This is a genomic window from Paraburkholderia tropica (assembly GCF_900109265.1).
In the GTDB taxonomy this organism is placed as follows: domain Bacteria; phylum Pseudomonadota; class Gammaproteobacteria; order Burkholderiales; family Burkholderiaceae; genus Paraburkholderia; species Paraburkholderia tropica.
The window spans coordinates 112720-227577 of sequence record NZ_FNZM01000015.1; the positions used below are offsets into that span (position 1 = coordinate 112720).

The window sequence follows — 114858 nt, forward strand, 5'->3', positions numbered from 1 at the left end:
GATGCCAAAACGCCCACGCTGCTGCTCGAAGGCGCGAGCGAACACAATCTGCGCGATGTGACGGTGGCGTTCCCGCTGCAACGTCTCGTCTGCGTGACGGGCGTGTCGGGTTCGGGCAAATCGACGCTCGTGCAGGACGTGCTGTATCCGGCGCTCGCGCGGCATCTGGGCAAGGCCACCGAATCGCCGGGCGTGTTCCGCAACCTGAGCGGCGCCGAGCAGATCAGCGACGCCGTGTTCGTCGATCAGTCGCCCATCGGCAAGACCGCGCGTTCGAATCCGGCCAGCTATGTGGGCGCGTTCGACGAGATCCGCAAGCTGTTCGCCAAGGCGCCGCTCGCGAAGCAGCGCGGCTATACGGCGGGGATGTTCAGTTTCAACTCGGGCGAAGGCCGTTGCCCGACATGCGGCGGCTCGGGTTTCGAGCACATCGAAATGCAGTTCCTGAGCGACGTCTATCTGCGTTGCCCGGATTGCGACGGCAGCCGTTATCGTCCCGAAGTGCTCGAAGTGAAGATCGAGCGCGGCGGCCGCGCGTTGTCGGTGGCCGACGTGCTCGACCTGACCGTCAGCGAAGCGGCGCAATGTTTCAGTCAGGATGCCGAAGTATTGCGCGTGATCCAGCCGATCGTCGACGTGGGCCTCGAATACGTGAAGCTCGGCCAACCCGTGCCGACGCTCTCGGGCGGCGAAGCGCAGCGTCTGAAACTCGCGGGCTTTCTCGCGGAAACGGCGCAGTCGCGCGGCAAGGAAAAGACCGCGGGCGGCCGGTTGTTCATGTTCGACGAACCGACCACGGGTCTGCATTTCGACGACATCGCCAAGCTGATGCGCGCGTTCGGCAAGCTGCTCGCGGGCGGTCATTCGCTGCTCGTGATCGAACATAATCTCGACGTGATTCGCGCGGCCGACTGGCTCATCGATCTTGGTCCGGAAGGCGGCGATGCGGGCGGCGAAGTCGTTTGCGTCGGCACGCCCGAAGAGGTGGTCGCGTGCCCGCGCTCGCACACGGGTGCGGCGCTCGAACGCTACGAAGCCGCGCTCGGCGCCGCGAACGGTGTGCTCGTCGCCGAAGAAGAGGGCGTCGCGTTGCAGACGGCCCTGCGTGCCGCGCAGGCGCGCCGCGAGATTCAGGGCGAGGACGTGGTGCGCATCGTGAATGCGCGCGAGCACAATCTCAAGGCGCTCGACGTCGATATTCCTCACGGCCGTTTCAACGTCATTACCGGCGTGTCCGGTTCGGGCAAGTCCACGCTCGCGTTCGACATTCTTTTCCACGAAGGTCAGCGCCGTTACCTCGAATCGCTGAACGCCTACGCGCGTTCGATCGTGCAGCCCGCGGGCCGTCCCGAAGTGGATGCGGTCTACGGCATTCCGCCGACCGTTGCGATCGAGCAGCGTCTGTCGCGCGGCGGCCGCAAGAGTACGGTCGCGACCACCTCGGAAGTCTGGCACTTCCTGCGTCTGCTCTATGTGAAACTCGGCGTGCAGCATTGCGTGCACGACGGCACGCCGGTCACCTCGCAGAGCGTCGATGCCATCGTCGCGCAACTACTGCGCGAGCATCGCGGCCAGCATGTCGGTCTGCTCGCGCCGCTCGTCGTGAATCGCAAGGGCGTCTATACGGATCTCGCGAAGTGGGCGAAGGGACGCGGCAACACGCATCTGCGCGTGGACGGCGAATTCGTGCCGGTTGCGCCGTGGCCGAAGCTCGACCGTTTCCGCGAGCACACGATCGAATTGCCGGTCGGCGATCTCCTGATCGAACCTGAAAACGAGGCGCAATTGCGCACGCTGCTCGACGCGACGCTCGAAGCGGGCAAGGGTGTCGTGCATCTGCTCGCGCCGCTCGACGGTCTCGACGGCGCGCTCGAAAACGGCGGTTCGACGCTCGGCATCGGCGAAGTAAAGGTGCTGTCGACGCGGCGTGCGTGTCCGGTTTGCGGCACCAGTTATCCCGAACTCGATCCGCGCATGTTCTCGTACAACAGCAAGCATGGCTGGTGCACGACCTGCGTGGGCACGGGCCTCGCGCTCACGCGCGAACAGCGCGCTGTCTACGACGACACGGTGATGTCCGCCGACGATCGCGGCCGCGAACAGACCTTGCCGTCGGAAGAGCAGGAGCCGGACGGCATGGTCGACGAACCGTGTCCGGACTGCCACGGCACGCGCCTGAATCCGGTCGCGCGCGCGGTGACGTTCGATGAACAGCCGATCGTCGATGTCGCGCAATGGACGGTGGGAGAAACGCGTCGCTGGATCGAATCGCTCGAACTCAACGGCCGCGACGCGCAGATCGCGCGCGACGTGATCAGCGAAATTCGCAGCCGTCTGCAATTCCTCGAAGAAGTCGGGCTCGGTTATTTGAGTCTCGATCGCGCCGCGCCGAGTCTGTCGGGCGGCGAGGCGCAGCGTATCCGTCTCGCGGCGCAGCTCGGCAGCAATCTGCAAGGCGTGTGCTACGTGCTCGACGAACCGACCATCGGCCTGCATCCGCGCGACAACCAGATCCTGCTCGACGCGCTGCGCAGTCTCAACGACAAGGGCAATACGCTCGTGGTCGTGGAGCACGACGAGGACACGATTCGCCGCGCCGATCACATCATCGATATCGGGCCGAGCGCGGGCAAGCGCGGCGGGCGCGTGGTCGCGCAAGGCAAGGTCGCCGATCTCGCCGCGCAGCCGGACTCGCTCACGGGCCGCTATCTCGCGCATCCGATCGTGCATCCGCTGCAACCGCGCCGCGAAGTGAAGGCCGCGCGTGCGGGCCGCGAGGCGGTGCCCGAGCAATGGCTCACGGTGCATGGCGGCAAGCTGCACAATCTGCGCAACGTGACCGCGCATATTCCGCTCGGTCGTCTGGTGGCGATCACGGGCGTTAGCGGCTCGGGCAAGTCGACGCTCGCGCGCGACGTGCTGCTGTCGAATCTGCTCGACGCGGTGGGCCGTTCGGTGCTGTCGTCGCCGGCGGTGCGGCGCGCGCGCAAGGCGGCGAAGGACACCGCGCCGAGCGCGGCGGAGCGCCGTTCGAGCGTGCTCGCGCGCACGAGCGCGAAGCCGAAGCTTGAGGTCGCGCATACGTGGCAAGGCTGCGAATCGATCACCGGATGGGAAAGCATCGACCGCGTGCTCGAAGTCGATCAGACGCCGATCGGCAAGACACCGCGTTCGTGTCCCGCGACCTATATCGGCGTATGGGACGCGATTCGCCGCCTGTTCGCCGACACGCTCGAAGCGCGCGCACGCGGCTATAGCGCCTCGCGTTTCTCGTTCAATACCGGCGACGGACGTTGCCCGGCCTGCGAAGGTCAGGGCGTGCGCACGATCGGCATGAGCTTCCTGCCGGACGTGAAGGTGCCGTGCGATGTCTGTCACGGACAGCGCTTCAATCCGGAAACGCTCGCGGTGACGTGGCGCGGCCGCAATATCGGCGAAGTGCTGACGATGGAGATCGACGAGGCGGTGGAATTTTTCGCCTCGATCACGAGCATTTCCCATCCGCTGCAACTGATGAAGGACGTCGGGCTCGGCTATCTCACGCTCGGTCAGCCGTCGCCCACATTGTCGGGCGGCGAGGCGCAGCGCATCAAGCTGGTGACGGAGCTGTCCAAGGTGCGCGACGACATCACGCGTCGCGGACAGAAGGCGCCGCACACGCTCTACGTGCTCGACGAACCGACCGTCGGCCTGCATATGGCGGACGTGGCGCGGCTGATTCGCGTGTTGCATCGTCTCGCGGACGGCGGCCATAGCGTCGTGGTGATCGAGCACGATCTCGACGTGATCGCGGAAGCCGACTGGATCATCGACCTCGGGCCGGAAGGCGGCGTGGGCGGCGGCATGATCGTCGGCTCGGCGGACCCGGAAGGGCTCGTCAAGGTGGCCGCGAGCCACACGGGCGCGGCGCTCAAACCGGTGCTCGCACGCGTGGCGAGCGCGGAGCGCGTTGGGGACGAAAGCGCGGTGGCGCCCGTTGCCGAGGCGGCCGCCGATGCCGATGGCGTGAGCGAGTCGGCGGGCGATGCCAGGGCCCGAAAAGGGGCGGGGAAGCGTCGCGCATCGGCGTCGTGATGGACGGCCAGCGCGGCCCCGCAACGGGCCGCGCTGGCCGGAAAGCGCTTGATCAGTGCGGCGCGTGCAAGGTATGATCAGTTCCGCTTGCAGCAAACAGCCGCGCACCCATAGCGGCGGATTCTGGCGAGCGGAGTAGCGGACCGCAATCCCCTCCGAACCGGTCACGGGTTCCACAGCCCAGGCCACCTCATCAGTGCAGCAAGGCTTCGCGGTACGAGCGAAGCCTTTGTCTTTTCAGGGCAGACGATTCGATAGCGATCGGCGCCTTGCCCTTGGCGATGCGAGAGGAATTAACCGATGTTCGACCTCGACGGTGAGGCGCGCGAACGGCTCATCCTGTGGATTCAACACCGCATGGAAGAGTACGGCATTACGCTCGAAGATCTTGAGTCATCAATTGCCGAAAGCGAACGGCAACCGAAGTACCGGGATGCCTTTGGCAATACCTGGAACGGGGAAGGCGAAATGCCGAGCTGGCTTTTGCGTTATAAGCACGCAGGCCAGGATATCGAGCATTTCCGCTGCTGATTGGCCTGTACGGCACGGCGCACGGGCGTTTGCCCGGGGTGGCGTTCGTAATCGCGTTTTGTCGATTTTGCCGGATGGCAATTCGGCTTATTGGCCATTTCCGGTATATTTTTCAGCGATGTTTTAATAATACTATTCGGTTCATTATGGCCGGTTAATGGGCATGGTGGATTCGCCGGTTCGCGTCCCGCTGTATTCCTGTTCGCTGTTCGCGTGATTAACGCGGATGCGCTGCGCCGATCTCTCGCATTGGCGTGGCGTACCGGTTGCGCGACACTGCACGCCGTCTTGTGATAAACAGCAATGCGCGCTTGAACGCGCAGACAGGAGACGGCAATGGCGTTACTGGTGTTGGGTCTTGCGATCTTCATCGGCGTGCACTCGATCCGCGTGCTGGCCGGGCCGTGGCGCGCGGCGCAAATCGAACGCTTCGGCATCCGTGCATGGCGCGGCGTGTTCGCGTTGCTGTCGATACTCGGCGTCGTGCTCACCGTCGCCGGCTACGGGCTCGCGCGGCGTTATCCCGTCCACGTCTGGTTGCCTCCGCCGGGCATGGCGCATCTCGTCGCGCTGCTCACCGCCATCGCCTTCGTGATGATCGTGGCGGCCTATGTGCCCAACAATCACATCAAACGCGTGCTCGGCCAGCCCTTCGTCAGCGGCGTGGCGCTCTGGGCGTTCGCGCATCTGCTCGCCAACGGCACGCTGCACGCCATCGTGCTGTTCGGCGTGTTCTTCATCTGGGCGCTCGTGGAAGTGCGGGCCGGCCGCCGTCGCGATCGCGAGGCCGGCGTGGTCTATCCGCCCGGCAGCGCAAGCGGCGACGCGCTGGCCGTCGTGATCGGTCTCGTCGCGTGGGCCGTGTTCGCGTTCTGGCTGCATGGCGTGCTGATCGGCGTGCGTCCGCTCGGCTGATTCGCAATTCGAGCGTGCGCGTTCACGTCGTCGACAATGCGCGAAAGCAAAAAAAGAAGCCTGCTCGTGGCAGGCTTCATCAAGGTACAGCTCGGAGTTCCGCGATCAGATCGCAGTGCGGGCGATCTTAGGGTACGTTCATGAAAGGCGCGTGAAAGTCATGCGTCTTTGATGGCGAGCGGCGCGCTCCGGCTGTGTGGCATGCAGCGATCAGAGATCGAAGAACACGGTTTCGCGTTCGCCCTGCATGACGATGTCGAAGTGATAGACGATCTTGCCCGCCTGTTCGCTGCGTCGCGCGATCAGCGTGTCGCGACGCGCCGCCGGCACCGACGACAGCACCGGATCGGCCGCGTTGGCCGCCGTTTCGTCGTCGAAATACACGCGCGTGAAGGTATGCGTGAGCATGCCGCGCATCATCACGATCACGTTCAGATGCGGCGCCTCGCCGGCGTTCTCGACGCCCGGCTTCACGGTGCGCACGATGAAGCGCTGTTCCGGATCCGTGCCGGTGCCCACGCGCGCGAAGCCGCGGAAACCCGTTTCGGCGATCTGCTCGCGCGACGCCGGATAACGGCCGCTGGCGTCGACTTGCGAGAACTCCAGCATCGCGTCGAAGACCGGCTTGCCGTCGCCGTCGATCACGCGGCCGATCAGCGAAATGTGCTCGCCGGGCGTCTGCGTGCCGACGATGTCGGCGGTGAACAGGCTCTTGAAATCGAAGTTGTATTGCTGCGGGCAGAGGCCGTAGGCGAAGTACGGGCCAACGGTCTGCGAGGGCGTTTCCTTGAGTGCCATGATCAACGCTCCATCGGGGTTTCGTTGGGGCCGCGCAGCACGATGTCGAATTCGTAGCCGAGTGCGTAGCTGTCTTCGGTGGTGTCGAGCGAGAAGCGCGAAATCATGCGCTCGCGCGCCTGCTCGGGCGTGCCTTGATAGATCGGGTCGAACGCGAGCAGCGGGTCGCCGGGGAAGTACATCTGCGTCACGAGGCGCGAGCCGAAGTAGTCGCCGAACAGCGAGAAGTGAATGTGCTGCGGGCGCCAGGCGTTCGGATGATTGCCCCAGGGATACGCGCCCGGCTTGATCGTCAGGAAGCGATAGCGGCCTTCGTTGTCGGTCACGCAGCGGCCCGCGCCGAGGAAGTTCGGGTCGAGCGGCGCATCGTGCTGATCCTGCTTGTGGACGTAGCGGCCGGCGGCGTTCGCCTGCCAGATTTCGACCAGCGTGTTGCGCACGGGCTTGCCGCCGTCGTCGAGCACGCGGCCCGTGACGATGATGCGTTCGCCGAGCGGTTCGCCATTGCGTGCCGCGTTGCGCGTGAGGTCGCTGTCGAGCGCGCCGAGATCTTCCGCGCCGTAGACGGGTGCGTGCAGATTGCGCAGTTTTTCCTTCAGCGGAATCAGGGGCAGCGTGGGACCGCGTTTCACCGACGAGCGATACGGCGGATAAACGAAAGCCGGGTGCGAGTCGAAGTCGCGCGGCGACAGGATGGACTCGTCCATGGGGTTGTCTCCTGGCAGATTTTGGGGAAGTGGATTTATGCCGCGCGGCGGACGGTCGCGTTGCGCGGATGACATCCACTTTATCCAATGCGAAAAGTTATGCAAAATGATGTTTTATCGCATCTCGTATAACGGATCGTTATGGAAAACCGGCTTGCGGATTCGCGCGTCAAATTCCGGCATTTGCAGTGTTTTCTGGCGGTGGCGCAGTTCGGCAGCGTGCAGCAGGCGGCGGAAAGTCTGTCCGTGACGCAGCCTGCCGTGTCGAAGACCATCGCCGAGCTGGAGTCGGCGCTGGGCGTGAAGCTGTTCGAGCGCGGCCGCCACGGTGCAGTGACCACGCGCGAGGGCCAGCTGTTCATGCCGCATGCGAGCGCGTGCGTGAGCGCGCTGCGCCAGGGCGTGGCCTTGCTCGCGCGCGACGAGGGCGCGGTGGCGGCGACGCTCGACATCGGCGTGTTGCCGACGGTGGCGACGGCCTTGCTGCCTGACGCGATGCGCCGCTTCGCCGGCGAGTGGCCGCGCGTGAGCGTGCGGCTGCTGACGGCGGCCAATACGGAACTGCTCGAACGCCTCAAGGCGGGCGCGATCAGCTTCGCGGTGGGCCGTCTCGCCGATCCCGAGCGCATGGTCGGCCTGAGCTTCGAGCAGCTCTACAACGAGCCGATGACCGTTGTCGTGCGCGCGGGGCATCCGCTGTTGCAGGGCGCGGGCGCGGCGCGGCCGCTCGCGCAGTTCCCCACGCAGTTTCCGCTCGTGCTGCCGCCGTTCGGCACGCTGATCCGCCAGGCCGCGGACAGCCTGCTGGCGGCGTGGGGCGCGCCGCCGCTGACGTCATCGGTCGAATTGCTCTCGGTTTCGGTCGGACGCGCGATGGCGCTGGAAAACGACGCGGTGTGGTTCGTGCCGTCGGGCGCGGTCGAGTACGACTTGCGGCACGGGTCGCTCGTGCGTCTGCCGTTGCCGGTGGCGGGCGGCGAGGAGCCCGTCGGCCTGATCCAGCGTACCGACACGCAGCCCTCGCCGGCTGGGCGCGCGTTGATCGACGCGGTGCGGATCGCGGCGCGCGAACGCGATGCGGTGGCGCACGCCAGCGCGCCGGGACGCCGGTCGCGCAAGCGTCAGCCGGAAGCGTCGGCGGCGGACAAGCAGGCGGTGGAAAGGCCGGCGGCGGATCAGCAGACGGCCAGGTCGACCCGAGCGCGCCGCCCGGGTCGCGCAAACTGCTAAAACGGCGGGCGTTTCCTCAAGCCGACGAAAGTTTCCTTTTGGAACGCGTCGGCTTCGCGGCGGGCGCGGCTTGCGCCTCCGGTTCGGGCGAGCCCGGCACGGCGGCGCCGGTGGACATCCAGATCACCATGGCGTCTTCTTCGCTGGTCGACACCGCGTAATGCCCGGTGCGGCTGTCGAAATAGAGACTGTCGCCGGCCTCGAGTTGCGTGGGCGTGTAGAGCTCGGTGTAGAGGCACACGCTGCCGCTGATCACGTAGATGAATTCCTCGCCCTCGTGGCGGCCCCAGTCGTCGAAGGCCTCGGTCGAATGCGCGGTGATGCGCACGAGAAAGGGCAGCATGGCCTTGTGCGCGAGTTCGGTGGCGAGCAGTTCCATTTCGTAGCCGCGATACGCGTGCGGCTTGCCGGCGCCGCGCCGCGTGAGCGCGCGACGGCCGCCGAAATCGAGCTTCGGTGCCGAGCCGAACAGATCGACGAGGTCGATATTCAAACCCGCGACGATTTTTTGCAGCACGTCGAACGTGGGCGACATCAGACCGTTTTCGATCTTCGAGAGCGTCGAGCGCGACACGCCGCAGACGCGGCTGGCGTAGTCGATCGTCAGATCCTGGGCGAGACGCGCGGCGCGGACGCGGCGTCCGAGGTCGGCGGTCGAGGAGCTCGACGGTTGCGCGAGCGAGTTGTCCATAAGCGAAGGCAAAGAGGAATTCTGTTCTGGCACGTTTCCGATAATAACAAAGCGTAGCGCTTAGGAAACTCGGCCAGATGGCCAATGTCGTCGATCGGATGGGCGCGGGGCCGCTGCTGCGATCTGTCGCTTTTGGCGCGTGAAATTGCTTAGGGATTCGAATTGACAATCCTTAAAGATCGCGGCGGATCTTATGCGGTTAGGAGTTGTCTTTCAATACAGTAAGGTTTTGAGTAGAGCCTCGATATGCGGCGCGGCGCCACGTGAAGTGCGCCATGACCGACCTTATATTTAGATCAGGTGAGAAAGATCAAATGGAGTAAAGATAATGCATGACGAACGCCTCGAATTACTGTTAGCCATCTCGCGTAGAACGCTCGGCATCGAGCGCTTCGAGTTGACCGGCAAGCAAACCGCCGACTTTCACCTCGTGAGCGCGGAAGACGTCGGTCGCGCGCTCGAAACCGCCTACGACGCCGGTTTGATCATCGGTCATCGCATGGGGCGCCCGGAATGCACGCAAGAATCGTGAGCACGAAGCGCGGCCGCGCGCCTCGCCGCGTCCGCCTTCCTGCTGATAACCGATAAAGCGCACTTTTTCGTTTCACCTGATCGTTTCCTTCCCGCCGCTTTTTTTCCGCGTTTTCCGTTGCTTCCGCGATTGGCGACGCCATGGGCGTTTCGATTGTCAGGCCGCGTTTTGCATTGCTCGCGCCGCGCAAAGCCCGTTGTTACGATTCGAGCCCCGCATTCAACCGATCGGAGCAATCCATGAAGCCAATCCTCCTCGCACTGGCCGCGCTGGGCATTCTCGCCGCTGGCGTTTCGTCGGCGCAGGCCGGCGTGCACCACGAGTGCCACAAGGTCCGCGTGCATAAGCACTGGGAAAAGCACTGCCGCTAAGGTGTCCGTGCGATCCGACGAGCCCCGCGATGTTTGCGGGGCTTTTTGTTGATGGCGAATTTTTCGCATAGCGATTCGAGGAAAAGCGATGTTGAAACTGTGGCTGGCGGCAGGAGCCGCTGCGGCGTTGGCGGGCTGTGTGGTCGGTCCCGGTTACGGACCGGGATATGGGACGGCCTACGGTTATGACGATCAGGGCGGCGGTCAGGTTGTTCAGGCGGCGCCCGCATATGGCTATGGTTATGCGCCGGCATATGGCGCGGTGGGGACCGTTGATATCGCGGTCGGCGGTCGTCGCGATGACGGGGATCGCCGGGGCGGCGTTTATCGTCGTGGTCTGACGCCGCCCGACGACCATCGCGGACGCTGGCCCGGTCAGGCGCAGCCGGGTTACGGGCAGCGCGGTCCGGGTGCGCCCGCCGCTAGTTCCGGCCATGCCGGTCGCGACGGCAGCGGCCATGCGCCGTTTGGAAACGGCACTGGACAGGATCGTCAGAGCGGTCAGGGCAGTTCTGCTCGCTGGCGCGGCGCGCAAGACTCGCAGGCCGGTGGCGGCAACGGTTACGCGCGCTGAGGTTGCACTTCCATTGCTTCGCAGCGTCGGCAGCGTCGGCAGCGACGACGCGCCGCGCCCGATTTTTCTCGGTTTCCGATAGGAAACTCAGTCATCCAGGTGAAAAGTTTCTGATCGGAAACTCCTGCTGAGCGTCCGTTTTTTCTGCCGGAACCCCGTGCAAGCTGCCGTTAGCGCTTGTCGAACGGGCATCTGACAGTGCCGCTGCATCCGTTTTTGTCCGTCTTGATGCGCTATCGGGCGCCGTGTATAGTCGGCGCACGAGAGTTTGTTTCTTATCGGAAATATAAGGATCGGTCATGGACGCAGCGCGCATTCTCGCCGACCTCGGCATTTCAGAAGAAGCCAGGTCGGGTGACATCGTAGTGAAATCGCCGATATCCGGCGAAACCATCGGACATTTGGCGAGCCAGTCGCCCGCCGACGTGGACGCCGCGCTCGCGCGCGCGCAGGCCGCGTTTCTGCACTGGCGCAACGTCCCCGCGCCGCGACGCGGCGAACTGGTGCGCTTGCTGGGCGAGCGCCTGCGCGCCCGCAAGGAGGCGCTCGGCAGTCTCGTTTCGCTGGAGGCCGGCAAGATCCTGCAAGAGGGACTCGGCGAAGTGCAGGAGATGATCGACATCTGCGATTTCGCGGTCGGTCTTTCGCGTCAGCTTTATGGTCTGACCATCGCCTCCGAGCGTCCCGGTCATCGCATGGCGGAAAGCTGGCACCCGATGGGCGTCTGCGCCGTGATTTCCGCGTTCAATTTTCCCGTCGCGGTCTGGTCCTGGAATGCGGCGCTCGCGCTCGTCTGCGGCAATCCCGTGATCTGGAAGCCTTCGGAGAAAACGCCGCTCACCGCGCTCGCCGTGCAGAAGATCATGGACGACACGCTACACGCGTTCGGCGATGCACCGGAAGGCCTCGTCTCGCTGGTCATCGGCGGACGCGAGGTGGGCGAGAAACTCGTCGCCGATCCGCGCGCGGCCATCGTCAGCGCGACCGGCAGCACGGAAATGGGCCGCGCGGTGGGCGTGGCCGTGGCGCAGCGTTTCGGGCGCTCGATCCTCGAACTGGGCGGCAATAACGCGGGCATCGTCACGCCGAGCGCCGACCGCGAACTCGTGTTGCGCGGCATCCTGTTTTCCGCGGTCGGCACGGCGGGTCAGCGCTGCACGACGCTGCGCCGGCTGTTCGTGCACGAGAGCGTCTACGAGGCCACTGTCGAACGTTTGAAGCAGTTGTATGCGAAGGTGCCGATCGGCAATCCGCTTACGGCGGGCACCTTGATGGGACCGCTGATCGACGCGCGTGCGTTCGAGCAGATGCAGGCGGCGCTGCAGCAAGCGCGTGCGGAAGGCGGCAAGGTGACGGGCGGCGAGCGGGTCGATGTCGAAGGCTTGCCGAACGGTTACTACGTGCGGCCCGCGCTGGTGGAAATGCCGATGCAAAGCGCGATCGTGCTGAAAGAAACCTTCGCGCCGATTCTCTACGTCGTGAAGTATCGCGAGTTCGACGAGGCCGTTGCGGCGAACAATGCGGCGGCGCATGGGTTGTCGTCGTGCGTGTTCACGACCGATCTGCGCGAGGCGGAGCGATTCCTGTCGGCGTCGGGCAGCGATTGCGGCATTGCGAACGTGAACATCGGACCGAGCGGCGCGGAGATTGGCGGCGCATTCGGCGGCGAAAAGGAAACCGGCGGCGGCCGCGAATCGGGCTCGGATGCCTGGAAGGGCTACATGCGGCGCGCGACGAACACGGTGAATTATTCGTCGGCGCTGCCGCTGGCGCAGGGCATCGACTTCAAGCTGGATTGAAGCACGGAGACGGGCGACCACGGTCGCCCGTTTTATGCGCGCATCGCATCACTGATTTATTTCGGAATCCAGATGAATAAAGCGAATTAATCAGACGAGTCGGCGCAGCGGTTCCAGCGACCAGCCGTGCGGCACGCCATGCACGGCGAAGAACCACGCGGCCACCCACGACGCCGCGACCACGATCAGATCGCAATGGCCGCTGCGCCACCAGTTCAGCGAATGCCGGCGCATGATCCAGGGCACGCCGAGCGGGTTCGGCCAGTCCGCGAGCAGATGAATCAGGCCGCCGCACGCGAAGCCGAAGGCCGGCGCGGCCCACAGCTGATGGCCCAGTTCGCGATACGAGCCCACCAGCAGCACGATCCAGCCAATGCCCCAATGCGTGATCGTACGATGCGTACACCACAGTCGGCGCTTTTGGCTCCACCACGCGACTTCGAGCCAGTCCGGCGCGGTGCCGCCCGCGACGCCCGCGACGAAGGCGAGCGCGGCGAAGAGATGCCAGGGACCGTCGGCGCCCATGCGCGTGACGAGGGCGGCGGCGATGACGCCGGCTGCCCATCCGGTAGCGTGATGTGCGGTCCCTGATGCCATGAAGCGGTGTCGTGCAAAGTCGAAAGGGCGCACATCATCGCAGATGTGACCGCTTCGTGACAGGGGGTTGGCGCAGTAAATAATTCATGCGCCGACCGTGACGTTCAACGCATCAGGTCGTGCAGCGCGCGACGTCGAAACGCAGCTTTTCTTCAGGCGGATTGTCGGAGGTCGAGGCGCCGTGCGTGACGCGAATCACCGAGCCATAGTTGTTCGGCGTAAGCGTGACGAAATACGAAGCGTTCGAACGCGAGCCCACCGCGAGTTCGGTGATGTTGCCCGAGCGCGATTCGTGCACGTCCGAGAGACGGTCTTCGAGACAGTTGGCGATCGATGACGGCGAGCGCGCCGACGAAGCGTAGATCATCGTTTCGCCGTTGGAGGCGGTGCTCGAAGGCGACGAGCCGCAGGCTGCGAGCAGGGCGAAAGGCAGGACGGCGGCGAGGCGTTGCGTGAGCGTATTCATGGCGGCGGTACGAATGCAGGTCGGGGTGCAGATCGGAGCGGAGTACAGAGAAGCGCAGTGCGAGACTGCGGAAGCTGCACAAGAGTATACGCACGCGGGATGCGGCGCAGGTCCGCATATCGTAAAAAGATGCAACAGCGAGATGTCACAGCGCCGCGCTCGCGAATCCGTCGCCGAATAAAAAACGCACAAGCGGTTGTGCCGTTTGTGCGTTGGGAGAGAGGCGGGCGACGGGCGGATTGCGCCGGTCGTCCGCGGGTTCGCGCAGGCGCGCGAGCCGACGTGCCTAGAAGCGGTGACGCAGGCCGATCGTCGCGGCGATCTGGTTGTTCGTCGACGACGGCGACAGCGTATTGATCGCCGCCACGTTCTGCAGAGCCTGGCCCGAACCGTTCACGCCGAGCGAACCCGAAGCGTGCTGGTACACGCCCGCGAGGTAGACGTCGGTGCGCTTGCTGAGCGAGTAGTCGGTGCCGACCATGACGGTGTGCCACTTCGGACTCTGGTCGCCGCCGCCGGTGCCCGTGACGGTGCCGTCGGTGAACGTGTACGAACCGACGAGCGCGAGCGCCGGCGTGAGGTGATACGCGCCGTTGAGTTCGTAGTTGTCCATGTGCAGGTTCAGGCCGCTCAGGCCGGCGAGCGTCGTGCCGCCGCTGCCGAGGCTTTGCAGACCGTCGATCTGCGAGTGCGACCACACGAAGCCGACTTGCGCCGGACCGTAGGTATAGTTCGCGCCGACGCCAAAGCTGCGTTGCTGGCGGGCCGAGATGTTCGTGTCGGCCGAGGCGGCGCCGCTCGTGTTGCCGCCCACCGTTCCGGAGTTGTTCAGTTGCAGATAACCGGCCGCGACGTTCAGCGGACCGTTGCTGTACGACGCGCCCGCGCTCCATGCGCGGCTGTTCGCGAAGCCGTCGGCTTCATTCGAGAAGCCGTACATGCCGCCGAACTGGAAGCCCGCGTAGTTCGCGCTCGAGTACTTGACCGCGTTCTTGATCGAGAACGTCTGGGCGAAGTTGTCGTTGTCGAACGGGTGGCCCGCGAGGTTGTTGCCGAAGCCCGCGCCCGCTTCGGAGAGCGGTGCGAGGTACTGGTTCATCGAGTCGTACTGGCGGCCGAGTGTCAGGGCGCCGTACTGGTCGCTCTGCAGACCGACATAGGCCTGACGGTTGAAGATCGTATTCGATTCGCTGAACGAGCCGTTACCGATGTTGAAGCCGCTCTCCAACGTGAAGATGGCCTTCAGACCGCCGCCGAGGTCTTCAGAGCCCTTCAGGCCGAAGTAGTTGTGGGACAGCGCGCCGCTGCCCTGGGCCCACAGGCTGTGGCCGCCGGCGTTGTTCGCGTAGACGATGCCGGCATCGAGAGAACCGTAAAGCGTGACGCTGCTTTGCGCATGCGCGCTCATGGCAAAGGCACCGAGAACGCCAGCGAGGATGAGGGTTTTTTTCATGCTTTTTAACTCCGGACAGTACTTGGGAATCTCACGAATACCGCGTTGCTGCGCTGGCCTTCGTGGTCTGACGATTCGAGGCCCAGTGTATTCTCGTAAATCAGAACATTCTTATCGTTCGAGGCAATAATACATTCTGAAAATTGTAGAATTCGCACTAATTCACGTAAGTCACTGGGTTATAAGCATTTTTTCAATCCGGAAATAGATGCGACAAAATGTGACGACATTAAAATCTGTTGCATTATGGCGACGGGTCGGCAATGTCCGTCCGGCGGGCGTTACAGAAGATGACGAAATATTTGCTGTCGTATTCTGCCGCTTTGTGGAAGGTATTGTTCCAGATTATGTGATCCACGGAGCCACTGTGCGGCGGTACAATTCATTTGCCCCTTGACCAAGGGTGGTCTTTTTTCATCTGTTTTACGCGGCCCTCGGGCCGCGTTTTTTTTGCCCGCTTTCGGGGCATTTTACTTTCTTCTAAATTCTGGAAGAGTCTGTTGCAGAAATAGAAAACGGGAACTTTCCCGGTTATTAATGATTTGATTTTGTCGCGAGTCATTAATCGAGTCTGTTTCGCGCGTCGATTTTATTGTGTCCCCTTCACGAAATGCGTCGGCTGGATTCGGCGCTTCGCGGCCGCATTGGCACTTGCGGGTAAAATCCTGCCCCCAGCCCGATAAAACGGGCCGCCCGCAGAACCGATGGAACCCGCCATGACCGACGCATCAACCGAACTCCCCGACGACGCCTTTGACGACACGACCGCCGACGCGGTTGACGAGATCAAGGAAGCGCGCCTGTGGCACAAGGACGGCTGGATGGCGCGCGTCATCAAGAACGAGGACGACGACGGCTGGGCCGTCGAGATGATCAAGGACGGCGAGCCGGAGCCCGCGCTGGTCGGCCCGTGGACGATGGGGCGCGACAAGAAGAATCCGAAGCCGCTCGACACCTCGGCATTCAATACGCTCGTAAAGACGGCCTCGGAGGTGCTCCGGCGCCACGAGCAGCAGCTGCGCGCGCAGATGCACAAGCGCATCGGCATACGCACCGACGATGGCGATGTCGACGTCACGCTCGACATCGTGCCGGACGAGTACGAGCCCTATGCGACGCTCACGGCCTTCGATGCGTTCGGCGAGCAGATCGCGCAGCTGCGCGTCGCGCCGAACTTCAAGCTCACCAAGGCGCGCGCCGAGTCGTGGGCCGAGGGCGGATTCGGCCGTATCGAGTAAGGCGCGGCGTGTCAGAGGCGGGGGCGGTCATTTGCCGCCGCTTTCCCCCTCGTTCGCAACTAACAGCCAAAACCCCGAGCCTGCCGCATTCAAGCGTCGGGAGGGGCGGCCGCTTAATCCTGCTGGCAGAAAATCGCCGTCAGGAGCGGGCCGGCATGATGGACGATCGCGTGATTGCCGGCCGCGTCGAGCGCTGCCTGCACCTTGGCCTGCGTGGCGACCACGACCGCGCCATAGGCCGAACGGCCGATGGGCTTGCCGTCGCCGGTCTTGAACAGCGGGTCGTCCTGCTGGAAGCCCACGATTGCGAACACGCTGAAGCCATAGGCGGTCAGGTGCTGGCCGTGAGCGGGCCAGAACGCGTTGATCGAGTTGCTTTCCACGCGCATCGGCTTTGCATCGATCAGTTTCTGGTCGATCAGGCCCGAGACGAAATCGTGCGCGGATTCCTGGCATGTGAGCGCGTCGTCGAGGGCCGCGGCGCGGGCCGCCATGGGTGCGAAAGCAAGCGCACTAACGAGAAAGGCGGCAGCGGAGGCCGCAAAAGTCAGACGTTTCATTGGAATTCTGGCAATTAAGCTGCGCCTGCGCGGGCAGGCGCCACCCGATATCCGGTACCGGGCCGGTGCGAGGTCTGAACTCTACGCGGGATCGTTTAATTTTGCTCGCGAGGTCGCCCGGGCTGTGTGCGATGTGCCGCTAAAGGCGCCTCAAGCGGGCGCATTCAGCCAGCTGGCGGGCGCGCTTCCCGCGCCCTTCGACTGTCGGAAAACCTGCAAGTTTTCTGGAAGCCGTATATATTTCCCGGTTATGACTGGAAAAGACCAACCTGCAAAAACGGCACCCCGCGCGGTGCCGTTGCCGCGTACCTGGGACGCGCGCGTCGCGCGCTGGCTCGTCACGCCGCTCGTCCCCACCCGCGTTACCCCGAATCACCTGACCACGCTGCGCCTGCTGATCGGCGTCGCCGGCGCCTTTTATCTGGCGCGCGGTGACTTCCTGCACGTCAATATTGGCGCATTTCTGATCGTTTTGTCGAATTTTGTTGATCACACTGACGGTGAACTCGCGCGCATCAGTGGTAAAACCAGCCGGATCGGCCATTTCTACGATCTCGCTGCCGACGCGCTCACGACCATTCTGCTGTTCTTCGGCATGGGTTACGGCCTCGGCGTGCAGGCGGCAACCGGTGCGAACTGGCATGTGCCGCCGGCCATCCTTGGCGGCGTCGCCGGTATCGCGGTCGCAGTGATCTTTTTCCTGCGCATGCGTATCGAGGAAATGGCCGGCAAGGCCGGCACCCAACAGGCGTTCGTCGGCGGGTTCGAAACGGAAGACGTACTCTATCTGTTGCCGCTCGTCACGCTCACCGGTATCGTGGCGCCGTTCGTCGTGGCCGCGTCCATCGGGGCGCCGTTGTTCGCCATTTACGTGGTGCTCGACTATGTGCGCGTAACGCGTCGCACGCGGCCAGGCAAGGAAACCCGTCAGGTTTGGATCAGCAGATGAGTGTGCAAGCAGAAGAGCAGGTGGTCGCGCCGGGTGTGCGCGACAGTAGCGTGGCGTCGGGCGCGCCGGTGCAGGCAGGCGACGCGGACGCCGCGGTCGGCCGCGCATTGGGCGATCTGAATACGAATCAGTTGCGTAACGAGTACGTCGATCAAGGCTCGTTCCTTTATCTCTCCGACTTCCTGCCCGCGGACGCCACGCAGCGGCTCATCGACGCCGCCAATGCGCTGATGCCCGAGGTCAACCGCAATTTCATCCCCGGCCACAAGGCGGGTGGCAGCGTGAGCCGCCACACCATCGACCGCCTGCAGCCGTGGATCGCCGAGCTGTATCGCTCGCCCAAGCTCATCGCGTGGCTCGAGAAGATCACGGGCGACAAGCTCCAGCTGTCGCCGCAGGACGATCCGCACGCGTACGCGCTGTATTACTACACGCGCGCGGGCGATCACATCGGCTGGCATTACGACACGTCTTATTACGACGGCCGCCGCTATACGGTGCTGCTGGGCGTGATCGACGACTCGTCGTGCATTCTCGACTACGAGCTGCACACGCGCGACGAAAACAAGCCCGACGAGCCCGGCGCGGTGCAGTATCCGCCGGGTGCGCTCATTCTGTTCGACGGCGACAAGCTGCGGCATCGCGTCACGCCCAGCCGCGAAGGCGAGGTGCGTGTTTCGCTCACGCTCGAATACGTGACGAACCCGAACATGCGCCCGTGGCGCCGTTTCATCTCGAACATGAAGGACGCGATCGCGTACTTCGGTTTCCGTCAGGTGTTCCGCAAGGCGCTGCAATCGGCGACCGGCGGCGCGCGCAAGACCGGGGGATCGGTGTGAGCCGGGCTGCCATCCTGCTGCTGTCGATCGGCACGGCGCTCTTTATCGCGCTGCTCGCATGGCAGGGCCTTGGCTCGGTCACGGGCGCGCTCGCGGCTGCCGGCTGGGGCCTCGCACTCGTCGCAGCGTTTCACGTGGTGCCGCTCGCGCTCGACGCGGGCGCCATCGCCGTGCTGTTCAAGAAGGACGAGCGCGTCGACCAGCGTCACGCGCTGCTCGCACGCTGGAGCGGCGAGGCCGTGAACAGCCTGCTGCCGGCCGGCCAGATCGGCGGTCCGGTTGCGATGACGCGCCAGCTCGCGCAGCGCGGCATGCAGATGCGCGACGCGGCGGCGGCCATCACCGTCAGCACCACGCTGCAAGCGGTCGCGCAGATCGTCTTCGCGGTGTTCGGCATCGTGCTCTTTTCCGCTTACGCCACGAACGGCGCGCCGCGCGATCTCGGGATCGCCGCGCTGATCGCCACCTTCGTGCTCGGCGGTCTCATCGCCCTGTTTTATGTCGCGCAGCGGCGCGGTCTGTTCGGCCGTTTGCTGCGCATCGCCTCGAAGCTGTTTGGCAAGCGCGACTGGTCGTCGCTGGCCACGCGCGCCGACGCGATCGACGCCGCCGTGAAGGCGCTCTACGCCGAACGCGGCCGCGCCGCGGCCAGCTTCGCGCTGAGCCTCGCGGGCTGGCTCGTCGGCACCGCGGAAGTGTGGCTCGCGCTGCATTTCCTCGGCCATCCGGTGAGCTGGGTCGACGCGCTGCTGCTCGAAAGCATCGGCCAGGCCATTCGTGGCGCGGCCTTCGCCATCCCGGGCTCGCTCGGTGTGCAGGAGGGCGGCTATCTGCTGCTCGCGCCGCTCGTCGGCCTGCCGCCGGAAGCGGCTCTCGCGCTCTCGCTCGCCAAGCGCGCGCGCGAAATTCTGCTCGGTCTTCCGGGCCTGCTGTATCTGCATTTCAGCGAACGAAGCTGGCAACGCCGGCGCGCCCTGCGCGTGCCCGCTGTCGAAATCGCCGATTGATTTTTTTCTCCCAAGGAACGCATGCGCGCCATCATTCTTGCGGCAGGCCTCGGCCTGCGCCTTCAGCAACGCGCTGGAGAACAGTTTCCGAAATGTCTGCTGCAGTTCGAGGGCGTGTCGCTGCTCGAACGCCATCTGCAGATGCTCGAAGCGGCGGGTGTCACCGAAGTCGTGCTCGCGCTCGGCTTCCAGCCTGAACTGGTCGAAGCGGAACTCAAGCGCATCAACTGGCCGCACAAGGTCGAAGTGGTGATGAACCCGCGCTTCGATCTGGGCAGCGTGCTCACCGTGCATCGCACGGCCGAAGCCATCACGCGCGGCGGCGACGTGCTGCTCATGGACGCCGACGTGCTCTACGACGAACGCGTGTTCGCGCCGCTCGTCGCGGGCGAGGCGCCCACCAACCGTCTGCTGATCGACCGCGACTTCGAAGCCGGCGACGAGCCCGTGAAGCTGTGCCTGCGCGACGGCGTGCCGGTCGAACTGCGCAAACAGCTCGCCGTGGGCCTGCAATACGACACGATCGGCGAATCGGTGGGCTTCTTCCGCCTGAACGAGCCGACCGCGCGCCGCTTTGCGCAGATCGTCGAAGGCTACGTCGATACGGGCCGCGCGAACCTGCCGCACGAAGAAGCGCTGCGCGATCTGCTGCTCGAGCGCGGCGCCGAATTCGACACGGCGGACGTGACCGGCGCGCCGTGGATCGAGATCGACTTCCCGAACGACGTGACGCGCGCAGCGGAAGAAGTGCTGCCGCAACTCGCGCCGATCGTGAGCCGCATGAAGCAGACGGCCGAGTGATCGCGCGCGCGGGCCGCATGCATGCGGCTCGCTCCGTCTCGGCGTCTGAATGGCCGTAAAAAGGCCCTCAAAAAGGCCGTGAAGTTCGCTTCACGGCCTTTTGTGTTTTTCGTGCGGCTTCATCTGTTGCCGACCCACCGCGTTTCGCAACACAGTGCCATAATGGTGCCTTTACGCCATCAGCCGCGCTGATCGTCGTTCCTGCCCATGCCCCTTGCCCTCGGCACTTTCATCGTTCCGCTTATCGTCGCGTGCTCGATGTTCATGGAGAACGTGGACGCGACAGTCATCGTCACCTCGCTGCCCGCGCTGGCCCGCGATCTCGGGCAAGATCCCATCACGCTGAAACTGGCCGTCACGAGCTATGTGATCGGCCTCGGCGTATTCATTCCGATTTGCGGATGGGTGGCCGACCGCTTCGGTTCGCGCAATGTGTTTCGCACGGCCATCGGCATTTTCATGACCGGTTCGCTGCTGTGCGCGGCGTCGCGCTCGCTCGAAATGTTCGTGGCCGCGCGCTTCGTGCAGGGCATCGGCGGCGCGATGATGGTGCCGGTCGGGCGCATCATCATCTTCCGTTCGCTGCCGAAGTCGGACTTCATTCGCGCGGTCAACTATCTCACCGTGCCCGCGTTGCTCGGGCCGGTCGTCGGGCCGCCGCTCGGCGGGTTCATCACCACCTATCTGCACTGGCGGCTGATTTTCTTCGTCAACATTCCGATTGGCGTGTTCGGCATCTGGCTCGCGAACCGGCATATCGCGAACATGCACGAGGAGCATCCGGGGCCGCTTGACTGGCTCGGTTTTCTGCTTTCGGCGGGCGGCGCGTCGCTGTTCATGCTGGGCCTGTCGCTCGTCGGCGGCGAACTTGTTTCGAATACCAAAGCGGTCACGATGTGCGTGGTCGGCGCAATCCTGCTCGCGCTTTACTGGTTCTATGCGCAACGCGCCGAACGTCCCGTGCTCGATCTGAAGTTCCTGCGCATTCCGAGTTTCAACGCGAGCGTGGCGGGCGGTTCGCTGTTTCGCATCGGTCTCGGCGCCGTGCCGTTCCTGTTGCCGCTCACGCTGCAGGAAGGGCTCGGCATGACCGCGTTCGCGTCGGGGGCGATTACCTGCGCGTCGGCGTTCGGCTCGATCTTCATGAAGTCGATCGTCTCGCGCGTGCTCGGGCGCTTCGGTTTCCGTCGCACGCTGATCGTCAACGCGGCGATCGCGGGCGCGGCCATCGCGGTCTGCGGCCTGTTCTCGCCGACGACGCCCGTGTGGTTCATCTGGCTCGTCGTGCTGGCGGGCGGCCTGTTTCCGTCGCTGCAATTCACCGGCCTCAATTCGCTCGCGTACGCGGACATCGAGACCAAAGACATCGGCCGCGCGACCAGCGTGGCGAGCGTGATCCAGCAGGTGTCGCTGGGTCTTGGCGTGACGATCGCCGGCATCGTGTTGCAGATTTCGCATCGCGTGCAAGGCCATCCGACCATCGTCTGGTCTGATTTCTGGCCGGCGTTTTTCGTGGTCGGCCTGTTCTCGGTGGCTTCGATTCCCGTGACGATGCGCCTGCCCGCCAATGCCGGCGACGAGATCGCGCGCGGCAGTCGCGGCAAGGCCTGACGCGGCGTCTTCCATGAATCGGCGCATCAGGGTTATCGGCGGATCGCCGGATCGCAAACGATTTCTGCGCATGCTATAAGCGCTGTAACCGGGTCAAAAGCCCGGTGAAAGGTGGTTGACGTTACGCGATGAACCGAATCATGGAGGTCACTCAATGAAGCTGGTCGATAGAACGAAAATTTCCGCAGCCGCTCTCGCACTCATTTCGCTTTCCGCTTTATCGGCGGGCTTTCTCGAAGCCACGCCCGCATTTGCGAAAGACACGCAGCAACATCCCGCGGTCCTGAACGCGTCGGCGGTGGCCGTCGCCGACAAATACGCGGCCGACGCCGCCGAGCAGATCTTCAAGGCGGGCGGCAACGCGGTCGATGCCGCGGTCGCGATCGCCTTCACGCTCGCCGTCACGTATCCCGAAGCCGGCAATATCGGCGGCGGCGGTTTCATGACGCTGTACGTGAACGGCAAGCCGTATTTCCTCGATTATCGCGAGCGCGCGCCGCTGGCCGCCACGCGGACGATGTATCAGGACGACAAGGGCAACGTGATTCCGGGCAAGAGCCTCTATGGCTACGACGCCGTGGGCGTGCCGGGCACGGTCGAGGGCATGTGGGAAGCGCAGAAGCGCTTCGGCAAGCTGCCCTGGAAGCAGGTGCTGCAACCGGCGATTCAGTACGCGCGCGATGGTTTCGTCGTCGACGAACTGCTGGCGAAGCGTCGCGAGGAGGCGTCGAAGGAATTCGGCGGCAAGACCAATTTCGATCAGTACTTCGGCGACATGAAGGAGGGCGCGACGTTCAAGCAGCCCGATCTCGCCAACGTGCTCACGCGCATCGCCAATCAAGGCGCGAAGGACTTCTACGACGGCAAGACGGCTGACCTGATCGCCGCCTCGATGAAGGGCCACGGTCTCATCACGAAGCGCGATCTGCAGGACTACAAGGCCGTGTGGCGTCAGCCCGTGGAGGCGAAGTGGAACGGCTATGAAGTGATCACCGCGCCGCCGCCGAGTTCGGGAGGCGTGGGCCTCGTCCAGCTGCTCAAGATGAAGGCGATGCTCGCGCCGCAATTCAAGGACGTGACGCTCAACTCGCCGCAATACATTCATCTGATCGCGGAGATCGAGAAGCGGGTGTTCGCGGATCGCGCGCAATATCTCGGCGACCCCGACTTCTACAAGGTGCCGGTCGCGCAACTGACCGACGACGCCTATCTCGCGAAACGCGTGGCCGAAGTGGATCCCGTCAAGCCTTCCGACACGAAGAGCGTGCAGCCGGGGCTCGGCACCTCGATGCCGGAAAAGGCGGAGACGACGCACTTCTCGGTGGTCGACAAGTGGGGCAACGCGGTCTCGAACACCTACACGATCAACGGCTATTTCGGCTCGGGCGTGGTGGTGCCGGGCGCGGGCATCGTGCTCAACGACGAGATGGACGACTTCTCCGCGAAGCCCGGTGTGCCGAACATGTTCGGCGTGGTGGGCAGCGACGCGAACGCGATCGCACCGAAGAAGCGTCCGCTTTCCTCAATGACGCCGACCATCCTCACGAAGGACGGCAAGGTCGCGCTGGTGATCGGCACGCCGGGCGGCTCGCGCATCTTTACGTCGATCTTCCAGGTCATCAACAATCTCTACGACTTCAAGATGCCGTTGAAGGACGCCGTGGGCGCGATGCGTTTCCACCATCAACTGCTGCCGCCGAATACGATTTTCTGGGAGCCGTACCAGCCGATCGACGGCGATCTCGCCAAGCAGGTCGAAGCGAAGGGGTATACGCTGAAGGGCCAGGATTTCAACGGCGATATTCAGGCGATCCGCATCGACGGCGAAACGCCCGAAGCCGCCGCCGATCCGCGCGGCCGTGGCGTGACGCGCGTGATTCCCTGATTTTCCGATTCCTTCATTGTCATCGAATCAATTGGGGATAATTTACCGGATCTATGCGCAGTGAATGGCTGATGAGCAATATTTGCGTGGCATTTTTTCGCATGCGACATCGGCGTCACGGCGCGATTCGGGAAAGCTCGCATGCGATGCACATTTGTCCTCTTTAATGAGGATTCACACCCAATGAGCATCGCGTAGGATGCAATTTCCGGCGGCCTGATGGCTGTCGGCGTGTGTTTTCTTGGGGCGGCTTTGCCGCCCATTTTCTTTTCCGCTCCGGAAGTTTTCTTGAATTCACCGAACACGCTCGATAAGCTGGAGCGCGTACGTGGGCGCCGATCGTTGCGCATGCAACGGCGGCGGCCCGCGGGGCAATCATGAACGTGCACTTTGATCCAACGCTGTCTTCATCCTGTTGCGCATGCATCTGACTCGCCGCGAACTGGTGCTGCTCGCCGACCTCTTCAGGGTGCTGGCGGCGCCTGCGCTCACTGAAGAGGCCCTGCGTGTGGACGTCGCGCCACGCATGCTCGATCTGCTGGATGCGGACGATTTCGCTGAAGCCGCGTGGGAAGGCGAGGCGAGCGACGGCAACATGTGGATCGTGCGTGGCGGAGCGCGCGAGAGCGCGTCCGGGCGCGACCGCGCGATGTTCGATCTGATCCGGCCTGCGTTCGTGGCCGCGCTGGCGCGGGTCGGCAGCGACACGCAAATCGACGCGACGCCTGCCGGCGACGACCCGTTGCAGGCCGACGGCGATCCGATCGCGCGCCTCACGCGCCGCGAACGCGAAGTCGTCGAGCTGGCGGCGGATGGTTTGCTCGACAAGGAAATCGCGCAGCGGCTCGGCATTTCCTATACGACCGTGCGCACGCATCTCGACCGTTCTTTTCACAAACTCGGTATCAGCAACCGCTCGAAGCTCGCGCGGCTGCTGCAAACGTCGCGTCGGTGAGTGGCTTTAAAGCGGGTTTAAAGCGCGATTAATGGCGTAATTCACGGTGCGATTCAAGGCGCGATTCACAGCGCGGCCGACCCGTCGATGTCTTCGCGTGCGGCGTCGATCAGCATGAGCGCGGCGTTCGCGTCGCCGATGCGCTCGACGGCAAGCAGCGCGAAGCGCGCGAGAAACAGCGGCGTCGCGGCCTCGCCCAACGCTGTCATCGTTTTGCACAGACGCGTATAGACCGCGTCGAGTTCGCTATCCGTCATGGCCGTCATGGCGCACTCCAGTTGTTGTTCCATCATCGTGTCTCCGGATTTCGGCATCAGCCGTGCAGTGCGCGATCGATTGCCGCGAGCGCATGTTGCGCGAGTTTGGCGGTTTCGTCGCGGCGCTCGTCGCGCACGCCTTGCCAGCGTCCGAGCACATGGCCGTCGGGGCGCACGAGATAGAGCGCGGTTCGCTCGACGCCGTACATCGGAAAGAGCCGTCCCGTGTGATCCCATGCGCCGCGTCGTGCGGAATCGGCGGGCGCCTCGCGCGTGATCGGGATCAGCGTGAAGGGGATGTCGCGTGCGGCGAACCCGGCTTCGAGTGCGGCGATGTCGGCGGGGATCGCGCTTTCGCTTTCGTTGCTGAACCAGAGCGCCGTGAAGCGCGGCCCGACAAGATCGGTGAGATGCGCGGTGAAATGCGCGCCGTCGCGATCGACAATCGTTAGCGGACATTCGGGCAGCACCGCGCCGGGCGCGGGGCCGCACGCGAACGCATCGGACGCGGCATTGAGCGGCGAATCGGTATAGGCGATCGCCGACGTCTGGCGCGGATTGATCAGCGAGCGCACGCCCGGATGCTTGAGCGCGAGACTCAGCACGGCCTTGCGCATCAGCTCGAACGCGAACGAGGGCGGCGCCATGAATTCCGTGCTTTTGGTGCCATAGCTCAGATTTTCGTGCGCGGCGAACACGCGTTCGTCGGAGTAGCTGTCGAGCAGGCTCGCGTGCGCGCGGCCCTGCGTGACGTAGGCGAGTTTCCACGCGAGATTGTCGGCGTCGTCGATACCCGAATTCGCGCCGCGCACGCCGAAGATCGGCACCAGATGCGCGGCGTCGCCCGCGAACAGCACGCGGCCGTGCCGGTAGCGTTCGAGCGTCAGCGCGTTGGCCTTGTAGATCGTGATCCAAACCGGCGACCACGGCGCGGTTTCGCCCATCATGTCGAGCAGGCTTTGCACGCGCGGCATCACGTTGCCGGGTTTGACGGCTTCGTCGGCGTCCTCGTCGTCGCGCAACTGATAGTCGATGCGCCAGACGTTGTCGGGCTGCTTGTGCACCAGCACCGTCGAGCCCGGATTCGACGCCGGATCGAAGTAGGCGAGCCGCTCGGTCGGGCGCGCGCTGTCGAGCAGAATGTCGACGATCACGTAACGGCCTTCGTAGCTCGTGCCCTGGAGCTTCAGGCCCAGCGCATCGCGCACCGTGCTGCGTCCGCCGTCGGCGGCCACGAGCCAGTCGGTCTGCGCTGCGTAGTCGCCTGCGGGCGTGGAGAGCGCGAGCGTCGCGCCGTGTTCGTCGTGGCGGATCGCCGTGACCCGGGTGCGCCAGCGGATGTCGATCAGGTCGGCGTGCCGCTCGGCCGCGTCGAGCAGAAATTGCTCGATGTGATACTGCGCGAGATTGACCATCGGCGGCAGCTTCTGGTTGTCGTCCTGCGGCATCGTGAAGTGCAGCACTTCGTCGTGGCGATAGAAGCTGCGGCCGCCGGTCCAAGGCAGTCCTTTCGCGAGGAAGCCGTCGAGCGCGCCGAGGCGTTCGATGATTTCGAGGCTGCGGCGCGAAATGCAGATCGCGCGGCTGCCGTAGCAGACTGAGTCGTCGGCTTCGATCAGCACCGAGCGCACGCCGTGTTGCGCGAGGCCCAGCGCGATGGCGAGGCCGACCGGGCCGCCGCCGACGATCGTGACCGCATGGCGTTGCGTTTCGCGGCCGTCGACGCAGTCGGGCAGACGCGCGTCGTAGCGTTTCGCTTCGAACGGATAGGGCTGGAAGGCGGCGTTCATCGCGCGCGCTCCTGCGCGGAAGTGCCGAAAGCGGCGCACGAAAAACAGGCGTGGTGGGGCATGGTGAACTGTCTCCAATCTGGTTTTATTCGCGGATCGCGCCGTTCTGGCAAACGCCGGGGCGAAAGGCCGATCTCGCGTCGATGAAGCCAGTATGGAGCGCGCGCGCCGCGGCGCTGTCCTCATTTTGGGTACAGCACGCAGACATTGCCCGCACGGCGCGAGGCGCGTGTCAGCCGTTGCCGTTGGCGAGACAGAGCGCGAAAAGCTGGCGCTGGCTGGAGATGCCGAGCCGCCGATACGCGCGCTTCTGGTACGTCACGACGCTGCTCGGCTTGACGCCCATGTGGTCGGCGATTTCGGCGGCGCTGTGGCCTTCGAGCACGCCGCGCAGCGCGTCGAGTTCGCGCTTCGAGAGGTCCGGGCAGAGACCGCGCAAGCGCGCGAGCATCAGCGGCGCAATGCCGGGCTGACGCTGGCCGCGCAGTGCGTAGTGATGCTTCGTGGCCTCGCCGATCAGCGGCGCGAGCGACTCCACGAGTTGCACCTCGCCGGGCTGGAAATTGCCGGCGTCGCGCTCGCGATAGAGATTCACGGAGAGCCAGATGTCGGCGGCGGGCTGCAGCAGCAGCGAGAGCCGGTCCGACACGTTGGGCGTGGCGTAGCAGGCCGTGCGATAGCCGTCGTGCTCGATATCGGCGCTGGTCTGCCAGTGCAGCACGAGCGCGTTGCCAGGCGCGCCCGCGTCGTGGTCCGCGACGATGCGCTGGTTGCCGTCGAGCGCGTAGAAGAGGCGCGCGTAGGTGTCGGCGACGTCGCGCAGAAAGCGCCCGCCGCGATGGTCGGCGACCGAGACCGTGCGCGGGCGATTGCCGAATTCGTACGCGAATACCGTGCATTGCGACACCGCAGTGGCCGGTCCGAGCAGATTGAGCACTTCGGCGGCGAGCGCGTTGTCGTCGGCGCCGCCGATCGCGGACACGAGACGGGTGACGCGGGACAGGTCGAACTGACCCGTCTGGCTGGGACGGTCGAGACGCCAGTAGCGCATGTTTCGTAAAGGAAATCGGGAAAAATATCGACGCGGAATCCGGCGGCGCGCGTGTGCCGGGTTTTCGAGCGTAGCACCGAATCGTTCGCCGGCGCATCGGGTGACGCCCTGTACAGGCGAGTCGCCGACTGCTTCCGATCGTCGCCGATCGCCTCAGATCGCTTCGTTGACGCAAAGGGCCGGATCTGCCGTCGCTCAAGCGCCACATTCAGACATCCTGCGCGCGCCTGACCGCGAGCAAGAAAACGCAAGGATGCGGTAATCTCCCACCTTGTGCTGCAAATGCACATGTTTCCTTTCTTCCCCAACGTTCCCGCGCAGGACACCTCGACATGTGGACCCTCCCCACCGCCATCCCGCCCGATTTCGGCACCGGGGCGGTTTTTCTCAGCGTGCTCGTGACGCAGCTCGGCGTGCCGGTTCCGGCCGCGCCCGTGCTCATTCTCGCGGGCACGATGGCGGCGGGCGGTGAGGCGTCGTATCCGAATCTGCTGGTGGCGGCCGTGTTCGCGACCTTGCTGGCCGACTCGCTGTGGTTCATGGCGGGCCGTCTGCGCGGTCGCAAGCTGCTCAACGCGCTGGTGCGTTTTTCGCTGTCGCTCGACACGACGATCCGCGTCGCGCGCAATGTCTTCGAGCGTCACGGCGCGCCCATTCTCACGGTCGCGAAGTTCGTGCCGGGTCTCGGTCTGATGTCCGCGCCGCTGCTCGGCACCACGTCGATGGAGATGCGCATCTTCCTGCTCTGGGACGCGCTGGGCGCGACCTTGTGGGCGGGCGTCTATCTGCTGGGCGGCGCGGCGCTGCACGCCGAAATCGCGCGCTTCGCGGTGTTCGTGCGCGCGAATGGCGGGACGATTTTCGACGTGCTCGCCGTCGCGGGTCTGCTGTTTCTCGCGTGGCGCTGGGTGCGCCGTCTGCAATTCCGGCGCTGGCTCGCCACGCACCGCATTTCGCCCGATCAGCTCGACGAGATGATGAAGTCCGCCGCGCCGCCGATCGTGTTCGACGCGCGGCCGCACAGCGTGCGCGAGAAGGAGGCGTACCGTATTCCGGGCGCGCGTCCGCTCGACCTGGATTCGCACGACGAGATCGCGCCCGAGCTGGTCGCGCGGCCCATCGTGGTCTATTGCGTGTGCCCGAACGAGGCGACTGCGAAGCGCATCGTCAACCAGTTGCGCAGCAAGCACATTCATCACGCGCATGCGCTCAGGGGCGGACTCGATGCATGGGAGCGCCGCGGCTATCCCGTGGAGCCGCTCTCGGCGGAATTCCACCCCGCGTACATGCGCGACGACGACTTCGAACCGGACGGCGAGCAGGAATTCACGGTGCGCGCGAGTCTGTCGAAATGATCGGGACGCGACGGCGGTCGTCGCGGTTTGGAATCATCAACGCCTCGCCGTTGACGCGCGCCTGAAGCCGCACGACTTCACGCGCGCTGCCGACGCGAGCCGCCGCCCATGTTGCGGCCCGCGTCGCGCGCCATCTGTGCATATCCCCACACCGACATCAGCGTGAGCACGCCCGCGCCCAGAAACGCGAGGCGGAAGTCGTCGAGCGAGAACGCGTGGCCGCTCGCCTCGCCGTGGTAGCTCGCCGCCACGCGCAGCGCGAGCGCGCCGAACGCAATGCCCAGTCCGTTGGTCATCTGCGCCGCCGCGCTCCAGAGCGTGCTGGCGGCGCTCATCTGCGGTTGCGCGACGTCGGCATAGGCGAGGGTGGCGAGCGTCGAGAACTGCATCGAGCGCGTCACGCCGTACACGAACACGACGATCAGCACGATGGCGAGCGGCACGCCGGGCGTGAGCAGCCCGCACGCGATCATCGACAGGCCCGCGATCGTCACGTCGACGATCGACACGAGACGGAAGCCCCAGCGTTCGAGAATGCGCGTTGTGAGCGCCTTCATGCCGAGGTTGCCGAGCGCGCTGGCGAGCAGCAGCAAGCCCGACTTGAACGCCGACAAACCGAAGCCGATCTGGAACAGCAGCGGCATCAGATACGGCGCCGCGCCGATGCCGATGCGCGTGACCGAACCGGTCACGACCGTCACCGAAAAGGTCGGGATTTTCAGCGTCGATACGTCGATTAGCGGATGCGCATGGCGCTTCGCGTGAAAGAACGCAATCGCGCCGATCAGCACGCCGGCCACCACCAGCGCCGCCGCGCGCCACGGATTTTCGCCGGGCTGGCTCGCGAGTTCGGCGCCGTAAAGAATGGCCGTGAGCGACGCGCCGCTCAGCACGAGGCCGACGACGTCGAGCGGTTTGCGCTGCTCGCCGCGCAGGTTCGGCACCATCGCCGTGATCGCGACGAGCACCGCGATGCCGAACGGCACATTGAGCAGAAAAATCCAGCGCCACGAGGCATACGTGGTGATGAAGCCGCCGACCGGCGGTCCGATCACGGGCGCGGCGATCGCGGGCCACGTGATGGTGGAGATCGCCTGCATCAGTCGGCTCTTGTCGGTGCTGCGCACGACGATCATGCGTCCGACCGGCACCATCATCGCGCCGCCGATGCCTTGCAGTACGCGCGCCGCGACGAACTCCGGCAGGTTCTGCGCGATCCCGCACAGCACCGAGGCGATCGTGAACGTGAGCACGGCGCCGAAGAACACCGTGCGCGAGCCGCAGCGGTCCGCCACCCAGCCGCTCGCCGGAATGAAGATGGCGAGCGCCAGCATGTACGCGGTCACGCCGAGACTCAGACTGTTCGGGCCGATGCCGAACGAGCGCGCCATCTGCGGCAGCGCCGTGGCGATCACGGTGGTGTCGAGATACTCCATGAAAAACGTGGCGGCGACGATATAGGGCAGCCAGCCGATGAGCGACGAGCGCGTCCGGGGCGTGGGCGTCGTGTTCGTCATCGGCGGATCCCGGCGGGGAAAGTGTGGAAAGCGCTGCGCATGAACGGAAAGGCGAGAGAGTTGCCGATCGGAAACGCACGTTCTCGCTCGATTCGCGCGCGGTTTCCGAAAGGAAAGAAAGCGCAACTGTACAGCGCCGCGGCCGATTCCGCTGGCGCGGCAAATAAGCGATGACGCGCGTACACTCGTTGACCGGTTGTTTCGTCAGTCACTCACTCGTGGAGGATCGGAAATGGAAACCCGTTTTCTGGGCGCATCAGGATTCAAGGTGCCGGTGCTGAGTTTCGGCACGGGCACGTTCGGCGGCAAAGGCGAATTCTTCGAAGCGTGGGGCGCGACCGACGTGGCCGAAGCGCGCCGCCTCATCGACATCTGTCTCGAAGCGGGCGTGAACATGTTCGACAGCGCCGACATCTACTCGAACGGCGCGTCGGAGTCGGTGCTCGGCGAGGCGCTCAAGGGTCGGCGCGACAAGGTCATCATCTCGACCAAGGCGACCTTCCGTTTCGACGATGGCGCCAATAGCGTCGGCTCCTCGCGCATTCATTTGCGGCGCGCCGTCGACGCCGCGCTCAAGCGTCTGCAAACCGATTACATCGACCTGTTCCAGCTGCACGGCTTCGACGCGAAAACGCCCGCCGAAGAGGTGCTCTCGACGCTCGACGAGCTGGTGCGCGCGGGCAAGATTCTCTACACGGGCGTGTCGAACTTCTCGGGCTGGCACCTGATGAAGTCGCTCGCGGTGGCCGACCGCTACGGCTATCCGCGCTATGTCGCCAATCAGACCTATTACTCGCTGATCGGCCGCGACTACGAATGGGAGCTGATGCCGCTCGGGCTCGATCAGGGCGTGGGCGCGGTCGTGTGGAGTCCGCTCGGCTGGGGACGTCTGACCGGCAAGATTCGCCGCGGCCAGCCGCTGCCGCAGACGAGCCGTCTGCACAAGACCGCCGATCAGGGGCCGCCGGTGCCCGACGAGACCCTGTTTCGCGTGCTCGACGCCATCGACGAGATCGCCCAGGAAACCGGCAAGACCGTGCCGCAGATCGCGCTGAACTGGCTATTGCAGCGTCCGACCGTGGCGACCGTGCTGATCGGCGCGCGCGACGAGGCGCAGTTGCGTCAGAACCTCGGTGCGGTCGGCTGGAACCTCACGGCCGAACAGGTCGCGAAGCTCGACGCCGCGAGCAAGGTGCGGCCGGTTTATCCCTACTGGCATCAGGAAGGGTTCGCGGAGCGCAACCCGGCGCCGGTCGAGTGGTGAGCCGCTAGCGCCGATGTCGCCGATGTCGCCGATTTCGCCGATGTCGGGGCGAGCGATGCGCGGCGCTGGCCGCGCAGACTCAGTTCGCGACGGAGGCGCGCAGGATTTCGGCCGCGCCGAGATGGATCGCCAGCGCGAAGAAGTCGCGCTCGGCGATGTTCGCCGAGCGGGCGATGGCGAGCGCGCGGTCGTGGTCCTGCGGATGCAGCAGCAGTTTGACTTCGATCTTCGCGGGCGGCTTGAGGCTGGACTCCATGGCATTGCTCCTTCGGTAACCGGGCGCTTCGCCCGTGTGGGTGCTTGAGCCCATTACCGGCCGCCAGTGCGCGAACGCGCGCGGGCCGTCGTCCGGGGCGAAAGCCTCGGCGGTCGAACGGCGCTTGACGTGGAGTGGGCCTGGAACGCCGCGCGCATCGGATGGACGCGGCGGCGCGATGCGCGTGCCGGTGCTAGCGTGGCGCGCGCAGTCGCCGGGGTACGGCGACGAAATCGACAACGGGGGAGACGCTGAAACGGACTGCGGAACGGCTATCGACACTGCCAACGCAGCTGCGGATGGAACCGGTGTCAGACAAAGACGAGTACGGCAAGGAAGCGAACTGCATAGCTGGCAACCTCCGGAATTATTTTTTTCGTGCGACAGGGCGCCGCATCTGGTACGGGGCAGAGTATAGCCATCTCTTTACCTGGGGTAAACCCCTAGGTGTTACACCCTAGTCAAAAAATTGTTTCAGGATTTGAGGTAATCAAACATTGTGGTGTCCAGACGCCAACGCCGGACGGCGCACTGAGGCGCGGTCCGGCGTTGGCGGGAACAGCGGGGAGACGGGCGGCGCCGGCTCCGAGAGCCGGGCCGCGTCAGACAGGCGGATTTAGCCCGTGGTGTCTTTGCGCAGACGCGAACGCGCCTCGCCGAGCGACTCGAAGCGGCCGTGGGTGTCGTCGAACACCGAAATCGTGCCGTGACCGATGTCGTAGACCCAGCCTTGCAGTTCGAGCTGGCCTTGCGCCACGCGGGCCGCGACGGCCGGGTGCGTGCGCAGATGGGTGAGTTGCAGTCGCACGTTTTCCTCGACCAGCGCCTGCACGACCTGGTTTTCGTCGAGACCGCGCGTCTGCACGACGCTGCGCGCCGCTTCGGCGTTGCGCAGCCAGGCCTGGACGGTCGGCATGCCGGCGGTGGCTTCGGCGCCCTGGGCGAGGCCCTTCATCGCGCCGCAGTCGGTATGGCCGCACAGCACGATCTGGCGCACGTTCAGCGCGAGCACGGCGAATTCCACCACGGCGGACACGCCACCGAGCATTTCGCCGTAGGCCGGAACGATGTTGCCGATGTTGCGGCAGACGAACAGCTCGCCGGGACGCACCTGCGTGATCATTTCCGGCGACACGCGCGAGTCGGCGCAGGTGATGAAGAGCGTGTGCGGCGCCTGGCTGTGCGCGAGGCTGCGGAACAGCTCCTTGTTGCCGGGGAACACGTTATGACTGAACTCGTCCACGCCGTCGAGCAGGTGCAGCAGATCGCAGCCGCACGATTCGGAGTGGTCGTCGTGCGAGTGAGTGTTGTCTGGCATGGGAGTTTCTCTCTTTATCATGAATCGACACAATCGAATGGCAACAGCGGGAGTTTACGCCGAGGCTACGCGTTTCGGATCGGAAACCTGCCGTCCGACCGTGCGTTTTCCCCCGTTTTCTCCATTTCCTGCGTTTCGTTTTCCGTTTCCGATCGGCAACCGGCTGAGCCGGCTACCGCCTGGCGCGGCCTTGTGGGGGCGAACGCGCTTCGGACTGACGCTGGAGATTCGACGCGCATTTTCTCACGCCCCGCGCGCCTGCGTGGCGCTGCGAGCGATCGGTCTTGCGGGTCGGCCCGGCGGCCCGTGTTGCCACTCGACCGGTCAGCGGGTCGGTGAACGCCGGCGCGGTGGCTGTTCGACTAGCCGTCCGACGCTGGCGGGGCAGCATTGTACGCGACCCGGCTGCTTACGAGGATGTAGGTTTGCGAAAGGAGAGTGAAGGGCGGCGGTGCGGGCGCGAGGTGGCGGGGAACTGGGCGTGCCGCAAGTGCGTATCTCGCTCGGCGTGGCCAGGCGGATTTGCCAGCCGTTGAGTCGAGCGGTTCGCGGTGATCGCGCTCGCCCGTTCGCCCGTTCGCCCGTTCGCCCGTTCGCTCGCGCAAGCGAAGGCCGGCATCGTCCGCCGATCCGAACGGCGCGAACCTCAACCTCCGCTCAGGATTCCAGCGCGGCGCGCGTGGCGCGGGGGCGGCGGCTCGGCATGAAGTACCAGACGGCAGCCAGAGCCTGAATGGCGATGAGCGCGCTCCAGACGGCCTGATGAGCGGCGACCGGATAGTGGCCGTCCACGGCGGTCCAGTGTCCGAGCGCGGCGCCGATCGCGATCTGCGTCACGAAGATGCCGACGAAAATCACAAGCGTGAACGTGGTGTTGACGCGCCCGATCATCCGCGAAGGGAAGTATTCGGCGAGCACCGCGTAGGTGAGGATGCCGGTGCCGCCGAGCGCGCCGTAGGCCGCCCAGAGCACGGGCGCGGGCAGCGGCACGCGCGCCGCGAGCAGCGCCTGCACGACAACGAAGAGCAGCATCGTCACGCCAGAAAAGTGCGCGACGCTCACGCCACGCCGTTCGAAGCTGCGCGCCAGCGCGCCGAAACCGATATTGCCGACGATGAACGCCGCGCCCAGCACCGAGATGAGCGACGCGGCGCGGCTCGCCACGTCGGCGGTCCCGGCCGGCACGACATCGCGCAGAAACGCGCCGACCCAGAGCGACTGCATCGCGTAGAACACCGTCTGCGTGAGCGCCGAAAACGACGCTGTCTTCCAGAACGCGTGGCTGCGCAGGATGTGCGCAGTGCCCTTGAACTGTTCGAGCACGCTCGCCTGATGGTGAGTGTCGCGGGTGCGCGGGCCGCCGATCCAGATGATGGCGGCGATGACGGCCGTGAACACGGCGAGCCCGACACTCACCGCGCGCCACGGCGCGAACGCGAGCAGCCAGGAGAGCGGCGCGCCCACCGCGACGCCGCCCAGTCCGCCCACCGCCATCACGAGGCCGTTGACGAGCGTCAGTTGCGCCACGGGGAAATGTTGCGCGGTCGCCTTGAACGCGCCGCCGAGGCAGACCGAAACGCCCACGCCCACGAGCAGCCGCCCGAACATCATCGCGCCCATGCTGTGCGAAAGGCCGAAGACGAGCGCGCCCGTCGCCGCGATCAGCATGACGCAAGCGGTCACGCGGCGCGGGCCGAAGTGGTCGAGCAGCACGCCCGCGGGAATCTGAGCGCCCGCGAAGCCGAGAAAGTACAGGCTCGTGAGCGTGCCGAGATCGGTCGCGGTGAAGCCCATTTCGTGCGTCAGGAACGGTGCGAAGCCCAGGTTGACGCCGCGAAACAGATAGGAAACGAAGTAGCCGAGCGCGAAAACGGCGAAAACGCGCAATCTGAGAGCGGTCATGAGACGGACGGGCGCGTAGACGGGGCGAACGCGGATTGAATGGCTGGGTCACGATTATTGGCGAAAAGCCGGGCGCGAGGCCAGCGAGAGATTTCAGACGCGATTGTGAGTAGAATTTGACGTCATGTCCCGATCGCTCCCTCCCTTGCAGGCCCTGCGCGCGCTAGAAGCGGCGGCGCGGCGGCGCAGTTTCAGCCGCGCCGCGGAAGAGTTGCATTTGACGCACAGCGCCGTGAGTCACCATCTGCGCGGGCTCGAAGCCGAACTCGGCGTCGAGCTGTTCCGGCGCGCCGGCGGCCAGATGATCCCGACCGCCGCAGGCGCGCAACTGGCCGACCGCGTGCGCCGCAGTCTCGACGACCTGCGCGACGCGCTCGATGCCACACGTCCCGGCGTGAGCGGCGTCACGCGCCTCGAACTGAGCGTGATGGCCGATTTCGCATCGGTCTGGCTGATTCCGCGTCTGGGCGACTTCTACGACCGCCATCCCGACGTCGATCTGTCGATGCGCATGCACGCCGACGTCACGCCGCCCGATCCCTATCCGTTCGATATCGGCATCTGGCATCGCCGCGTCGACGAGCCGGGTTTCCAGATCCGCAAGCTGCTCGACGACCAGGTCGTGGCCGTGTGCAGTCCTTCGCTGCTCGCGCGCTACCCCGATTTCCGCATCGAGGATCTGCCGGGCATGCCGCTGCTGCGCTTCGCGCGCCGGTCGTGGCGCGACTTCTTCGAGGCGGCCGGCGTGACGGGCTCGGAACCCGAGCGCGGCCCCGTCTTCGACGACGCGGGTTTGCTGCTGCAAGCCACAGTGGCCGGGCAGGGCGCGGCCACCGCCCGGTTGCAACTCGCGCGCGATTTCATCGAGCGCGGCGAACTGGTGCAACTCGGGCAGGTGCGCATTCCCGCTTCGCTCGACTATTACTTCACCTGGCGCGAAGGCCACCCACGCGACGCCGCGATCCAGCAGTTCTATCGCTGGATCAAGTCGCAGCTCGCGCGCTGAATACGCGGGTTTTCGTCTGCGAATCAATGCGGGTAAAACCTGTGTCGATCGCGTCAACGCCAGGCGAATCCCATACGTTGTTTGCGATTATGGCCGTCAATAGCGTGGCAATAGCGTGGCAATCGGCTGGCACTCGTGTGGAAATGACGAAGCAATGCACGCACCAAAAGCGCACCATGGCGCGCGCCAATGCAGCATCGAATAGTGAGCAATAGCGGGCAATAAAGGTCGAAAAGAAACATGCGTGTGCACGATTCAATGCGCATGCACATTTCAGGCGCATTGTGCGCAATGCTGGTCATGCATGTTTCGCGGGCCGTATTGCCGCGGCATTGAAAACGCGTGAATACGATTGAATGGCATTCCTTTGAATGCGCATTGTCCTGGCGTTGTCCTGACATTCGGGACCGCCTGCCAGAGCGGATTGCAAGGGCATGTCGATTCGTCTGTGGAAATGAAGTCACAGATTAGCCACAGACGGGCAGCGCGCCGACGGTTTCGCATCAAAGTTGAAATAAATGGAGTATCGTTACTTCCCGATGCGATTGCCGCAGTCACACCTGCCGCAATGACTGCGTCTGATTCGAAGTGAAAGCGTAGTGCACGGCCCTCGCGGGCTATCAAAAAACTGTGACAACAGGAGAAAATTGCATGAAGGCTATTCAGGCGTTCAAACTGGCGGCAGGCACGATGCTCGTCGCCGCTTCGCTCCACGTGTACGCGCAGGACGCCGCCAGCGCGCCCGCCGCTGCACCGACCGACGCAGCCAAGGCTCAGCTGAAGGATTCGAAGGCGCAGTACAAGACGGCCAAGGCTGCGAACCGTGCGCTGTCGCGCAAGGTGCGCTCGGCACTCGCGAAGGCCAAGGACATCAGCGTGGCCAACATCACCGTGCGCGCTCGCGACGGCGCCGTGATCCTGCAAGGCACCGTGCCGGAGCAACCGCAGATCGACCGCGCCACGGAAGTGGCCAAGGGCGTGGCCGGCGTGACGTCGGTGAAGAACGCGCTGACGATCCGTCCGGTCGGGACCTGATCCGCTGCACGCGAACGGAATGCATCGCGCGCGTGGGGCGCGGGATGCAGTCCGCTTCAGCTTCGAAACCGCACATGCTATTCGTGAACCGAATTGCATGTGCGGTTTTTCTATGGGCGCGCGCCTCGTGATTTCAGGCTTCGACGTAATGCATGTCGGGCGATTGCCCCATCAGCAAAGGCTGATTCGCATCGGCGGCGGCGCGCAGATAATCCCAGAGCGACGTGATGCGCCGCAGCTTGCGCAACTCCTCGCGGCTGCATAGCCAGAAACGCCGCGTCACCACGATTTCGTCGGGCAGGATCGAGACCAGACGCGGATCGGGCTCCGCCATGAAGCACGGCAGGATCGCCAGCGCGCTGCCTTGCACGGCGGCGTGATATTGCGCGATCACGCTGGTGCTGCACAGATTCGCCTTGACGTTCGGCGCCGTGCGTTCGAGATAGAGCAACTCGTGGCTGAAGGCGAGATCGGCGACATAGCTGATGAACGCATGATGGCGCAGGTCGGCGGCACTGCGAATCGGTGCATGCCGCGCGAGATAGTCAGGTGTCCCATATAAACGCAGGCAGTAGTCGCTGAGCTTCGTGTACACGTACTGGCCGCGTTCCGGGCGCTCGAGCATGATGGCGAGATCGGCCTCGCGTTTCGACAGACTCACGAAATGTGGCACCGGCAGCAAATCGATCGACATGTCGGGATGCTGACCCGTGAAGCGCGCGAGTTGCGGCGCGAGAAAAAAGCAGCCGAAGCCTTCGGTCGATCCCACCCGAACGTGCCCTGAAAGCGATTGCGCGCCTAGCGCGAATTGCTCGCTCGCCGATTGCACCGTGGTTTCCACCGCGTCCGCGTAGGCGAGCAGGCGCTGGCCCTCGGCGGTCAGCACGAAACCGCCCGCGCGCGACTTGTCGAACAACACCGTGCCGAGCGCGGCTTCCAGCTCGCGCACGCGCCGCGCCACGGTAGTGTGATCGACGCCCAGGCGCTTCGCCGCGCCGCTCGCGCGCTGCGTGCGCGCCACTTCGAGGAAGTAGCGCAAATCGTCCCAGTTCAATGTCTCCATCTGTCCCGTTGTGTTTTTTTGCATATCGGATGGGCTTTTTCATCTCTATGCCGTGGATATTCGAATAACTATACTCGTTTGCAGGTCGCTGAAAAGACGGCCGCACACAATATGGATGGAGACAAAACGATGCACATGCAGTCCACCCCGGATGGGGCGGCAGTGGCCGTTCCCGTTCCAGAACAAAAACGCAGGGCGCGCGATTATCTGATCGCCGGCTGGGCCAGCATGGCCGGCACCACCATCGAGTGGTACGACTTCTTCCTCTACGGCACCGCCGCCGCACTCGTCTTCAACAAGGTTTTCTTTCCCACGCTCGACCCGATCCTCGGCACGCTCGCGGCCTTCGCGACGTATGGCGTGGGCTTCATCGGCCGGCCGATGGGCGGCATCGTGTTCGGCCATTTCGGCGACCGTATCGGCCGCAAGTCGATGCTGCTCGCCACGCTGCTGCTGATGGGCATTCCCAGCATGGCGATCGGCCTGATTCCCTCGTATCAGAGCATCGGTTACTGGGCCGCCGTGCTGCTCGTCGCCATGCGATTCCTCCAGGGTATGGCGGTGGGCGGCGAATGGGGCGGCGCGGTCCTGATGGCCGTCGAACACGCGCCGCCGGGACGCAAGGGCTTCTTCGGTTCGCTGCCGCAAACGGGCGTCGGATTCGGCCTGATTCTTTCGTCGATTGCGATGGCGGCCGTCACCGCGCTGCCCGAAGCCGATCTGCTCTCGTGGGGCTGGCGCATTCCGTTTCTGGCGAGCATTGCGCTGGTGCTGATCGGCTGGGTGATCCGCGTGCGCGTGCCCGAATCGCCCGATTTCGAACGCGTGAAAAAAGAGCGCGCGCCCGTGAATGCACCTGTGCTCGAAGTGATGCGACGCCAGCCGCGCGAACTGCTCCTGATCATCGGCGCGCGCACGGCGGAGAACACGTGGTTCTATCTGGTGGTGGCGTTTGCGCTTGCCTATGCCGCGAATCAGCTCAAGATTCCCAAGGCGCAGATCCTGCACGCGATCACGGCGGGTGCCGTGCTCTCGCTGGCGACGATGCCGTTCTGCGGCTGGCTCAGCGATCGTATCGGCCAGAAGCGTCTCTTTCTTGCGGGCCTCGTCGTGATGGCGGCGTTCGCCGCGCCGTTCTTCGCGATGCTCGAAACGCTGCATCCGCTGACCGTGTGGTGGGCGATGGTGCTCGGCGTCGGCGTGGTGTTTCCGATTCTCTATGCGCCCGAATCGCAATTGTTTGCCGCGCAGTTTCCGGCGGAAATCCGCTATAGCGGCATCTCGGTGTCGGTGCAGGTGGCCGGGGTGCTCGGCGGCGGCGTCGCGCCGATGATCGCGACCGCGCTGCTCGCCTGGGGCGGCGGCAATCCGCACTACGTGGTGGCGTATATGGTGGCGCTGGGCGTGATTGCGTTTGTGTGCACGCTGGCCATGCGCTCGCATCACGATTGATCGATATTTCGTATTCCTGTTCATCTGGTTAATCAGGTAGTCACGACCGGATCCGTTTATTCTTTTCGCAGAGAGTGCATCATGAACGCAGTCACCCAGGATTCCAACGCGCAGGTCTCGACCGTCAAGCTGCTGATCGACGGCGAGTTCGTCGAATCGACCAGCCAGGAATGGCGCGACATCGTCAATCCGGCCACGCAGGAGGTGCTGGCGCGCGTGCCGTTCGCGACCGTCGCGGAAGTCGATGCCGCAGTCAGGAGCGCGCAGGCTGCATTCGCCGAATGGAAGAACACGTCGATCGGCGCGCGTCTGCGCATCATGCTCAAATTGCAGGCGCTGATTCGCGAGAACATGTCGCGCATTGCGAAGACGCTCACGGCCGAGCAGGGCAAGACGCTGCCCGATGCCGAAGGCGATATCTTCCGCGGCCTCGAAGTGGTCGAGCACGCCTGTTCGATCGGCACGCTGCAGCAAGGCGGTTTTGCCGAGAACGTGGCGAGCGGCGTGGACACCTACACGCTGCAGCAGCCGATTGGCGTGTGCGCGGGCATCACGCCGTTCAATTTCCCCGCCATGATTCCGCTGTGGATGTTCCCGATGGCGATCGTGTGCGGCAACACCTTCGTGCTCAAGCCGTCCGAGCAGGACCCGCTCTCGACCATGCAGCTCGTCGAACTCGCGCTCGAAGCGGGCATTCCGAAGGGCGTGCTCAACGTCGTGCACGGCGGCAAGGAAGTGGTCGACGCGATCTGCTCGCATCCGCTCGTGAAGGCGATTTCGTTCGTCGGCTCCACGGCGGTGGGCACGCATGTATATCGCCTCGGCAGCGAGCACGGCAAGCGCGTGCAGTCGATGATGGGCGCGAAGAATCACGCCGTCGTGCTGCCCGATGCGAATCGCGAACAGACGCTCAACGCGCTGGCGGGCGCGGCGTTCGGCGCGGCGGGCCAACGCTGCATGGCGACGTCCGTCGTGGTGCTGGTGGGCGCGGCGCAGCAGTGGGTGCCCGAGCTCGTCGAGAAGGCCAAAACGCTCAAGGTGAACGCGGGCCACGAGCCGAAGACCGACGTCGGCCCGGTGGTCTCGCGTGCCGCGAAACAGCGCATTCTCGGTCTGATCGAAGCGGGCGTGAAGCAGGGCGCGACGCTCGCGCTCGACGGCCGCGACGTGAAGGTGTCCGGCTACGAAAACGGCAACTTCGTCGGCCCGACGATCTTCACGGACGTAAAGACCGACATGGACATCTACACCCAGGAAATTTTCGGGCCGGTGCTGGTCGTGCTCACGGCGAATACGCTCGACGAGGCGATCGCGCTCGTCAACGCGAATCCGTTCGGCAACGGCGTGGGCCTGTTCACGCAGAGCGGCGCGGCGGCGCGTAAATTCCAGAGCGAAATCGACATCGGCCAGGTCGGCATCAACATTCCGATTCCGGTGCCGGTGCCGTATTTCAGCTTCACCGGTTCGCGCGGTTCGAAGCTCGGCGATCTCGGTCCGTACGGCAAGCAGGTCGTGCAGTTCTATACGCAGACGAAAACCGTCACCGCGCGCTGGTTCGACGACGCGACCGTCAACGACGGCGTGAACACCACGATCAGCCTGCGCTAAACGCGAACGACCAAGGGGGAGATGCTCATGAAAATCGGTTTCATCGGGCTGGGCCATATGGGCGCGCCGATGGCGCTCAATCTGATCAAGGCGGGCCACGCGCTGAGCGTGTTCGACCTCAGCGCCGACGCCATGCGCACGCTCGCCGACGCGGGCGCGACGCTGGCGGGCTCGCCCAAAGCGGCCGCCACGGGCGCGGAGTGGGTCATCACCATGCTGCCGGCCGCCGCGCACGTGCGAGCGGTGCTGAGCGGCGAGGACGGCGTGCTGGCGGGCGTTTCGAAGGGCGTGACGATCATCGATTCGAGCACGATCGATCCGGCCAGCGCGAAGGCCTTCGCGGCGCTCGCGCAAGCGAACGGCAACCGCTTCGCCGATGCGCCGGTGTCGGGCGGCACGGGCGGCGCGGTGGCGGGCACGCTGACCTTCATGGTGGGCGGCACGGCCGAGCTGTATGAAAGCGTGAAGCCGGTGCTCTCCGGCATGGGCAAGAACATCGTCCATTGCGGCGAGACCGGCACGGGGCAGGTCGCGAAGCTCTGCAACAACCTCGTGCTCGGCGTGACGATGGCGGGCGTGGCGGAAGCGATGGCGCTCGGCGAGGCGCTCGGCATCGACGCGAAAGTGCTGGGCGGCATCATGAACACGTCGACGGGACGCTGCTGGAGTTCCGACACGTACAACCCGTTCCCGGGCGTGATCGAGACCGCGCCCTCGTCACGCGGTTATACGGGCGGCTTCGGCACCGATCTGATGCTCAAGGATCTGGGTCTCGCCACCGATGCCGCGAAGCAGGCGCGTCAGCCCGCGTACATGGGCGCGCTCGCGCAGCAGCTTTATCAGGCGATGAGCAGTCATGGCGACGGCAAGCTCGACTTCTCGGCGATCATCAAGCTGTATCGTCACGAAGGCGGCGAGAAGGGCTGATCGCTTCAGCCCGGACTGAAAACGGCGCGTGCCTCGATGGGCTCGCGCCGTTTTTGCGTCGGCAGCGTATTAATGCGCTTCGATCGCCTTCATGCGCGACTCGATGCGCTTGAGCAGGCGCTTGAACCACGCATCTAGCAGCGCATTCGACGGCGCGGCGAGCGTCGAGCACGCCAGAATGCGATAGACGTCGTTGCGCGTGAGCTTGGACGGACGCGCAGGATCGAGCCAGTCCTCGTTATCGACGAGACGTTCGAGCGTTTCGAGGCCGATCAGGATCGGCCACAGGCACGCGAGGCGCAGACGCAGCGACAGGCGCGGCAGCGCGAACGTGTAGTCGATGGCCGCGCGGAAATGATCGAGCGCGATGCGCACGAGGCCGAACATCAGCGGACGCGCGCGGGCCGAGGTGCCCGGCTGCATCAGGTCGGCGGGCGAGAGCGCCGCTTGCGCGAGCATCGTGGCGGGCAGATAGCAGCGGCCGATACGCAGATCCTTGCCGCAATCGCGCAGCACGTTCACCATCTGCAGCGCCTTGCCGAAGCGCACGCCGCGCCGGTACATGGTGTCGCGCAGTGCCGGATCGAGCGCGCCGGGCAGGTGCATATAGGTCATCTTCGTCCAGAACTCGCCCACGCAGCCCGCCACCAGATACGTATAGCGGTCGAGTTCGTCCCACGTGCCGAGCGCGGCGACCTGGCCCGAGCGCTCGTCGGGGAAGGTGCGCAGATCGAATTCCATGCCTTCCGTGAGCGTCGTGACGATCTCGCGCACGGCCGCGCGGTCCGCCTCGTCGAGCTGGCCGAGCACGTCGAGCGCGCCGTCGAGCGATTCGAGCAGCAGCTTTTCGTCCGATTGCGTCTGCTGACCGGCGACTTCGCCGGCGATGCGCTTGAGCGCGTCGTCGGACTGATCGCCGGCCACGCCGCCGGCGTTGCCGTTGACGCGCTCGCGGAAGGCCAGCAGCAGCGCGAGGCGCTGGGCCGGCGGGATCAGCGAGGTGTCGGCGATGGTGTCGGCGGCGCGCGCGAGCAGGTACGCTTCGCCCACCGGATCGCGCATGCCCACGGGCAACACGCGCAGCGTGAGGTAGAACGAGCGGGAAACGCCTTTGAGCAACGGCCCGAGCAGGTAGGCCCGGTTAGAATTCTGCATGTCGGTTGGGGCTGGTGAGACTGGACGAGGCTGAATAACGGCAGCCGCATTGTAGCGTGGACGGGGACTGACCGACCCGGCGCCGCCCGTCCGCGTAATCCGGCTCGCCGCGACGAGCGCTTGCGCGCGCGCTCCGGGGTCAATTCATCGCGCGATACGGCCGCATCCGCAAACACGCGGCAGCGGCGCTGCTCGACACCTACCCCTTCCCGTTGCGCGTTTTGTATGCGCCGAATCGCGTGCCTCGTTGATCTCCTGTTCAGCTTCTTGTCGGCTTATCGACAGTCGCGGTAATCGTTTTGGTTACGGCGTATTTTCCGCTTCTCTCGCCCCATTTCGCGCGACGTAATTTGAAAGGACTACGTTTTGCGCCGTCAAATACGGGCTCGGCGTGCAATGCGGCCCGCATGGTCGAGACGTAAATCGCCCATCTCTTACGCGGCAATATTGATGAAAGTAATACGCGTAACGCTAAGGGTAATGGCATCGCGGCGCCATCTCTCTACACTCCGCCGATGGTTTTCGTCACGGAGGCGCCGTCTATGTCCACGTCCACGTCACTTGCCATCGACTCGCTGCGCGGTTTCGAACTGACCGCGGATGGCCAGTATCTGATGGTGAACAGTAATCAGCCGGACAGCGTTGCCGTGCACTGTTCGGTCATGCATGAATTGCTGGCCGCGCTTTCCAACGCGATCGGCCGTTCTGAGCGCATTCGCCACAAGAGTGCGAGCGTCAAATTCACCATGCCCTGCGAGGCATGGGAGATCGGCCGCGAGTCGGGCGCCGTGCAGCATCTGGTGGTGAGTTTCCGCCTGCCCGGCGGCGCGGAGCTGTCGTTTCGCCTGCATCCGTCGCAAGCCGCGCACATGACTGAAGTGCTGTCGCTCGCGACCGGTCTCGCCAAGCCGCTGCGGCCCGCTTCGATGCGCGTGCAATAGCGCATGGCGGCCGTGCGCCGGCCGCTTCGTCACGTGGCCGCGGCTCCCGCCGCAGCCGTCCTTCTTGCCGCGCGCGCAACGCGGCGTTCCCGTTGGCCTTACTCTCGACCTCCCGCATGACGGTTTCATCTACCACGCGCTACACCCGCGCGCTGACCTTCGCTGGCCTCGGCCTGAGCATGGCGGCCACCGCACACGCCGCGGATCCTTTCGTGGTCCAGGACATTCGCATCGACGGCCTGCAGCGTATCGAACCGGGCACCGTGTTCGCCTATCTGCCGATCAAGCAGGGCGACACTTTCTCCGACGACAAGGCCTCCGACGCGATCCGCGCACTCTACGCAACGGGCTTTTTCAGCGATGTGCGCATTTCCACCGAAGGGCGCACGGTCGTCGTGCAGGTGCAGGAACGCGCGGCGATCGGCACGATCGACTTCGCGGGCATTCACGAATTCGACAAGGACAATCTGACCAAGGCGCTCAGCGCAGTGGGACTCTCGCCGGGCCGCAGCTACGACAAGGCGCTCGTCGATCGCGCGGAGCAGGAGCTCAAGCGCCAGTACCTCACGCGCGGCTATTACGCCGCCGAGGTGACGACGACCGTGACGCCGATCGACCGCAATCGCGTCGCGCTGCTGTTCTCGGTGATCGAAGGCCCGAGCGCGAAGATCCGCCAGGTGAACTTCATCGGCAACAATGCGTTCAGCGAAAGCACCTTGCGCGACGAGATGCAGTTGTCCACGCCGAACTGGTTTTCCTGGTACACGAAGAACGATCTGTACTCGAAGGACAAGCTCACGGGCGACCTGGAAAACGTGCGCTCGTACTATCTGGACCGCGGCTATCTGGAGTTCAATATCGACTCCACGCAGGTCTCGCTGTCGCCCGACAAGAAGGACATGTATCTGACGATCTCGATACATGAGGGCGAGCCGTACACGATTTCGAGCGTGAAGCTCGCGGGTAATCTGCTCAATCGCGAAGCCGAACTCACCAAGCTCATCGGCGTGAAGAAGGGCCAGCGTTTTTCGGCGCAGAAGCTCAAGGACACGACCAAGGCGCTCGTCGATCATCTCGGCGAATACGGTTACGCGTTCGCGACCGTCAATGCCGAACCGCAGATCGATCAGCAGCATCACACCGTCGCGCTGACGCTGCAGGTCGATCCGAGCCGCCGCGTGTATGTGCGTCACGTGAACATCACGGGCAATACGCGTACGCGCGACGAAGTGATTCGCCGCGAAATGCGCCAGCTCGAAAGCGCGTGGTTCGATTCGAATCGCCTCGCGCTTTCGAAGGACCGCGTGAATCGTCTGGGTTACTTCACCAACGTCGACGTGACGACCGTCCCCGTGGAAGGCACGCAGGATCAGGTCGACGTGGACGTGAACGTGACCGAGAAGCCTACCGGCACGCTTTCGCTGGGCGTGGGTTACGGCTCGGGCGAAGGCCCGATCATTTCGGCGGGCGTTTCGCAGGACAACGTGTTCGGTTCGGGCAATACGCTTTCGCTGAACGTGAATACGGCGAGCACGTACCGCACGCTGTCGGTCACGCAGATCGATCCGTATTTCACGGTCGACGGCATCAAGCGTATTACCGACGTCTATTACCGCACGACCGAACCGCTTTATTATTCGAGCACCAACGACACGAGCTTCCGTATCGTTTCGTATGGCGCGGACATGAAATTCGGCATTCCGTTTTCCGAAACCGACATGGTGTATTTCGGTCTCGGCATCGAACAGGATCGTCTGGATATCGACTCGGAAACGCCGCAGACGTATAAGGATTACGTCGCCGATTTCGGCCGCGTGTCGAACATCATTCCATTGACGGTGGGCTGGTCGCGCGACAATCGTGACAGCGCGCTGGTGCCGAGCCGCGGCTACTTCGCGCAGGCCAATGCCGAATACGGCACGCCTGCCGGCCTGCAGTACTACAAGGCCGACGCGCAGATGCAGTATTACTACTCGTTCGCACGCGGCTTCGTGCTGGGCCTGAACTTCCAGGGCGGCTACGGCAACGGCATTGGCGGCGCGTACCCGATCTTCAAGAACTACTACGCGGGCGGTATCGGTTCGGTGCGTGGCTACGAGTCGGGCTCGCTCGGCCCGCGCGACTCCAGCACGGGCGATCCGATCGGCGGCTCGAAGATGGTGGTCGGCAATATCGAACTCACGTTCCCGCTGCCGGGCACGGGCTACGACCGCACGCTGCGCGTCTTCACGTTCCTCGACGGCGGTAACGTCTGGGGTTCGGAGGGCAACAGCACCGGCGCGAACGGCCTGCGTTACAGCTACGGTGCGGGTCTGGAATGGATCTCGCCGATCGGGCCGCTCAAGCTCGACATCGGCTTCCCGATCGTCAAGCACGCGGGCGATCAGTATCAGAAGTTCCAGTTCCAGATCGGTACGTCGTTCTAAGCGGCGCTCAGATCAGCAACTCGATCGAGTGATACAGGCGGCGCCGCTCCGGGTCCTGCGAGGCTTCCCCGGAGCGGATCGCCGTCTTGAGGCAATCGAGAAAGCATTCCGCGGCGGCCGAGAGCGGCACGCCGCGACGCGCGACCACGCTCACCACGGTGCGGTCCACTTCTTCCTGTAGCGACAGCGCGCGCAGATTCTCGCGCGCGACGCGCGTCTCCACCAGCGGCCACGGAAAAATGCTGGCCATGTCGGTGTGCATGATCAGCCCCATCGCGACGATGAACGAATGCGCGAGGTGCACCGTGCGCGGCAGCGGCAGACCGTGGCGGCGAAACACGTCGTCGGCGATCATTTCCTTGCTGGCCGGGTCCCAGTTGAGCAACCATTCGCAATCCTGAAGATCGCGCAATGAATGCGTTTCTTCCAGCGGATGACCCTTGCGCACGACCACGGCCGATTCGGTGGCGAAGATCGGCGTCTGCGTGAATTCCGTATGCAGCGAAGCCGGCCCGGGCTTGCCGAGCGAGAAGTCGAGTGAGCCGTCGCGCAGACGCGGCATCACGATATTGAGCAGCCCCTCGTAGAACTCCAGGTGCATGTCGGGCATGCGCGCGCGAAACAGCGTGACGGCGTCGGGCAGAAACGAGAGCGCAAGCCACGGCGTCACGCCAATCGCGAGCTTGCCGCCGCCGCGGCCGCGCCGCGCGTCGAGTTCGTCCTGCGCGCGCGACATCTGGTGCACGATCGCGCGGGCGTGCACGAGCAGCGCCTGGCCCGCCTCGGTGAAGGCGATGCCGTTCGCGTTGCGCGTCACCAGCGCGATCTGCTGCTCGGCTTCGAGTTCGCGCACGGCCTTGGTGGCCGCGGCGGGCGAAATGCCGAGCGCACGCGCGGCCGCGCGGATGCTGCCGGTATCGGCCATGGCGACGAGCGCCCGGAACTGATGGAACTTCATGAGGGAAAACCCGAGTGCATACCTCTGGTTGGCGGGCCAACCATTGTAGGGCTGTCGGCGAAAAAGCGGCGTCATTATCCTGAGTCTCGAACCGTACCGAACCGTATCGATGCAGGAGACTCCGGATGAACACGATGGCGATCCCGCCCGAAATTGCCGCGATCGAAGCTGAAATGATCGCGCTGCGCCACGCCATTCACGCGCACCCCGAACTCGGCTACGAGGAGTTCGTGACGGGCGACCTTGTCGCGCAGCGGCTCGCCGAGTGGGGCTATGAGGTCCATCGCGGGCTGGGCGGCACGGGCGTGGTGGGCACGCTCAAGGCGGGCGACGGCACGCGCCGTCTGGGCCTGCGCGCCGACATGGACGCGCTGCCGATACACGAAGCCACGGGGCTCGATTACGCGAGCCGCATTCCGGGCAAGATGCACGCGTGCGGTCACGACGGCCACACCGCGATGCTGCTTGCGGCGGCCAGACATCTCGCGCAGTCGCGCAGTTTCAACGGCACGCTTCATCTGATCTTTCAACCGGCCGAGGAAGGCCTCGGTGGCGCGAAGCGCATGCTCGACGAAGGACTCTTCGAGCGCTTTCCGTGCGACGCCGTGTTCGCGATGCACAACATGCCGGGCTTTCCGACTGGCAAGCTGGGCTTTCGCGCGGGGCCGTTCATGGCGTCTTCGGATACCGTCGTGATCGACATCGACGGGCGCGGCGGCCACGGCGCGGTGCCGCATAAGGCCATCGATCCGGTGGTGGTGTGCGCGAACGTCGTGCTTGCGCTGCAGACCATCGTGTCGCGCAACGTGCCGCCGCTCGAGATGGCGATCGTCACGGTCGGCGCGATACATGCGGGCGACGCGCCCAACGTGATTCCGCAGACCGCGCAGATGAAACTCTCGGTGCGCGCGCTGCGTCCCGACGTGCGCGATCTGCTGGAGGAGCGCATTACCGCGCTCGTGCATGCGCAGGCGAGCGTGTATGGCGCGACGGCGCGCATCGATTATCAGCGTCGCTATCCGGTGCTCGTGAACGAGCCGGCCATGACTGCATTCGCGCAGGACGTGGCGCGCGACTGGCTCGGCGAAGGCGGTCTGATTCACGACATGGACCCGCTCACGGGTAGCGAGGATTTTGCGTTTCTGCTCGAACACTGCGCTGGCAGCTACCTGATCATTGGTAACGGCGACGGGGAGGGCGGCTGCATGGTTCACAACCCCGGCTACGATTTCAACGACGACTGCCTCGCGACGGGTGCGGCGTATTGGGTGAAATTGACCGAACGTTTCTTGCAGCCGTGATTACGAATAATTGATTCGGATAGCGAGCGATTCAGCATTCGAGTGTGCTACGCGCTCGGGTCGAGACAGAAGGAGACACACGATGAACGCCACTTTGCTGCACAGCGACTCCGGTGCGCCGCCGCATGCGCATTCTCGCGCCACGCGTGCGAAGGCTATTGCCGCGATCACGCTTGGCAACGGCCTCGAGTTTTTCGACTTCACGGTGTACAGCTTTTTCGCCTCGACCATCGGCGCTCTGTATTTTCCGGTGCACGGCGCGTTGAATCAATTGATGCTGGCCGTCGGCAGTTTCGGCGTGGGTTTCATCGTGCGTCCGCTGGGTGGCGTCTTCATCGGTGCGTTTGCCGATCGCGCGGGCCGTAAAGCAGCGATGACGCTTACGCTCTGGCTGATGGCGCTTGGCTCGGCGCTCATCGCCTTCGCGCCCACGTATGCGCAGATCGGGCTGCTCGCGCCCGCGCTTATCTTGCTCGCGCGTCTGATTCAGGGCTTTGCGGTGGGCGGCGAAGTGGGCGCGTCCACCTCGCTCCTGCTCGAATACGCCGACGACCGCACACGTGGCTTCTACGGCAGCTGGCAGTTCGTGAGTCAGGGGCTCAACGCCGTATGCGGCGCGCTGATCGGCGTCGCGCTTTCGACAGCACTCACGCCTTCGGCACTTGAAAGCTGGGGCTGGCGCGTGCCGTTCGTGCTTGGCATGCTGGTCGCGCCGGTGGGCGTGTATATTCGCCGCCATCTCGACGAAACCCTCGTTCACGCGCAACCCGCAGAAAGCACCGCCGCTGAGGACGTCGCGCGTCCGTTGCGCGAGATTTTCACGCGCCATCGCGTGGCGCTCGTCGCGGGCGTGGTCACGACGATAGGCGGTACGGCGGCCAACTACATCGTGTTGTTCTACATGTCGACGTACGCGATCCGGATTCTCGGCCTGCCGGTTTCAGTCGGCATGAGCGCCGCGCTCGTGGCCGCGCTCGTGACGGCGGTCTGCTCGCCGTTCGCGGGCTGGCTCTCCGACCGGGTGGGGCGCAAGTGGGTCTTCGGCGTCTCGCGCGTGCTGCTGATCGCCGCGATCTATCCCGCGTTCATGCTGATCCACGCGATGCCGACCGTCGGCATGGTGCTGGCCGTTGTGGCCGTGCTGGGCGCACTCGTCGCGTTCACGGCGGTGCCGAATATCGTCATGCTGCCCGAGTTGTTTCCGCAATCGATTCGCGTGACGGGCATGTCGATCGTGTACTGCGTGGGTGTGTCGATATTTGGTGGCTTTGCGCAATTCTTCGCAACGTGGCTCATCAAGCTGCTCGGCAATCCGCTTGCGCCCGCGTGGTATCTGATTGGCTGCGGGGCGGTTTCGTTGCTGGCATTGCCGTTGATTCGCGAACCGGCGGGCCGTCCGCTCGATTGACATGTGCCCGTATTGCCGTGCGCTATACGCTTTTGGCGCACGTTGCCCCTTTTTTAACGCGATTTTTGCGCGCGTCTTTCTAGAATCGAGCCATGTTCAACAACACGCGCGCCGCGCAATCCGGCGGCGCGCGACCGCACGACATGGCATCGCTCCTTCCGCATCGTCTCGCTTTAACTTCGTCACATAAACCGAAGGCGCGCGGCGCGCGCTTTGATGCCTCGTACGCGACGCAGCGCGCCGCGCGCGTGCAGATGATCGTACGCGTCGCACCACCCGATGCGCAACTCGCGCGCCGGCTGCTGCACGGCATGCTCGGCGATGCACTGGGCGTGCATACCATCGACATCGACCGGCGCAGCGAACTCGCCTGTCTGCATGTCGCGCTCGAACGCAGCCGCGTGCCGGATGCCATGGCTCTGCTGATCCGTACGTTGCCAGGCGCGGAATTCGGCGCAATCAGGCAATTGGAGCGCGATCGTTGAAACGCATTGCAACGCCTTGAAGCGTTTGCTGAGTCGTTACTTGAATCGCACATGTTTGCAATCCCCCGATTTCATTTCCGCCGATGTAATGCAGTTGGCGATTATTTCGCCATGCGTAGCAAACTCACGAGAATGGCAAACATCAACGTGCCCCTACGGGAAACGCAGTAATATCTGCTCCGAGCTTCAAGGCGGCGCAGCACGTCCGGCATAACCGGACTCGCCTCGGGTTCGTCGGTCCAGCGTAGATCGTCGACAACGGAGAGAACAGCATGTTATGCGGAATCCGGCTTGCCCGTTTGTGCCTGTCGTTGGGATTGCTGCTTGGAGTTGCTGCGTGCCATGAGAAGACGCCCGTTGCGTCGGCGCCGCCGCCTGCCAATGTCGATGTAATCGACGTCGCGTTGCGCGATGTGCCCGTGGTATTCGATTACGTCGCGCAGACGGAAAGCTCGCAGCAGGTCGAAATTCGCGCGCGCGTGAATGGCTTTCTGGAAAAGCGCGTGTATCAGGAAGGTGCGCTGGTTCATCAGGGCGACGTGATGTTCGTGATGGACCGCAAGCCGTTCGAGGCTGCGCTCGACGCGGCGCGCGCTGAATATGCGCAGCAGAAGGCGCGGCTCGATACGGCGCAGGCCAACCTGAATCGCGTGCGTCCGCTCGTTGCCAAGAACGCCTTGAGCCAGAAAGACCTCGACGACTCAGTCGGTCAGCAGCAAGCCGCGGCCGCTGCGCTCGAACAGGCGCGTGCCAATGTCACGAGCGCGAGCCTCAATCTCGGCTATACGACCATCACCGCGCCGGTGACCGGCTTGTCGAGTTTCGCCAAGAAGCAGGACGGCTCGTATATCGACGCCACCAATAGCCTGCTCACTTATGTCGCCAAACTCGATCCCATGTGGATCAACTTCTCGTTGTCCGAGAACGAGATGCTGGATCTGCGCACGCAGATCAAGAGCGGCGCGCTCAAGTTTCCGCAGCTTGGCAAACTCGAAGCGGTCATCGTGCTTGCGGACGGCAGTGTGTATCCGTATCGCGGCCGCATTGCCTTTACCGATGCGTCGCTGAGCACGGAAACCGGCACGTATCTGATTCGTGCCGAAGTGCCGAATCCGACTGGCGCGTTGCGTCCGGGCCAATTCGTGCGAATCAAGTTGCTCGGCGCGGATCGCGCGAGCGCGGTGGCGGTGCCGCAGGACGCGGTAATGCAGGGGCCGCGCGGCGCCTATGTCTGGACTGTCGACAAGGATGGCAAGGCGCAGCAGCGCTCGGTGGAAACGGGCGAGTGGAATGGCAACGACTGGGTCATTCGTTCGGGGCTGCACGCGGGGGACCGCGTCGTGGTCGACAATACTTTGCGGCTGATGCCGGGCGCTGTCGTAAAAGCAAACGTGGTGGCAACGCCGCCGGCCAGCGTGAAAATCCCCGGCGCCGATACCGCCAATGCGCAAGTCGCGAATCCTGATGAATCAGCGAAGCAGGCTGCTCCGCAAAACGGCGCGAGCGCTTCCAGTGCGAAAAGCGCAGCCCCGGCGACGTCGACCGAAGCGAATGCCGCTGCACTGACCCGGCTTTATTTCGAAGTCGGGAGCGCCAGCCTCGACGCTCAATCGGCCAGTGCGCTGGCCGCTGTCGCGCAGCGTCTCGTGAGTGCGCCGGACACGCACGTGGTGATCTCCGGCTACACCGATTCAAGCGGCTCGTATGCCGCGAACGAACGTCTGGCCGCCTCGCGTGCGGCGACCGTGCGGGCGGCGCTGATCGTGGCGGGCGTGCAGAATGCGCGCATCGACATGCGCAAACCCGCGCGTATCGTCGCCACCGATCCTCCCGACAAGTCGCGCCGCGTGGATGTCACGCTCTCGCCCACCGCAGGGGGGTGAGCGATGAAGTTATCCCACTTCTTTATCGACCGGCCCATTTTCGCGTCGGTGCTCTCGATTATTCTCGTGGTGGCGGGCCTGGTGTCGATGTTCAATCTGCCGATTGCGCAGTTTCCCGACATCGCGCCGCCCACGATCACCGTGAGCGCCACGTATCCGGGCGCGAGCGCCGACATCGTCGCGCAGAATGTGGCCGCGCCCATCGAGCAGCAGGTGAATGGCGCCGACAACATGATGTATATGAGTTCGTCGAGTTCGTCGACGGGCAATATGACGCTCACGGTGTATTTCAATATCGGCACCGATCCGTCGCTCGCGCAGGTGGACGTGCAGAACCGCGTGAATCTCGCGCTGCCCACGCTGCCCGATGCGGTGACGGCGCAAGGCGTCTCGGTGCAAAAGCGCTCGTCGGCGTTCATGATGGTGATCGCGATCTATTCACCCGACAACGCTTATGACCAGGCGTATGTGGCGAATTACGCGAACGTGTATGTGCTCGACGCGCTCAAGCGTATTCCGGGCGCGAATCAGGCGTCGATTTTCGGTTCCGCCGACTACGCGATGCGCATCTGGCTCAAACCTGATCGCATGGCGAAACTGGGCATCACAGTCGCCGACGTGCAGAACGCCGTCAGCGCGCAGAATCAGCAGTTTTCCGCGGGACGATTAGGCCAGTCGCCCACCGACGCGCCCGTGCAGCAGACGTTTCCGGTGGCGACCAAAGGGCGTCTGACCGAGCCGGTCGATTTCGACAACATCATTTTGCGCGCAGGGTCGGGCGACGCCGCCATCGTGCGCATCAAGGATATCGGTCACGCGGAACTCGGCGCGAAGGATTATTCATTGCGCGGCCGTTATAACGGCAAAACGGCGACGCTGATCGCGGTCTATCAGCAGCCGGGCGCGAACGCGCTGCAAGTGGCCAAGCAGGTGCGTGCGACGCTGGAGCAATTAAAGAAGAATTTCCCGCCCGGCCTGAAATACGAAGTGGCGCTCGACACCACCGAATTCGTGCGCGAGTCGATCGGCGAAGTGGTGCATACCTTGCGCGACGCCGTGATACTCGTGATTCTGGTGGTCTACATCTTCCTGCAGAGTTTTCGCGCGACACTCGTGCCAATTCTCGCGGTGCCGGTGTCGATTATCGGGGCGTTCATCGGCATGGAGGCATTCGGCTTTTCGATCAATATGCTCACCTTGTTCGGCATGGTGCTGGCCATCGGCATTGTGGTGGACGACGCGATCGTCGTGATTGAAAACGTCGAGCGCAATATGAGCGAATTCAAATTGCCGCCGAAAGAAGCGGCCAAACGCGCGATGGACGAAGTGAGCGGGCCGGTGGTGGCCATCGTGCTCGTGCTGCTTGCGGTGTTTATTCCTGTGGCGTTTCTTTCCGGTATCACGGGCCAGCTTTATAAACAGTTCGCGGTGACGATTGCGGTGTCGGTGGTGTTGTCGGGCGTGGTCGCGCTGACGCTGTCGCCCGCACTGGCCGCCATTCTGCTCAAGCCGGGCGAGCAGAAGAAGAACCGCTTTTTCCGCTGGTTCAACGACAGATTCGACAAGATCACCAATGGCTATGGCAGTTGGGTGCAGACTGCGATTCGCCGCGTGCTGCTGTCGATCGGATTGATCGTCGTGATGCTGATCGCCACGGGTGGTCTCTTCAAAACCATTCCGTCGTCGTTTTTGCCGGTGGAGGACCAAGGCTATCTGCTCGGCGCCGTCGTGTTGCCCGACGCCGCCAGTCTCGACCGCACCGGAGAATTGTCGAAGAAGGCGGAAGACTGGTTCGCAAAGCAACCCGCCGTGAGTTCGGTGGCGGCGCCTATCGGCTATAGCTTGATCGACTCGCAATATAAATCGAATGCGGGCACGCTGTTCATTACGCTCAAGGGCTTCAAGGAGCGCGGCGAAAACGGCACGGCGCAGGATCTGATTCGCGCGGCGACGAAAGTGTTTTCGGGCTTCAAGGACGGTGCGGTGGTGCCGCTCAATCCACCTTCGATTCCGGGCCTCGGCACCACGGGCGGATTCGAATTCTGGCTGCAGAGCACAGGCGACGGCAGTTATCAGCAACTCGAGGAAAAGGTGCGCCAGTTCATTGCCAAGGCGCGCCAGAATCCCGCATTACGCAGCGTGAATTCGACCATCAATACCAATTCGCGGCAATTGCTGGTGGAAGTCGACCGCGAGCGCGCGGAAACGCTCGGCGTGCCGATTCAGGATGTGTATTCCGCGTTGCAGACGATGTTCGGGTCGTCGTATGTGAGCCAGTTTCCAAAGGGTAGCCGTCTGTTTCAGGTGATCGTGCAGGCGGAGCCGCAATACCGCACGCGTCCGGAAGATATTCAGCAGCTTTACGTGCGCAATACGAGCGGGCAGATGGTGCCGATCAAGGCGCTGGCCACGGTCCGTTTCGTGCCGGGAGCGGATATCGTGAATCGCTTCAATAATTTCCCGGCGGCCAAGCTGACCGGCGATGCCGCGCCCGGTCACAGTTCCGGCGAAGCGATTGCGGCAATGGAAGAGATCGCGCGCGAAACGCTCGGCGACGGCTACAACTACGAATGGAGCGGCCAGGCCTACGAAGAAAAGCAGGCGGGCTCGACGGCGGCGCTCGTGTTTGCCTTCGCGTTGCTGATGGTGTTCCTGATTCTCGCGGCGCAATACGAAAAATGGTCGCTGCCGATCGGCGTGCTGCTCGCCGTGCCCTTTGCGTTGTTTGGCGCGCTGGTGGGCATTTTCATACGCGGTATGGAAAACGACGTGTATTTCCAGATTGGTTTGACGGTGCTGATTGCGCTGGCCGCGAAGAACGCCATTCTTATTTTCGAATTCGCGGTGGAAATGCGCGAGAAAGAAGGGCTGTCGCCTTACGACGCGGCGTTGCGCGCCGCGAAATTGCGGCTGCGGCCGATCATTATGACGTCGCTCGCGTTCATTCTCGGTTGCGTGCCGCTTGCGATCGCCAGCGGCGCGTCGGCGGCGAGCCGGCGCTCGCTGGGCACCGGCGTGATTTTCGGCATGCTCGGCGCGACGGTGATCGCACTGTTCTTCATCCCGATGTTCTTCTGGGGCCTCGAAACGCTGTCGTCGCGCAAGACGCCGAAGCCCGAGCCGAACCTGCCGCCGCCGTCGGCGCCGCCCGCGCAGGAGGGTTGAAGCCATGACGCCGATACTCCAGCGCGCCATGTTACGCACCGCACCGTTCGCGCTTGCGGCCTGTTTTGCGGCCTGTCTCGCGGCCTGCGCCGTGGGGCCCGACTATCATCGGCCGACGGTGGAATCGCCGTCGTCCTATCGTTTTGCCGCGCCCGGCGCGGAAGTGGTCGATCCGTCGCTCGACTGGTGGACGCAATTCAACGATCCGGTACTCGACGATCTGATTGCGAAAGCGCTCGCGCAAAACAAGGATTTGCGCATCGCCGCCGCGCGTATCGAAGAATATTACGGTCGCTACGTGGTGACGCGCGCGGGCCTGTTTCCGCAAATCGGCGCGAATTTCGGCGCGTCGCGCAGCCGTGGCGTGCCCGCGCCCGGCTATCCACCCGTAGTGGGCAATCAGGTGCAGCTCGAAGGCGTGGCGTCGTGGGAACTCGATCTGTTCGGGCGTCTGCGGCGTTTAACCGAAGCCGCGCGCGCCGATTATCTCGGCACGCAATCGGCGCAACAGGCCACGCGGATTGCGCTGATTGCCAATGTGACGTCGAGTTATCTGCAATTGCGCGATTACGACAATCAACTGACGATTGCGCAAGAGACGCTCAAGAGCCGCCAGGGCGCGCTCGATCTGTTTAACGAGCGTTTTGCGGGCGGCGTGGTGTCGAAATTGCAATTGAGTCAGGCGCGTTCGGAATATGAATCCGCGCAGGCGTCGGTGTATTCAATCGAGCAGCAGATCGCGCAACAGGAAACGGCAATTTCGCTGTTACTCGGTCAGAATCCGGGGCCGATTCCGCGCGGCAAATCGATTACCGAATTGACCGCGCCGGCCATTCCCGCGGGTCTGCCTTCGTCGTTGATCGAGCGCCGCCCCGATATTCTCCAGGCCGAGCAGGCGCTCGTTTCCGCCAACGCATCGATCGGCGCGGCGCGCGCGCAATATTTTCCGCAGATTTCGCTCACGGGTTTATTCGGTGCGGCCAGCACGGCGCTCTCGGGCTTATGGACGGGGCCGGCGCGCATCTGGTCGTTCGCGGGTTCGGTGACGCAGCCGATTTTCGAGGGCGGCGCGATTGCGGGCTCGGTGCATCAGGCAGAAGCGGTGCAACAGGAAGCGTTGCTGAGTTACGAGCAGACGATCCAGCAGGCATTCGCCGACGTGGAGAATGCGCTCGTCGGCGTGGCGCGCACGCGCGATCAGCTCGACGCCACGACGCGTCAGGTGGAAGCGCTCACGCAATATGCGGCGCTGTCGCGCGATCTTTACGAAGGCGGTTATACGAGTTATCTGGAAGTGCTCGATGCGGAACGCAGTTTATTCAGCGCGCAATTACAGCAATCGTCTCTACAGGATCAGCAGCTCGCGCAGATCGTGAGCCTCTATAAAGCGCTTGGTTATGGCTGGACGCCGCCGGCGGGCGAGAAAGGTGTGGACGGTACGACGAAAGCCGCTCCGCAGTCGTGAATGGCGGAGCGGTCGCTGAAAAAATGAGTGTGAATGCGCGCTGCATTCAAGGCGATTCCGCTAGCAGATAGCGCAGCGACTGAGGTTCGGCGCGCGTCGCTTTCGCCACGTGCAGCGATTTGCGGTCGGTCTTCGGCGCGATTTTCTGCACCTGTTTGCCGCTATTCATGCCGGTCATTGGCGCGTTGCGCTGCGCAAATGCCGCGGTGCTCGCCGCCGACGCGCACGCGCACAGAACCACGGCCACGACGGTGCCGGCAACTGGAGAAGGGATCATCGGAACGCTCCCGCAGCGGCGCGAGGCCGCGAATGCGCGGACGGGGCCCGCGCTGCGTTCCTGAGTATGGTCGGGCGTCGCGCGCGCCGCCTCCATCGTCTGATGGAGAAAGATGCGGGGCGCGTGATGAAGCGAAGCGGCTAGTCAGCGGCGCGGCGGTCGGAGAGCGCGAGCTCGCAGTCCTTGAGCACCTGCAAAACCAGCTTCGCCTGGTAATTGAGGTCGTCGGTGTCGAGTATTTCCTCGACGGCGTCGCGCGCCCAGGTCGCGTCGACGAACCATGCGTGCTGCTTGGCGATTTCCTGTGCGATGGCGGTGAGCCGCGCGATGGCGAGCCAGTCGGCTTCGCGCGCGTGGCGATCGAGCCACTTGTGGGCCGCCTGCACGTGAAAAGCCGCGTTCGGCCAGGATTCGTTGAGGTAGTAGGCCCCGAGGCTCCCGCACGTGAGCCAGCAGAGCAATTCCACGCGGTCGCGCGGGCTTAGATGGTGGCGTACATCACTCATGGCGACGCTCGCGAAGGTGACGAAGTTCGATTGACGGGCACATGCACGTTACGACTCCAGTGCCAAAACAATATCACGTAAACGCGCTGGAGCAACACACGTGCCGCTTTACGCGGGCTACAGGCGTAGCGTCGCCTGGAGGACCTCGTATGCAAACCAGGAGTGACACCAGGGCTGTGTGCGCCAGCGCGCCAATCGGCATGGGGTGCAGCGGTCCCGAGCATGCGTGGCGCATTCGTGCCGGACGGTCGGATCGCGCCAGGCGTGAGGCGCGTCGAGCGGGTGCGATCGAGCAAAGCCGTTGCGATTCGAGCCCTTAAATCGCGGCGTAAAACGGCGGCGGGTTAAACCGTTCTGCCGCTTGCGCGTGCGAGCCAGGCGGCGGCGTCGGATGCGCCCATGCCGTTCGCGACGTCAAATGCGGTATTGCCCGCGCCGTCCTGCGCGGACGGATTGGCGCCGCGCGCGATCAGCATTTCGACGATGTCCACGCGGTTGAACATGGCCGCGATCATCAGCGCGGTGCGGCCGTCGGGCGACGCGCCTTCCACGTCGGCGCCATTGTCGAGCAGCGCGGCGATCACTTCGGTGTAGCCCTTGAATGCGGCGCCCGCGAGCGGCGTCTGGCCGTTGTCGTTGCGCAGGTCGGGATCGGCGCCGCGTTGCACCAGCGCGCGCACGGCGTTGGCGTGGCCGTGGTAGCTCGCGAGCATCACGAGGCTGTCGCCTTTATCGTTGCGCAGATTGGGCGGCAGGCCCTGATCGATGAGCGAGGCGAGCGTGGCGGCTTCGCCACGGCGCGCGGTGTCGAAGACTTCACGCGCGAAATCGAGCAGACGTGGATCGAGATCGTCGGCGGAGGGGTTGGCGGTCACGGCGGGCTCCTTCGGTTCGGTCGGTGGCGAAGCCCGCGCGCTGCCGGGCGAGCCTCATTGTCGCCGATTCGCGCGCGGGGTGCGCAAACTACGAAAGTGCACAATGCCGCACGAAAAAACGGCGCCGCGCCGGGCCGCGCGAGAAACACACGCGGCAGGCGCGGCGCCGTTGCGCCGCCGAAGCGGGGAATGCTGTGTCGCCGGTGAAAGCGCGACGATCGACAATCAGGCGATTACGGCACCCATCACGGCACCAGCCAGAGCGCGACCGCGTAGATCACGAGCGAGACCGCGAACGTCACGGCGGTGTAGCCCATCACGCGCTGGATGCGGATGCCCGCGATGGCCACGATCGGCACGGCCCAGAACGGCTGGAGCATGTTCGAGACGTTTTCGGCCATCGCCACGCCCATCGCGGTGCGCGGCACCGACGCATGCAGGCTCAGCGCGGCGGGCAGCACGAACGGCCCTTGCACGGCCCAGTGTCCGCCCGCGCTCGGCACCAGCAGCGTGATGATGAGCGAGCTCAGGTAGCTCCAGATCGGCAGCGAAACCGGCGTGGCGATCGTCACGAACGCCTTGGCGATCATCGACGCGAGACCGGTGCCCTTCATGATGCCCATGATGCCGCCGTAGATCGGGTATTGCAGCAGCATCGAGCCGGTCTGGCGCGCGGCGCGGCGGATCGCGTTCGCGTAGGCGATCGGCGTGCGCTGCAGCGCGAGGCCGATCAGCAGGAAGATCAGGATGGTCGTGTTGATGTCGAGATCGAAGCCTTTTTCGCTCCATTCCATCGCCAGAAAGCCCACGCCCAGCACGAGCAGCAGCAGCGTGCCGAGCATCGACTGTTCGAGGCGCGTGGCGAACGACGGCGTGTCGCTGATGCGCGCGTGCGGGTCGTCGCTCGGGGCGCTGTCTTCGTCCTGCGCGGCCTGATTGAAGGCCACCACGTCTTCCGCTTTCGGGTGCATGCGGATAAAGATCGCGGTCATCACGACGACCACCAGCACGGTCGGCACGAACACGAACGGCGCGAACACGGTCTCGGCGAGCGGCACGACGTGGCCCGTGGCCTTTTCGACCAGATTGAGCGCGTTGCCGTGCGAAGCCTGCGAGAGCGCGATCGAACTCGACAGGCCGCTATTGCAGATCGACCACGCCGAATAGCTGCCGGCCACGAGCCACGCGAAATCGACCTTCACGCGCCGCGCGATTTCGCGCGAGAGCAGCGCGCCGACGATGAGACCGAGGCCCCAGTTCAGCCACGCGGCGACGGCGACGACCGGAAACACCAGCAGCGCGGCGCGCGCGGGCGTCTGCGCTTTCGCCGCGAGCGCGCGCAGGCCGCGCTGGACGATCGGCGCTTCGGCGATCGCATAGCCGGTCGCGAGAATCAGGATCATCTGCAGCGCGAAGCCGAGGATGCCGAAGGTGCCCGTGTACCAGGCGTCGAGCAGCGTCGGAATATGGCCTTGCGGCGCAATCGCGAGCGCGAGCACGGCGACGAACGCCGTGAGACAGATCGAGAGAACGAAGGGGTCGGGCATGACCCGCTCGAACACATAGACGAGGGCGGCGACGACGCCGCGGCCTTTGGCGGATTGCGGTTGAGCGATGGGAGGGTTGTCTCTTTTCATGCTGTTATGAGTCGCGCAGTGTGTGGCTGCAAGCTGATGTGCGCCACGCGCGGCGTGTCACGAGGTGTCACGGCGACGTGCGGCGGCCTGCTCGTTGTTGTTATCGTGCGTTCGCAATGCGAACTACGTTTCGTTTATCGAACCGGCCAATAGTCGCTTTATGCCTGCTGAATGTCAAGCCGCAATCGCGTCAGTTCGCGGCTTTTTCAAGGCAGATCGCCGTCGATTGAATGGTTAATGAAAGATGTTGAAAGCAAAAAGGAAAGCGCGGGGCGTGCGGGCGCGCGGCCGGAACGTCGTATGTGCGGCAGACGAAAATGCAGGAGAGTGGGGAAAGCGGAGGAGACAGCGCGCGCGGCAGGACGCCGCGCGCGTGAAGGACGTCAGGCTTGCTGCAGGAATTCGTCGACGAGCGGGGCGAGCACACGCGCATGCGCGTTGGCCAGATCGTGGTCGCCGCCGTTCACGAGATCCAGCTCGGAATTCGGCAGCAATTCGAGCAGCTTTTCGCCCACGGAGAGCGGGCTGATGGGATCTTCGTCGCCCCACAGCAGCATGACCGGCTGCTGGATATAAGGCAGTTCGCCCGTGAGATCTTCGCGCAGCGTCAGGAACCAGTCCGGCAGATGCGGGTTTTCCTTGCCGAAGCTCTCGCGCCAGTCGCTCGCGCCCAGCGCCTGCATGTCGAGGCCGCCCGAGGTGACGGCCAGCACCAGATGCGTGACGAGCGCGGGCTTCGCGAGCGCCGCGCGCAAGGCCAGCACGCCGCCCATCGACTGGGCGATCAGCGCGGTCGGACGGTCGATGCGTTGCACGAGGCGGCGCACGAGGTCCTCGAAATTTTCGACGTCCGGATCGGCGGGTTCGGCGCCGAAGCCCGGATAGGCGAGGAACTGATGCTCGGCTTCGTAGGTGAGCGCGTTCGCCATCGGTTGCCAGAACGCGGGGTCGCCCGAGGCGCCCGGCAGGAAAATGAGTTGGGTCGGTGCGTTCAAGGTCGTTTCGCTCGGAGCGCGCGTGAAAGTGGCGTGAAGTGGAGCAGCGTCGCGAACGCGCGCCGCAAGCGGGCCGGACGTGGCCTGGACCGGTCAGGTCCGGGTGCAGTCTGGGTTCAGAAGCCGCCGATCTTAGCACGCAAGCGCGTGGCCCTCGCGCGCGGCGCGAGCGAGCCCGGCCTGGCCGCCGACAACGCCGCGCGCGGCGGCCCCGAGCGCGAACGGTACAATGTGGCCGGTTCATTTTCCGCTCGACACCATGCAAAAAAAGCCGGCTCACGGTGCGCCACTGCCCGCCTACGAACAGATCAAGCGTCACGTCCTCGCGCAGATCGAAAGCGGTGCGCTCAAGCCGGGCGACGTCGTGCCTTCCGAAACCGAAATGGTCAAGGAATTCGGCGTCGCGCGCATGACCGTGTCGCGCGCGCTGCGCGAGCTGATGGCCGACGGCGTGCTCAACCGCGTGCGTGGCTCGGGCACCTACGTCGCGCCGCGTCAATACGAGTCGACGGCGCTGCAGATCCGCAATATCGCCGACGAAATTGCCGCGCGCGGCCATCGCCATAGCGCGAACGTGCTCGCGCTCGAAGCCAGCGACGACGAGAACGCCATCGCCTCGCTCGAACTCGAACGCGGGCCGGTGTTCCATTCGCGCATCGTGCACAGCGAAGAGGGCGAGCCGATCCAGTACGAGGATCGCTATGTGAATCCCGAGGTGTTTCCCGATTATCTCCAGCAGGATTTCACGGTCGAAACGCCCAATCACTATATGGTGCGGCTCGCGCCGATCCAGCGCGCGGAATTTCGCATCTACGCGCAGAAGCCCGATGCGCGCGTGCGCCAGTATCTGGCGATGGAGATCGGCGAGCCTTGTTTGCTGCTGCTGCGCCGCACGTGGGTCGGCCGGCACGTGGCGACGTCGGTGCGGCTCTGGCATCCGGCTTCGCGCTTTCATCTGGCCGGCACGGTCTGACGCTTTCTTCCCGTTCTTCTCGCGTTTCCGCTTTCTCCGCTTTCTCCACTGCGCGCCGTTCCGGGCGCGCACGTCGCAGCATCTTGTCTAGCCAATGAGCGCCGATTCAAGGCGCTCGACTCCCCGCTAACACGCTAAAAAATCCCGGAAAATCTCCAGGGTAATTCCCTACGCTCGTTTTATTGAAACGAGTTGTATATACAACTTGACGGGGTTAGACTTGCTCTCACGTTGCCACCACGCCTCACCTTGAATTCCCGGGATTCCCCTGCATCAGGTTGGCCGCGCGGCTTGCGCCAGAACTTTTCTTTCGAGACTTCCGAGACGAACGAACGCCATGAACCACCCGAACTTCACCGATCCCCGCCTCGATCCTTCCCGCACGATCCGCGCGCCGCGCGGCAGCGAGAAAGTCTGCAAGACCTGGCTGGCGGAAGCCGCCTATCGCATGATCCAGAATAATCTGGACCCGGAAGTGGCCGAGCATCCGCATGCGCTGGTCGTGTATGGCGGCATCGGGCGCGCCGCGCGCAACTGGGAATGTTTCGATCAGATTCTCGCGTCGCTGAAGGATCTCGGCGAAGACGAAACGCTGCTGATCCAGTCGGGCAAGCCGGTGGGCGTGTTCCGCACGCATGCCGACGCGCCGCGCGTGCTGCTCGCGAATTCGAATCTCGTGCCGCACTGGGCCACGTGGGAGCATTTCCACGAACTCGACCGCAAGGGCCTCATGATGTACGGCCAGATGACCGCGGGCAGCTGGATCTACATCGGCTCGCAGGGTATCGTGCAAGGCACCTACGAAACGTTCTATTCCGTGGCGAACCAGCATTTCAACGGCAATCCGAAGGGCCGCTGGATTCTCACGGGCGGTCTCGGCGGCATGGGCGGTGCGCAGCCGCTCGCGGCCACGATGGCGGGCTTTTCGATGATCGCGGTCGAATGCGACGAGACGCGCATCGACTTCCGTCTGAAGACGCGCTATGTCGACCGCAAGGCGAAGACGCTCGACGAGGCGCTCGCCATCGTCGAAGAAGCGAAGCAGACGGGCAAGCCGGTCTCGGTGGGTCTGCTCGGCAATGCGGCGGACGTGTTCGCCGAATGCGTGGCGCGCGGCATCACGCCCGACTGCGTGACCGACCAGACCAGCGCGCACGATCCGATCAACGGCTATCTGCCGCAAGGCTGGAGCGTCGAGCAATGGCGCGAGGCGCAGAAGGTCGCGCCGGAGAGCATCATCAAGGTCGCGAAGCAGTCGATGGCGCATCAGGTGCAGGCGATGCTCACGCTGCAGGAACGCGGCGCGGCCACGCTCGATTACGGCAACAACATTCGCCAGATGGCGCTGGAAATGGGCGTCGACAACGCCTTCGATTTTCCGGGCTTCGTGCCCGCGTATATCCGTCCGCTGTTCTGCGAAGGCAAGGGTCCGTTCCGCTGGGTCGCGCTTTCGGGCGATCCCGAGGACATCTACAAGACCGACGCGAAGGTCAAGGAACTGATTCCCGACGATCCGCATCTGCACAACTGGCTCGACATGGCGCGCGAACGCATCGCGTTCCAGGGCCTGCCCGCGCGCATTTGCTGGGTGGGCGTAAAGGATCGTTATCGTCTGGGTCAGGCGTTCAACGAGATGGTCAAGAACGGCGAGCTGAAGGCGCCGATCGTGATCGGCCGCGATCACCTCGACACGGGTTCGGTCGCGAGCCCGAATCGCGAAACCGAATCGATGAAGGACGGTTCGGACGCCGTGAGCGACTGGCCGCTGCTCAACGCGCTGCTGAACACGGCGGGCGGCGCGTCGTGGGTGTCGCTGCATCACGGCGGCGGCGTGGGCATGGGCTTCTCGCAGCACGCAGGCGTGGTGATCGTCGCGGACGGCACGCAGGCGGCGCACGAGCGTCTGGGCCGCGTGCTGCACAACGATCCGGCCACGGGCGTGATGCGCCACGCCGACGCCGGCTACGAACTCGCGCAGCAGACCGCGCGTGAAGCCGGTCTCAAGCTGCCGATGCTGGGCCGATGAGCGAAGCTCGCACGACGCCCGCGCCGCGGCTGACGCTGCTGCGCGGCGCGGATCGGGTGGCGTCGCCGTGGAAGAACGGCGGCGGCGTCACGCGCGAGATCGCGGCGGAATTTGCGCCTGTGTCGGCCGATGAGGTTGCGCACGACGTCGCGTTCGCGTGGCGTGTGAGCGTGGCCGACGTCGCGCAAGCCGGTCCGTTTTCGCGCTTCGCGGGCGTGGATCGCACGCTCGTCTTGCTCGAAGGCGCGGGCATGTTGCTCGACGAGCATGATGCTGGCGGCGCGAATGTCTTGTCGACGCATGCGCTGACGCGCGTGCTCGATATCGCGCGCTTCGACGGCGCTGCGTCGATTGACGCGCGTCTTGTCGATGGCGCCACGCGCGATTTCAACCTGATGGTGCGCCGCGACGTGGCGCACGGCTCGCTCGAGGTCTGGCGCGAGGCGGGTTCGCATCGCATTCCCGCGCAAACGGATACTGTGCTGCTGTATGGCGCGCAAGGCGTCACGCGCGCGCGCGTCGAAGATGGCGAATGGATCGCGCTCGAAACCGGTGACACGCTGCGTATCGACTCCGCTCAGGCCGCCGAAATCGAAACGCAAGGCGAGGGCGCGCTGCTCGCCATTACGTTGAACGTGCAACGACATCCGAAGAAAGCGCCATGAATCAAGCCGTCTGGCACCACCTCAAACTCTGCGCGCAGGGCGACCCGCGCGACACGCTCGACGACGCGGCCATCGCCGTCGACAACGGCACGATTGCGTGGCTCGGCGCGGCGGCCGATCTGCCCGCGACGTTCGCGCAATGGCCGCGCGAAGACCTCGGCGGCGCGTGGGTGACGCCGGGTCTCGTCGACTGCCATACGCATCTGGTCTACGGCGGCCAGCGCGCCGATGAATTCGCGCAACGTCTCGCGGGCGTGAGCTACGAGGAAATCGCGCGCCAGGGCGGCGGCATCGTCTCGACCGTGCGCGCCACGCGCGCGGCGAGCGAAGCCGAACTCTTCGCGCAATCGGCCGCGCGTCTCGAACCGCTGCTCGCGGAAGGCGTGACGGCCGTCGAAATCAAATCGGGCTACGGCCTCGAACTCGACGCCGAGCGCAAGATGCTGCGCGTCGCGCGGCAACTGGGCGAGCGTTATCCGGTCACGGTGCGCACGACGTTTCTGGGCGCGCATGCCTTGCCGCCCGAGTACGCAGGACGCGCCGACGCCTATATCGACGAAGTGTGCGAGCGCATGCTGCCCGCGCTCGCCAACGAAGGCCTCGTCGATGCCGTCGATGTGTTCTGCGAGCGCATCGGCTTTTCGATCGCACAGAGCGAGCGCGTGTTCGAAGCGGCGGCGCGTCGCAATCTGCCCGTGAAAATGCATGCGGAGCAATTGTCGAATAGCGGCGGCGCGGCGCTGGCAGCGCGTTATGGCGCGTTGTCGTCGGATCATCTGGAGTTTCTCGACGAAGCGGGCGTGGCCGCGATGAAAGAAGCGGGCAGCGTGGCCGTGCTGCTGCCCGGCGCGTATTATTTCATTCGCGAAACGCAGTTGCCGCCGCTCGATCTGCTGCGCCGCTACGAGGTGCCGATTGCCATTTCCACCGACAGCAATCCCGGCACATCGCCCGCGACTTCGCTGCTGCTCATGATGAATATGGCGACCACGCTGTTCCGCATGACCGTGCCCGAAGTGCTGCAAGGCGTGACGCGGCACGCGGCCCAGGCTTTCGGCGACACCGCGCGCCACGGCACGCTCGGTGTGGGACGTCCCGCCGATTTTGCGGTCTGGCAGGTGCAGTCGCTCGCCGAACTCGCCTACTGGATCGGCCGTCCGCTGTGCGCGCGCGTCGTGCGCGGCGGCCAAACCGTTTTCGAACGCGATCAACGCGCATGAATACCTTGAATTCCGATTTCCCTCAGCGCGCGCTGTTCGCCGCGCATGCGTGGCTGCCGGATGGCTGGCGCCGCAACGTGTTACTCGAATGGGACGCGCAGGGCACGTTGCTGCGCGTGCAGCCCGATCTCGTGAGCGCGCCCGCGGGCGTGACCACGTCCGCCGGTCCGGTGATACCTGGGATGCCTAATCTTCATTCTCACGCGTTTCAGCGCGCGATGGCGGGCCTCACCGAGTATCGCGCGAATCCCACCGACAGTTTCTGGAGCTGGCGCGATCTGATGTATCGCTTCGCCGCTCGCATCACGCCCGACGATCTCGGCGCGATCGCGCGCTGGCTCTATGTGGAAATGCTCAAAGCGGGCTATACGTCCGTCTGCGAATTCCATTACGTGCATCATGCGCAGGACGGCCGGCGTTATGCGAGTCCCGCCGAACTCGCGCAGCGCGTGGTGGGCGCGGCGCGCGAGACGGGCATCGGCATGACGATGCTGCCGGTGCTTTACCAGTACAGCGGCTTTGGCGCGCGTGCGCCGCGCGACGATCAGCGGCGCTTCATCAACACGCCCGCGCAATTGCTCGAGATGATCGAAGCGCTGCGCGAAACGTATCCGGAGCAGGGCGCGTTGCGCTATGGGGTCGCGCCGCATTCGTTACGCGCGGTCTCACAGGATTCGTTGCGCGACATGCTCAACGGTCTCGACGCGATGTTGCCCGGCGCGCCCGTGCATATTCACATCGCAGAACAAACCGCCGAGGTCGAGGCGTGCATCGAAACCGAAGGCGCGCGTCCGGTGCAATGGCTGCTCGATCGTTTCGACGTGAATGCGCGCTGGTGCCTCGTGCACGCGACGCACGTCGATGCGCAGGAGACGCTCGCGCTCGCGCGCAGCGGCGCGGTGGCGGGCTTGTGCCTGACCACCGAGGCGAATCTCGGCGACGGCATTTTTCCCGCGCACGATTATCTCGATGCGCAAGGCGCATTTGGCGTCGGCTCGGACAGCCATATCGGCGTGGATTGGCGCGCGGAATTGCGCCTGCTCGAATATGGCGCACGTCTCGTGCGCCGCGAGCGCAACGTGCTCGCTTCGCCGCAAACGGCGTATGTGGCCGACCGGTTGTATACCGGTGCGCTGGCGGGCGGTGCGCGGGCGACGGGGCGTCAGGTGGGCGCGCTCGAAGCGGGCGCGCGTGCCGACTGGATCGTGCTCGATCCGCAGCATCCGAATCTGGCCGGGCAGACGCCGCGCACGTGGCTCTCGTCGGTGGTGTTTTGCGAACACGGCGAGACGCCGGTGCTCGATGTCTATACGGGCGGCGAGCAAGTGATCGCGCAGCGCCGCCATCGCGACGAAACGCGTCTTTACGCCGACTATCGCCAGACGCTCGCGCGCCTGCTCGCCGATGCGTAAGCACACAGCCATTCAACGGACCGGATCATGACCGAACTCTTTACGCTCGAACGCGGCACGGCGCCCCTGCTCATTTCTATTCCGCATCTGGGCACCGCGATTCCCGCCGATTTTCGCGAGCGCTACAGCGATATTGCGCTGAGCGTCGCCGATACGGATTGGCATCTCGATCGTCTTTATGCTTTCGCGAAAGAACTCGGCGCGACGATTCTGGGCGCGCGTATTTCGCGTTATGTAATCGACCTGAATCGTCCGCCGAACGACGAAAGCCTGTATCCGGGGCAAACGACCACGTCGCTGTGTCCCATGGAAACGTTTCGCGGCGAGCCGCTTTATCGCGACGGCCACGCGCCCGATGCAGCGGAACGTCAGCGCCGCGTGCAGACTTACTGGCAGCCGTATCACGACACGTTGCGCGCGGAGTTGCAACGCTTGCGCGCCGAACATGCGAACGTGCTGCTCTGGGAAGCGCATTCGATTGCGAGCGTGCTGCCGCGACTGTTTGAGAATAAATTGCCGGATTTGAATATCGGCACGCAGGATGGGCGCACGACGCATGCATCGGTGCAGGCGGCCGTCGAGCGCGGCGCGGCCGCGAGCGAGTTTACGTCGATTGCAAATGGTCGTTTCAAGGGCGGCTATATCACGCGCCATTTCGGCGCGCCGCAAGACGGCGTGCATGCCGTGCAGCTCGAAATGTGCCAGTCCACCTATATGAACGAAGACGCGCCGTTCGACTATCGGCCCGATCTCGCGCAAAAAGTGCAGCCGGTCTTGCGCGCCATGGTGGGCGGCGCGCTGGAAGCGGTGCAGGCGCTGAATCGCCGAATTGTTGATTGACGCGGCTGCCGTTACAGCAGCCACTCGATCGGCAGAATCGAAAAGAACCACACGGCGAGGCGCGTGCTCCAGCGCGAATTCGGCTCGACGTCATAGCGCATCGTGCTGTCGCCATCGCGGCGTATCCAGTAGATCGAGCCGTCAGGCGCGAGTCGCGTTTCGTAGGCAAGCTGCGGAATCTGCGCGACGAACGCATGCTCGATCTGGCTGGCCAGTTTCGGGCTTTCGATCACGAGGCCAAGTTCGGTATTGAGATTCGCCGAACGCGGGTCGAAGTTCAGCGAACCGACGAACACGCGCTTCGCATCCACGGCGAAGGTCTTCGCATGCAGGCTCGAACCGGAGCTGCCGAACATGCCGGGCGCCTGCTCCTTCGCGCCGCTCGTGCCTGCCGCGCGGCGCAATTCCCACAGTTCGACACCGCTTTCGAGCAGCGCCTTGCGCCGTCGCGCATAGCCGCCGTGCACCGGCATGACGTCGGTGGCTTCGAGCGAGTTCGTGAGCACGCGCACGGTCACGCCACGTCGCGCAAGCTCGGTGAAATAGCGCGTGCCGGCTTCGGCGGGGACGAAATACGGCGAGACGAGATCGAGTTCGCGTTGCGGCTCGCCGAGAATATCTTTGAGCTGACTGAGAATGAGCGAGTCTTGCGGCGCTTTGCCAAGCGCTTTCGCGGGATCGTCGCTGACGAGCCGCGCCGGCGCCCATTCAAATTCGAGCGTGCCGTCGAGCAAATGGCGCACGTCGGTTTTCGCTTCGAGCGACGCGATAAACGCGCTGGCCGCGGGGTTGGTCTGCACTGCAAGCGCGGCGCGGTCGAGCACCGCGAGCTGGTCCGCGGACACGGCGGGCAGGATTTCCTGCACAGGCCACGCCGAAGCACTCGACCAGTATCGGTCGAAATCGTGCGCGACGTCCGTTGCGGCGGGACCGATTGCGAGCACGTCGAGATCGGCGAATACCACGCCGTCCGTTGCGCCAAAATATTCATCGCCGATATTGCGCCCGCCGAGTATTGTCGCCACGCCATCGGCCGTTAGCGACTTATTGTGCATGCGCCGGTTCAGGCGCGAAAAGTCGGTGATAAAGCCGATGAATTTGGGCTTGCGAATCACGAAGGGATTAAACAGGCGCACTTCGATATTCGGATGCGCGTCGAGCGCGGCGAGCGTGCTGTCGAGCGAAGAGGGGATGCCGTTGTCATCGAGCAGCAGGCGCACGCGCACGCCACGGTCGGCGGCTTTGCGCAACTCTTCGAGCAGCAGCGTGCCGGTGAGATCGTCGCGCCAGATGTAGTACTGCACGTCGATCGTGCGTTGCGCCGTGCGGACAAGATCGACGCGCGAGGCGAAGGCTTGCAGCGGCGCGGTGAGCGGATCGATGCCGGTCAAACCGGGGTGATCGCCTCGCTCCTTGTCGATCGCCTGGCCGAGCTGTGTGCTGCTCGCCTCCTCAGCGGTGAGCGCCACCGATTGCGTGCGCGGGCCGGGTGCGGGTAATTGCTGGCATGCCGTGAGTGTCGTTGCGCCGAGCGCGGCGCACAGGCAGGCCGCGAGCCAGACCGCGGCCGAGCCGATACGTCTGCGAATAGCGATCACCACCGTGGAAGAGGGCAAGCTGGGCATGGACGATCCGCGCGTGAATTGACGCTAGCTTACGCGAATGCCCGGTCACGCTCCACGCGAGCGTCCGGGGGTCGGTCGTCTATCAGCCGTGAACGCACCAAAGCGCACCAAAGCGCACGAAGGCCGCGCCCGCGCGATGGCGGTAGCGGCTTTCGGTGGTAGTGCTTTCGACGGGGGCGTTACTGGGTGTTCGGTGCGATGTTGGGCGCGCCGCTATTCGGAGCATTGAGCGCATTTTGCGCGCGTGCGCGGGATTCCTGAGCGGATTGATTGCGTTCGCTGCGAGCCTGCTTGGCTTCGTTCCTGTACACCTTCTTCGCTTCGGATTTTTTCGCGCGCTGTTCGCGATTCGCTTCACGAATTTCCATGCGCTTCTGGACGATCGGGTCGTTGTGCGTGGCGGCGGCCGGCGGTGCGGGTTGTGCCGGATTGGCCGGTGCGGGCTGCTGCGCGAGCACCGAGCCGGCGATCATGGCGCCGACCAGGGTCAGCACGACGGCTGTCGTTGCGATTCTGGATCTCATTCTTGACTCTCCGATGGATGATACGGATGGCTAACTATCGGCAATGGACCGGTAAATCCAGCCGAATTAATAACGGCGAAACGAATCGGTAAATACGTTCGCGTGTTTTGCTGCGTCGGGTTTCATTTTACTTACAGCGCGACGCAGGTCAAGCCGATTGACGCGATATTGCCAGGCGTCTGCTTCTATTTGTCGAAGCGAAAACGCCTTAAAACAGGGCGACATAGACATAATGTCGCGATTCGATTCACGATGAATTAACGCAGCATCGTCGCGAGTGTTTTGAACAGCAGCGTGCGCTTATTCGATTTCCGGTGAATCATGCCGACGGTGCGCATAAACGGCGGATTGCAGAGCGGAATCAGCCGCAGATTCGGGTCGTCGTGCCAGTTGCCGTTGTGAAGCACGGGCAGCACGCTCACGCCCACATCGTTACGCACGAGCGAAACAATCGTTTCGATGGAATTGAGTTCGAGATATTCGAGCGGCTTGATGCCGAGCGTGCGCAACGCGTCGTCGATGACCGCGCCCGTCGGCACGCGTCGGTCGAAACGCAGAAAGCCGCGTTCGCGCAAAATACGCCGGGCGTCGGTGCCCTTCGTCGTGCGGCTCGTGACGAGCATAAGCGGCTCTTCGTAGAGCGGCGTCCAGGCGAGCGATTCGTGCAGCGTGCCGTCGATATTGCCGACCACGACGGCCAGATCGACTTCGCCGGCTTCCACCATATCCGCGAGTTCGGTGGACCGCGCGGAGGTCAGGCGCACTTCGAGTTCGGGATGCTCGGTCTTCAGATGCGCGACGGCCAGCGAGAGCGCGCCGATCACCGAGACCACCGCGCCCACGATCACCGAGCCGCGTATGGCGTCGTCGGCGCTGGCCGGCAGTTCGTCGATCAGTTCGAGAATGCGCTCGACCTTCGCGCAGATCTCGCGGCCTTCGCGTGTGAGCGCGACCTGGCGCGCGCGGCGGTCGAAGATCTGGCGGCCGAGCGCTTCCTCGAGTCCGCGCATCTGCAGGCTGACGGCGGCCTGGGTGAGCGCGGTCTTTTCGGCGGCGGTGGCGAACGAGCCGCTGCGCGCGACGGCCTGCAAGGTACGCAACATCCGGAGCGTGAGCATGTGAGAAAAATTTAAGTGTCGACAACAAAATATTAATATTTTTTTGGTCAAGCCTTCAAGATAATCGAAGGATCGGTCTGTGCCGGACTGTCCGGCACGGTCGCGCTTCCATTCATCCGCATTCACCCGAATCGATACCCTCATGACGCGCTTCAACTGGCACAACCCGTATCCGACACCGCGCCTGCCGGTGTTCGCCCGCAATATCGTCTCGACCTCGCACCCGTTGGCCGCGCAGGCGGGGCTGCGCATGCTCTGGAAAGGCGGCAACGCCGTGGATGCCGCGATCGCCGCGGCGGCGGCCATCACGGTAGTCGAGCCGGTGTCGTGCGGCCTGGGCGGCGACGCGTTCGCGCTCGTCTGGGACGGCTCGCAACTGCACGGCCTGAATGCGTCGGGCACGGCGCCGGCCGGTTGGAGCGTGGACTATTTTCGCCGCAAGCACGGCGAGGAGCAGGGGCTCGCGAAGCAGCCCAAGCGCGGCTGGGACACCGTGACGGTGCCGGGCGTGATCGCGGGCTGGGAGGCGCTGCATGCGAAGTTCGGCTCGCTGCCGTTCGCCGATCTGATGGCGCCCGCCATCGAGATCGCCGAACGCGGCTATGCCGTGGCGTCGATCGTCGCGCGCAAGTGGCAGGCGGCGATTCCCGAATTGCGCGATCAGCCCGGTTTTGCCGAGACGTTCATGCCGCGCGGGCGCGCGCCCGAAGTGGGCGAACACGTGCGCCTGCCGGGTCACGCTTCCACGTTGCGACGCCTCGCGGAGCAGGGGCCGCGCGCGTACTACGAAGGCGAACTCGCCGAGCGCATCGCGGCGTTCGCCCGTGAAGGCGGCGCGGCGCTCACGCTCGACGATCTTCGCAACTATCGCGCGCAATGGGTCGAGCCGATTTCGAAAACCTATCGCGGCTACAAGGTGCACGAGATTCCGCCGAACGGGCAGGGGATCGCCGCGCTCATCGCGCTGGGCATTCTGGAGCAGTTCGACGTGGCGTCGCTGCCGCGCGACGGCATCAAGTCACAACATCTGCAGATCGAAGCGATGAAGCTCGCGTTCGCGGACGTGTACCGCTATGTGTCCGATCCGCGTTCGATGGACGTCACGCCCGAGCAGATGCTCGACGACGCCTATCTGAAATCGCGCGCAAAGCTGATCGATCCCGCACGCGCCACGCACTTCGACTTCGGCATGCCGCGTTCCGGCGGCACGATCTATCTGTCCGCCGCGGACGAGCGCGGCATGATGGTGAGCTTCATTCAATCGAATTACATGGGCTTTGGCTCCGGCGTGGTGGTGCCCGGCACCGGCATCGCCATGCAGAATCGCGGCTGCGGTTTCTCGATGGATCCGGTCTCGCCGAATGTGGTCGAAGGCGGCAAGCGGCCGTTCCACACCATCATTCCCGCGTTCCTCACGCAGGAGGTGGCGGGCCGCGACGAGGCGGTCATGAGCTTCGGCGTGATGGGCGGCGACATGCAGCCGCAAGGGCATCTGCAGACGGTCGTGCGGATGCTCGATTACGGCCAGCAGCCGCAGGCCGCATGCGATGCGCCGCGCTGGAAGGTCAATCGCGACTTCACGCTCGACATCGAATCGACCTTCGATCCGCATACGGCGCAGGCACTGGAGGCACGCGGTCACCGCATTCAGGGTATCGACGATCCGTATATGGATTTCGGTTCGGGCCAGTTCATCTGGAAGCTCGACCGCGAGAATCCGGATCACGGTTACGTTGCGGCCAGCGATACGCGTCGCGACGGTCTGGCAGCGGGATTCTGAGCGGAGCAAGGCCGCGTCGCGTGCGCGGCCTTGCTTGGCCATACGCAGATCGATTTACGCACAATTAAATTAGCATCGCGAATTAAATAGAAAGAGGAGGCACGATGGAAACCGGATCGCCGGCAGCGTCGAACCTGGGCGAAGCGCAGCGCTACCACGCGGACCCTGCGCCGCTCACGCGCGGCATGGTGCGACGCATCGTCTTCTCGTCGTCAATCGGCAATGCGCTCGAATGGTTCGATTTTCTCGTCTACGGTTATTTCGCGCCGATCATCGCCAAACAGTTCTTTCCCGTGCACGACGAATGGCTTTCCACGTTGCTTGCCGTGGGGACGTTCGGCATTTCATTTCTCATGCGTCCACTCGGCGCGATCGTGCTCGGCATCTATGGCGATCGAAAAGGGCGTAAGGCGGCGCTCACGCTCTCGATCGCGCTGATGATGGCGGGCACCCTCGCGATGGCGGTCATGCCGCCGTACGCGTCGATTGGACTGGCCGCGCCGTTGCTGATTCTGCTTGCGCGTCTCGTGCAGGGTTTTGCGGTGGGCGGCGAGTTCGGCAGCGCCACGGCTTTCATGGTCGAGCACAGTCCCGCCCGACGCGGCTATTACGCGAGCTGGCAATTCGCGAGTCAAGGCGCGGCGGCGATTCTCGCGGCGGCTTTCGGTGGGCTGCTCGCATTGTGGCTGCCGCCTGACCAGCTTGCCGCGTGGGGCTGGCGCATTCCGTTTTTCTTCGGGCTCGTGTTGGGGCCGGTGGGCTATTACATTCGCTCGCATCTGGACGAAACGCCGGAGTTCATTGCGAATCGAGAATCGAAGCGCACGCATGAAACGGTGCAGGCGAATCAGGCCGAAAATACCGAAGCCGGGGCGCAATGGCTTAATTTGCTGCTCGCGGTGGGCATCGTCGCGCAATCGACGGTGGGCGTGTATATCTTGCAGCTTTATATGCCGATGTACGCCGTCAAGCAATTGCATATGGCAGCAGCCACGTCGTTCGGCGTCGTGGTGCTGAATGGCGGATTGCAATTCGCACTTTCGCCTGTCATGGGCGCATTATCCGATCGCATCGGACGCGTGCGCATCATGCTGACTACGTCGATTCTGCTCGCCGCGTTCACCTATCCGATGTTCGCGCTGTTGCAGCGTCATCCGACGCTCGGCTGGCTGCTGGTATTGCAAGGCGCGGCAGGTATTTTCAAGGCGGCGTATTCCGGACCGATGCCTGCGCTCATGTCCGAGATTTTTCCGGTGCGCGTGCGTTCTGCCGGATTGTCGATTGCCTATAGTCTGGGCGTGACCTTGTTCGGCGGTTTTGCGCCGACGATTGCCGAGTTGCTGATCCATTGGACGGGCGACACACTCGCGCCCGCTTATTACGTCTCGCTGGCGGCCGTGATTTCGGGCGTATCGCTGGCTGTCGTGGGCTGGCGTATGCGAACTATGAAGCGGCGTGCATCAGCGTTTCAATCTCAAGTGTGCAGTGAACTTTAAATCGCCGTATTTTTTCGCTCCAGATCGTGATTCGATCGGTGTTTGCACTGAAGAGCCTACGCAGCAATGCTATATTCGGGCAACCGCTGCGGGGCAGCGATTCATGCTTACGTTTTGTCAGGTGCCGGAGAGAAAATGTCGATCGAATACCGTGGCTTTCAAATCGTTGTCGATACGAAAGCAGACGCGACGGACACGCAATGGCTGTGTCGCGCGGAAATAACTGGCGTTGAAGGTCAGGCACGCGACGTCGTGCTGCCTCCCGTCGAACTGGCGCTGCCCAAGCTGAAGATCGACGTGCTGATGGGTGTGAGCATGGTCGAGCACAAGGCGCGTCAAACGGTCGACGAATGGCACATCGCGCATCCCGCTCCGGTTTAAGTACGAATGCAAACGTCCAGGGTCATTGACCAGACGGATGAAACGAAAAGGCCCGCGAGGGCCTTTTCGTTCTTTCATGGCACGGCGGTGACGATATTGCGCGGCGCTCCCCCATGAAACGCGGCGATATTCTCGATCAACTGGTCGGCGAGCGATTGCATGGCTTCGTCGCTTGCCCACGCCACGTGCGGCGTGAGGATGAAGTGCGGATGCCCGAGTAGGGCCTGGAATGGATGCGCGGCGGGCAGCGGCTCGGTCGAGACGACATCGAATCCCGCCCCCGAAATCGCTCCGCTTTGCAGCGCCTCCACGAGCGCGGCTTCATCGACAAGTCCGCCACGCGCCGTGTTGATCAGCAGCGGACGCCGAGCCATGCGCGCGAACGCGCTCGCATCGATCAGATGATGCGTGGCGGGCGTGAGCGGGCAGTGCAGCGAAACGATGTCGCTGTGCGCGAGCAGGTCGTCGAAGGGCACATGATCGTTCGACGCCGACGCTCGCTCGCCGTGCGCGGCGAATAGCACGCGCAATCCGAGCGCCCGTCCCATGGCCGCCACCGCCCGGCCAAGCGCGCCCGCGCCGACGATGCCAAGCGTCGAACCCCCGAGGTTTCGGATCGGAAAGTCGAAGAAGCAGAACTGTCCCGAGTCGAGCCAGCGCCCGGCGCGCACGGCGTCGCGATACGCGACGAGACTGCGCCGCAGCGCGAAGATCAGTGCGAACGTATGTTCCGGCGCCGTGTGAATCGCGTAGTCGCGGATATTGCTGACCACGATGCCGCGTGCCGCGCATGCGCGCAGATCGACGTTGTCGGTGCCCGTGGCGGCGACGGCGATCATGCGTAGCGAGGGCGCGTCGGCGAGCGCGGCCGCGCTGATCGGCGTCTTGTTGGCGATCACGATGTCGGCGTCGCGCAGGCGCGCGGCGACGTCCGCTGCGGACGTGTGGTCGAAGCACTGCAAGGTGTGTGCGAACGGCAAACTGCGCAGGACGGTTTGCGGCGACAGCGTCGCGCGGTCGAGAAAGACGATGCGGGTGGGCGGAGTCGGGCTGGACATGAGCGGTTGCGAAATTTTCTTTCGGATCGGAAACACGCGGATACCACGCGGCGTGCATGTATTTCATAAAGGAAACGCACCGCATTGTCAGTCCGCGCCGCCCGCCGCGGTTTGCCGTTTGCGCCGCCTTCCTTTCCCGTATGGAAAACGGCTTGCCGATCCGCACACGCACCATGACGTGCAACCGACCTCGCGCCGTCGCAGACTTTCCATTTCGTCAAGTGGCGTTGAGCAACCGTCGATTATCAAAATCGCCCGGTGCGCTCATCATGACGTCCAGAAACGACACCCTCTGGAGACGTCATGTCACGACCCCTCACCGGTATTCGCGTGCTCGAACTCGGGCAACTGATCGCGGGTCCGTTCGCCGGGAAGATGCTCGCCGAATTCGGCGCGAGCGTGATCAAGGTGGAGCCGCCCGGCACCGGCGATCCGCTGCGCAAATGGCGTCTGCTGCACGAGGGCACGTCGGTCTGGTGGGCGGCGCAGTCGCGCAACAAGCAGTCGCTCACGCTCGATCTGCGCGCGCCCGAAGGTCAGGACGTGATCCGGCGTCTCGTCGCGCAGACCGATGTGCTGATCGAGAATTTCCGTCCCGGCACGCTCGAAGGCTGGGGGCTCGGCTGGGAGGCGCTCAGCGCGATCAATCCGGGCCTGATCATGCTGCGCGTGTCGGGCTACGGTCAGACCGGGCCGTATCGCGACCGGCCGGGTTTCGGCGTGGTGGCGGAAGCGATGGGCGGTCTGCGCCATCTGAGCGGCGAGCCGGGGCGCACGCCCGTGCGCGTCGGCATTTCGATCGGCGATTCGCTGTCCGCGCTGCATGGCGTGATCGGCGTGCTGATGGCGCTGCGTCATCGCGAGCAGCAGGGCGGCAAGGGCCAGGTCGTGGACGTCGCGCTCTACGAGTCGGTGTTCAACATGATGGAGAGTCTGCTGCCCGAGTATTCGGTGTTCGGCGCGGTGCGCCAGCCGGCCGGCAGCAGTCTGCCGGGCATCGCGCCAAGCAATGCTTACCGTTGCAGCGACGGCAAGTACGCGCTGATCGCGGGCAACGGCGACAGCATTTTCCGCCGCCTGATGGAGCTGATTGATCGCGCCGATCTGGGCAACGATCCCACGCTCGCGCAGAACGACGGACGGGTCGCGCAGGTCGAGCGCATCGACGCCGCGATCGCGGCCTGGTGCGAGCGCCGTCCGCTCGACGACGTGCTCGCGGCGCTCAACGCTGCGCGCATTCCGGCGGGGCGCATTTACGACGTGGCCGATATCGACGCCGATCCGCACTATCGCGCTCGCGAGATGATCGTCGACGATCGTCTGCCCGATGGCACGCCCGTGCGCGTGCCGGGCGTCGTGCCGAAACTGAACGCCACGCCGGGCACGATCGAACACAGCGCGCCGGAACTCGGCGCCCATACCGACGCGGTGCTCGCGTCCATCGGCGTGGACGCGGCGACGCGCGACGCCTGGCGCGCACGCGGCGTGATCTGAACGGAGACGCACACCATGACCCAGCAATCCCGACGCCTCTATCTGAACGAAGTCGCCACGCGCGACGGCTTCCAGAACGAAGCGGTTTTCATCGACACCGACGACAAGATCGCGCTGATCGACCAGTTGAGCGCGTGTGGTTACGCGAAGATCGAAGTGACGTCGTTCACGTCGCCGAAAGCGATTCCCGCGCTGCGCGACGCCGAGGCCGTGATGCACGGCATCGCGCGCGCGCCCGGTGTCGTGTATACCGTGCTCGTGCCCAATGTGCGCGGCGCGGAACGCGCGTTGTCGTGCAAGGTCGACGAGGTGAATCTCGTGATGTCGGTGAGCGAGAGCCATAATCGCGCGAATCTGCGCATGTCGCGCGAAGAATCGTTCGGACAGCTACGCGATGTGATCGGCGCGGTGCGCGGATCGGGCGTGGCGATCAACGTGTCCCTGTCGACGGCGATGGGTTGTCCGATGGAAGGCGACGTGCCGGTGGAAACCGTGCTCGGCTGGATCGACCGTTTTGCCGGTCTGGGCGTGAACGGCGTGACGCTCTGCGATACGACGGGCATGGCACATCCCGCGCAGGTGCACGACCTGTGCGCGCGTGCGAGCGCGGCCTTCGCGCCGCTCGAAATCACGCTGCACTTTCACAATACGCGCGGCATGGCGCTCGCCAATACGCTTGCGGCGCTCGACGCGGGTATCGTGCGTTTCGACGCCTCGCTCGGCGGCCTGGGCGGCTGTCCCTACGCGCCGGGCGCGACCGGCAATGTGTGCACCGAGGAACTCGTACACATGCTCGAACTGGACGGCTACGATACGGGCGTGAATCTCGCGGCGGTGCTCGATGCCGCCGCGCGTCTGCCCGCGCTCATCGGCCATGACGTGCCGAGCCAGATTCTCAAGGCGGGACGTCGGCTGGATCTGCATCCGATGCCCGCCTGCGCATGACGGTTAATCGAACGATTCGAAGGAGTGAACCATGGCTTTGATCGATCACCTCGACCATCTGGTCCTGACCTGCGTGGACCCCGAGGCGACCCGACACTTCTATACCGAAGTGCTACAGATGCAACTCGAAACCTTCGGCGCGGGGCGTCTGGCGTTTCGCTTCGGCAACCAGAAAATCAATCTGCACGTGCGCGGCGCGGAGTTCGAGCCGAAGGCGCATGTGCCGGTGCCGGGCGCGCTCGATTTGTGTTTCATTGCCGCCGTGCCGCTCGACGAGGTGATCGCGCATCTGCGCAAGGTCGAATGGCCGATCGTGGAAGGGCCGGTCGAACGCACGGGCGCGACGCAGAAAATCCGCTCGGTGTACGTGCGTGACCCCGATCTGAACCTGATCGAGATCTCCGAACTGATCTAAGCCGGGCGTTTCCGATCGGAAAATCGCCTGGTTTCCGATCGGAGAAAAAGTTTTCTCGATTTTCATGATTCTTCGTTTTCGCTGCGGCGTCGGGGGGCACCGACGTCGCGGCGATTTGCGCGGGCCTCCGGCTCGCGAGCGGGCGCGCCAGAACGGCGCGTCCGCGCCTTCCTGCTTGCCTGTCCGGGGTGCTTGCCCGCGTTGGCGGGCCACGTCCACGTCGCGTCCACATCGCCCGCCACTTTCCCCGCCGTCGCCAATGCAGCACAATCGCTTCTGCATCGGCATTCTTTCAGCCTTTCCCTATGGTCAATCCGCTTCATTTCGATCTGCAGTCGCTGCGGGTCTTTCTGCTCGTGGCCGAGCACGGCAGTCTCACCAAGGCCGCGGAAAACGGGCAGCTCACGCTCTCCGCGGTGAGCAAGCGCATCGCGGAACTCGAAAGCGTCACCGACTGCGCGCTGTTCATCCGGCGCGCGCGCGGCGTCGAACTCACGCCGGCTGGCGTCGCCTTGCTCGATCATGCGAACCGCGTCGTCGATCAGGTCAACCGCATGGCGAGCGAGATGGGCGACTACGCGGCGGGCGTGCGCGGCCACGTGCGGATGTGGGCCAACACGTCGGCGATCGTGCAATTCCTGCCGGTCGATCTCGCGGGTTTCCTGAACGCGCATCCGCGTATCAAGGTGTCGCTCGAGGAGCGTCTGAGTCACGAGATCGTCGCCGCGCTGGGCGCGGGCAAGGCCGATCTGGGCGTGTTCGCGGACAACGTGCCTGCGCCCGGTATCGAGCGACGTCTGTATCGCCGCGACGAACTCGTACTGCTGGTGCCGCAAGGACATCCGTTCGCGCAGCGCGACGTCATCCGCTTCGCGGAAACGCTCGACGAGGATTACGTGGGACTCAGCGACGGCAGTTCGCTGCTGGCGCGCATGACCGACGCCGCGTTCGCCGCCGAGCGCACGCTCAAGCTGCGGATTCAGGCGTCGAATTTCGACGGCGTATGTCGGATGATCGAGGCCGGGCTCGGCATCGGCATTCTGCCGCGCGATTCGGTGAGCGACGCGCGCGGCAAGATCGGCGTGTCGAAGGTGAAACTCGCGGATGCCTGGGCCACGCGCACGTTGTGGGTTGGCGTGAAGGCGGGCGAGGCGCCGAGTTCCGATATCGCGAGCCTGTTCGATTACATGTCGGCGCGCAACGGCGAAGGTTGAACGCAGCCGCCAAAAAGAAGCGGCCGCGTGCGCGCAAAGCGCGGCACGCGGCCTGTTGAGCATCGCACGCGCGATTCAATCCGCGCCTCCAATCTCAGGCGTTCAAACAGGATTGATCTCGTCCTGGCTGCGTCGCGTGGTGAGCGGACCGAGCGTGCGCAGCGTAATCGCGACAATCGCGAGCGCCAGCGAAATCACGCCGAACATCGCCAGCGGACCATGCTGGTTAAGCACGGGCAGCAGGATGAACGGCAGCGCGCTGCTGACGATACGCGACAGCGAATAGGTGCTGCCGATCGCCGTCGAGCGCACGCTGGCCGGAAAAATTTCCGCCTGATAAACGTGATACGCGTTGCTGAATACGTTGGACGCGCAAGTCGTCAGGAATCCAAAGCAGACGATCAGCGCGATGCTGTTGGAGTAGGCGAAGCCGAGGCCGAACAGCGCAACCGAAATGAGCGAGGCGATTACCAGCGTGCGCCGCTCGATCCAGTTCAGCAGCGGCACGGAAAGCAGCGAGCCAATCGGATAACCGAGAAACGAGAGCGCGACGAACAAGGTGCTGCCGGTGACGTCGAAACCGCGGCTTTTCACCACCACGCCCGCCAGCGTGCCGAAGCCGTAATAGCCGAACGCCTGGAACAGATGAAACACGGTCAGCATGAAATAGCGCTTGCCATACGGTGCGCGGCGCAGCAAGCCAATGCGTTCGCCGAGCGTGAGCGCATGCTTGCGCTCGCCGGTTTGCTCGAAGGCGGCGGGCAGCGCGACGCCCGCGCTATCGGCGAAACGGCCCAGCGTGGCGCGCGCTTCGTCGGCGCGGCCTTGCGCGAGCAGCCAGCGCGGGCTTTCGGGCAGGCGATGCTTGATGGCCAGCACGAACACCGCGCCGAGGCTGCCGATCGCCAGAATCACGCGCCATCCGGCCACGCCGCCGAGATGCAGCGGATTGAGCCACACGGCGAGAAAACCGACCAGCGGCACGGCGATATACGAGGTGGTGTACGCCCAGGCGGCGAGGCGTCCGCGCCGGTCTTTCGGCAGGATTTCCGAGAGATAGCTGTCCGCTACCGGATAGATCGCGCCGACGCCTACGCCCGTGAGAAAGCGGCAGACCACGAGCATGCCCGCGTTGACCGAGAACGCGGCGAGCAGCGAAAACGCGCTGTACCAGACCAACGTGAGCAGAAAGGCGCGGCGTCGGCCGATGCGGTCCGCGAGACTGCCCAGACACAGCGAGCCGAAGAACATGCCGATGAATGCCGAGGCCAGCAGCAATTTGAAGCCCGTGCTGTGCCCGTCGAGCCCGTATTCGTTTTGCAGCGCCGAGCCGATCGAGCTGACGAGAAAAATCTCGTACATGTCGAAAAACAGGCCGATGCCGACGACCCACACCACGAAGCGATGCAGCGCGCCCACAGGCATCTCGTCCATGAAGCCGCCGAGCGTGACGCCCTGCGCGGCGCGTGCGGACCCGTCTCGCGCGGCGGCGGGCAGGCCGGGGTCGGCTTCGCGCGCCGCGCGGCCGCCCAGTTCCATCGGTTGGCTGTTCATCGTGTCTCCTGATATAGGTATGCCGCGCGGTCCGCGCGTTGATGCCTAGTTTCGGAGAATTCGGCCAGCGCGAAAATTGCGCATGCCTCAAGCAGGCTTTCCCGCCGAGAAAGGCTGGCGCCGAGAGCGGGCGTTTCTGATCGGAAACCTTTGACGCCGGGTGACGCCAACAGGAAACCGCCAGGCGCCCCCAGGGTTGTCGTCACGTCCACGATGGTCCGCGCCGTTACGTAACGCGCGATGCGTGGTGCATATCTTCACGCGAAAATCGTCGGATCGGCGTGCCGCAAGGCCATTTCCACGCGGATGCGAGCGTTGGCACACGCTTTGGCATTGATGTTGCGAAGACTCACGCATCATCAACGGCGGACTCGATTGGGGAGAGCAATCGTGCAAGGCATGTCACAGCAAGCGGTTCGAACGGACTTCGTGGCCGATCCGTGCGTCGGCACGCAAGCGGCGAAGGCGAAGCGCATCGGTTTCGTGCTGTTCAAGGGCTTTGCGCTGCCGGATGTGGCGGCCATCATCGAGATCTACGATGCGGCCAACGCCCTCGCGCAGCTTCAGTCCGACGACGACGCGGCGGCCTTCGAAATGGTGTCGCTCTCGGCGGCGGGCGGGCCGGTGGAGAGCGCGTCGTCGGTGGTGATCCTGACCGAGTGCGTCGAGCAGACGCGCGACGCGGGCGCGTTTCACACGCTGTTCGTCGCGGGCGGCGCGGGCACGCCCGACGCCGTGCGTGACGCGCGCCTCGTCCAGTGGCTCGCGCGCGAGGGGCGGCGCAGCGAGGCGGTAGTGGCGCTGGCGGAAGGGCGGTTGCTGCTCGCGGCCGCTGGCCTGCCGCTGCTCGACGTGCGTGGCGGCATGGACGGCGGGCTCAGCGGCCTTAATGCGATCGGCGGCGCGCTCGCGTCCTGAGCGCGCGTGCCGGACATCAGCGCAGCTTCACCGAGACGAAGCTCCGCGCGTTGTCGCGCTGAATCAGCACGGCGACGCTCTTGCTCGCCACCGCTTCGAGCGTGGCGGCCTGCTGCTGGGTCTCGACGAGCGTGTCGTCGAGCGAGAGTACGACGTCGCCCGCCTGGATGCCCGCGTGCGCGGCGGGGCCGCTCGCGGCGTCGACCATCAGACCGAGCGGCAGTCCGGTGGAGCGCCGTTCGGCCTCGCTCAACGCGTGCGTGGTCAGGCCGAGGCGGTCGGCGACGGCGCGTCCGCTGCCGCCCGCATTCGCGCCTGCACGCGCGCTTGCGCCATTGCCGCCCGCGCTGCGCGCCGCGGCGGCCGTGTCGGCGATCGGGGCGGCGCGCGCGACCGGCATCGCGACGGGCACGATGTTGGCGCCCGGTCCCGCGCCCGCGCCGCTGTCTGCGCCGGGTCTCGTGACCGGATTCGCGGCCACGCTGTCGGTGAGCGTCGCGCCGCCCGCGAGCGTCGCGCCGGCCGCGAGCTTCGCGCCGGTGGTGGACGCGCCATTGCCGTCGCTGTTAGTGCTCGCGTTGCTGTTCAGGTCCGCGGCGGCATCGGTGTCCGTGTCGGCCGTGTCGCTGTTGGCGTCGGCGGCCGCATTCGCGAAGCTCGCCGTCATCACGCGGCGGCCGCGGATCAAGCGCAGCGACGTCGGCGTGGCGGGCGGCAGTGCGGCCAGTTGCGCGGCCAGCGCTCCTGATTCCACGACCGCCGTGTTGCCGACCTTCACGATCACATCGCCCGCCCTGAGTCCCGATGACGCCGCCGCCGAGCCCGGCGTGACGCTGTCGACGAGCGCGCCGCTCGCGTGCGTCAGACCGAGCGCCGCCGCGATGCCAGGACTCACGTCCTCGACATGCATGCCGAACGTCGACGTCGTGCGCGCCTTCGCGGGCGCCGCGCCGTCCGCGCCGTCGCCGTCGCTGGCCTCGGCGTTCGCACTGGCGTTCGGGTTCGCTTTCGCCGTGGTCCCGCGCCCGGCCTGCGCCAGTTGCGCGCGGAACGCGCTGGCCGCGTCGATCGGAATCGCGAACGTCAGGCTCGCGTAGCGCTCGCCGTCGGCATACACCTGCACGGCGATGCCGATCACCTCGCCCGCGCGATTGAACAGCGGGCCGCCCGAGTTGTCGGGATTCACGGCCACGTCGGTCTGGAAGAACGGGAACGCGCGGCCATCCGCGAGCGTGCGCGAGGTCGCGCTGACGATGCCCGCCGTCACCGTGTTCTGGAAGCTGTCGGGCGAGCCGATCGTCAGCACGGGTTCGCCGACGCGCACTTTCGACGAATCGCCGAGCTTCACGAACGGCAGGTCGTGCGCGTCGATCTGCAGCACGGCGACATCGCTCTGCGTATCGACGGCCACGACTTCGGCCTTGAATTCGCGGCGGTCGGTGAGCCGCACGGTCACGTCCCCGGCGTTGTCGACGACGTGCGCGGTCGTGAGGACGAGACCGTCCGGGTTCACGATGAAGCCGGAGCCCGCGCCCGTCATCACGCGCGGCGCGCCGGCCTGGATGGGTGCGCCTGTCTGGGCGTTCGGCAGTCCGTTCGGGAACGTGTTCGGCCGCGCGTTCGGTGACACATGCTGCGCGCGGCGGAAGAACGCGGAGAACGGGTCGTCGGCGTCGATGGCTTCCTGCTCGGGCGGCGCGGTCTGATCGTCGGCGGCGCGCGCACTCACGTGCACGACGGCCGGACCGTAACGATCGACGAAGGTGGAGAAGTCGGACGCCGTGTCCGCAGCGGGCGTTGGTGCGGGGGCGGACGCCGTTGCAGGCACCGTCGTAGGCGCGAGCGCCTGGCGTTGCGCGGCGTTGGCCTTCGCGACGGCCTTGGCGGATTTTTTCGATGCGGCGGAGGCCGAAGTGGCCGATGCCGGTTGCATCGTCGCGGTCGATGCCGACGACGTCGCCGCCTGAGCGGCGACACCCGCGACGCCGCAGAGGCCGGCGCACGCCAGCGCGGCCGCGGCGGCAGGGCGCGCGGCGTTCAGAGGAAAGAGACGTAGCACAAGACACCTCCCCGATGGTCATCATGCTGACGAGTGGACGGCGCGGTATCGGCGGGCGACGTCCGAGCGGGTCCACGAAAACAGTGTAGACGCGCCGCGCGCTCAGTGGGGACGCATTTGTTTTCCAGCGCACGCACGATGCCTTCGATGCGACCCGCGCCATCGACGCCATCGTTGTGATCGATACGATCGACGCCCGCATCCTGTGGCCGCGACTGCGCGCTCGCGCGCTTTGTGGCACCATCCGGGCCCCATCCACAAACCGGAGATCGAAGTCCCCATGCTCAAGCGTGTCATGCTCGCCGCCGCCCTGGTCGCCACGTCGGCGATCGCCATTCCTCAAGCTGCCAGCGCACATCCGCGCATGGAATGCCACCGCGTGTGGATTCATGGCCACCCTGAGCGCCGTTGCCATCCGGTGCGCTGGCATCATCAACGTCCGCGTCATCATCAACCGCGTTACGGCTATTGATCGTCGCGCGATAGCGGCGCGTGCTTCGCGCGCCGCATGCCGGACCGGCGCTTGCTCGCATCTGCGGGCAGGCGCTTTTTTTCGTCCCGCGTTTCCTTTCTCGATGACGGCGCGGCTTCTGTGACCCCGTTTTCCGCCGCCGATGCGCAAGGCATCGGCAACGCTGTTGCCCTGCACAAAAGTTGACTTTTCCGACGATACGGACTTACCCGAATGCAAAAAAGTATCAGTTGGCGGTCTTATTTTCAGTGGTGAAGCGCCGCTGATGCGGTTACTTTTTCAACCATGGCGGCCGCCCTCGCGCGGGCCGCGAGCCGCAAAGAAAAAACCAGCAAAAGGCGCAGGAGGAGCGATGCAAGCGGAGAGGCCAGCAAGTCACCCGGGTACGGCGCAAGCCATGGCGCACAAGGACGGCCGTCCCGCGCGCATGGACCAGCCGGACCTCGAACTGGTGGCCGTGCCGCGCGACGAGTCGTTCAAGGTCTGGTCGCACGGCTATCCGTACCGGACGGTGCGCTGGCATTTTCATCCCGAGTATGAAATTCACCTGATCACCTCGACGACGGGCAAGTACTTCGTTGGCGATTACATCGGCAATTTCGAGCCCGGCAATCTCGTGATGATGGGGGCGAACCTGCCGCATAACTGGGTGAGCAGCGTGGCGGGCGGCGAGCGCGTCGACGAACGTTGCCTCGTCCTGCAATTCGACGCGGACTTCATCGCGCGCACGATCGACGCCTTTCCCGAGTTCCGGCGCGTCGCGCCGCTGCTCGACGCGTCGCGCTGGGGTTTGCTGTTCACGCCCGAAACGGGCGCGGCCGCCGAGCCGATCATGCGCGAGATGCTCGGTGCGCAAGGGCTGCGGCGCATCGTGCTGTTCATCGAACTGTTCGAATTGCTCGCGCAAGGCGTGGAACCCGCGAAGCTCGCGAGCGCCGCCTATCGCGCGGATCCGACGCGCTATGCGGGCACGCGCATCAATCACGTGCTGGCGTTCATCGGCAAGAACCTGTCGCAGGAATTGCGCGAGACGGAGCTGGCGGAACTGTCGGGGCAGAGCGTGAGTGCGTTCTCGCGTTACTTCCGGCGGCACACGGGCTTGCCGTTCGTGCAGTACGTGAACCGCTTGCGCATCGATCTCGCGTGCCAGTTGCTGTTGTCCGGGCAGCTCACGATTACGGATATCTGTTATCGCGTCGGTTTCAATAATCTCTCGAACTTCAATCGCCAGTTTCTGTTGCTCAAGGATATGCCGCCGTCGCGCTGGCGCGCGTGGCATCGCGTGAATGCGGCGAGCGCGAGTGAATCGGCGCAGGGCGCGGCGATCGTCTAGCGCGTCGAGCGCTCGACGGCACGCATCCTTTCACGTCTGTTTGCAGGTGTTTTAGCGGCGGATTCGTTTCCGTCACCCGGTCGCACCTAAAAATCATCCAACAATTTTTCAAAACAACGGAGACACCCGATGAACACGCTTTCGAACTTCGCGATCGGCGCAGCCCTGCTGGGTGCCGCGCTCACGGTCGGTCAGGCGGCGCACGCCGCGCCCGGCGGTACGGTCGCGTTCCTGATGCCCGACCATGCGTCCACGCGCTACGAGCAGCACGACTTTCCGGGCTTCAATGCCGAGATGGCCAAGCTTTGTCCGGACTGCAAGGTGCTCTACCAGAACGCCAACGCCGACGCTTCGCAACAGCAGCAACAGTTCAATTCGGTGATCTCGCAGGGGGCGAAAGTGATCGTGCTCGATCCGGTCGATTCGACGGCGGCCGCCTCGCTCGTGCACATGGCGCAGAGCCAGGGCATCAAGGTCATCGCTTACGACCGTCCGGTGCCGTCGACGCCCGCCGACTACTACGTGTCGTTCGATAACGAGGAGATCGGCAAGTCGATCGCGCAGTCGCTCGTGCAGCATCTCAAGGAAAGCGGCGTGGCGGCCGCGAAGGGCGGCGTGCTCGAAGTCAACGGTTCGCCGACCGACGCCGCGGCAGGGCTCATCAAGAAGGGCATTCACGAAGGGCTCGAAGGCAGCGGCTTCAAGACGCTCGCCGAATACGACACGCCCGAGTGGGCGCCGCCCAAGGCGCAGCAGTGGGTGAGCGGCCAGATCACGCGCTTCAGCACGCAGATCGTGGGCGTGGTGGCGGCCAACGACGGCACGGCGGGCGGCACCATCGCCGCGTTCAAAGCCGCCGGCGTGAATCCCGTGCCGCCCGTGACCGGCAACGACGCGACGCTCGCGGGCCTGCAACTGATCATCGCGGGCGACCAGTACAACACGATTCTCAAGCCCAGCGAGATCGTGGCGGGCGCGGCGGCGAAGGTGGCCGTGAGCTTCCTCTCGGGCCAGACGCCGAAGGGCGAAACGACGCTCTACAAGACGCCCACGCAACTCTTCAAGCCGGCGGTCATCACGGCGAAGAACCTCAAGGCGGAAGTCGTCGACAAGGGTTTCGCGAGCGGCAAGGATCTGTGCACGGGCCGCTATGCGGATGGTTGCAAGAAGCTCGGCATTGCTAACTAATTGACTTGATAAGCAGGTCGTAGAGCCATCGTATCGACGGCGGGGCGCGGCACGTGCCGGTCCCGCCGGCAGCACTCAGGAGTCTCCTTTCATGACTGAACCCTCCACGCCCCACGCGCCGCCGGGCGAAATCGTGTTGAGCCTGCGCGGCGTCTCGAAGCACTTCGGCGCGGTGTCCGCGCTGACCGATATCGAGCTCGACGTGCGCGCGGGCGAAGTGGTCGCCCTCGTCGGCGACAACGGCGCGGGCAAATCCACGCTGGTGAAAATTCTCGCGGGCGTGCATCAGCCGAGCGCCGGCACCATCACGTTTCGCGGCCAGGATGTCGTGCTCTCCGATCCGGCGACGGCGCTCGATCTCGGCATCGCCACCGTGTTTCAGGACCTCGCGCTGTGCGAGAACCTCGACGTGGTCGCCAACATCTTTCTCGGCCGCGAGCTGAGCCCGCTGCGTCTCGACGAAGTGCAGATGGAAGTGCGCGCGTGGACGTTGCTCAACGAATTGTCGGCGCGCATTCCGAGCGTGCGCGACGTGGTGGCGTCGCTCTCGGGCGGCCAGCGCCAGACGGTGGCGATCGCGCGTTCGCTGCTGCTCGATCCCAAACTCATCATGCTCGACGAACCCACGGCCGCGCTCGGCGTCGCGCAGACCGCCGAAGTGCTGAACCTGATCGAGCGCGTGCGCGACCGGGGTCACGCGGTCATCATGATCAGTCACAACATGGAAGACGTGCGCGCCGTCGCGGACCGCATCGTGGTGCTGCGCCTCGGCCGCAACAACGGCGTGTTCTATCCCGATTCCTCCAACGCGGAACTGGTGGCCGCCATCACGGGCGCGACCGAAAACGCCGTCTCGCGCCGCGCGGGACGCCGCCAGGCGGCCACGCCGCAATCGCAACAGGACGTACAGTGAAAGGCACCATCATGAGCAAGGACACCCATAGCGCGCCGCCTTCGCCGCTGCTCGACCGCAGCGACGTGCGCGTGAAGCACGCAGCCGGTCTCGGCGACACCGTTTCCGCTTTCGTCGACCGGATCCGCTCGGGCGATCTCGGCTCGCTGCCCGTGATCGTGGGCCTCGTCATCATCTGGACCGTGTTCACGAGCCTGAATCCGGTCTTTCTTTCCGCCGACAATCTCGTCAATCTGCTGTTCGACTGCTCGACGGTCGGCGTGATTTCGCTCGGCATCGTCTGCGTGCTGCTGGTGGGCGAGATCGATCTCTCGGTCGGCTCGATGAGCGGCTTCGCCTCGGCGCTCGTGGGCACGCTCTGGGTCAATCAGGGCTGGCCCGTGCTGCTCGCCATCGCGGCCGCCGTGGTGGTGGGCGGCATCGTCGGTGCGCTCTACGCGCTGCTGCTGAACCGGCTCGGCATGCCGAGTTTCGTCTCGACGCTCGCGGGCCTGCTGGCGATTCTCGGCCTGCAACTCTACGTGCTGGGCACCGACGGCTCGATCAATCTGCCGTACGGTTCGACGATGGTGAACTTCGGCCAGCTGATGATCATTCCGGCGATGGTCTCGCATGTGATCGCCTTGCTGCCAGGCGTGGCCATCGTGCTGACCGGACTGCGCACGCGCGAGCGTCGGCGCGCGGCGCGGCTCTCGGCGCCGTCGATCGGCAGCCTCGTGGCGCGCGGCGCGATTCTCACCGTGTTCCTCGAAGTCGTTGTCAGCTATCTCGATCGCGGACGTGGCGTGCCGTTGATGTTCGCCGTCTTTCTCGGCCTCGCCGTCGCCATGGATTACGCGCTCAAGCGCACGCGCTGGGGCCGTTCGATGAACGCCGTGGGCGGCAACCGCGAAGCGGCGCGCCGCGCGGGCATCAAGGTCAGCGCCATCTATACGAGCGCGTTCGTGCTGTGCGCGAGCTTCGCCGCGCTCGGCGGCGTGCTCACGGCGGCGCGGCTCGCTTCGGCGAGTCAGCAGGCCGGCACCGGCGACGTCAACCTCAATGCCATCGCGGCGGCCGTGATCGGCGGCACGAGCCTGTTCGGCGGACGCGGCACCGCGTGGTCGGCGGTGCTCGGCATCATCGTGATCCAGTCGATCGCAAGCGGCCTCACGCTGCTCAATCTCTCGTCGTCGCTGCGCTTCATGATTACCGGCGCGGTGCTGGCGATCGCGGTGATCGTCGACTCGCTCGCGCGCCGCTCGCGTGTCTCGCACGGCCGCGCGTAAAACCATAATCCGGAGACTCCATGTCTGAATCGATCAAAGGGAAGGTGGCCGCCATCACGGGCGCGGCGTCGGGTATCGGCTTCGAATGCGCGCGCGCGCTGATCGCGCAGGGCGCGAAAGTCGTGCTGATCGACCGCGCGCAGGATCGGCTCGCGTCGTGCTGTGCCGAACTCGGTCCGAACGCCTTGCCCTTGCAGGTGGATCTGCTGCAACCCGCGGAAGTCTCGGCGATGCTGCCGAAGATCCTGCAACTCGCGGGCGGTCTCGACATCTTTCACGCGAACGCGGGCACTTATGTGGGCGGCGACGTGACGAGCGGCGATCCCGACGAATGGGACCGCATGCTCAATCTCAACGTCAACGCCGCGTTTCGCTCGGTGCATGCGGTGCTGCCGCATCTGGTCGCGCAGAAGTCGGGCGACATTCTCTTCACGAGTTCGGTCGCGGGCGTGGTGCCGGTGGTGTGGGAGCCGATCTACACGGCGTCGAAGTTCGCCGTGCAGGCCTTCGTGCATACGACGCGCCGCCAGGTCGCGAAGCACGGCGTGCGCGTGGGCGCGGTGCTGCCGGGGCCGGTCGTGACCGCGTTGCTCGACGACTGGCCGAAGGCGAAGATGGAAGAGGCGCTGGCCGCGGGCAGCCTGATGCAGCCGGTCGAGGTCGCGGAAGCGGTGGTGTTCATGCTCACGCGCGGGCGCAACGTGACGATTCGCGACCTCGTGATTTTGCCGAGCAGTGTCGATCTCTGATCATCAGGGATGCCAGGTAATTTGCCGCGATCTATTTTTCCTGTTGAATGAGCCATGACCTCTGACACCTTGAACGCCGCCACGCGTTACGCGATCGGCGTGGACGTCGGCACGGGCAGCGCCCGCGCCGGTATTTTCGATCCGGACGGCCGCATGGTGGCCTCTGCGAAGCACGACATCACGGTCTTTCACGAAAGCGGCGCCATCGTCGAACAGTCGAGCGGCGAAATCTGGAACGCCGTGTGCCGGTCGGTGAAGGACGCGCTGGCGCAGGCGAACGTGGAGCCGACGCAGATTGCCGGGATCGGTTTCGACGCCACCTGTTCGCTCGTCGTGCTGGGCGAGGGCGGCCAGTCCTTGCCCGTTGGGCCTTCAGAACAGGCGCAGCGCGACATTATCGTGTGGATGGATCATCGCGCCGTCGAGCAGGCCGAGCGTATCAACGCGACGAACCACGCGGTGCTCAAGTTCGTCGGCGGCAAAATTTCTCCGGAGATGGAAACGCCCAAGCTGCTGTGGCTGCGCGAACATCGGCCCGCCGTGTTCGACGCCGCCTGGCAGTTCTTCGATCTCACCGATTTCCTCACGTGGCGCGCGAGCGGTGACCTCGCGCGTTCGACCTGCACCGTGACCTGCAAGTGGACCTATCTCGCGCACGAACAGCGCTGGGACGAGAGCTATTTCCGCGCGGTGGGATTGGACGTGCTCGCCGACGAAGGCTTCGTGCGCATCGGCGAGCGCGTGGTCGAACCGGGCACGCCGCTCGGACAGGGACTGACCGCGCAGGCTGCCGCCGAACTCGGCTTGCGCGCGGGCACGCCGGTGGCGGCGGGCGTGATCGACGCGCACGCGGGCGGTATCGGCACCGTGGGCGCGGACGGCGCGCCCGAATCGTGTCTCGCCTACGTGTTCGGCACCTCGTCGTGCACGATGACGACCACGCGCGAACCGGTGTTCGTGCCGGGCGTCTGGGGTCCGTATTACTCGGCGATGGTGCCGCACACGTGGTTGAACGAAGGCGGCCAGTCGGTGGCGGGCGCGGCCATCGAGCGTCTGCTCGCGATGCATCCGCTCGCGCCCGAGATGCAGCGCCGCGCGGCGAGCGAAGGGCAGTCGCTGCCGGTCATGCTGGCCTCGCTCGCGGCGCAACAGGGCGGCGATCTCTCCGGCGCGATCGCGCTGGCCGACGGGCTGCACGTGGTGCCCGAATTCCTCGGCAACCGCGCGCCGTTCGCCGATCCGCACGCACGCGCGGTGATCGCGGGCCTCGGCATGGAGACGGATCGCGAGAGCCTCGTCGCGCTCTATATCGCGGGCATCGCGAGTATCGGCTACGGGCTGCGGCAGATTATCGAGGTGCAGGCGGCGGCGGGCGCGGCGGTCGATCGCGTGGTGATCAGCGGCGGGGCCGGGCGGCTCGATCTGGTGCGCCAGTTGCTCGCCGATTCGACCGGCAAACCCGTGCTCGTGACGCAAGCCGACGAACCCGTGCTGCTCGGCGCGGCGATGCTCGGCGGCGTGGCGGGCGGGATGTATGGCGACGTGCGCACGGCGATGTCCGCGATGTCGCGGATCGGCGCGACGCATGCGCCCGCCGCCGGTGCAATCGCCGCGCTGCACGACGCGCGCTACGACGCGTTCCGTCAACTGCAAGGCGTGGCGCGCGCGATCCGCTGACGAGGTTTCGACGCAGGCCGCGCGACAGATTGCTCACGCCGGCTTGCTTAACGTCAGCTTGCTAACGTTAGCGATACGATTGTAACGAGTATTGTCACGATCGTTTCATCGGTATAGGATGTGTGCAAATAAACCATCACGGTTTGATGTGCATTGCACAAATTCGCTCGCCAGACCGCGCCAGCCTAATCCAGCTCAAAGCGTATGCCTACAGCGTCTGAAGCCTCCCAGCAATCCGTCGTCGCGTTGCGCCACGCCGCGCCCGCCGCGTCTGTCGTGTCCGGCACGCCGGCCGCGCACATCGAGCGCAATCCCGGCACGGCGTTCGACACCGCGTGGATCGACGCGCTGCGCGTCAATCAATCCGCCGTCGAACGCCGCACGGCCACACTCGGCACGCGCCGCGCCGTCAAGAAAGACGCGCAGGCCGCGTGGCTGCTGAAAGCCATCACCTGCATCGACCTCACCACGCTCAGCGGCGACGACACCGAAGGCCGCGTGCGCCGTCTCTGCGCGAAGGCGCGGCATCCGGTGCGCGCCGACCTGCTTGCGGCGCTCGGCATGGCGCCGGAGTCGATCCAGACCGGCGCGGTGTGTGTCTATCACCGCTTCGTGGCGGCCGCCGTCGACGCGCTCGAAGGCAGCGGCATTCCGGTCGCGGCGGTCTCCACGGGCTTTCCGGCGGGGCTCAATCCGCACGCGCTCAAGCTCAAGGAAATCGAAGCCTCGGTGGCCGACGGCGCGCGCGAAATCGACATCGTCGTTACGCGCGAATATGTGCTCACGGGCAACTGGCGCGCGCTTTACGACGAAGTGCGCGAGTTCCGCGCGGCCTGCGGCGAGGCGCATCTGAAAGCGATTCTCGCGACCGGCGACATCCGCGTGCTGTCGAACATTGCGAAGGCCTCGATGGTCTGCATGATGGCGGGCGCGGACTTCATCAAGACGTCGACGGGCAAGGAAGGCGTGAACGCCACGCTCGACGTCTCGCTCGTGATGGTGCGCATGATCCGCGAGTATCGCGAACACACCGGCGTGCTGGTGGGTTTCAAACCGGCGGGCGGCGTTTCCACGGCGAAATCGGCGCTCGCGTACCAGATCCTGATGAAGGAAGAGTTGGGGCGGCCTTGGCTCGAACCGGAGCTGTTCCGCTTCGGCGCGTCGAGTCTGCTCGCCGATATCGAGCGCCAGCTCGAACATTACGTGAGCGGGCGCTATTCCGCGTTCCATCGCCACCCCGTCGCCTGATCGCGGCGAGCCGCGCGCAGTGATACGCAGTCACACGCAGTCATCTTGACCAGACCACACCGATGAGCGTAGCCGAGTACTTTCGAACGATGGATTACGGTCCCGCCCCCGAGGACGATCAGCCCGTGCGCGCGTGGCTCGCGCAGCACGAAGGCGTGTTTGGCCACTTCATCGACGGCGCGTGGCGTGCGCCCGCAGGCGGCGAGCGCTTCGAGGTGCGCGCGCCCGCCACGGGCGAGCCGCTCGCGCAAGTCGCGCAAGGCAACGCCGACGATGTCGCCGCAGCCGTCGCGGCGGCGCGCGCGGCGCAGCCCGCCTGGCAGGCGCTCGGCGGCGCGGCGCGCGCGCGTCATCTGTACGCGCTCTCGCGCATGGTGCAGCGGCACAGCCGTCTGTTCGCCGTGCTCGAAGCGCTCGACAACGGCAAGCCGATTCGCGAAACGCGCGACATCGACGTGCCGCTGGTCGCGCGTCATTTCCTGCATCACGCGGGCTGGGCGCAACTTCAGGATACCGAACTATCCGGCTGGTCGCCGCTCGGTGTGATCGGCCAGATCGTGCCGTGGAATTTTCCGCTGCTGATGCTGGCGTGGAAGGTCGCACCCGCCATCGCGTTCGGTAACTGCGTGGTGCTCAAGCCCGCCGAATACACGCCGCTCACGGCGCTGCTGTTCGCCGAACTCGCGCATCGCGCGGGCCTGCCGAAGGGCGTACTCAACGTGGTGACGGGCGACGGCGGCACGGGCGCGGCGCTCGTCGAGCAACCGGGCGTCGACAAGATCGCCTTCACGGGCTCGACCGAAGTGGGCCGCCACATTCGCACCGCCACGGCGGGATCGGGCAAGTCGCTCACGCTCGAACTGGGCGGCAAGTCGCCGTTCATCGTGTTCGACGATGCCGATCTCGACGGCGCGGTCGAAGGCGTGGTCGACGCGATCTGGTTCAACCAGGGCCAGGTGTGCTGCGCCGGTTCGCGCCTGCTCGTGCAGGAAGGCGTGGAAGCGCGCTTCATCGACAAACTCAAGCGCCGCATGAACACGCTGCGCGTGGGCAATTCGCTCGACAAGGGCATCGATATCGGCGCGATCGTCGATCCGGTGCAGCTCGAACGCATCCGATCGCTCGTGGAAACGGGCAAGCGCGAGGGCTGCACAGTCTTTCAACCGGCGGACGTCGCGTTGCCCGCGGGCGGCTGTTTCTATCCGCCGACGCTCGTGACCGGCGTCGCGCCCGCGTCGACGCTCGCGCAGGAAGAAATCTTCGGCCCGGTGCTCGCGGCCATGAGTTTTCGCACGCCCGAGGAAGCCGTGGCGCTCGCCAACAATTCGCGCTACGGACTCGCGGCCAGCGTGTGGAGCGAGACCATCGGGCGCGCGCTCGATATCGCACCGCGTCTGCAATGCGGCGTCGTGTGGATCAACGCGACGAATCTGTTCGATGCGAGCGTGGGCTTCGGCGGCTATCGCGAATCGGGCTTCGGGCGCGAGGGCGGACGCGAAGGCGTCTACGAATATCTGAAGCCTGCCGACTGGAGCAAGCTGCCGATGCGCGCGACGCGCGCGCAGAACGCCCAGCGTCAGGAAGCGGGCGTGTCGGGCAATGCGCTCGACCGAACGGCGAAGCTCTTTATCGGCGGCAAGCAGGTGCGTCCGGACAGCGGCTATTCGCATCCGGTCTACGCGCCGAATGGCGAGTGGGTCGGCGAAGTCGGCGCGGGCAGCCGCAAGGACGTGCGCGACGCCGTGGCCGCCGCGCGCGGCGCGCAAAAGTGGACGCAGGCGAGCACGCACAATCGCGCCCAGGTGCTGTACTACCTCGCGGAAAATCTCAGCGCGCGCGCCGAAGAATTCGCGCGTCAGCTCGTGCGCCGTGCCGGTTACGACGCACGCGCGGCCACGCGCGAAGTGGACGCCGCCATCGACCGTCTCTTCAGCTACGCCGCGTGGGCCGACAAGTTCGACGGCGCGGTGCATACGCCGCCGCTGCGCGGCGTGGCGCTCGCGATGCACGAAGCGCTCGGCGTGATCGGCATCGCATGTCCGGACGAAGCGCCGCTGCTCGCGTTCGTGTCGCTCGTCGCGCCCGCGCTGGCGATGGGCAATCGCGTGGTGGTGCTCGCGAGCGAAACGAACCCGCTCGCGGCCACGGATTTTTATCAGGTCGTGGAGACCTCGGACGTGCCCGCGGGCGTGCTCAATATTCTGACCGGCGAGCGCGCGGCCTTGCTACCCGCGCTCGCGAAACATGACGACGTGGACGCGCTCTGGTGCTTCGGCACGGCGGCCGATTCGGCGCTCGCGGAGCGCGAATCGGTCGGCAATCTCAAGCGCACCTTCGTCGATTACGGCAAGCAGTTCGACTGGTTCGATCGCGCGAATGCGGGACTGCCGTTGCTGCGTCACGCAGTGCAGGTGAAGAACATCTGGATTCCTTATGGTGATTGAGGGTGACTGAGGCTGATCGACAGTGATTGATTAAGCGGCACGCGAGCGCATAAATACAAACGCGCGCGCCGCACACTCTACGGAGGAGACATTCATGCTGAAGAATCTGGACCCGCTGCTGAACGCCGACGTCTTGCAGGCGCTGCGTGCGATGGGTCATGGCGACGAACTGATCGTCTGCGATGCGAATTTCCCGGCCGACTCCGTCGCACGCGCGACAGTGCTCGGCAAGCTTCTGCGCATGGACGGCGCCGACGCGCCGCGTGCCGTGCGCGCCATTCTCTCGGTGCTGCCGCTCGACATCTTCGTGGAAACGCCCGCGATGCGCATGGAAGTGGTCGGCGAACCGGACACGATTCCCACCGTGCAGCGCGAAGCGCAAGCCGAGGTCGACGCCGCCGAAGGCCGCGCCGTGCCGTTCGCGGGAATCGAGCGCCACGCGTTCTACGCCCGCGCGCGCAAGGCCTATTGCGTGATCGCCACGGGCGAGGCGCGCGGCTACGGCTGCTTCGTCTTCACCAAAGGCGTGATTCTCGCGCCCGATGCGCCGGGCGCAAAGACCGCGCAGGAGCCGGGACGATGAGCGAGCGCGTCGTCATCCTCGGAATCTATGTGACCGATCTCGCGTTTCGCGCGAGCCGCATGCCGGTGATCGGCGAGACCATCGCGGGCTCGGCGTTCGCGATGGGGCCTGGCGGCAAGGGCTCGAATCAGGCGGTGGCGGCGGCGCGCGCGGGCGCGGACGTGGTGTTCTGCACGCGTCTGGGCAACGACGCGTTCGGCGAGATCGCACGCGCGACGTGGGCCGCCGAAGGCATCACCGCGCGCGCGCCGGCCATCGACGGCATGGCGACGGGCGCGGCGCATATCTTCGTCGACGAAACCACGGGCATGAACGCGATCATCGTGGCGCCGGGCGCGGCCGGCACGATGGCCGCCGCCGACGCCGAAGCGATCGAAGCCGATATCGCGGCGTCGCGCGTGTTCGTCACGCAGCTCGAACAGCCGCTCGACGCGGCGCGGCGCGGCCTCGAAATCGCGCGCCGGCATGGCGTGACGACGGTGTTCAATCCGGCGCCCGCGATGGCGCTGCCCGACGACATTTACGCGCTCTGCGATTACGTCACGCCGAACGAAACCGAAGCCGCCGCGCTCACCGGCATCGCCGTGCGCAATGCCGACGACGCGCGCCGCGCCGCCGACGTGTTGCTCGCGAAAGGTGCGGGCGCGGTCATCGTCACGCTTGGCGAGGCGGGCGCGCTGCTGCACACGCGCGAGGCCTCGGTGCTGCTGCCCGCGTATCAATGCGGGCCGGTCGTGGAAACGGCGGGCGCGGGCGACGGCTTCACGGGCGGTTTCGCGGCGGCGCTCGCGCGCGGCGACGACGCGCTCGCGGCCACGCGCTTCGGCTGCGCGCTGGCCGGCATTTCGGTGACGCGGCCGGGCACCGCGCCGTCCATGCCCACGCGCGCGGAGGTGGACGCGATGCTCGCCCGCACGCCCGCCGCGGCGCATTGAAGCGCAAATGAAGCGCAAATAAGGCGCAAATAAGGCGCAAATAAGGCGCGGCGCGCGCTGACGCACACGCAAAGGATGATGTCCATGAAGGCTTCGTTTTTGGCTCGATGTTTCGGCGACCGGCAACTGAATTTTCTGCTGGCCGTGAACCTGCTCGTCGTGCTGGTCGCCATCGCGATCTCGCACGGCCAGTTCGTCGGCATCGACAATCTGCAGTCGATGGGTTCGCAGTTGCCCGAAGTCGCGCTGCTCGCGCTCGGCATCATGCTGTCGATGCTGTCGGGTAACGGCGGCATCGATTTGTCCGGCGTGGGGCTCGCGAATCTCTCCGGCATGATCGCGGCGCTGATCGTGCCGCATGTTGTGAGCGGCGACGACTCGCCCGTGCTCTACACGGCGCTGTTCTGCGTGATCGTGGTGGGCATGGGTTTGATCGGCGGGCTGCTCAACGGCGTCGTGATCGCGCGGCTCGGCCTCACGCCGATTCTCTGTACGCTCGGCACGCAACTGCTGTTCACGGGCATCGCGGTGGCGCTGAGCAACGGCGCGTCCGTGCACGTCGACTATGTCGAACCGCTCGCGGATATCAGCAACGGCAGCTTCTTTCAGGTGCCGATCTCGTTTCTGCTGTTCGTCGCGGTGGTGATCGTGCTCGGCTGGCTGCTGCGGCGCACGCCCTTCGGTCTGCGGCTCTATCTGATGGGCACGAATCAGCGCGCCGCGTTCTATGCGGGCATTCCGCGCGCGCGCATGCTGATTACCACCTACGCGATGTGCGGCGTGCTCGCGTCGCTCGCGGGCCTCGTGAGCGTCTCGCACACGCTCAGCGCGAAATGGGATTACGGCAATTCGTATCTGCTGATCGCGATCCTGATTGCGGTGATGGGCGGCGTGAATCCGTCGGGCGGCTATGGACGCATCATCTGCGTGTTTTTTGCCGCGACGGTGCTGCAATTCCTGTCGAGCCTGTTCAACCTGATGGGCGTGTCGCAATTCTTCGGCGATTGCGCGTGGGGCCTTTTGCTGCTGCTCTCGCTGGCCTTCGCGGGCGCGGAACGCGTGCGCTCGATCTTCGGACTCGGCGCGGCGCAGGGCGCGCGCAAGCGGCCCGGTTGAAGCGAAGCAGCGCAGGCAAAGCAATACAGCGCGCGGACATCGGGCCTCGGGCGTCCGCCGCCAGACATTTCGGGGCGACAGCGAACAACAAGGAGACAACATGAAGCTCAAACGACTCAGCATGGCGCTCGCGGCGGGCGCACTCGCGGCGGGCACGTTCGCCGCGGCGCAGGCGCAGGACAAGCAGACCATCGTCACGGTGGTGAAAGTGACCGGCATTAGCTGGTTCAACCGCATGGAAGAGGGCGTGAAGGAGTTCGGCAAGGACAATCCGAACATCACCGTCTATCAGACCGGTCCGGGCCGCGCCGACGCCGCGCAGCAACTGAAGATCATCGACGACCTGATCGCGAAGAAAGTGAGCGCGATCGCGGTGGTGCCCTACGATCCGCCCACGCTCGAACCGGCGCTCAAGAAGGCGATGGATCGCGGCATCAAGGTCGTCACGCACGAAGCCGACAACGAGAAGAACACGATGGTCGATGTCGAGGCCTTCGACAACAGCGCCTATGGCGCGGCGCTCAACGACCGTCTCGCGACCTGCATGCACAGCGAAGGCAAGTGGGCAACGCTGGTCGGCTCGCTCGGCAGCCGCTCGCAGGTGCAATGGGCGAACGGCGGCATCGACAACGCGAAGAAGAAGTATCCGAAGATGCAGCTCGTGGAGACCAACCTCGAAACCAATAACGACGGCGAGCGCGCCTATGAAGTCGCGAAGGAAACGCTGCGCAAGCATCCGGACCTGAAGGGCTTCCAGGGTTCGTCGTCGCTCGACGTGATCGGCATCGGCCGCGCGGTCGAGGAAGCGGGCCTGCAAGGCAAGATCTGCGTGTACGGCACGGGTCTGCCGACCGAGGCGGGCAAGTACCTCGAAAGCGGTGCGATCAACGGCATCGCGTTCTGGGACCCGAAGCTCGCGGGCATGGCGATGAACAAGATCGCGAAGCTGCTGCTCGACGGCAAGACCGTGGAGAACGGCGCGAATCTCGGCTTGCCGGGCTACGAGAAGGTGACCGTGTCGAAGGGTCCGGGCAAGGGCATCATCGTGCGCGGCCAGGGCTGGGTGAGCGTCGACAAGTCGAACTACAAGCAATACAACTTCTGATCGCGCGAACTTGAAGTTCGCGTTGAACGCGGCGCGCGTTTTTGCTGAGAGGCGAAGCGCGCGGCGCGCGATCTAAGCGAGTGACCGGATCGGGATGAGTGAGGATATGGCTTCGGAACCGTTATTGCAGGTGCTCGGCGTGCACAAGCGCTTCACGGGCGTGCACGCGCTGCGCGGCGTTACGCTCACGTTCGAGCGCGGGCAGATCTATCACCTGCTCGGCGAGAACGGCTGCGGCAAGAGCACGCTCATCAAGATCATCTCGGGCGCGCAGCCGCCCGACGAAGGCGAGATCGTGATCGACGGCGCGCATCATGCGAGTCTGTCGCCGCTCGAATCGCTCGCGGCGGGCATCGAGACTGTCTATCAGGACCTTTCGCTGCTGCCGAACATGAACGTGGCCGAGAACGTCGGCCTCACGGCGGAACTCGCGGAACACGGCGGGCGCCTCTCGCGCACCTTCGACCGGCGCGAACTCGCGCGCACGGCGGCGCGCGCGCTCAACGCGGTGGGCTTGCCCGGCGACGCCGATTTTCAGGCCACGCTGATCGAACAATTGCCGCTCGCGACGCGCCAACTTGTGGCGATTGCGCGCGCCATCGCGAGCGAGGCGAAGTTCGTCATCATGGACGAACCCACGACCTCGCTCACGCAAAAGGAAGTGACGAACCTGATCGCCGTGCTCGCGCAGTTGCGCGCGAGCGGCGTGACCGTGCTGTTCGTGAGCCACAAGCTCGACGAATGCTATGCGATCGGCGGCGAAGTGATCGTGCTGCGCGACGGCCAGAAAGTCACGCAAGGGCCGATCACGAATTACACCAAGGCGCAGTTGAGCGAACTGATGACGGGCCGTTCGCTGTCGACCGAGCGTTATCGCGCCGCGTCGGCGGATGCGAACGTCTTGCTCGACGTACGCGGTCTCGCGCGCGCGGGCGCGTTTCGCGACGTGTCGTTCACGCTACATCGCGGCGAGATTCTCGGCATCACGGGGTTGCTCGATTCTGGCCGCAACGAACTCGCGCGCGCGCTCGCGGGCGTCGCGCCCGCGCAAAGCGGCAGCATCACGCTCGAAGGGCAAGCCATCTCGCTGGCCACGCCCGCCGACGCCAAACGCGCGCGCATCGGCTACGTGCCGGAAGACCGCCTGAACGAAGGGCTCTTTCTCGACAAGCCGATTCGCGACAACGTGATCACCGCGATGATTTCCAGCCTGCGCGACCGCTTCGGCCAGATCGACCGCGTGCGCGCCCGCGCGCTCGCCGAAGACACCGTGAAGGAATTGCAGATCGCCACGCCGAACGTGGAGAAGGCCGTGCAGTCGCTCTCGGGCGGCAACCAGCAACGCGTGCTGATCGGCCGCTGGCTCGCGATCGATCCGCGCGTGCTGATTCTGCATGGCCCGACCGTGGGCGTGGACGTGGGATCGAAGGACATCATCTATCGCATCATGCAGCGGCTTTCGGAGCGCGGCATCGGCATTCTGCTCGTGAGCGACGACTTGCCGGAACTGCTGCAAAACAGCGATCGCGTGTTGATGATGCGTAAAGGCCGCATCGCCGAGGAGCATCGCGCCGAAGGCTTGACCGAAGCCGAGCTGTATCGCGCGCTGCTCGCGGAGGCCGCGTGATGCACGCCGCGCATTCATTGCCGTTTCGTCCGATGTCGTTTCGCCCAATGTCGCTTCGCCCAATGAATCACACGCAGCAGGCAACCGCATGAGCATGAATCAGACCATGAGCACGTCCAACACCGTCGAAGTCGCGCGTCAGTCGCCGCCGCTGAACTGGCGCGCGAAACTCGCGCGCAATCCGGAGTGGTTCACCGGTACGCTGATCGTCATTACCTGCGTGGTTGTGGCGTCGATCAATCCGCGCTTCTTTCAGTGGGCCACGCTGTTCGACCTGCTGCATTCGGCGACCACGACCTCGCTGTTCGCGCTCGGCACGCTCGTGGTGCTGGCGTCGGGCGGCATCGACGTGTCGTTCACGGCCATCGGCGCGCTGACGATGTACGCGATCACCAAGGCCGTGTTCGCCTGGTGGCCCGATGCGCCGTTCGCGCTGATTCTCGTCGCGGGCGCGGTGGGCGGCGTTTTGCTGGGCATGATCAACGGGCTGCTCGTGCATCGTTTGCAGGCGCCTTCGCTGATCGTGACGATCGGCACGCAGTATCTGTATCGCGGGATGCTGCTGACTTTCGTCGGCACGGTGTTCTTCATGAATATCCCGCACAGCATGGATCATTTCGGGCGCATTCCGCTGATCGCCTACAAGACCGCCGACGGGCTCAACGCGGTGCTGCCCGCGTCCGCGATCGCGCTCGTGCTGGCCGCGCTGCTCACGTGGTGGCTGCTCAATCGCACGATGATGGGACGTGGCGTCTACGCGATGGGCGGCAGCACGGCGATCGCGGAACGCCTCGGCTTCAATCTGCGCGCGATCCGTCTGTTCGTGTTCGGCTACACGGGTTTTCTGGCGGGCGTGGCGGGCATTCTGCACGTCTCGAACACGCGGCTCGCCAATCCGTTCGATCTGGTGGGTTCGGAACTCGACGTGATCGCCGCCGTGATTCTTGGCGGTGCGCGCATCACGGGCGGCAGCGGGACGGTGGTCGGCACGCTGCTGGGCGTGGCGCTCGTCACGCTCATCAATAACGTGCTGATTCTGATCGGCGTGCCGAGCACCTGGCAGAAGGTGGTGATCGGCGCGTTCATTCTGGTTGCGGGGACGTTGTTCGCGCTGCGCCGGCGCGGCTGAGTTTTATCGACGTCGTCAACAAACCAGCAAACGGGCGGCCGTGTAGTGCACGGGCCGCCCGTCGCGCATTCAGGCCTTGTTGCGTTTGCGCGGCGCGGCGCCTTTCTCGGTGATGACCGACGCGAAGTCGCCCATCTGCGCGAATCGCCACGCTTTGACGACGCCGATTTTGCTTGCGTCCGCAACGAGATGGCTTTCGACGGCGCTCGCCATCGCGGCCTGCTTGAGCGCCACTTCGTGGAAATTCCAGCACGTCACGCCGCGCGCTTCGTCGATGCCGCCCGCTGAAATAAAGGCTTTGTTGATGCCCATTCGGCGCAGCATCTCCAGACTTTCGTCGCCCGCGAACGAGTCCGACGACGGCACGTACACGCCGCCCAGCAAGATCATGCGCACGTTGGGCATGCGTCGCAGCACTTCGGCCACGTTCAGCGAATAGCACACGGCCGTGATCTGCAGATGCGCGGGAATCAGGCGCGCGAACGCGGCAAGCGTGGTGCCGCAATCGATGAAAATGGTGTCGTTTTCGGCGATCAGACGCGCCGCATGCGCCGACGCCTGCGCCTTGGCTGCCGCGAAGTGATCCTTCTCGTGTTCGAGCGAATAGCCGGCGGCGTTGGGCACGTGCTCGGCGCTGACGATATAGCCGCCGAGATAGGTAAAGCGCTCGGGATTCGCGCCGATGTCGCGCCGCACGGTCATTTCGGACACGCCGAGCAGCGCGGCCGCGTCCTTCAGATGCATGACGTTGTGTTGGGCGAGCGCGTCGGCGAGCGCCTGCAGCCGGTCGGGTTTGGCCATGTGATCGTCCGCCTTGCGCGCCGGGGAGGGGCGCAAAATCCGTTAGATTTGTATCGATAACTTGATCGGATTATAACAAGGCGGGATGCCCGTGTGACCGCCAATGCAGATTTGCACGCGTTTTTAAGCGTGTTTTATGCGTGTTAAGGGATGCGTTACGACGTGCGCTCGGGCAGTGCGGAAGCTGCGGGCAACACGATGCGGATGCACGCTTCGTCGTCGCTGAACGCGCCCGTGAGCGTGCCGTCGTGACCCTTGACGATCGCGTGCGCGATATACAGGCCGAGGCCGAGTCCGCCGCGGTTGGACGGATTGTCGAGTGAGCCGCTCTTGAACGGATCGAGCAGCCGTTCGAACGGCGCGGCCGGACGTTCGAGCAGGCGATTGCGGATCTCGATGCGCGGTCCTTCGCTCGTGAGCGTGGCGGCGAGCGTGACGCCTTCGCGCGCGTCGCCGTGCTTGCGCGCGTTGCCGAGCAGGTTGGTGAGCGCCTGCGCAAGCCGGTCCGGGTCGATATAGGCGTTGCCGAGGTCGCCGTCGATGTGCACGTCGAGCATCATGCCCGGATGCGCGAGGCGCGTCTGTTCGGCGACCGATTCGAGCAGCTCGCGCAGCGGCGCGTCCTCGCGCTTGAGGCCGAGCCCCATGCCCGAGCGGATGCGGCTCACGTCGAGGATATAGCCGATCAGCGACTGCATGCGCCGCGTCGAGCCTTCCACGCGCTTGACCGTGTCGTTGCCGGAGGCGAGGCCGCGCCCCATCAGCAGCATCGCCATGTTGATGGTCTGGATTGGATCGCGCAGATCGTGGCCGAGCGTGGCGAGCAGCGTGGTTCTCGCGCGCTCCGATTCGCGCATCTGCACGAGCGCGATTTCCTGCAGGATCGAGCGCAGTTCGCGCGCGGCCAGTTGATCGAATTCGCTCCAGTCGCGGCAACGGCCCGTGACGGTCTGCTTCCAGACTTCGAACGAGCCGCGCGGCGTGAGGCGCGGGCCGTTCGGGCCTTGCGCCACGACCTTGTCGGGCGGCCCGGCCCAATGAATCGTTTCGACCAGTTCGTCGCGCAGCCACACGATCGTGATGCGGCTGTCGCCCTGCATCTGGATCGCGAGGCAGCCCGCCGCGCGGCTCGCGGCGAGTCCTTGCGCGAGCGTTTCGGGCAGCGCGTCGGCGGCGCTCGAACAGGCCAGATGATCGACGCGCGTGCGCGCCATGTGTTGTGCGAGTTCGAGCAGCGTTTCGCGGCATACGGCGTCGGCGTGCTTGCCGCGCGGCACCACTTCGTGATCGACGACGAGCGCGACCGCTTCGCAGTCGACGAGCGCGGCAATGTCGGGCGCGGCGCGCGCGAGTCCGGCGAGCGGCGCGTCGGCTTGCGCGAGTTCGCCGGCGATGCGCGCGCGCAGGTCGTGGATGCGGCGGTCGGCGTCGGCGCGCTGGGTCGCCTCGATCTGGCCGACGAGAATCGACACGATCTGCGTGAGCACCGTCGACGAAAGCCGCACCGCATGCGATGCGCGATAGGGCGTCATGTGATGGCAGGCGAAGAGGCCCCAGAGCTTGCCGTCGCGGATGATCGACACGCTCATCGACGCCGCCACGCCCATGTTGCGCAGATACTCGATATGGATCGGCGAGACGCTGCGCAGCACGGAATGGCTCAGGTCGAACGGCATGCCCGTTTGCGGATGCAGCGGCGGCTCGATCGGCACCGGCTCGGCGTTCACGTCGGCGATCAGGCGGATCGGATTGAGCACGTAGAGGCGGCGCGCCTGCTGCGGAATATCGCTCGCGGGATAGCGCTGCTGCAGGTAGGCGGGCAGGTCGTCGCGCCGGGTTTCGGCGATGACTTCGCCGCTGCCGTCGGCCATGAAACGATAGCCCATCACGCGGTCGAAGCCGGTCATCGCGCGGATCGCTTCGGCAGCGGCTTGCAGCAACTGCCCCACGTTCTCGTGGCGCGCGGCCTGCAAACGCTGGATCGCGCGCTGCGCGAACAGCGCGAACTGCGTGGCGGCCGGCGACTTCAGGCTGATCTGTTCGAACTCGATGACGAGCGTGTCGTCGGTCCAATGCATGATGAGATCGAAGCGCTCGCCCGACGCGCCCTTGCACTCGACGCTCTCGCTCGTCATCTCGCGGTCGGCGAGCGCGGCGCGGATCGTCTGGCGCGAGAGCGGGCTCAAATGAAGGTCGGTGATCGGCTCGCCCAGTTCGGGCACGGCGCCGAGCCACTCGCGCGCGTTGGCGCTGCGCGCGATCAGGCGGCCTTGCGTGTCGAAGCACAGCAGCGCGCCATGCGGCTGGACGCGGCCCAGCAGATGAATCGGCTCGCGGTCGCAGTTCGCGACGATTTCAGCGATTTCGGGCTTGTTCAAGGTCGGGTGGCTTCGGCTCTGACGGACGCGCGCAGAGGGCCTGCGGCTTTTGCGTAACTTTCGCATTGTCCGCGAAGCATGCGCGCGCTGCCAAGGAGAATCGTGGCGCGGGGCGCGATCCGATGCGCCGCGATTACGTGAGCCGATGCGGCGATGCGAACGGGCGAGGCGCGATCGTTGCGCGATGCGCTGCGGGTGCGAACTGTGGCGCGGCCCGCTGTGTCGCTCAGGCGCCCGTGCGCTCCGACTGCCGCGTGACGAGCGCTTCCGCCTTGCGCGCGGGCGTTTGCGCGGACATCTTCGCGAGCAGGGCAGGCAGCGTGCGGAAGGTCAGCACCGAACCGGCCACGGCGAGCAGCAGCGAGAACAGCAGGTCGTGGCTCGCGTGCGTAAACTCGACGATCAGCACGATCGCGGTGAGCGGCATCTGCATCGACGCGGCGAGGAACGCGCCCGCGCCGATCAGCGCGCACGCGCCGGGCGCCATGCCGGGCAGGAAATGATTCCAGACGCCGCCGAGCACGACCGCGAGCAGCGCGCCGTTCGTGAGGCCCGGCGTGAGCAGGCCGCCTTCGGCGCCCGCGCGCAGCGTCGACGCCTCGATCGCCACCTTGAGCACGAGCAGCGCCGCCGCGAGCCCGATGCCCAGTTCGCCGCCGAACGAGAGCGACGCCGCGCCCTTGCCGTTGCCCGCGAGTTGCGGAAAGACCATCGTGAGCGCGCCGATCGCCGCGAAATTCAGCACCGAGAGCGCGACGAGATTCACGCCGCGCGGCGCATGGGCGCGCGCGCTCGACGTCAGTTGCACGAAGCCATAGGCGGCGAGGCCGAACAGCGGCCCGCAGACGGCGGCCCAGATCAGCAGCGGCGCGCTCGCCACGAAGGCGGGCACGACGTATTGCTGCTCGTTGCCGAGGCCGCTCCAGGCGACGACGGCGGCGACGGTCGAGGTCACGAGCGCGGCGATCATCGCGCGCGGCGCGAAGGTGCCGAGCAGCACTTCGAGCACGAATACGGCGCCGCCGAGCGGCACGTTATAGACCGCGGCGAGGCCCGCGCCCGCGCCGCAAGCCACGATCAGGCGGCAGTCGTCGCTGGAGAGACCGGCGCGATGCGCGAGGCGTCCGGCGAACAGCGAGCCGATTTCGCGCGGCGCGACTTCGCGGCCGAGCGGCGAACCGAGCGCCACGGTCACGATCTGCAGCAGCGCGTGCACGACGGTGCTTACGAACGGCATGCGCGGATCGGCCGAGGCGACCGCCTTGCGGATGTTCACGAGCGGCTTGCCGTAGCGATACAGCGCGGCCCAGCCGAGACCCGCGACGAGCCCGCATGCGCTCAGCACGATCAGACGCCGCAGCGGTGCGGCGGCGCTCACGCCATCGAGAAAACTTTCGTGCCCGACGAGCTGCCCGAGGCTGTAGCCGTAAGAGATGTGCTGGACGAAGTGCAGCAGCAGCGCGAGCGCCATGCCGCCCAGTCCCGCGCCGACGCCCGTCAACACGGTGACGAGCGCGAAGGCGAGCGGTTTGCTGGGTGCGGCGGTGGCGGGACGAGCGTTCATGGCAGCCTGCTTGAGGGCATCGGGTTATTAATTACGGGATAACCCGCATGCTACCGGCTCGCGCGTATGTTTGTGGTGACTTATTTAGATGGATTGATGAGTTTGATGCATGAACGCCGCCGCTCAAGCGCTGTGCCGGCTCCGGGTAAAGCGTTGTTCGGTGACTTTCGTGCCCCACTGATCGCCTTCGGCTTCGCTGACGAGTCCGAATCCGAACGATTCGTAAAGATGGCGCGCCGCGTGCAGGCCCTTGAAGGTCCACAAATACGTTTCCTTGAAGCCCGCGTCGTCGACGAATTGCATCGCTTGCGTCATCAGTTGCCGCCCGACGCCCGCGCCGCGCAGGCTGTCGTCGACGATGAACCAGCGCAGGTGCGCGATGCCGGTCGCCAGGTCGCCGTCGATGGCCAGCGAGGCCAGCGCGCGGCCGTTCTCCATGTAGAGCCAGAGCGCCTTGCCGGTGGCGGGCAAGGCGCCCGCGAACGCGGCCAGTTCGGTCGCCACGCGCTGCTCGAAGAACGCGCCGAAGCCCCAGTGCGCCGAATAAAACCGCGCGTGCAGGCTCGCGATATCGCCGATACAGCCTGGCCGGTAGCCGTCGGCGATGGCGCCGTCGCGCGGGGAGTCGGCGGGTTTCGGGGCTGGCTTCGGATCCGACGTCGGGTCGGACTTCTGGTTGGGGTTGTCCTGCGAGAGCGCGTCGGCGTAGAGGGCGAGCGAGCGCACGAGCGCGTGCTGCTCGGACGGCACCATGCGCCGCAGTGCGTGCGAGACCTGATCGGTGGCGAAGCGGTCGATGCGCTGGCGCAGCGTTTCGCCCGCAGGCGTCAGATGCAGCAGCGACGAGCGGGCGTCTTCGGTGGAGGCGGTGCGCTGCACGAAACCGGCCGCTTCGAGTCGCGCGACCTGGCGACTGGTGTTCGATTTGTCGAGACGCAGGATCTGGCCGAGATCCTTTGCGCTGATGCCGGGCGTCGCGCCGATCTCGATGACGGCGTGCACGGCCGAAGGCGCGAGGTCGCTATCGGCGAGTGTTGTGCGCATAAAGCCCAGTTCGCGCACTAATTTCCGCGAAAAATCGCGTATTTCGAGAATCGTGCTATCTCGGGGTGTGACGGGAACATCGACGAAATCCATGGCGCGACTCGCATTGACCAGTGTGAACCGTCAATATAGTTGCGAGTCGCAACCAATTCAAGCGGCAAATTGGCGGCGGGCGTCGAGTGGCGTCGAGCAGCGTGGATGAGCGTCAGCGCGCCTTAGCTTTGCCCCGAATGGCGCAGCCGTTTGAGCACGAGCACGCAGAGCGCGGGCAGATGCACCACGCCCATGCCCGTGGCGATGACGGCCCACGGCGGCGCGGCGGGTCCGGCCAGCATCGCCGACATCACGCCGAACGCGAGCCCGACGAGCAACAGCACCGCGTGGGCGATCACGCGTTTGCGCAATCCGGCCGTGTAGCTCGGCAGGGTCACGTGGACCCAGGCGACGATCAGCAGGGCAACGGTGGTCACGGCGGCAAACATGCGATTTTTCTACCTTCTTTGCGTTCGATAAACGGGAGTGGCGGCGTTCGTTGCGTCCGTGGCGTCCTTCAGGAAGCTTCACGCCGCGTCTCAAACCCAACGTATAGCGTGTTCCACGCGATGCCGCAACGCACGCAGGCGGGCATCGCGATTGCGCTGAACGGGCAGTGAGAGGTCGCGAGCTTTCAACGGAGGTCAGCCATCATGAACGACGAACGCGAAGAACGCATCCGCCGCCGCGCGTATCAGCTTTGGGAAGACGACGGTTCGCCCGAAGGCAAGGCCGACGAATATTGGGGCCGCGCCGAAAAGCAGGTCGCCGCCGAATACGATGCCGAGGGCGAAGTGTCGGACGTCGCCACCGATCAGGCGTCCAAGCGCCGTCACGCCGGTGCGCCGCTTCAGGAGGCGGATGTGATGCCGCCCGCCGAACTCGCGCGCGACAAACGGCGCGGCTGACCGGCTTCCTCGTCTTCTGACTGCGCGACGCGGTCCGCACGACCGCCGTACACGCTTGCCAGCCGAGCCGTTCGCGCGAACGGATGCCAGGCACGGGTGCTAAACTCGTGCGCAGGAGATGGCATTCCTCCTGCATTTTCCCCAACCGCCGGACCGGCAGCGCTGCTTCCTGCTCCGGCTGATGATGCCTGCGAGTCCTGGGTCGGGACGCCGCGGGCTTGCGCCTGGCGTGTCACCGCCCAGCGTGTTCAGCGCATCGACCATCGCGCACGCGTCGGAGAGAGCCATGCAAGGCAGCCAGCTGACCATTTACGTAGCGAACCAGACCCATCGCGTTCATCACCTTCCCATCGTCGAATGGATACTCGACGAAGCACGGCAAGCCGATATTCCCGGCGCCACGGTCGTCCCGGTGGCCGAGGGCATCGACACGCAGGGGCGCTATCATGCGGCGCGTTTCTTCGAGCTCGCGGAGCAATCGGTGGCGATCGCCTTGATTGCCGACGATGCGCGTATCGACGCGTTGCTCGGCAAGCTTGCGGGCGCCGGCGTGCGTCTGTTCTATACGCGCGCGCCGATCGAATATGACTCGCTGGGCGAGAACGCAAGCGACGACTGAAGCGCCGACCAAGGCGAAAACGCAAACGAGCGCGGTTCGGCGTGATCATCGCGTAGAGCGGATTGGCGAACCCGGCGCGAACGTCCGCGCAGTGGCCGGTGAACTAGAATGGAAACGTATCCCGCAGGCATTCCGCCACGCGGGCGAGGCGCGTCATGCACGGCTATCAGCTCACGTTCTACACCGAACAGAATTGCCACCACGGTCATCGGACCGTGTGCGAATGGCTGCTGCACGAGGCGAAGCAACTCGGCATTCAGGGCGCGACCGTGATCCATTGCGCGCAAGGCACCGGCCACGCGGGCGAGCATCACGCGGCGCACCTGCTCAAGCTCGCCGACCAGCCCGTGCAGATCATGCTCGCCGTCACCGAGGACGAAGCCGAGCGTCTGCTCGACGCCGTCAAGGCCGCGCAGGTGAAGGTGTTCTACACGCGTTCGCCGGTCGAGTTCGGTCTGATCGGCGAACACGCGGCGCCCGCCGCGACGAAGCGCTTCGCGCTGTTCGGGCGCAAGCCGCACTGAGTCCGCGAACCGGCTTCACGGCTTCATCCGCCGCAATTTGATCAGTTGCGGCGCGCAGGCTTGTCGCATAAAATCGCGGCACTTTCGGAGATGGCATTCCTCCCGTAACCGCACCGCTTCCCGGCGGCGCTGATGATGCCTACGAGTTCCTGGGTGCAGGAGGTCGTGGGCCGTCCATGCGACGCCTCCTGTCGCCCGGGTTTGACGTCGACTCAAACCTGGATCGCAATGAAATACCTGAAGTCTCTCGAATCGTTCGCGATGGTCGTGTACCTCGCGCGCTGGCTGCTGCTTTCCTGCGTGCTCGGCGCGCTCGCGGGCACGGCCTCGGCGGTGTTCCTCTTCGCACTCGATCTCGCGACCGGCACGCGCGTCGCGCATCCCTGGCTGCTGTGGCTCTTGCCGTTCGCGGGTCTCGCGACGGGCTGGGTGTACCTGCGCTTCGGCCAGTCGGTCGAGGGCGGCAATAATCTGCTCATCGACGAAATCCACGATCCGCAGAAAATCGTGCCCAAGCGCATGGGGCCGCTGGTGCTGGCGGCGACTGTCGTCACGCATCTGTTCGGCGGCTCGGCGGGGCGCGAGGGCACGGCGGTGCAGATGGGCGGCGCGCTCGCCGACCGCATCACGCATCTGCTCGGGCTCGGCCGCGAAGATCGCCGCATTTTGCTGATGGGCGGCATCGCGGCGGGCTTCGCGTCGGTGTTCGGCACGCCGCTCGCGGGCGCGATTTTCGGGCTCGAAGTGCTCGCCATCGGCCGCTTGCGCTACGACGCGCTGCTGGTCTGCGTGGCGTCGGCGCTGGCCGCCGATCAGGTGTGCCGCCTCTGGGGCATCGAGCACACCGTTTATACGATTCCGTTCGTGCCGCACGCGTCGGCGGCCGGACTGGCGTCGGCGATCGTCGCGGGCATCGCGTTCGGTCTCGTCGGCATGCTGTTCGCAGATTCGACGCACGCGTTGTCCGCGTTCGTGAAGCGCAAGATCGCCTGGGCGCCCGCGCGGCCCTTCGTGGGCGGCGCCGTCGTCGCGGTGGCGGCGACGGCGCTCGGCGTGCCGCAGTTTCTCGGGCTGGGCATTCCGACCATCGTGCAGGCGTTCCAGCAGCCGCTGCCGGTCTACGACTTCGCGGGCAAGTTCGCCTTCACGGTTGTCACGCTCGCGTCCGGCTTCAAGGGCGGCGAGGTCACGCCGCTGTTCTATATCGGCGCGACGCTCGGCAACGCGCTCGGCCACGTGCTCGCGCTGCCGATGCCGGTGCTGGCGGGGCTCGGTTTCGTCGCCGTGTTCGCGGGCGCGGCCAATACGCCGATCGCCTCGACGGTCATGGCGATCGAGCTGTTCGGCGCGGATATCGGCGTGTACGCGGCGCTGGCCTGCGTGGTCGCGTATCTGTTTTCCGGGCACACGGGCATTTATCGCGCGCAACGCGTGGGGCAGGCGAAGCATCCGCTGCTGCCGGCAGGCGTGCGGCTTTCGGAAATTCCGGCGCTGCGCCGCGCGCGTCGCGACGAGGCGCGTGCCGCGAGCGAAGCGAACTGAAATGAGCGAAGCGCCGGGTGTTTGACGGCGCGGCGCGTATCGCGTCAAAAGACGCGAAAATGGCGAGAGACTGTGAGCAAGGAGAAGTCGATGGACAAGCCGGAAGCGATCAACAGATTGCCCGACGCGGTGTGCGCGCGTTTCGACGGCACGCATCTCGATGCGGCGACGGGCGAGGCGATCCGCCTCTCGACGGTTGCCGCCGACGGCTGGCCGCACGGCGCGCAACTGAGTGTCGGCGAGATCCTCGCGCTGAGCGCGAGCGAATTGCTGATCGCGATCTGGCCGCAGTCGAACACCACGCGCAATCTGCGGCGCGACGGCCGTCTGACGCTCTCGCTGGTCCACGACGGCGCGATGCTCGAAATTCGCGGCGAGGCGAGCGAACTCGCCCAGTCGCTGCTCGATCTCGCGGTGTTCCGCGTGCGCATCGTCTCGGTCGACGGACATCGCGCGACATACGCCGAGGTGCTCAACGGCGTGACGTATCGCCTTCACGAACCGGAGAGCGTGCTCGCGCGCTGGCGCGAGCAGATTGCGAAGCTGCGCGCGATTATCTGAGCGCAGCGCGGCGGTTTAGTCCTGCTTGTCCGCTTCGGACCACGAATCGGCTTCCTTCGTGTCGCCCGTCACCGAATACAGCACCTGCGTATTGCGCGTCTTGAGGAAATCTTCGAGCGCTTCGCCGCGCATGGCCGCGTAAATGTGCAGATTCGAGGTGCCGACCACCGCGCCGAGTTTCTCCAGCATGAAGAAAATCACGCCGTAGTGGATCAGCCCGCGCCAGTCGCGGCGGCGCACCAGATCGCGTTCTTCTTCGCTCAGGCCTGCGGCTTCGAAGGTGCTTTCCGGATCCTCCAGGAAGGCGCGGCGATGCGATGCGTCGATCAGCTCGTGCAGATATTTATTGAGCCGATACGCCTTCACGCTCGTCGCCACATCGAACGGATAGGTGCCCGTAAGCGTTTGCGCGCCGTCGAGCTGACGCGCCATGTGCGCGCGATGGCGCGCCTGCGCCTCGCCCGGCAGCGCCGCCGCCGTGTTTTCGAGCACGAGCGTACCGATGCCCGTCATCGACGGCAGGTAGTAGCCGCTGTGCACCTTCTTCACGCTGGACGCGAGCGCGCCGCGCATGATCAGCCACATGATGACTTCCGCGCCTTCGAGGCCGCCCAGTTCGGCGTACTCGGCGTGCGTGAGTTCCGCGAGCGCTTCGGGGTCGTTCGCGATGGCGTCCATGAACTGATGGTCCCACGGCACGTTGTTGAAACCCGCGCGCTCGCCGTGAACCTGGTGCGAGAGGCCGCCGGTCGCCATCACGACGACGCGCAGATCCTCGGGATAACTTTCGACCGCGCGGCGCAGCGCCTGGCCGAGCCGGAAGCAGCGGCGCGCGCTCGGAATCGGGAATTGCAGCACGCCGACCTGAAGCGGCACGACGCGCACGGGCCAGCCCCGCGCGTCGTGGTCGAGCAGCGCCGACATCGGCGAGAAAAAGCCGTGATCGAGCGGCTTGTCCTGGAAGAACGCCATGTCGAATTCGTCGGCCACGAGGCTGCGGGCGATGTGCTGCGCGAGCTGCGTATCGCCGCCGATGGCGGGCAGGGCGCGCGCGCCGCCGCCTTCGTCCGCGACTTCATAGCGCTCGCCGATGCCGAGCGCGAACGCCGAGTAATGATCGAAGAAGAACGAGGTGACGTGGTCGTTGTAGACGTAGACGATGACGTCCGGCTTCTGCTCGCGCAGCCAGCGCTTGACCGGTTCGAAGGTCGCGAAGATGGGCGCCCAGGCCGGGTCGTCCTGTTTGTGCGCGTCGAGCGCGAAACCAATGGTGGGCGTATGCGAAACGGCGATGCCGCCGACGATCGTGGCCATGAGTCTCCTCCTGCTGGCGGTTTATTTGGGCGAATGCGCCGACTCTAAACTTGCGTGCAGGTTATGTAAATTGACTTTGAGCGTGACTTTCCATAACCTCAGGTGATGAATTTCGACGACTCATTCGACCCTGATCACGCCCCTGGAACACCCGCCGCCACGCGCGCGCTGATCGCCGCGCGGCTGCGTCTGCGGCATCTGAACT

100 protein-coding genes and 2 riboswitches (2 of these 102 cut by a window edge) are annotated in these 114858 nt (G+C 65.0%); of the genes, 66 read left to right on the top strand and 34 right to left on the bottom strand.

The features are described 5' to 3' along the window. The 3 genes from uvrA to BMY06_RS24945 all read left to right on the top strand — a co-directional run. Positions 1–4074, top strand: partial view of an excinuclease ABC subunit UvrA gene (gene uvrA / locus BMY06_RS24935; protein WP_390971344.1) — the 3' portion only. It extends 1926 nt beyond the left edge of the window; the window shows 4074 of its 6000 coding nt (coding positions 1927–6000); its start codon lies off the left edge, out of view; its stop codon occupies positions 4072–4074. Between the two features lie 300 nt (positions 4075–4374). After that, positions 4375–4605, top strand: a complete 231-nt coding sequence (locus BMY06_RS24940; RefSeq protein WP_065065950.1) for an H-NS histone family protein — start codon at positions 4375–4377, stop codon at positions 4603–4605. A 336-nt stretch (positions 4606–4941) separates the two neighbouring features. Beyond that, positions 4942–5520, top strand: coding sequence for an NnrU family protein (locus tag BMY06_RS24945; RefSeq protein ID WP_074985904.1), 579 nt, complete (start codon positions 4942–4944; stop codon positions 5518–5520). A 210-nt stretch (positions 5521–5730) separates the two neighbouring features. Here the strand turns inward: BMY06_RS24945 and pcaG are convergent, their stop codons facing one another. Continuing rightward, a complete protein-coding gene (gene pcaG, locus BMY06_RS24950) occupies positions 5731–6321 on the bottom strand; it encodes a protocatechuate 3,4-dioxygenase subunit alpha (protein ID WP_110328628.1) in 591 nt (196 codons plus the stop codon). Then, positions 6321–7025 (bottom strand): protocatechuate 3,4-dioxygenase subunit beta, encoded by a 705-nt coding sequence (gene pcaH, locus BMY06_RS24955; protein WP_065065947.1) that lies wholly within the window; start codon positions 7023–7025, stop codon positions 6321–6323. Before pcaH ends, pcaG begins: the two co-directional genes overlap by 1 nt. Positions 7026–7166: 141 nt before the next feature. Between pcaH and pcaQ the strand changes: the two genes are divergently transcribed. Then, positions 7167–8255, top strand: coding sequence for a pca operon transcription factor PcaQ (pcaQ, locus tag BMY06_RS24960; RefSeq protein WP_074985905.1), 1089 nt, complete (start codon positions 7167–7169; stop codon positions 8253–8255). A gap of 16 nt (positions 8256–8271) precedes the next feature. Here pcaQ and BMY06_RS24965 read toward each other — a convergent pair whose 3' ends face one another. Next, positions 8272–8946: a helix-turn-helix domain-containing protein gene (locus BMY06_RS24965; RefSeq protein ID WP_065065946.1), complete on the bottom strand. Its 675-nt coding sequence runs from the start codon at positions 8944–8946 to the stop codon at positions 8272–8274. Between the two features lie 328 nt (positions 8947–9274). On the opposite strand from BMY06_RS24965, the gene BMY06_RS24970 reads away from it, so the two are divergent. The 4 genes from BMY06_RS24970 to amaB all read left to right on the top strand — a co-directional run bounded on the left by BMY06_RS24970 (position 9275) and on the right by amaB (position 12222). Further along, entirely contained in the window at positions 9275–9478 is a 204-nt protein-coding gene (locus BMY06_RS24970; RefSeq protein ID WP_065065945.1) for a DUF6900 domain-containing protein, read from the top strand. 239 nt (positions 9479–9717) lie between these two features. Beyond that, a complete protein-coding gene (locus BMY06_RS40500) occupies positions 9718–9849 on the top strand; it encodes a hypothetical protein (protein WP_258365530.1) in 132 nt (43 codons plus the stop codon). Positions 9850–9937: 88 nt separating this feature from the next. Then, complete coding sequence (locus BMY06_RS38935; RefSeq protein ID WP_176087213.1) at positions 9938–10423, top strand: hypothetical protein; 486 nt, start codon at positions 9938–9940, stop codon at positions 10421–10423. A gap of 299 nt (positions 10424–10722) precedes the next feature. Continuing rightward, positions 10723–12222: an L-piperidine-6-carboxylate dehydrogenase gene (amaB, locus tag BMY06_RS24985; RefSeq protein WP_074985911.1), complete on the top strand. Its 1500-nt coding sequence runs from the start codon at positions 10723–10725 to the stop codon at positions 12220–12222. Positions 12223–12312: 90 nt separating this feature from the next. On the opposite strand, the gene BMY06_RS24990 is transcribed toward amaB, so the two are convergent. From BMY06_RS24990 to BMY06_RS25000, 3 genes are all read right to left on the bottom strand, one after another. Then, positions 12313–12819: a metal-dependent hydrolase gene (locus BMY06_RS24990; protein WP_074985913.1), complete on the bottom strand. Its 507-nt coding sequence runs from the start codon at positions 12817–12819 to the stop codon at positions 12313–12315. A gap of 112 nt (positions 12820–12931) precedes the next feature. Then, entirely contained in the window at positions 12932–13285 is a 354-nt protein-coding gene (locus tag BMY06_RS24995; protein ID WP_065065941.1) for a sugar ABC transporter ATPase, read from the bottom strand. Positions 13286–13571: 286 nt separating this feature from the next. Then, entirely contained in the window at positions 13572–14738 is a 1167-nt protein-coding gene (locus tag BMY06_RS25000; RefSeq protein WP_074985915.1) for a porin, read from the bottom strand. 716 nt (positions 14739–15454) lie between these two features. On the opposite strand from BMY06_RS25000, the gene BMY06_RS25005 reads away from it, so the two are divergent. Beyond that, positions 15455–15976 (top strand): hypothetical protein, encoded by a 522-nt coding sequence (locus tag BMY06_RS25005; RefSeq protein WP_074985916.1) that lies wholly within the window; start codon positions 15455–15457, stop codon positions 15974–15976. 113 nt (positions 15977–16089) lie between these two features. On the opposite strand, the gene BMY06_RS25010 is transcribed toward BMY06_RS25005, so the two are convergent. Beyond that, a complete protein-coding gene (locus tag BMY06_RS25010; protein WP_231957818.1) occupies positions 16090–16470 on the bottom strand; it encodes a hypothetical protein in 381 nt (126 codons plus the stop codon). Positions 16471–16786: 316 nt separating this feature from the next. Between BMY06_RS25010 and BMY06_RS25015 the strand changes: the two genes are divergently transcribed. From BMY06_RS25015 to BMY06_RS25045, 7 genes are all read left to right on the top strand, one after another. Continuing rightward, a complete protein-coding gene (locus BMY06_RS25015; protein ID WP_074985918.1) occupies positions 16787–17485 on the top strand; it encodes a CDP-alcohol phosphatidyltransferase family protein in 699 nt (232 codons plus the stop codon). Then, complete coding sequence (locus BMY06_RS25020) at positions 17482–18324, top strand: 2OG-Fe(II) oxygenase (RefSeq protein WP_074985920.1); 843 nt, start codon at positions 17482–17484, stop codon at positions 18322–18324. Before BMY06_RS25015 ends, BMY06_RS25020 begins: the two co-directional genes overlap by 4 nt. After that, entirely contained in the window at positions 18321–19331 is a 1011-nt protein-coding gene (locus BMY06_RS25025; protein ID WP_065065937.1) for a flippase-like domain-containing protein, read from the top strand. The genes BMY06_RS25020 and BMY06_RS25025 overlap by 4 nt, the downstream gene beginning before the upstream one ends. Positions 19332–19352: 21 nt before the next feature. Next, positions 19353–20132 carry a phosphocholine cytidylyltransferase family protein gene (locus tag BMY06_RS25030; RefSeq protein WP_065065936.1) on the top strand — a complete coding sequence of 260 codons (780 nt, stop codon included), beginning with the start codon at positions 19353–19355 and terminating at the stop codon, positions 20130–20132. 207 nt (positions 20133–20339) lie between these two features. Further along, on the top strand, positions 20340–21743 hold the full coding sequence (locus BMY06_RS25035) for an MFS transporter (RefSeq protein WP_074985921.1): 1404 nt from the start codon (positions 20340–20342) through the stop codon (positions 21741–21743). Positions 21744–21897: 154 nt separating this feature from the next. Continuing rightward, positions 21898–23628: a gamma-glutamyltransferase gene (gene ggt / locus BMY06_RS25040; protein WP_074985923.1), complete on the top strand. Its 1731-nt coding sequence runs from the start codon at positions 21898–21900 to the stop codon at positions 23626–23628. A gap of 421 nt (positions 23629–24049) precedes the next feature. Beyond that, positions 24050–24583 carry a helix-turn-helix transcriptional regulator gene (locus tag BMY06_RS25045; protein ID WP_074985925.1) on the top strand — a complete coding sequence of 178 codons (534 nt, stop codon included), beginning with the start codon at positions 24050–24052 and terminating at the stop codon, positions 24581–24583. Positions 24584–24648: 65 nt separating this feature from the next. Here the strand turns inward: BMY06_RS25045 and BMY06_RS25050 are convergent, their stop codons facing one another. The 3 genes from BMY06_RS25050 to BMY06_RS25060 form a co-directional block, all read right to left on the bottom strand. Continuing rightward, positions 24649–24876 carry a hypothetical protein gene (locus BMY06_RS25050; RefSeq protein WP_390971356.1) on the bottom strand — a complete coding sequence of 76 codons (228 nt, stop codon included), beginning with the start codon at positions 24874–24876 and terminating at the stop codon, positions 24649–24651. Between the two features lie 20 nt (positions 24877–24896). Beyond that, the gene (locus BMY06_RS25055; protein WP_065065932.1) at positions 24897–26630 is read right to left on the bottom strand and encodes an FAD-dependent oxidoreductase; all 1734 of its coding nucleotides are present in this window, start codon (positions 26628–26630) and stop codon (positions 24897–24899) included. 232 nt (positions 26631–26862) lie between these two features. Next, positions 26863–27681, bottom strand: coding sequence for a helix-turn-helix transcriptional regulator (locus BMY06_RS25060; RefSeq protein WP_074985927.1), 819 nt, complete (start codon positions 27679–27681; stop codon positions 26863–26865). A 332-nt stretch (positions 27682–28013) separates the two neighbouring features. Between BMY06_RS25060 and BMY06_RS25065 the strand changes: the two genes are divergently transcribed. Continuing rightward, positions 28014–29036, top strand: coding sequence for a VTT domain-containing protein (locus tag BMY06_RS25065; protein ID WP_065065930.1), 1023 nt, complete (start codon positions 28014–28016; stop codon positions 29034–29036). A gap of 77 nt (positions 29037–29113) precedes the next feature. Here BMY06_RS25065 and BMY06_RS25070 read toward each other — a convergent pair whose 3' ends face one another. Continuing rightward, the gene (locus tag BMY06_RS25070) at positions 29114–30553 is read right to left on the bottom strand and encodes a DHA2 family efflux MFS transporter permease subunit (protein WP_074985929.1); all 1440 of its coding nucleotides are present in this window, start codon (positions 30551–30553) and stop codon (positions 29114–29116) included. A gap of 232 nt (positions 30554–30785) precedes the next feature. Between BMY06_RS25070 and BMY06_RS25075 the strand changes: the two genes are divergently transcribed. Beyond that, positions 30786–31817, top strand: a complete 1032-nt coding sequence (locus BMY06_RS25075) for an aldo/keto reductase (protein ID WP_065065928.1) — start codon at positions 30786–30788, stop codon at positions 31815–31817. Between the two features lie 79 nt (positions 31818–31896). Here BMY06_RS25075 and BMY06_RS39710 read toward each other — a convergent pair whose 3' ends face one another. The 3 genes from BMY06_RS39710 to BMY06_RS25085 all read right to left on the bottom strand — a co-directional run bounded on the left by BMY06_RS39710 (position 31897) and on the right by BMY06_RS25085 (position 35293). Further along, positions 31897–32073 (bottom strand): hypothetical protein, encoded by a 177-nt coding sequence (locus tag BMY06_RS39710; protein ID WP_156773948.1) that lies wholly within the window; start codon positions 32071–32073, stop codon positions 31897–31899. 616 nt (positions 32074–32689) lie between these two features. Then, a complete protein-coding gene (locus tag BMY06_RS25080; RefSeq protein ID WP_065065926.1) occupies positions 32690–33391 on the bottom strand; it encodes a carbonic anhydrase in 702 nt (233 codons plus the stop codon). 657 nt (positions 33392–34048) lie between these two features. After that, positions 34049–35293, bottom strand: a complete 1245-nt coding sequence (locus tag BMY06_RS25085; protein ID WP_074985930.1) for an MFS transporter — start codon at positions 35291–35293, stop codon at positions 34049–34051. A 124-nt stretch (positions 35294–35417) separates the two neighbouring features. On the opposite strand from BMY06_RS25085, the gene BMY06_RS25090 reads away from it, so the two are divergent. Continuing rightward, positions 35418–36299: a LysR substrate-binding domain-containing protein gene (locus tag BMY06_RS25090; RefSeq protein WP_065065924.1), complete on the top strand. Its 882-nt coding sequence runs from the start codon at positions 35418–35420 to the stop codon at positions 36297–36299. Positions 36300–36950: 651 nt separating this feature from the next. Beyond that, positions 36951–37334: a BON domain-containing protein gene (locus BMY06_RS25095; protein WP_065065923.1), complete on the top strand. Its 384-nt coding sequence runs from the start codon at positions 36951–36953 to the stop codon at positions 37332–37334. A gap of 133 nt (positions 37335–37467) precedes the next feature. Here BMY06_RS25095 and BMY06_RS25100 read toward each other — a convergent pair whose 3' ends face one another. Next, positions 37468–38421: a LysR family transcriptional regulator gene (locus BMY06_RS25100; RefSeq protein ID WP_065065922.1), complete on the bottom strand. Its 954-nt coding sequence runs from the start codon at positions 38419–38421 to the stop codon at positions 37468–37470. A 105-nt stretch (positions 38422–38526) separates the two neighbouring features. On the opposite strand from BMY06_RS25100, the gene BMY06_RS25105 reads away from it, so the two are divergent. The 3 genes from BMY06_RS25105 to mmsB all read left to right on the top strand — a co-directional run bounded on the left by BMY06_RS25105 (position 38527) and on the right by mmsB (position 42384). After that, entirely contained in the window at positions 38527–39849 is a 1323-nt protein-coding gene (locus tag BMY06_RS25105) for an MFS transporter (protein WP_074985932.1), read from the top strand. Positions 39850–39930: 81 nt separating this feature from the next. Next, entirely contained in the window at positions 39931–41457 is a 1527-nt protein-coding gene (locus BMY06_RS25110; protein WP_074985934.1) for a CoA-acylating methylmalonate-semialdehyde dehydrogenase, read from the top strand. Between the two features lie 27 nt (positions 41458–41484). Beyond that, positions 41485–42384, top strand: a complete 900-nt coding sequence (gene mmsB, locus BMY06_RS25115; protein WP_074986029.1) for a 3-hydroxyisobutyrate dehydrogenase — start codon at positions 41485–41487, stop codon at positions 42382–42384. A 69-nt stretch (positions 42385–42453) separates the two neighbouring features. On the opposite strand, the gene BMY06_RS25120 is transcribed toward mmsB, so the two are convergent. Continuing rightward, positions 42454–43539, bottom strand: coding sequence for a phytoene/squalene synthase family protein (locus BMY06_RS25120; protein WP_065065920.1), 1086 nt, complete (start codon positions 43537–43539; stop codon positions 42454–42456). Between the two features lie 542 nt (positions 43540–44081). Between BMY06_RS25120 and BMY06_RS25125 the strand changes: the two genes are divergently transcribed. Together BMY06_RS25125 and bamA are read left to right on the top strand one after the other, a co-directional pair. Further along, positions 44082–44480 carry a hypothetical protein gene (locus BMY06_RS25125; protein ID WP_065065970.1) on the top strand — a complete coding sequence of 133 codons (399 nt, stop codon included), beginning with the start codon at positions 44082–44084 and terminating at the stop codon, positions 44478–44480. A gap of 179 nt (positions 44481–44659) precedes the next feature. Further along, entirely contained in the window at positions 44660–46906 is a 2247-nt protein-coding gene (bamA, locus tag BMY06_RS25130; RefSeq protein WP_231957823.1) for an outer membrane protein assembly factor BamA, read from the top strand. Positions 46907–46913: 7 nt separating this feature from the next. On the opposite strand, the gene BMY06_RS25135 is transcribed toward bamA, so the two are convergent. Then, entirely contained in the window at positions 46914–47864 is a 951-nt protein-coding gene (locus tag BMY06_RS25135; RefSeq protein ID WP_074985936.1) for a LysR substrate-binding domain-containing protein, read from the bottom strand. A 125-nt stretch (positions 47865–47989) separates the two neighbouring features. On the opposite strand from BMY06_RS25135, the gene BMY06_RS25140 reads away from it, so the two are divergent. The 6 genes from BMY06_RS25140 (at position 47990) to BMY06_RS25165 (ending at position 57571) form a co-directional block, all read left to right on the top strand. Next, the gene (locus BMY06_RS25140; RefSeq protein WP_065065918.1) at positions 47990–49165 is read left to right on the top strand and encodes a M20 aminoacylase family protein; all 1176 of its coding nucleotides are present in this window, start codon (positions 47990–47992) and stop codon (positions 49163–49165) included. Positions 49166–49247: 82 nt separating this feature from the next. Beyond that, complete coding sequence (locus tag BMY06_RS25145; RefSeq protein WP_074985938.1) at positions 49248–50573, top strand: MFS transporter; 1326 nt, start codon at positions 49248–49250, stop codon at positions 50571–50573. 143 nt (positions 50574–50716) lie between these two features. Continuing rightward, positions 50717–51058 (top strand): hypothetical protein, encoded by a 342-nt coding sequence (locus BMY06_RS25150; RefSeq protein WP_143064436.1) that lies wholly within the window; start codon positions 50717–50719, stop codon positions 51056–51058. Positions 51059–51330: 272 nt separating this feature from the next. Next, positions 51331–52941 carry an efflux RND transporter periplasmic adaptor subunit gene (locus BMY06_RS25155; RefSeq protein WP_074985940.1) on the top strand — a complete coding sequence of 537 codons (1611 nt, stop codon included), beginning with the start codon at positions 51331–51333 and terminating at the stop codon, positions 52939–52941. 3 nt (positions 52942–52944) lie between these two features. After that, a complete protein-coding gene (locus tag BMY06_RS25160) occupies positions 52945–56106 on the top strand; it encodes an efflux RND transporter permease subunit (RefSeq protein ID WP_074985941.1) in 3162 nt (1053 codons plus the stop codon). Positions 56107–56110: 4 nt separating this feature from the next. Continuing rightward, positions 56111–57571 carry an efflux transporter outer membrane subunit gene (locus BMY06_RS25165; protein ID WP_244144407.1) on the top strand — a complete coding sequence of 487 codons (1461 nt, stop codon included), beginning with the start codon at positions 56111–56113 and terminating at the stop codon, positions 57569–57571. Positions 57572–57617: 46 nt separating this feature from the next. Here the strand turns inward: BMY06_RS25165 and BMY06_RS25170 are convergent, their stop codons facing one another. From BMY06_RS25170 to BMY06_RS25190, 5 genes are all read right to left on the bottom strand, one after another. Beyond that, the gene (locus tag BMY06_RS25170; protein ID WP_124261246.1) at positions 57618–57848 is read right to left on the bottom strand and encodes a hypothetical protein; all 231 of its coding nucleotides are present in this window, start codon (positions 57846–57848) and stop codon (positions 57618–57620) included. 140 nt (positions 57849–57988) lie between these two features. Further along, on the bottom strand, positions 57989–58354 hold the full coding sequence (locus BMY06_RS25175; protein ID WP_065065911.1) for a hypothetical protein: 366 nt from the start codon (positions 58352–58354) through the stop codon (positions 57989–57991). Positions 58355–58698: 344 nt separating this feature from the next. Beyond that, positions 58699–59229: an ankyrin repeat domain-containing protein gene (locus tag BMY06_RS25180; RefSeq protein ID WP_065065910.1), complete on the bottom strand. Its 531-nt coding sequence runs from the start codon at positions 59227–59229 to the stop codon at positions 58699–58701. Positions 59230–59474: 245 nt separating this feature from the next. Then, a complete protein-coding gene (locus BMY06_RS25185; RefSeq protein WP_065065909.1) occupies positions 59475–60866 on the bottom strand; it encodes a TIGR00366 family protein in 1392 nt (463 codons plus the stop codon). A 383-nt stretch (positions 60867–61249) separates the two neighbouring features. Next, the gene (locus BMY06_RS25190) at positions 61250–61861 is read right to left on the bottom strand and encodes an alpha/beta fold hydrolase (RefSeq protein ID WP_074985945.1); all 612 of its coding nucleotides are present in this window, start codon (positions 61859–61861) and stop codon (positions 61250–61252) included. Positions 61862–62090: 229 nt separating this feature from the next. Here BMY06_RS25190 and hutC point away from each other — a divergent pair, with 229 nt between their 5' ends. From hutC to hutG, 6 genes are all read left to right on the top strand, one after another. Beyond that, a complete protein-coding gene (gene hutC / locus BMY06_RS25195) occupies positions 62091–62834 on the top strand; it encodes a histidine utilization repressor (protein ID WP_074985947.1) in 744 nt (247 codons plus the stop codon). Positions 62835–63171: 337 nt separating this feature from the next. Continuing rightward, positions 63172–64860 carry a urocanate hydratase gene (hutU, locus tag BMY06_RS25200; RefSeq protein ID WP_074985949.1) on the top strand — a complete coding sequence of 563 codons (1689 nt, stop codon included), beginning with the start codon at positions 63172–63174 and terminating at the stop codon, positions 64858–64860. Beyond that, a complete protein-coding gene (locus BMY06_RS25205) occupies positions 64857–65525 on the top strand; it encodes a HutD/Ves family protein (RefSeq protein WP_074985951.1) in 669 nt (222 codons plus the stop codon). The genes hutU and BMY06_RS25205 overlap by 4 nt, the downstream gene beginning before the upstream one ends. Then, a complete protein-coding gene (gene hutI / locus BMY06_RS25210) occupies positions 65522–66745 on the top strand; it encodes an imidazolonepropionase (protein WP_074985953.1) in 1224 nt (407 codons plus the stop codon). The genes BMY06_RS25205 and hutI overlap by 4 nt, the downstream gene beginning before the upstream one ends. Further along, the gene (locus BMY06_RS25215; RefSeq protein WP_074985954.1) at positions 66742–68157 is read left to right on the top strand and encodes a formimidoylglutamate deiminase; all 1416 of its coding nucleotides are present in this window, start codon (positions 66742–66744) and stop codon (positions 68155–68157) included. Before hutI ends, BMY06_RS25215 begins: the two co-directional genes overlap by 4 nt. Before the next feature lie 27 nt (positions 68158–68184). Beyond that, a complete protein-coding gene (gene hutG / locus BMY06_RS25220) occupies positions 68185–68997 on the top strand; it encodes an N-formylglutamate deformylase (protein ID WP_074985955.1) in 813 nt (270 codons plus the stop codon). Positions 68998–69008: 11 nt separating this feature from the next. Here the strand turns inward: hutG and BMY06_RS25225 are convergent, their stop codons facing one another. The 3 genes from BMY06_RS25225 to BMY06_RS25235 form a co-directional block, all read right to left on the bottom strand. Beyond that, complete coding sequence (locus BMY06_RS25225) at positions 69009–70622, bottom strand: phospholipase D family protein (protein ID WP_080180287.1); 1614 nt, start codon at positions 70620–70622, stop codon at positions 69009–69011. A 179-nt stretch (positions 70623–70801) separates the two neighbouring features. After that, positions 70802–71146, bottom strand: a complete 345-nt coding sequence (locus BMY06_RS25230) for a hypothetical protein (RefSeq protein ID WP_065064991.1) — start codon at positions 71144–71146, stop codon at positions 70802–70804. 257 nt (positions 71147–71403) lie between these two features. Continuing rightward, on the bottom strand, positions 71404–72264 hold the full coding sequence (locus tag BMY06_RS25235; protein WP_065064992.1) for a LysR substrate-binding domain-containing protein: 861 nt from the start codon (positions 72262–72264) through the stop codon (positions 71404–71406). A gap of 142 nt (positions 72265–72406) precedes the next feature. On the opposite strand from BMY06_RS25235, the gene BMY06_RS25240 reads away from it, so the two are divergent. From BMY06_RS25240 to BMY06_RS25250, 3 genes are all read left to right on the top strand, one after another. Continuing rightward, positions 72407–74044, top strand: a complete 1638-nt coding sequence (locus BMY06_RS25240; RefSeq protein ID WP_074985959.1) for a gamma-glutamyltransferase family protein — start codon at positions 72407–72409, stop codon at positions 74042–74044. 185 nt (positions 74045–74229) lie between these two features. Continuing rightward, positions 74230–75540, top strand: a complete 1311-nt coding sequence (locus BMY06_RS25245; RefSeq protein WP_390971408.1) for an MFS transporter — start codon at positions 74230–74232, stop codon at positions 75538–75540. A gap of 135 nt (positions 75541–75675) precedes the next feature. Further along, positions 75676–75921 (top strand): hypothetical protein, encoded by a 246-nt coding sequence (locus BMY06_RS25250; protein WP_074985964.1) that lies wholly within the window; start codon positions 75676–75678, stop codon positions 75919–75921. Positions 75922–75995: 74 nt separating this feature from the next. Here the strand turns inward: BMY06_RS25250 and BMY06_RS25255 are convergent, their stop codons facing one another. After that, positions 75996–76979, bottom strand: a complete 984-nt coding sequence (locus BMY06_RS25255; protein WP_074985966.1) for a D-2-hydroxyacid dehydrogenase — start codon at positions 76977–76979, stop codon at positions 75996–75998. Positions 76980–77282: 303 nt separating this feature from the next. Between BMY06_RS25255 and BMY06_RS25260 the strand changes: the two genes are divergently transcribed. The 4 genes from BMY06_RS25260 (at position 77283) to BMY06_RS25275 (ending at position 81047) form a co-directional block, all read left to right on the top strand. After that, the gene (locus BMY06_RS25260) at positions 77283–78473 is read left to right on the top strand and encodes a CaiB/BaiF CoA transferase family protein (RefSeq protein WP_074985967.1); all 1191 of its coding nucleotides are present in this window, start codon (positions 77283–77285) and stop codon (positions 78471–78473) included. Positions 78474–78488: 15 nt separating this feature from the next. Further along, on the top strand, positions 78489–79418 hold the full coding sequence (locus tag BMY06_RS25265; protein ID WP_074985969.1) for a hydroxymethylglutaryl-CoA lyase: 930 nt from the start codon (positions 78489–78491) through the stop codon (positions 79416–79418). 31 nt (positions 79419–79449) lie between these two features. Further along, complete coding sequence (locus BMY06_RS25270; RefSeq protein ID WP_074985971.1) at positions 79450–79833, top strand: VOC family protein; 384 nt, start codon at positions 79450–79452, stop codon at positions 79831–79833. Between the two features lie 305 nt (positions 79834–80138). After that, complete coding sequence (locus BMY06_RS25275) at positions 80139–81047, top strand: LysR substrate-binding domain-containing protein (RefSeq protein ID WP_065064999.1); 909 nt, start codon at positions 80139–80141, stop codon at positions 81045–81047. 102 nt (positions 81048–81149) lie between these two features. Here BMY06_RS25275 and BMY06_RS25280 read toward each other — a convergent pair whose 3' ends face one another. Next, positions 81150–82601 carry an MFS transporter gene (locus BMY06_RS25280; RefSeq protein ID WP_074985973.1) on the bottom strand — a complete coding sequence of 484 codons (1452 nt, stop codon included), beginning with the start codon at positions 82599–82601 and terminating at the stop codon, positions 81150–81152. 399 nt (positions 82602–83000) lie between these two features. Here BMY06_RS25280 and BMY06_RS25285 point away from each other — a divergent pair, with 399 nt between their 5' ends. Next, entirely contained in the window at positions 83001–83519 is a 519-nt protein-coding gene (locus tag BMY06_RS25285) for a helix-turn-helix domain-containing protein (RefSeq protein ID WP_143064437.1), read from the top strand. 16 nt (positions 83520–83535) lie between these two features. On the opposite strand, the gene BMY06_RS25290 is transcribed toward BMY06_RS25285, so the two are convergent. After that, positions 83536–85578 (bottom strand): trypsin-like peptidase domain-containing protein, encoded by a 2043-nt coding sequence (locus BMY06_RS25290; RefSeq protein ID WP_244144406.1) that lies wholly within the window; start codon positions 85576–85578, stop codon positions 83536–83538. A 280-nt stretch (positions 85579–85858) separates the two neighbouring features. Here BMY06_RS25290 and BMY06_RS25295 point away from each other — a divergent pair, with 280 nt between their 5' ends. The 15 genes from BMY06_RS25295 (at position 85859) to BMY06_RS25365 (ending at position 103365) form a co-directional block, all read left to right on the top strand. Further along, on the top strand, positions 85859–86050 hold the full coding sequence (locus tag BMY06_RS25295; RefSeq protein ID WP_074985976.1) for a hypothetical protein: 192 nt from the start codon (positions 85859–85861) through the stop codon (positions 86048–86050). 397 nt (positions 86051–86447) lie between these two features. Further along, positions 86448–87383 carry an AraC family transcriptional regulator gene (locus BMY06_RS25300; protein ID WP_244144405.1) on the top strand — a complete coding sequence of 312 codons (936 nt, stop codon included), beginning with the start codon at positions 86448–86450 and terminating at the stop codon, positions 87381–87383. Positions 87384–87512: 129 nt separating this feature from the next. Then, entirely contained in the window at positions 87513–88571 is a 1059-nt protein-coding gene (locus tag BMY06_RS25305) for an ABC transporter substrate-binding protein (RefSeq protein ID WP_074985977.1), read from the top strand. 91 nt (positions 88572–88662) lie between these two features. Then, positions 88663–89484: an ATP-binding cassette domain-containing protein gene (locus tag BMY06_RS25310; RefSeq protein WP_065065004.1), complete on the top strand. Its 822-nt coding sequence runs from the start codon at positions 88663–88665 to the stop codon at positions 89482–89484. Between the two features lie 11 nt (positions 89485–89495). Next, the gene (locus BMY06_RS25315) at positions 89496–90752 is read left to right on the top strand and encodes a sugar ABC transporter permease (protein ID WP_074986034.1); all 1257 of its coding nucleotides are present in this window, start codon (positions 89496–89498) and stop codon (positions 90750–90752) included. A 20-nt stretch (positions 90753–90772) separates the two neighbouring features. After that, positions 90773–91501 (top strand): SDR family oxidoreductase, encoded by a 729-nt coding sequence (locus BMY06_RS25320; protein ID WP_065065005.1) that lies wholly within the window; start codon positions 90773–90775, stop codon positions 91499–91501. A gap of 54 nt (positions 91502–91555) precedes the next feature. Continuing rightward, positions 91556–93178, top strand: a complete 1623-nt coding sequence (locus BMY06_RS25325) for an FGGY-family carbohydrate kinase (protein ID WP_074985979.1) — start codon at positions 91556–91558, stop codon at positions 93176–93178. Positions 93179–93382: 204 nt separating this feature from the next. Beyond that, on the top strand, positions 93383–94426 hold the full coding sequence (deoC, locus tag BMY06_RS25330) for a deoxyribose-phosphate aldolase (protein WP_074985981.1): 1044 nt from the start codon (positions 93383–93385) through the stop codon (positions 94424–94426). A 62-nt stretch (positions 94427–94488) separates the two neighbouring features. After that, positions 94489–96870: an aldehyde dehydrogenase family protein gene (locus BMY06_RS25335; RefSeq protein ID WP_074985983.1), complete on the top strand. Its 2382-nt coding sequence runs from the start codon at positions 94489–94491 to the stop codon at positions 96868–96870. A 94-nt stretch (positions 96871–96964) separates the two neighbouring features. Next, positions 96965–97453 carry an RbsD/FucU family protein gene (locus tag BMY06_RS25340; protein ID WP_074985985.1) on the top strand — a complete coding sequence of 163 codons (489 nt, stop codon included), beginning with the start codon at positions 96965–96967 and terminating at the stop codon, positions 97451–97453. After that, on the top strand, positions 97450–98388 hold the full coding sequence (locus BMY06_RS25345; protein ID WP_065065010.1) for a ribokinase: 939 nt from the start codon (positions 97450–97452) through the stop codon (positions 98386–98388). Before BMY06_RS25340 ends, BMY06_RS25345 begins: the two co-directional genes overlap by 4 nt. 84 nt (positions 98389–98472) lie before the next feature. Continuing rightward, on the top strand, positions 98473–99504 hold the full coding sequence (locus tag BMY06_RS25350) for an ABC transporter permease (protein ID WP_065065037.1): 1032 nt from the start codon (positions 98473–98475) through the stop codon (positions 99502–99504). A gap of 100 nt (positions 99505–99604) precedes the next feature. Next, positions 99605–100609: an autoinducer 2 ABC transporter substrate-binding protein gene (locus tag BMY06_RS25355; protein ID WP_065065011.1), complete on the top strand. Its 1005-nt coding sequence runs from the start codon at positions 99605–99607 to the stop codon at positions 100607–100609. Between the two features lie 94 nt (positions 100610–100703). Next, positions 100704–102236 (top strand): sugar ABC transporter ATP-binding protein, encoded by a 1533-nt coding sequence (locus BMY06_RS25360; protein WP_065065012.1) that lies wholly within the window; start codon positions 100704–100706, stop codon positions 102234–102236. Between the two features lie 88 nt (positions 102237–102324). After that, entirely contained in the window at positions 102325–103365 is a 1041-nt protein-coding gene (locus BMY06_RS25365) for an ABC transporter permease (protein WP_065065013.1), read from the top strand. Between the two features lie 69 nt (positions 103366–103434). Here the strand turns inward: BMY06_RS25365 and BMY06_RS25370 are convergent, their stop codons facing one another. The 5 genes from BMY06_RS25370 to BMY06_RS25390 all read right to left on the bottom strand — a co-directional run bounded on the left by BMY06_RS25370 (position 103435) and on the right by BMY06_RS25390 (position 109622). Then, a complete protein-coding gene (locus tag BMY06_RS25370; protein WP_074985987.1) occupies positions 103435–104166 on the bottom strand; it encodes a DeoR/GlpR family DNA-binding transcription regulator in 732 nt (243 codons plus the stop codon). 155 nt (positions 104167–104321) lie between these two features. Then, positions 104322–106544 carry a GAF domain-containing protein gene (locus BMY06_RS25375; RefSeq protein ID WP_074985989.1) on the bottom strand — a complete coding sequence of 741 codons (2223 nt, stop codon included), beginning with the start codon at positions 106542–106544 and terminating at the stop codon, positions 104322–104324. A gap of 226 nt (positions 106545–106770) precedes the next feature. Next, positions 106771–108108 carry a chloride channel protein gene (locus BMY06_RS25380; RefSeq protein WP_074985990.1) on the bottom strand — a complete coding sequence of 446 codons (1338 nt, stop codon included), beginning with the start codon at positions 108106–108108 and terminating at the stop codon, positions 106771–106773. Positions 108109–108231: 123 nt separating this feature from the next. After that, complete coding sequence (locus BMY06_RS25385) at positions 108232–109245, bottom strand: bifunctional helix-turn-helix transcriptional regulator/GNAT family N-acetyltransferase (protein ID WP_065065016.1); 1014 nt, start codon at positions 109243–109245, stop codon at positions 108232–108234. A 122-nt stretch (positions 109246–109367) separates the two neighbouring features. Continuing rightward, positions 109368–109622 (bottom strand): hypothetical protein, encoded by a 255-nt coding sequence (locus BMY06_RS25390; RefSeq protein ID WP_161495542.1) that lies wholly within the window; start codon positions 109620–109622, stop codon positions 109368–109370. A 216-nt stretch (positions 109623–109838) separates the two neighbouring features. Between BMY06_RS25390 and BMY06_RS25395 the strand changes: the two genes are divergently transcribed. From BMY06_RS25395 to BMY06_RS25415, 5 genes are all read left to right on the top strand, one after another. After that, entirely contained in the window at positions 109839–110093 is a 255-nt protein-coding gene (locus BMY06_RS25395) for a DUF2934 domain-containing protein (protein WP_065065018.1), read from the top strand. Between the two features lie 105 nt (positions 110094–110198). Next, positions 110199–110291, top strand: a riboswitch (Fluoride riboswitch). Positions 110292–110379: 88 nt separating this feature from the next. Then, on the top strand, positions 110380–110712 hold the full coding sequence (locus tag BMY06_RS25400; protein ID WP_074985994.1) for a DUF190 domain-containing protein: 333 nt from the start codon (positions 110380–110382) through the stop codon (positions 110710–110712). Positions 110713–110867: 155 nt separating this feature from the next. Further along, positions 110868–111236: a DUF190 domain-containing protein gene (locus BMY06_RS25405; RefSeq protein WP_074985996.1), complete on the top strand. Its 369-nt coding sequence runs from the start codon at positions 110868–110870 to the stop codon at positions 111234–111236. Between the two features lie 77 nt (positions 111237–111313). Next, a riboswitch (Fluoride riboswitch) is annotated at positions 111314–111385 on the top strand. A gap of 79 nt (positions 111386–111464) precedes the next feature. Further along, positions 111465–112778: a voltage-gated chloride channel family protein gene (locus BMY06_RS25410; RefSeq protein WP_074985998.1), complete on the top strand. Its 1314-nt coding sequence runs from the start codon at positions 111465–111467 to the stop codon at positions 112776–112778. A gap of 90 nt (positions 112779–112868) precedes the next feature. Next, entirely contained in the window at positions 112869–113339 is a 471-nt protein-coding gene (locus tag BMY06_RS25415; RefSeq protein WP_074986000.1) for a pyridoxamine 5'-phosphate oxidase family protein, read from the top strand. Positions 113340–113354: 15 nt separating this feature from the next. Here the strand turns inward: BMY06_RS25415 and BMY06_RS25420 are convergent, their stop codons facing one another. Next, complete coding sequence (locus BMY06_RS25420; protein WP_074986002.1) at positions 113355–114653, bottom strand: gallate dioxygenase; 1299 nt, start codon at positions 114651–114653, stop codon at positions 113355–113357. Between the two features lie 105 nt (positions 114654–114758). On the opposite strand from BMY06_RS25420, the gene BMY06_RS25425 reads away from it, so the two are divergent. Next, positions 114759–114858: the start of a LysR substrate-binding domain-containing protein gene (locus BMY06_RS25425; RefSeq protein ID WP_074986004.1), read on the top strand. 902 nt of this gene lie beyond the right edge of the window; 100 of the gene's 1002 nt are visible here — the first part of the coding sequence; it begins with the start codon at positions 114759–114761; the stop codon falls past the right edge of the window.

Coding starts and splice junctions, on each gene's coding strand:
- BMY06_RS24940 (WP_065065950.1), top strand. CDS start 4,375: ATGTTCGACCTCGACGGTGAGGCGCGCGAACGGCTCATCCTGTGGATT.
- BMY06_RS24945 (WP_074985904.1), top strand. CDS start 4,942: ATGGCGTTACTGGTGTTGGGTCTTGCGATCTTCATCGGCGTGCACTCG.
- pcaH (WP_065065947.1), bottom strand. CDS start 7,025: ATGGACGAGTCCATCCTGTCGCCGCGCGACTTCGACTCGCACCCGGCT.
- pcaQ (WP_074985905.1), top strand. CDS start 7,167: ATGGAAAACCGGCTTGCGGATTCGCGCGTCAAATTCCGGCATTTGCAG.
- BMY06_RS24965 (WP_065065946.1), bottom strand. CDS start 8,946: ATGGACAACTCGCTCGCGCAACCGTCGAGCTCCTCGACCGCCGACCTC.
- BMY06_RS24970 (WP_065065945.1), top strand. CDS start 9,275: ATGCATGACGAACGCCTCGAATTACTGTTAGCCATCTCGCGTAGAACG.
- BMY06_RS40500 (WP_258365530.1), top strand. CDS start 9,718: ATGAAGCCAATCCTCCTCGCACTGGCCGCGCTGGGCATTCTCGCCGCT.
- BMY06_RS38935 (WP_176087213.1), top strand. CDS start 9,938: ATGTTGAAACTGTGGCTGGCGGCAGGAGCCGCTGCGGCGTTGGCGGGC.
- amaB (WP_074985911.1), top strand. CDS start 10,723: ATGGACGCAGCGCGCATTCTCGCCGACCTCGGCATTTCAGAAGAAGCC.
- BMY06_RS24990 (WP_074985913.1), bottom strand. CDS start 12,819: ATGGCATCAGGGACCGCACATCACGCTACCGGATGGGCAGCCGGCGTC.
- BMY06_RS24995 (WP_065065941.1), bottom strand. CDS start 13,285: ATGAATACGCTCACGCAACGCCTCGCCGCCGTCCTGCCTTTCGCCCTG.
- BMY06_RS25000 (WP_074985915.1), bottom strand. CDS start 14,738: ATGAAAAAAACCCTCATCCTCGCTGGCGTTCTCGGTGCCTTTGCCATG.
- BMY06_RS25005 (WP_074985916.1), top strand. CDS start 15,455: ATGACCGACGCATCAACCGAACTCCCCGACGACGCCTTTGACGACACG.
- BMY06_RS25010 (WP_231957818.1), bottom strand. CDS start 16,470: ATGGCGGCCCGCGCCGCGGCCCTCGACGACGCGCTCACATGCCAGGAA.
- BMY06_RS25015 (WP_074985918.1), top strand. CDS start 16,787: ATGACTGGAAAAGACCAACCTGCAAAAACGGCACCCCGCGCGGTGCCG.
- BMY06_RS25020 (WP_074985920.1), top strand. CDS start 17,482: ATGAGTGTGCAAGCAGAAGAGCAGGTGGTCGCGCCGGGTGTGCGCGAC.
- BMY06_RS25030 (WP_065065936.1), top strand. CDS start 19,353: ATGCGCGCCATCATTCTTGCGGCAGGCCTCGGCCTGCGCCTTCAGCAA.
- BMY06_RS25035 (WP_074985921.1), top strand. CDS start 20,340: ATGCCCCTTGCCCTCGGCACTTTCATCGTTCCGCTTATCGTCGCGTGC.
- ggt (WP_074985923.1), top strand. CDS start 21,898: ATGAAGCTGGTCGATAGAACGAAAATTTCCGCAGCCGCTCTCGCACTC.
- BMY06_RS25045 (WP_074985925.1), top strand. CDS start 24,050: ATGCATCTGACTCGCCGCGAACTGGTGCTGCTCGCCGACCTCTTCAGG.
- BMY06_RS25050 (WP_390971356.1), bottom strand. CDS start 24,876: ATGATGGAACAACAACTGGAGTGCGCCATGACGGCCATGACGGATAGC.
- BMY06_RS25055 (WP_065065932.1), bottom strand. CDS start 26,630: ATGAACGCCGCCTTCCAGCCCTATCCGTTCGAAGCGAAACGCTACGAC.
- BMY06_RS25060 (WP_074985927.1), bottom strand. CDS start 27,681: ATGCGCTACTGGCGTCTCGACCGTCCCAGCCAGACGGGTCAGTTCGAC.
- BMY06_RS25065 (WP_065065930.1), top strand. CDS start 28,014: ATGTGGACCCTCCCCACCGCCATCCCGCCCGATTTCGGCACCGGGGCG.
- BMY06_RS25070 (WP_074985929.1), bottom strand. CDS start 30,553: ATGACGAACACGACGCCCACGCCCCGGACGCGCTCGTCGCTCATCGGC.
- BMY06_RS25075 (WP_065065928.1), top strand. CDS start 30,786: ATGGAAACCCGTTTTCTGGGCGCATCAGGATTCAAGGTGCCGGTGCTG.
- BMY06_RS39710 (WP_156773948.1), bottom strand. CDS start 32,073: ATGGAGTCCAGCCTCAAGCCGCCCGCGAAGATCGAAGTCAAACTGCTG.
- BMY06_RS25080 (WP_065065926.1), bottom strand. CDS start 33,391: ATGCCAGACAACACTCACTCGCACGACGACCACTCCGAATCGTGCGGC.
- BMY06_RS25085 (WP_074985930.1), bottom strand. CDS start 35,293: ATGACCGCTCTCAGATTGCGCGTTTTCGCCGTTTTCGCGCTCGGCTAC.
- BMY06_RS25090 (WP_065065924.1), top strand. CDS start 35,418: ATGTCCCGATCGCTCCCTCCCTTGCAGGCCCTGCGCGCGCTAGAAGCG.
- BMY06_RS25095 (WP_065065923.1), top strand. CDS start 36,951: ATGAAGGCTATTCAGGCGTTCAAACTGGCGGCAGGCACGATGCTCGTC.
- BMY06_RS25100 (WP_065065922.1), bottom strand. CDS start 38,421: ATGCAAAAAAACACAACGGGACAGATGGAGACATTGAACTGGGACGAT.
- BMY06_RS25105 (WP_074985932.1), top strand. CDS start 38,527: ATGCACATGCAGTCCACCCCGGATGGGGCGGCAGTGGCCGTTCCCGTT.
- BMY06_RS25110 (WP_074985934.1), top strand. CDS start 39,931: ATGAACGCAGTCACCCAGGATTCCAACGCGCAGGTCTCGACCGTCAAG.
- mmsB (WP_074986029.1), top strand. CDS start 41,485: ATGAAAATCGGTTTCATCGGGCTGGGCCATATGGGCGCGCCGATGGCG.
- BMY06_RS25120 (WP_065065920.1), bottom strand. CDS start 43,539: ATGCAGAATTCTAACCGGGCCTACCTGCTCGGGCCGTTGCTCAAAGGC.
- BMY06_RS25125 (WP_065065970.1), top strand. CDS start 44,082: ATGTCCACGTCCACGTCACTTGCCATCGACTCGCTGCGCGGTTTCGAA.
- bamA (WP_231957823.1), top strand. CDS start 44,660: ATGGCGGCCACCGCACACGCCGCGGATCCTTTCGTGGTCCAGGACATT.
- BMY06_RS25135 (WP_074985936.1), bottom strand. CDS start 47,864: ATGAAGTTCCATCAGTTCCGGGCGCTCGTCGCCATGGCCGATACCGGC.
- BMY06_RS25140 (WP_065065918.1), top strand. CDS start 47,990: ATGAACACGATGGCGATCCCGCCCGAAATTGCCGCGATCGAAGCTGAA.
- BMY06_RS25145 (WP_074985938.1), top strand. CDS start 49,248: ATGAACGCCACTTTGCTGCACAGCGACTCCGGTGCGCCGCCGCATGCG.
- BMY06_RS25150 (WP_143064436.1), top strand. CDS start 50,717: ATGGCATCGCTCCTTCCGCATCGTCTCGCTTTAACTTCGTCACATAAA.
- BMY06_RS25155 (WP_074985940.1), top strand. CDS start 51,331: ATGTTATGCGGAATCCGGCTTGCCCGTTTGTGCCTGTCGTTGGGATTG.
- BMY06_RS25160 (WP_074985941.1), top strand. CDS start 52,945: ATGAAGTTATCCCACTTCTTTATCGACCGGCCCATTTTCGCGTCGGTG.
- BMY06_RS25165 (WP_244144407.1), top strand. CDS start 56,111: ATGACGCCGATACTCCAGCGCGCCATGTTACGCACCGCACCGTTCGCG.
- BMY06_RS25170 (WP_124261246.1), bottom strand. CDS start 57,848: ATGATCCCTTCTCCAGTTGCCGGCACCGTCGTGGCCGTGGTTCTGTGC.
- BMY06_RS25175 (WP_065065911.1), bottom strand. CDS start 58,354: ATGAGTGATGTACGCCACCATCTAAGCCCGCGCGACCGCGTGGAATTG.
- BMY06_RS25185 (WP_065065909.1), bottom strand. CDS start 60,866: ATGAAAAGAGACAACCCTCCCATCGCTCAACCGCAATCCGCCAAAGGC.
- hutC (WP_074985947.1), top strand. CDS start 62,091: ATGTGGCCGGTTCATTTTCCGCTCGACACCATGCAAAAAAAGCCGGCT.
- hutU (WP_074985949.1), top strand. CDS start 63,172: ATGAACCACCCGAACTTCACCGATCCCCGCCTCGATCCTTCCCGCACG.
- BMY06_RS25205 (WP_074985951.1), top strand. CDS start 64,857: ATGAGCGAAGCTCGCACGACGCCCGCGCCGCGGCTGACGCTGCTGCGC.
- hutI (WP_074985953.1), top strand. CDS start 65,522: ATGAATCAAGCCGTCTGGCACCACCTCAAACTCTGCGCGCAGGGCGAC.
- BMY06_RS25215 (WP_074985954.1), top strand. CDS start 66,742: ATGAATACCTTGAATTCCGATTTCCCTCAGCGCGCGCTGTTCGCCGCG.
- hutG (WP_074985955.1), top strand. CDS start 68,185: ATGACCGAACTCTTTACGCTCGAACGCGGCACGGCGCCCCTGCTCATT.
- BMY06_RS25225 (WP_080180287.1), bottom strand. CDS start 70,622: ATGCCCAGCTTGCCCTCTTCCACGGTGGTGATCGCTATTCGCAGACGT.
- BMY06_RS25230 (WP_065064991.1), bottom strand. CDS start 71,146: ATGAGATCCAGAATCGCAACGACAGCCGTCGTGCTGACCCTGGTCGGC.
- BMY06_RS25235 (WP_065064992.1), bottom strand. CDS start 72,264: ATGCTCACGCTCCGGATGTTGCGTACCTTGCAGGCCGTCGCGCGCAGC.
- BMY06_RS25240 (WP_074985959.1), top strand. CDS start 72,407: ATGACGCGCTTCAACTGGCACAACCCGTATCCGACACCGCGCCTGCCG.
- BMY06_RS25245 (WP_390971408.1), top strand. CDS start 74,230: ATGGTGCGACGCATCGTCTTCTCGTCGTCAATCGGCAATGCGCTCGAA.
- BMY06_RS25250 (WP_074985964.1), top strand. CDS start 75,676: ATGTCGATCGAATACCGTGGCTTTCAAATCGTTGTCGATACGAAAGCA.
- BMY06_RS25255 (WP_074985966.1), bottom strand. CDS start 76,979: ATGTCCAGCCCGACTCCGCCCACCCGCATCGTCTTTCTCGACCGCGCG.
- BMY06_RS25260 (WP_074985967.1), top strand. CDS start 77,283: ATGTCACGACCCCTCACCGGTATTCGCGTGCTCGAACTCGGGCAACTG.
- BMY06_RS25265 (WP_074985969.1), top strand. CDS start 78,489: ATGACCCAGCAATCCCGACGCCTCTATCTGAACGAAGTCGCCACGCGC.
- BMY06_RS25270 (WP_074985971.1), top strand. CDS start 79,450: ATGGCTTTGATCGATCACCTCGACCATCTGGTCCTGACCTGCGTGGAC.
- BMY06_RS25275 (WP_065064999.1), top strand. CDS start 80,139: ATGGTCAATCCGCTTCATTTCGATCTGCAGTCGCTGCGGGTCTTTCTG.
- BMY06_RS25280 (WP_074985973.1), bottom strand. CDS start 82,601: ATGAACAGCCAACCGATGGAACTGGGCGGCCGCGCGGCGCGCGAAGCC.
- BMY06_RS25285 (WP_143064437.1), top strand. CDS start 83,001: ATGTCACAGCAAGCGGTTCGAACGGACTTCGTGGCCGATCCGTGCGTC.
- BMY06_RS25295 (WP_074985976.1), top strand. CDS start 85,859: ATGCTCAAGCGTGTCATGCTCGCCGCCGCCCTGGTCGCCACGTCGGCG.
- BMY06_RS25300 (WP_244144405.1), top strand. CDS start 86,448: ATGGCGCACAAGGACGGCCGTCCCGCGCGCATGGACCAGCCGGACCTC.
- BMY06_RS25305 (WP_074985977.1), top strand. CDS start 87,513: ATGAACACGCTTTCGAACTTCGCGATCGGCGCAGCCCTGCTGGGTGCC.
- BMY06_RS25310 (WP_065065004.1), top strand. CDS start 88,663: ATGACTGAACCCTCCACGCCCCACGCGCCGCCGGGCGAAATCGTGTTG.
- BMY06_RS25315 (WP_074986034.1), top strand. CDS start 89,496: ATGAGCAAGGACACCCATAGCGCGCCGCCTTCGCCGCTGCTCGACCGC.
- BMY06_RS25320 (WP_065065005.1), top strand. CDS start 90,773: ATGTCTGAATCGATCAAAGGGAAGGTGGCCGCCATCACGGGCGCGGCG.
- BMY06_RS25325 (WP_074985979.1), top strand. CDS start 91,556: ATGACCTCTGACACCTTGAACGCCGCCACGCGTTACGCGATCGGCGTG.
- deoC (WP_074985981.1), top strand. CDS start 93,383: ATGCCTACAGCGTCTGAAGCCTCCCAGCAATCCGTCGTCGCGTTGCGC.
- BMY06_RS25335 (WP_074985983.1), top strand. CDS start 94,489: ATGAGCGTAGCCGAGTACTTTCGAACGATGGATTACGGTCCCGCCCCC.
- BMY06_RS25340 (WP_074985985.1), top strand. CDS start 96,965: ATGCTGAAGAATCTGGACCCGCTGCTGAACGCCGACGTCTTGCAGGCG.
- BMY06_RS25345 (WP_065065010.1), top strand. CDS start 97,450: ATGAGCGAGCGCGTCGTCATCCTCGGAATCTATGTGACCGATCTCGCG.
- BMY06_RS25350 (WP_065065037.1), top strand. CDS start 98,473: ATGAAGGCTTCGTTTTTGGCTCGATGTTTCGGCGACCGGCAACTGAAT.
- BMY06_RS25355 (WP_065065011.1), top strand. CDS start 99,605: ATGAAGCTCAAACGACTCAGCATGGCGCTCGCGGCGGGCGCACTCGCG.
- BMY06_RS25360 (WP_065065012.1), top strand. CDS start 100,704: ATGAGTGAGGATATGGCTTCGGAACCGTTATTGCAGGTGCTCGGCGTG.
- BMY06_RS25365 (WP_065065013.1), top strand. CDS start 102,325: ATGAGCATGAATCAGACCATGAGCACGTCCAACACCGTCGAAGTCGCG.
- BMY06_RS25370 (WP_074985987.1), bottom strand. CDS start 104,166: ATGGCCAAACCCGACCGGCTGCAGGCGCTCGCCGACGCGCTCGCCCAA.
- BMY06_RS25380 (WP_074985990.1), bottom strand. CDS start 108,108: ATGAACGCTCGTCCCGCCACCGCCGCACCCAGCAAACCGCTCGCCTTC.
- BMY06_RS25385 (WP_065065016.1), bottom strand. CDS start 109,245: ATGGATTTCGTCGATGTTCCCGTCACACCCCGAGATAGCACGATTCTC.
- BMY06_RS25395 (WP_065065018.1), top strand. CDS start 109,839: ATGAACGACGAACGCGAAGAACGCATCCGCCGCCGCGCGTATCAGCTT.
- BMY06_RS25400 (WP_074985994.1), top strand. CDS start 110,380: ATGCAAGGCAGCCAGCTGACCATTTACGTAGCGAACCAGACCCATCGC.
- BMY06_RS25405 (WP_074985996.1), top strand. CDS start 110,868: ATGCACGGCTATCAGCTCACGTTCTACACCGAACAGAATTGCCACCAC.
- BMY06_RS25410 (WP_074985998.1), top strand. CDS start 111,465: ATGAAATACCTGAAGTCTCTCGAATCGTTCGCGATGGTCGTGTACCTC.
- BMY06_RS25415 (WP_074986000.1), top strand. CDS start 112,869: ATGGACAAGCCGGAAGCGATCAACAGATTGCCCGACGCGGTGTGCGCG.
- BMY06_RS25420 (WP_074986002.1), bottom strand. CDS start 114,653: ATGGCCACGATCGTCGGCGGCATCGCCGTTTCGCATACGCCCACCATT.